Origin of the sequence: uncultured Serinicoccus sp. (assembly GCF_947487915.1) — a bacterium.
Lineage (GTDB): Bacteria > Actinomycetota > Actinomycetes > Actinomycetales > Dermatophilaceae > Ornithinicoccus.
In genome coordinates this window covers 230,687-346,029 of sequence record NZ_CANKYH010000001.1, presented here as the reverse complement: position 1 = coordinate 346,029, position 115,343 = coordinate 230,687, and the positions used below count along the sequence as shown (strand labels likewise).

Annotated in this window: 95 protein-coding genes and 1 pseudogene (2 of these 96 running past the window's edge); 62 read left to right on the top strand and 34 right to left on the bottom strand. The window is 72.4% G+C overall.

Annotation, left to right across the window (positions count from 1 at the left end; all coding sequences use genetic code 11):
• Positions 1-458: pseudogene (locus Q0795_RS01410) on the bottom strand (transposase) (its annotated part extends 31 nt beyond the left edge of the window); the annotation flags it as partial.
• Between the two features lie 117 nt (positions 459-575).
• Here Q0795_RS01410 and Q0795_RS01405 point away from each other — a divergent pair.
• Positions 576-1,883, top strand: a complete 1,308-nt coding sequence (locus tag Q0795_RS01405; protein WP_298885604.1) for an ISL3 family transposase — start codon at positions 576-578, stop codon at positions 1,881-1,883.
• Here Q0795_RS01405 and Q0795_RS01400 read toward each other — a convergent pair.
• The 3 genes from Q0795_RS01400 to Q0795_RS01390 all read right to left on the bottom strand — a co-directional run bounded on the left by Q0795_RS01400 (position 1,855) and on the right by Q0795_RS01390 (position 5,533).
• A complete protein-coding gene (locus Q0795_RS01400) occupies positions 1,855-2,736 on the bottom strand; it encodes a transposase (protein ID WP_366942441.1) in 882 nt (293 codons plus the stop codon). The genes Q0795_RS01405 and Q0795_RS01400 overlap by 29 nt on opposite strands.
• Positions 2,737-3,455: 719 nt before the next feature.
• Positions 3,456-4,439, bottom strand: coding sequence for a hypothetical protein (locus Q0795_RS01395; RefSeq protein WP_298885602.1), 984 nt, complete (start codon positions 4,437-4,439; stop codon positions 3,456-3,458).
• Between the two features lie 71 nt (positions 4,440-4,510).
• Entirely contained in the window at positions 4,511-5,533 is a 1,023-nt protein-coding gene (locus tag Q0795_RS01390; protein ID WP_298885600.1) for a hypothetical protein, read from the bottom strand.
• 1,033 nt (positions 5,534-6,566) lie between these two features.
• On the opposite strand from Q0795_RS01390, the gene Q0795_RS01385 reads away from it, so the two are divergent.
• Positions 6,567-9,632 carry a DUF3427 domain-containing protein gene (locus tag Q0795_RS01385; RefSeq protein WP_298885598.1) on the top strand — a complete coding sequence of 1,022 codons (3,066 nt, stop codon included), beginning with the start codon at positions 6,567-6,569 and terminating at the stop codon, positions 9,630-9,632.
• A gap of 23 nt (positions 9,633-9,655) precedes the next feature.
• On the opposite strand, the gene Q0795_RS01380 is transcribed toward Q0795_RS01385, so the two are convergent.
• From Q0795_RS01380 to Q0795_RS01370, 3 genes are all read right to left on the bottom strand, one after another.
• Entirely contained in the window at positions 9,656-10,030 is a 375-nt protein-coding gene (locus tag Q0795_RS01380; RefSeq protein ID WP_298885596.1) for a hypothetical protein, read from the bottom strand.
• Positions 10,020-10,382, bottom strand: a complete 363-nt coding sequence (locus tag Q0795_RS01375) for a PH domain-containing protein (RefSeq protein WP_298885594.1) — start codon at positions 10,380-10,382, stop codon at positions 10,020-10,022. The genes Q0795_RS01380 and Q0795_RS01375 overlap by 11 nt, the downstream gene beginning before the upstream one ends.
• 169 nt (positions 10,383-10,551) lie before the next feature.
• Positions 10,552-11,709, bottom strand: coding sequence for an ROK family transcriptional regulator (locus tag Q0795_RS01370; RefSeq protein WP_366942440.1), 1,158 nt, complete (start codon positions 11,707-11,709; stop codon positions 10,552-10,554).
• A 93-nt stretch (positions 11,710-11,802) separates the two neighbouring features.
• Between Q0795_RS01370 and Q0795_RS01365 the strand changes: the two genes are divergently transcribed.
• The 8 genes from Q0795_RS01365 to Q0795_RS01330 all read left to right on the top strand — a co-directional run bounded on the left by Q0795_RS01365 (position 11,803) and on the right by Q0795_RS01330 (position 21,164).
• Positions 11,803-13,341 (top strand): sugar ABC transporter ATP-binding protein, encoded by a 1,539-nt coding sequence (locus tag Q0795_RS01365; protein WP_298885590.1) that lies wholly within the window; start codon positions 11,803-11,805, stop codon positions 13,339-13,341.
• Complete coding sequence (locus Q0795_RS01360; RefSeq protein ID WP_298885588.1) at positions 13,338-14,378, top strand: ABC transporter permease; 1,041 nt, start codon at positions 13,338-13,340, stop codon at positions 14,376-14,378. The genes Q0795_RS01365 and Q0795_RS01360 overlap by 4 nt, the downstream gene beginning before the upstream one ends.
• Before the next feature lie 41 nt (positions 14,379-14,419).
• Positions 14,420-15,487, top strand: a complete 1,068-nt coding sequence (locus tag Q0795_RS01355) for an ABC transporter permease (protein ID WP_298885775.1) — start codon at positions 14,420-14,422, stop codon at positions 15,485-15,487.
• A 12-nt stretch (positions 15,488-15,499) separates the two neighbouring features.
• Complete coding sequence (locus tag Q0795_RS01350) at positions 15,500-16,759, top strand: substrate-binding domain-containing protein (RefSeq protein ID WP_298885585.1); 1,260 nt, start codon at positions 15,500-15,502, stop codon at positions 16,757-16,759.
• On the top strand, positions 16,759-17,631 hold the full coding sequence (locus Q0795_RS01345; RefSeq protein WP_298885583.1) for a sugar phosphate isomerase/epimerase: 873 nt from the start codon (positions 16,759-16,761) through the stop codon (positions 17,629-17,631). The genes Q0795_RS01350 and Q0795_RS01345 overlap by 1 nt, the downstream gene beginning before the upstream one ends.
• The gene (locus Q0795_RS01340; RefSeq protein ID WP_298885581.1) at positions 17,624-18,880 is read left to right on the top strand and encodes a Gfo/Idh/MocA family oxidoreductase; all 1,257 of its coding nucleotides are present in this window, start codon (positions 17,624-17,626) and stop codon (positions 18,878-18,880) included. The genes Q0795_RS01345 and Q0795_RS01340 overlap by 8 nt, the downstream gene beginning before the upstream one ends.
• A 31-nt stretch (positions 18,881-18,911) precedes the next feature.
• On the top strand, positions 18,912-19,913 hold the full coding sequence (locus tag Q0795_RS01335) for a sugar phosphate isomerase/epimerase (protein WP_298885580.1): 1,002 nt from the start codon (positions 18,912-18,914) through the stop codon (positions 19,911-19,913).
• A 192-nt stretch (positions 19,914-20,105) separates the two neighbouring features.
• The gene (locus tag Q0795_RS01330) at positions 20,106-21,164 is read left to right on the top strand and encodes an NAD(P)-dependent alcohol dehydrogenase (protein ID WP_298885579.1); all 1,059 of its coding nucleotides are present in this window, start codon (positions 20,106-20,108) and stop codon (positions 21,162-21,164) included.
• Between the two features lie 76 nt (positions 21,165-21,240).
• Here Q0795_RS01330 and Q0795_RS01325 read toward each other — a convergent pair whose 3' ends face one another.
• Both Q0795_RS01325 and Q0795_RS01320 read right to left on the bottom strand, forming a co-directional pair.
• A complete protein-coding gene (locus Q0795_RS01325; protein WP_298885577.1) occupies positions 21,241-22,773 on the bottom strand; it encodes a plasmid pRiA4b ORF-3 family protein in 1,533 nt (510 codons plus the stop codon).
• Between the two features lie 137 nt (positions 22,774-22,910).
• Positions 22,911-24,383: a DUF5129 domain-containing protein gene (locus Q0795_RS01320; RefSeq protein WP_298885576.1), complete on the bottom strand. Its 1,473-nt coding sequence runs from the start codon at positions 24,381-24,383 to the stop codon at positions 22,911-22,913.
• Positions 24,384-24,572: 189 nt separating this feature from the next.
• On the opposite strand from Q0795_RS01320, the gene Q0795_RS01315 reads away from it, so the two are divergent.
• Positions 24,573-25,046, top strand: coding sequence for a cupin domain-containing protein (locus Q0795_RS01315; protein WP_298885575.1), 474 nt, complete (start codon positions 24,573-24,575; stop codon positions 25,044-25,046).
• Between the two features lie 87 nt (positions 25,047-25,133).
• Entirely contained in the window at positions 25,134-26,036 is a 903-nt protein-coding gene (locus tag Q0795_RS01310; RefSeq protein ID WP_298885574.1) for an SDR family oxidoreductase, read from the top strand.
• A 58-nt stretch (positions 26,037-26,094) separates the two neighbouring features.
• On the opposite strand, the gene Q0795_RS01305 is transcribed toward Q0795_RS01310, so the two are convergent.
• From Q0795_RS01305 to Q0795_RS01240, 14 genes are all read right to left on the bottom strand, one after another.
• Entirely contained in the window at positions 26,095-27,525 is a 1,431-nt protein-coding gene (locus Q0795_RS01305) for a M1 family metallopeptidase (RefSeq protein ID WP_298885573.1), read from the bottom strand.
• A 103-nt stretch (positions 27,526-27,628) separates the two neighbouring features.
• Positions 27,629-28,366 carry a hypothetical protein gene (locus Q0795_RS01300; protein ID WP_298885570.1) on the bottom strand — a complete coding sequence of 246 codons (738 nt, stop codon included), beginning with the start codon at positions 28,364-28,366 and terminating at the stop codon, positions 27,629-27,631.
• Positions 28,367-28,479: 113 nt separating this feature from the next.
• Complete coding sequence (locus tag Q0795_RS01295) at positions 28,480-29,409, bottom strand: hypothetical protein (RefSeq protein ID WP_298885568.1); 930 nt, start codon at positions 29,407-29,409, stop codon at positions 28,480-28,482.
• Between the two features lie 63 nt (positions 29,410-29,472).
• Complete coding sequence (locus Q0795_RS01290; RefSeq protein WP_298885566.1) at positions 29,473-30,501, bottom strand: FHA domain-containing protein; 1,029 nt, start codon at positions 30,499-30,501, stop codon at positions 29,473-29,475.
• Entirely contained in the window at positions 30,501-31,805 is a 1,305-nt protein-coding gene (locus tag Q0795_RS01285; protein WP_298885564.1) for a VWA domain-containing protein, read from the bottom strand. Before Q0795_RS01285 ends, Q0795_RS01290 begins: the two co-directional genes overlap by 1 nt.
• Positions 31,798-32,967, bottom strand: a complete 1,170-nt coding sequence (locus Q0795_RS01280) for a PP2C family serine/threonine-protein phosphatase (protein WP_298885562.1) — start codon at positions 32,965-32,967, stop codon at positions 31,798-31,800. The genes Q0795_RS01285 and Q0795_RS01280 overlap by 8 nt, the downstream gene beginning before the upstream one ends.
• A complete protein-coding gene (locus tag Q0795_RS01275) occupies positions 32,964-35,261 on the bottom strand; it encodes a serine/threonine-protein kinase (RefSeq protein WP_298885560.1) in 2,298 nt (765 codons plus the stop codon). Before Q0795_RS01275 ends, Q0795_RS01280 begins: the two co-directional genes overlap by 4 nt.
• On the bottom strand, positions 35,258-36,394 hold the full coding sequence (locus Q0795_RS01270; RefSeq protein ID WP_298885558.1) for a hypothetical protein: 1,137 nt from the start codon (positions 36,392-36,394) through the stop codon (positions 35,258-35,260). Before Q0795_RS01270 ends, Q0795_RS01275 begins: the two co-directional genes overlap by 4 nt.
• The gene (locus tag Q0795_RS01265) at positions 36,391-37,809 is read right to left on the bottom strand and encodes a hypothetical protein (protein WP_298885556.1); all 1,419 of its coding nucleotides are present in this window, start codon (positions 37,807-37,809) and stop codon (positions 36,391-36,393) included. The genes Q0795_RS01270 and Q0795_RS01265 overlap by 4 nt, the downstream gene beginning before the upstream one ends.
• Positions 37,810-37,850: 41 nt before the next feature.
• A complete protein-coding gene (locus Q0795_RS01260) occupies positions 37,851-39,068 on the bottom strand; it encodes a hypothetical protein (RefSeq protein ID WP_298885554.1) in 1,218 nt (405 codons plus the stop codon).
• On the bottom strand, positions 39,065-40,726 hold the full coding sequence (locus Q0795_RS01255) for an AAA family ATPase (protein ID WP_298885552.1): 1,662 nt from the start codon (positions 40,724-40,726) through the stop codon (positions 39,065-39,067). The genes Q0795_RS01260 and Q0795_RS01255 overlap by 4 nt, the downstream gene beginning before the upstream one ends.
• The gene (locus tag Q0795_RS01250) at positions 40,723-41,346 is read right to left on the bottom strand and encodes a hypothetical protein (protein ID WP_298885550.1); all 624 of its coding nucleotides are present in this window, start codon (positions 41,344-41,346) and stop codon (positions 40,723-40,725) included. Before Q0795_RS01250 ends, Q0795_RS01255 begins: the two co-directional genes overlap by 4 nt.
• Position 41,347: 1 nt before the next feature.
• Complete coding sequence (locus Q0795_RS01245; RefSeq protein WP_298885548.1) at positions 41,348-42,601, bottom strand: toxic anion resistance protein; 1,254 nt, start codon at positions 42,599-42,601, stop codon at positions 41,348-41,350.
• Between the two features lie 124 nt (positions 42,602-42,725).
• Positions 42,726-43,025, bottom strand: coding sequence for a DUF1905 domain-containing protein (locus tag Q0795_RS01240; RefSeq protein ID WP_298885546.1), 300 nt, complete (start codon positions 43,023-43,025; stop codon positions 42,726-42,728).
• Positions 43,026-43,133: 108 nt separating this feature from the next.
• On the opposite strand from Q0795_RS01240, the gene Q0795_RS01235 reads away from it, so the two are divergent.
• The 3 genes from Q0795_RS01235 to Q0795_RS01225 are packed head-to-tail and all read left to right on the top strand — an operon-like array spanning position 43,134 to position 45,332.
• Complete coding sequence (locus Q0795_RS01235) at positions 43,134-44,372, top strand: FAD/NAD(P)-binding oxidoreductase (protein ID WP_298885773.1); 1,239 nt, start codon at positions 43,134-43,136, stop codon at positions 44,370-44,372.
• A 4-nt stretch (positions 44,373-44,376) separates the two neighbouring features.
• Positions 44,377-44,691, top strand: coding sequence for a TusE/DsrC/DsvC family sulfur relay protein (locus Q0795_RS01230; RefSeq protein WP_298885544.1), 315 nt, complete (start codon positions 44,377-44,379; stop codon positions 44,689-44,691).
• Between the two features lie 11 nt (positions 44,692-44,702).
• On the top strand, positions 44,703-45,332 hold the full coding sequence (locus Q0795_RS01225) for a DsrE/DsrF/DrsH-like family protein (RefSeq protein WP_298885542.1): 630 nt from the start codon (positions 44,703-44,705) through the stop codon (positions 45,330-45,332).
• 256 nt (positions 45,333-45,588) lie between these two features.
• Here Q0795_RS01225 and Q0795_RS01220 read toward each other — a convergent pair whose 3' ends face one another.
• Positions 45,589-47,316: an aminotransferase class V-fold PLP-dependent enzyme gene (locus Q0795_RS01220; RefSeq protein ID WP_298885540.1), complete on the bottom strand. Its 1,728-nt coding sequence runs from the start codon at positions 47,314-47,316 to the stop codon at positions 45,589-45,591.
• Between the two features lie 216 nt (positions 47,317-47,532).
• Here Q0795_RS01220 and Q0795_RS01215 point away from each other — a divergent pair, with 216 nt between their 5' ends.
• The 5 genes from Q0795_RS01215 to coaE all read left to right on the top strand — a co-directional run bounded on the left by Q0795_RS01215 (position 47,533) and on the right by coaE (position 55,287).
• Positions 47,533-48,780 (top strand): DUF445 domain-containing protein, encoded by a 1,248-nt coding sequence (locus Q0795_RS01215; RefSeq protein WP_298885538.1) that lies wholly within the window; start codon positions 47,533-47,535, stop codon positions 48,778-48,780.
• Positions 48,781-48,948: 168 nt separating this feature from the next.
• Positions 48,949-49,383 carry a hypothetical protein gene (locus Q0795_RS01210; RefSeq protein WP_298885536.1) on the top strand — a complete coding sequence of 145 codons (435 nt, stop codon included), beginning with the start codon at positions 48,949-48,951 and terminating at the stop codon, positions 49,381-49,383.
• Positions 49,384-49,481: 98 nt separating this feature from the next.
• Positions 49,482-53,624: an ATP-dependent RNA helicase HrpA gene (gene hrpA / locus Q0795_RS01205; protein WP_298885534.1), complete on the top strand. Its 4,143-nt coding sequence runs from the start codon at positions 49,482-49,484 to the stop codon at positions 53,622-53,624.
• Between the two features lie 32 nt (positions 53,625-53,656).
• The gene (locus Q0795_RS01200) at positions 53,657-54,331 is read left to right on the top strand and encodes a VOC family protein (RefSeq protein ID WP_298885532.1); all 675 of its coding nucleotides are present in this window, start codon (positions 53,657-53,659) and stop codon (positions 54,329-54,331) included.
• Positions 54,328-55,287 (top strand): dephospho-CoA kinase, encoded by a 960-nt coding sequence (coaE, locus tag Q0795_RS01195; protein WP_298885530.1) that lies wholly within the window; start codon positions 54,328-54,330, stop codon positions 55,285-55,287. Before Q0795_RS01200 ends, coaE begins: the two co-directional genes overlap by 4 nt.
• Before the next feature lie 40 nt (positions 55,288-55,327).
• Here the strand turns inward: coaE and Q0795_RS01190 are convergent, their stop codons facing one another.
• Positions 55,328-57,457 carry a prolyl oligopeptidase family serine peptidase gene (locus Q0795_RS01190; protein ID WP_298885528.1) on the bottom strand — a complete coding sequence of 710 codons (2,130 nt, stop codon included), beginning with the start codon at positions 57,455-57,457 and terminating at the stop codon, positions 55,328-55,330.
• Positions 57,458-57,570: 113 nt separating this feature from the next.
• Here Q0795_RS01190 and Q0795_RS01185 point away from each other — a divergent pair, with 113 nt between their 5' ends.
• Positions 57,571-58,551: a PAC2 family protein gene (locus tag Q0795_RS01185; RefSeq protein ID WP_298885526.1), complete on the top strand. Its 981-nt coding sequence runs from the start codon at positions 57,571-57,573 to the stop codon at positions 58,549-58,551.
• On the opposite strand, the gene Q0795_RS01180 is transcribed toward Q0795_RS01185, so the two are convergent.
• Positions 58,527-59,168: a hypothetical protein gene (locus tag Q0795_RS01180; protein ID WP_298885524.1), complete on the bottom strand. Its 642-nt coding sequence runs from the start codon at positions 59,166-59,168 to the stop codon at positions 58,527-58,529. The two genes, Q0795_RS01185 and Q0795_RS01180, sit on opposite strands and share 25 nt — an antisense overlap.
• Positions 59,169-59,237: 69 nt before the next feature.
• On the opposite strand from Q0795_RS01180, the gene Q0795_RS01175 reads away from it, so the two are divergent.
• The 4 genes from Q0795_RS01175 (at position 59,238) to Q0795_RS01160 (ending at position 63,640) form a co-directional block, all read left to right on the top strand.
• Positions 59,238-59,954 carry an EcsC family protein gene (locus tag Q0795_RS01175; protein ID WP_298885522.1) on the top strand — a complete coding sequence of 239 codons (717 nt, stop codon included), beginning with the start codon at positions 59,238-59,240 and terminating at the stop codon, positions 59,952-59,954.
• A gap of 62 nt (positions 59,955-60,016) precedes the next feature.
• The gene (locus Q0795_RS01170; protein WP_298885520.1) at positions 60,017-61,246 is read left to right on the top strand and encodes a DUF4192 domain-containing protein; all 1,230 of its coding nucleotides are present in this window, start codon (positions 60,017-60,019) and stop codon (positions 61,244-61,246) included.
• 45 nt (positions 61,247-61,291) lie between these two features.
• Positions 61,292-61,699 (top strand): universal stress protein, encoded by a 408-nt coding sequence (locus tag Q0795_RS01165; RefSeq protein ID WP_298885518.1) that lies wholly within the window; start codon positions 61,292-61,294, stop codon positions 61,697-61,699.
• A gap of 288 nt (positions 61,700-61,987) precedes the next feature.
• The gene (locus Q0795_RS01160) at positions 61,988-63,640 is read left to right on the top strand and encodes an RNA polymerase sigma factor (RefSeq protein ID WP_298885771.1); all 1,653 of its coding nucleotides are present in this window, start codon (positions 61,988-61,990) and stop codon (positions 63,638-63,640) included.
• A gap of 69 nt (positions 63,641-63,709) precedes the next feature.
• Here the strand turns inward: Q0795_RS01160 and zwf are convergent, their stop codons facing one another.
• From zwf to Q0795_RS01140, 4 genes are all read right to left on the bottom strand, one after another.
• Positions 63,710-65,143, bottom strand: a complete 1,434-nt coding sequence (zwf, locus tag Q0795_RS01155) for a glucose-6-phosphate dehydrogenase (protein WP_298885516.1) — start codon at positions 65,141-65,143, stop codon at positions 63,710-63,712.
• A gap of 67 nt (positions 65,144-65,210) precedes the next feature.
• The gene (locus tag Q0795_RS01150) at positions 65,211-67,532 is read right to left on the bottom strand and encodes a DUF3488 and transglutaminase-like domain-containing protein (protein ID WP_298885515.1); all 2,322 of its coding nucleotides are present in this window, start codon (positions 67,530-67,532) and stop codon (positions 65,211-65,213) included.
• Positions 67,529-68,773, bottom strand: coding sequence for a DUF58 domain-containing protein (locus Q0795_RS01145; protein WP_298885513.1), 1,245 nt, complete (start codon positions 68,771-68,773; stop codon positions 67,529-67,531). Before Q0795_RS01145 ends, Q0795_RS01150 begins: the two co-directional genes overlap by 4 nt.
• 16 nt (positions 68,774-68,789) lie before the next feature.
• Positions 68,790-69,767, bottom strand: a complete 978-nt coding sequence (locus tag Q0795_RS01140) for an AAA family ATPase (protein WP_298885511.1) — start codon at positions 69,765-69,767, stop codon at positions 68,790-68,792.
• Positions 69,768-70,141: 374 nt separating this feature from the next.
• Between Q0795_RS01140 and mraZ the strand changes: the two genes are divergently transcribed.
• The 30 genes from mraZ to dnaE all read left to right on the top strand — a co-directional run bounded on the left by mraZ (position 70,142) and on the right by dnaE (position 102,536).
• Complete coding sequence (gene mraZ / locus Q0795_RS01135) at positions 70,142-70,576, top strand: division/cell wall cluster transcriptional repressor MraZ (RefSeq protein ID WP_083518871.1); 435 nt, start codon at positions 70,142-70,144, stop codon at positions 70,574-70,576.
• Between the two features lie 173 nt (positions 70,577-70,749).
• Positions 70,750-71,766 carry a 16S rRNA (cytosine(1402)-N(4))-methyltransferase RsmH gene (gene rsmH, locus Q0795_RS01130; protein ID WP_298885769.1) on the top strand — a complete coding sequence of 339 codons (1,017 nt, stop codon included), beginning with the start codon at positions 70,750-70,752 and terminating at the stop codon, positions 71,764-71,766.
• The gene (locus Q0795_RS01125) at positions 71,763-72,215 is read left to right on the top strand and encodes a hypothetical protein (RefSeq protein WP_298885507.1); all 453 of its coding nucleotides are present in this window, start codon (positions 71,763-71,765) and stop codon (positions 72,213-72,215) included. Before rsmH ends, Q0795_RS01125 begins: the two co-directional genes overlap by 4 nt.
• Before the next feature lie 15 nt (positions 72,216-72,230).
• A complete protein-coding gene (locus Q0795_RS01120) occupies positions 72,231-74,144 on the top strand; it encodes a penicillin-binding protein 2 (RefSeq protein ID WP_298885505.1) in 1,914 nt (637 codons plus the stop codon).
• Positions 74,141-75,595 (top strand): UDP-N-acetylmuramoyl-tripeptide--D-alanyl-D-alanine ligase, encoded by a 1,455-nt coding sequence (murF, locus tag Q0795_RS01115; RefSeq protein ID WP_298885503.1) that lies wholly within the window; start codon positions 74,141-74,143, stop codon positions 75,593-75,595. Before Q0795_RS01120 ends, murF begins: the two co-directional genes overlap by 4 nt.
• Positions 75,595-76,710: a phospho-N-acetylmuramoyl-pentapeptide-transferase gene (gene mraY / locus Q0795_RS01110; protein ID WP_298885501.1), complete on the top strand. Its 1,116-nt coding sequence runs from the start codon at positions 75,595-75,597 to the stop codon at positions 76,708-76,710. The genes murF and mraY overlap by 1 nt, the downstream gene beginning before the upstream one ends.
• The gene (gene murD, locus Q0795_RS01105; RefSeq protein ID WP_298885500.1) at positions 76,707-78,242 is read left to right on the top strand and encodes a UDP-N-acetylmuramoyl-L-alanine--D-glutamate ligase; all 1,536 of its coding nucleotides are present in this window, start codon (positions 76,707-76,709) and stop codon (positions 78,240-78,242) included. Before mraY ends, murD begins: the two co-directional genes overlap by 4 nt.
• Positions 78,239-79,570, top strand: a complete 1,332-nt coding sequence (locus tag Q0795_RS01100; RefSeq protein WP_298885499.1) for a putative peptidoglycan glycosyltransferase FtsW — start codon at positions 78,239-78,241, stop codon at positions 79,568-79,570. Before murD ends, Q0795_RS01100 begins: the two co-directional genes overlap by 4 nt.
• On the top strand, positions 79,567-80,682 hold the full coding sequence (gene murG / locus Q0795_RS01095) for an undecaprenyldiphospho-muramoylpentapeptide beta-N-acetylglucosaminyltransferase (RefSeq protein WP_298885498.1): 1,116 nt from the start codon (positions 79,567-79,569) through the stop codon (positions 80,680-80,682). Before Q0795_RS01100 ends, murG begins: the two co-directional genes overlap by 4 nt.
• On the top strand, positions 80,679-82,235 hold the full coding sequence (murC, locus tag Q0795_RS01090) for a UDP-N-acetylmuramate--L-alanine ligase (protein ID WP_298885497.1): 1,557 nt from the start codon (positions 80,679-80,681) through the stop codon (positions 82,233-82,235). Before murG ends, murC begins: the two co-directional genes overlap by 4 nt.
• Before the next feature lie 50 nt (positions 82,236-82,285).
• The gene (locus Q0795_RS01085) at positions 82,286-83,026 is read left to right on the top strand and encodes an FtsQ-type POTRA domain-containing protein (protein WP_298885496.1); all 741 of its coding nucleotides are present in this window, start codon (positions 82,286-82,288) and stop codon (positions 83,024-83,026) included.
• A 126-nt stretch (positions 83,027-83,152) separates the two neighbouring features.
• Positions 83,153-84,478 carry a cell division protein FtsZ gene (gene ftsZ, locus Q0795_RS01080; RefSeq protein ID WP_298885495.1) on the top strand — a complete coding sequence of 442 codons (1,326 nt, stop codon included), beginning with the start codon at positions 83,153-83,155 and terminating at the stop codon, positions 84,476-84,478.
• Positions 84,479-84,819: 341 nt separating this feature from the next.
• Positions 84,820-85,011: a Flp family type IVb pilin gene (locus Q0795_RS01075; RefSeq protein WP_298885494.1), complete on the top strand. Its 192-nt coding sequence runs from the start codon at positions 84,820-84,822 to the stop codon at positions 85,009-85,011.
• Between the two features lie 210 nt (positions 85,012-85,221).
• A complete protein-coding gene (locus tag Q0795_RS01070; RefSeq protein WP_298885493.1) occupies positions 85,222-85,587 on the top strand; it encodes a TadE/TadG family type IV pilus assembly protein in 366 nt (121 codons plus the stop codon).
• The gene (locus Q0795_RS01065) at positions 85,575-86,543 is read left to right on the top strand and encodes a pilus assembly protein TadG-related protein (RefSeq protein ID WP_298885492.1); all 969 of its coding nucleotides are present in this window, start codon (positions 85,575-85,577) and stop codon (positions 86,541-86,543) included. The genes Q0795_RS01070 and Q0795_RS01065 overlap by 13 nt, the downstream gene beginning before the upstream one ends.
• 58 nt (positions 86,544-86,601) lie before the next feature.
• Entirely contained in the window at positions 86,602-87,483 is an 882-nt protein-coding gene (locus Q0795_RS01060; RefSeq protein WP_298885491.1) for a Flp pilus assembly protein CpaB, read from the top strand.
• The gene (locus tag Q0795_RS01055; RefSeq protein ID WP_298885490.1) at positions 87,480-88,658 is read left to right on the top strand and encodes an AAA family ATPase; all 1,179 of its coding nucleotides are present in this window, start codon (positions 87,480-87,482) and stop codon (positions 88,656-88,658) included. The genes Q0795_RS01060 and Q0795_RS01055 overlap by 4 nt, the downstream gene beginning before the upstream one ends.
• Entirely contained in the window at positions 88,655-90,151 is a 1,497-nt protein-coding gene (locus Q0795_RS01050) for an ATPase, T2SS/T4P/T4SS family (RefSeq protein ID WP_298885489.1), read from the top strand. Before Q0795_RS01055 ends, Q0795_RS01050 begins: the two co-directional genes overlap by 4 nt.
• Entirely contained in the window at positions 90,148-91,086 is a 939-nt protein-coding gene (locus tag Q0795_RS01045) for a type II secretion system F family protein (RefSeq protein ID WP_298885488.1), read from the top strand. The genes Q0795_RS01050 and Q0795_RS01045 overlap by 4 nt, the downstream gene beginning before the upstream one ends.
• On the top strand, positions 91,086-91,985 hold the full coding sequence (locus Q0795_RS01040; RefSeq protein WP_298885487.1) for a type II secretion system F family protein: 900 nt from the start codon (positions 91,086-91,088) through the stop codon (positions 91,983-91,985). The genes Q0795_RS01045 and Q0795_RS01040 overlap by 1 nt, the downstream gene beginning before the upstream one ends.
• A gap of 26 nt (positions 91,986-92,011) precedes the next feature.
• Entirely contained in the window at positions 92,012-93,166 is a 1,155-nt protein-coding gene (locus tag Q0795_RS01035) for a DivIVA domain-containing protein (protein WP_298885486.1), read from the top strand.
• 30 nt (positions 93,167-93,196) lie between these two features.
• Complete coding sequence (locus Q0795_RS01030) at positions 93,197-94,000, top strand: polyphenol oxidase family protein (RefSeq protein ID WP_298885485.1); 804 nt, start codon at positions 93,197-93,199, stop codon at positions 93,998-94,000.
• On the top strand, positions 93,997-94,743 hold the full coding sequence (locus Q0795_RS01025; protein WP_298885483.1) for a YggS family pyridoxal phosphate-dependent enzyme: 747 nt from the start codon (positions 93,997-93,999) through the stop codon (positions 94,741-94,743). The genes Q0795_RS01030 and Q0795_RS01025 overlap by 4 nt, the downstream gene beginning before the upstream one ends.
• A 64-nt stretch (positions 94,744-94,807) precedes the next feature.
• A complete protein-coding gene (sepF, locus tag Q0795_RS01020) occupies positions 94,808-95,323 on the top strand; it encodes a cell division protein SepF (protein WP_298885481.1) in 516 nt (171 codons plus the stop codon).
• A gap of 65 nt (positions 95,324-95,388) precedes the next feature.
• Positions 95,389-95,673, top strand: coding sequence for a YggT family protein (locus Q0795_RS01015; protein WP_058891568.1), 285 nt, complete (start codon positions 95,389-95,391; stop codon positions 95,671-95,673).
• A 162-nt stretch (positions 95,674-95,835) separates the two neighbouring features.
• On the top strand, positions 95,836-96,798 hold the full coding sequence (locus tag Q0795_RS01010) for a DivIVA domain-containing protein (RefSeq protein ID WP_298885478.1): 963 nt from the start codon (positions 95,836-95,838) through the stop codon (positions 96,796-96,798).
• Between the two features lie 171 nt (positions 96,799-96,969).
• Positions 96,970-97,440 (top strand): TraR/DksA family transcriptional regulator, encoded by a 471-nt coding sequence (locus Q0795_RS01005; protein WP_298885476.1) that lies wholly within the window; start codon positions 96,970-96,972, stop codon positions 97,438-97,440.
• Positions 97,441-97,466: 26 nt separating this feature from the next.
• Positions 97,467-97,961 (top strand): signal peptidase II, encoded by a 495-nt coding sequence (gene lspA, locus Q0795_RS01000; RefSeq protein WP_298885475.1) that lies wholly within the window; start codon positions 97,467-97,469, stop codon positions 97,959-97,961.
• Complete coding sequence (locus tag Q0795_RS00995) at positions 97,958-98,887, top strand: RluA family pseudouridine synthase (protein WP_298885472.1); 930 nt, start codon at positions 97,958-97,960, stop codon at positions 98,885-98,887. Before lspA ends, Q0795_RS00995 begins: the two co-directional genes overlap by 4 nt.
• Before the next feature lie 52 nt (positions 98,888-98,939).
• Entirely contained in the window at positions 98,940-102,536 is a 3,597-nt protein-coding gene (gene dnaE, locus Q0795_RS00990) for a DNA polymerase III subunit alpha (protein ID WP_298885470.1), read from the top strand.
• Between the two features lie 17 nt (positions 102,537-102,553).
• On the opposite strand, the gene Q0795_RS00985 is transcribed toward dnaE, so the two are convergent.
• Both Q0795_RS00985 and Q0795_RS00980 read right to left on the bottom strand, forming a co-directional pair.
• On the bottom strand, positions 102,554-102,832 hold the full coding sequence (locus Q0795_RS00985) for a hypothetical protein (protein WP_298885468.1): 279 nt from the start codon (positions 102,830-102,832) through the stop codon (positions 102,554-102,556).
• 363 nt (positions 102,833-103,195) lie between these two features.
• A complete protein-coding gene (locus tag Q0795_RS00980; protein WP_298885467.1) occupies positions 103,196-105,439 on the bottom strand; it encodes a hypothetical protein in 2,244 nt (747 codons plus the stop codon).
• Positions 105,440-105,525: 86 nt separating this feature from the next.
• Between Q0795_RS00980 and Q0795_RS00975 the strand changes: the two genes are divergently transcribed.
• A complete protein-coding gene (locus Q0795_RS00975; protein ID WP_298885465.1) occupies positions 105,526-107,652 on the top strand; it encodes a S9 family peptidase in 2,127 nt (708 codons plus the stop codon).
• A 107-nt stretch (positions 107,653-107,759) separates the two neighbouring features.
• Entirely contained in the window at positions 107,760-109,319 is a 1,560-nt protein-coding gene (locus Q0795_RS00970) for an aldehyde dehydrogenase family protein (protein WP_298885463.1), read from the top strand.
• On the opposite strand, the gene Q0795_RS00965 is transcribed toward Q0795_RS00970, so the two are convergent.
• The gene (locus tag Q0795_RS00965) at positions 109,309-109,443 is read right to left on the bottom strand and encodes a hypothetical protein (RefSeq protein WP_298885461.1); all 135 of its coding nucleotides are present in this window, start codon (positions 109,441-109,443) and stop codon (positions 109,309-109,311) included. The genes Q0795_RS00970 and Q0795_RS00965 overlap by 11 nt on opposite strands.
• An 18-nt stretch (positions 109,444-109,461) precedes the next feature.
• Here Q0795_RS00965 and Q0795_RS00960 point away from each other — a divergent pair, with 18 nt between their 5' ends.
• From Q0795_RS00960 to Q0795_RS00945, 4 genes are read left to right on the top strand one after another with little or no spacing between them, the layout of a single operon-like run.
• Positions 109,462-110,832 (top strand): aminotransferase class III-fold pyridoxal phosphate-dependent enzyme, encoded by a 1,371-nt coding sequence (locus Q0795_RS00960; RefSeq protein ID WP_298885459.1) that lies wholly within the window; start codon positions 109,462-109,464, stop codon positions 110,830-110,832.
• 4 nt (positions 110,833-110,836) lie between these two features.
• A complete protein-coding gene (locus tag Q0795_RS00955) occupies positions 110,837-112,165 on the top strand; it encodes an aminotransferase class III-fold pyridoxal phosphate-dependent enzyme (RefSeq protein WP_298885457.1) in 1,329 nt (442 codons plus the stop codon).
• Between the two features lie 10 nt (positions 112,166-112,175).
• Positions 112,176-112,427 carry an HIT family protein gene (locus tag Q0795_RS00950; RefSeq protein ID WP_298885455.1) on the top strand — a complete coding sequence of 84 codons (252 nt, stop codon included), beginning with the start codon at positions 112,176-112,178 and terminating at the stop codon, positions 112,425-112,427.
• Positions 112,424-112,591 (top strand): hypothetical protein, encoded by a 168-nt coding sequence (locus Q0795_RS00945; RefSeq protein ID WP_298885453.1) that lies wholly within the window; start codon positions 112,424-112,426, stop codon positions 112,589-112,591. Before Q0795_RS00950 ends, Q0795_RS00945 begins: the two co-directional genes overlap by 4 nt.
• Here the strand turns inward: Q0795_RS00945 and Q0795_RS00940 are convergent.
• The gene (locus Q0795_RS00940; RefSeq protein ID WP_298885451.1) at positions 112,588-113,307 is read right to left on the bottom strand and encodes a potassium channel family protein; all 720 of its coding nucleotides are present in this window, start codon (positions 113,305-113,307) and stop codon (positions 112,588-112,590) included. The two genes, Q0795_RS00945 and Q0795_RS00940, sit on opposite strands and share 4 nt — an antisense overlap.
• Positions 113,308-113,362: 55 nt before the next feature.
• On the opposite strand from Q0795_RS00940, the gene Q0795_RS00935 reads away from it, so the two are divergent.
• Positions 113,363-115,343 carry the 5' portion of a bifunctional RecB family nuclease/DEAD/DEAH box helicase gene (locus tag Q0795_RS00935; RefSeq protein ID WP_298885449.1) on the top strand. 1,553 nt of this gene lie beyond the right edge of the window, so 1,981 of the gene's 3,534 nt are visible here — the first part of the coding sequence; its start codon is at positions 113,363-113,365; the stop codon falls past the right edge of the window.

The following is a 115,343-nucleotide window of genomic DNA, read 5'->3' as shown; positions in this document are numbered from 1 at the left end:
ATGCGGAGCCTGTAGTTGGACCGGTTCTTGGAGCCTCGGGCGAGTCGGCGATGCAACTCGATCGGGCCGTTGATCGCCTCGGTGCCGCCGTTCGTGGCGCCGGTGTCGAAGTAGGCCAGGAAGGCCTCTTTCCACTTCCGCAGGGTCCGGCCGAGGCGCGCGATCTCGGGGATCGGGCAGGAGGGGAAGGTCGCGACGATGCGCTCGGCGATCGCGCGTCCCGCAGTCTTGTCGACCTGCTTGTACGCGGCGCGCAGCTGCTGGGCGCACTGCCATGCCAAATCGACCACCTCGTGCTCGGCGCGGGCGGCGATCGCCCGCTCGATCCGAGCGCGCTGCTTGGCGGTGAGGTTCTCCTCCCCGGCGCGCAGGATGGTCTGGATCCCGTAGAGCGGGTCGCCCTTGCGGCCGCGGTGCCCGGTGGTGGCCTGCTGCACCCGGCGTCTGACCTCGTCGACGCAATTGGGCTCTTCACAGATGAGGGTGTAAGGGGGGCGGGCGCGTCGGTCCGGGGGTAGGTGTCGAGGTCTTCCGATGATGGAGGTTCCTACGCCAGCCACCCGAAAGACCTCGACGTGCTCGACGCTACCTTCACGCGCCCTGACCTGACCACCTTCACCGGCCTGGACGGCCTCGGCCTGGAAGTCACCGGCCAGCTGCTCGAGCCCGACCGGGCGGTGCTGGCCTGCCGGGTCGTGGAGCCGGACGACTGGTGCCACCGGTGCGGCTGCCAGGGCGCCCCGCGCGACACCGTCACGCGGAAGCTGGCGCACGAGCCGTTCGGGTGGCGCCCGACGACCCTGGTGGTCACCGTGCGTCGCTACCGGTGCGCCGAGTGCGGGCACGTGTGGCGCCAGGACACCACCGCCGCGGCGCAGCCACGGGCCAAGATCTCTCGCGCCGGGCTCCGCTGGGGCCTGGTCGGGATCGTGGTCGGCCACCTGTCCATGGCCCGCGTCGCTGAAGGGCTCGGGGTCTCCTGGAACACCGCCAACAACGCGGTCCTCGCCGAAGGACAACGCCTGCTCATCGACCACCCGGGTCGTCTCGACGAGGTCCGCGTCGTCGGGGTCGACGAGCACGTCTGGCGGCACACCAGGAAGGGCGGCAAGTACGTCACCGTGATCCTTGACCTCACCCCGGTCCGCGACGGCACCGGCCCCTCCCGGCTGCTCGCCATGCTCGACGGACGCTCCAAGAAGGCGTTCAAGGACTGGCTCGCCGACCGTGACCAGGCCTGGCGGAGGGGCATCGAAGTCGTTGCCATGGACGGCTTCGCCGGCTTCAAGACCGCCACCACCGAGGAGCTACCCGGCGCGGTGCCGGTGATGGACCCCTTCCACGTAGTCCGTCTGGCTGGTGAGGCGCTGAACGAGTGCCGTCGCCGGGTCCAGCAGGACCTGCACGGTCACCGCGGCCGCAAGGGCGACCCGCTGTACTCCGCGCGGCGGACGCTGCACACCGGCGCCGACCTGCTCACCGAACGTCAGCAGCAGCGCCTCGACAGACTGTTCGCAAACGAGCAGCACGTGCAGGTCGAGGTCACCTGGGGCATCTACCAGCGGATGATCTCCGCCTATCGCGACGCCGACCGGTCCGCTGCCCGCATCGAGATGCGCTCGGTCATCGACGCCCTCACCGACGGTGTACCCGCGCCGCTGGCCGAGCTGCGCAAGCTCGGCCGCACCCTGGCCCGCCGCGCCTGCGACGTCCTGGCCTACTTCGAGCGACCCCGCACCAGCAACGGACCCACCGAAGCCGTCAACGGACGACTAGAACACCTCCGCGGTCTGGCCCTAGGGTTCCGCAACCTCACGCACTACATCGCCCGAGCACTCCTGGAAGCCGGCGGATTCAGACCACGACTACACCCTCGATTGTGAAGAGCCCGCAATTGGTGCCCAGGGCGACGACGTGGAAGACGTCCAGGACCGCGGTCGCGTCGGCGAGCTCGTCGTCGATCGCGGCCTTGTACCCGTGGAACGGGTCGAGGGTGGCGACCTTGACGCCGGCGGTGAAGTCCTCGCCCCGCTGGGTGAGCCAGTCGGCGTAGGCCTTCTTGGAGCGGCCCGGGACCAGGTCCAGCAGACGTGCCCTGACCTGGCCGTTCTCGTCGGTGGTCAGGTCCACCATGCCGGTGAGCTCGTTCAGGCCCCGGCCCCCGTCCTCCGGTGCCTTGGTGGACACGTGGTGCCACACGTGCTCGTCCACCCCCAGGCTGGCCACGCCGGCAAACCTGGTCTCGTCCGCGGCGGCCACGGTCAGGATCGGCTCGATCCCGGACCAGACGGTGTCCCACCCCAGCCCCAGCTGGCGGGCCAGACCGTGCACGGTCGCGTGCTCGCGCCGCAGCTGCCCGACCGCCCAGGACCGGGCCCGGGTCGTCCACGTCGAGCGCGGCGGTGCCAGGGTGTCGTCGACCTCGGTGAACGAGCGCCGCGGACACGCCGCCTCACGGCAGGCCCACGTCCGCTTCACCCACACCAGCCGCACCGGGACACCGAAGGCCGGGATGTCGACCAACCGGTGCTCGCGCCGGCCCCGCGAGGACGCGCGCACCCCGCAGTCCGGGCACCCGACCGGCCCCCACGGGGACTCCACCCGCACGACGAGCCCGTCCGGGCCACGCTCGACGCCGACCACGTGATAGCTCGCCAGCCCGACGAGCAGGTCGCAGTTGGTGCAGTAGTCGCTGGCCCGGCCCTGGGCACGACAGCACAACGTAGGGTGGTCCATCGTCGAGGTCCTCGAGGTTCTCGGAATGCTTGGTCGCTTCCGATCTTGAGGACCTCGACCCCCTCAACCCGGCAACCGCCCCGCTCGGCGCGTCATGCCCCTACCCCACCGCAACTGGGAAGAGCCCTCATCGAGGTCAGGACGAGCGAGGGCGCCTGCCCTGGGTGCGGGGCCCTCACTCACAGGGTCTAGGACCGTCCGATCATCGCGCTGAAGGATTCGAAGGTCAGCGGTCAGACCCTGGATCTGTGGTGGCGCAAGCGGCGCCTGGTCTGCCAGCAGATTCAGTGCCCTCGGGCGACGTGCACGCAGCAGCCCACCCAGATCCCGGCCCGAGCCAGGCTCAGTTCCCAGTTGCGCGCCAAGCTCGCTGCAGCGATTGCCCGGTCGAAGCGGGCGGTTTCTACGTCGCCGCCGAGCACGGTGTGTCCTGGCACACCGCGCACAAGGCGCTCATCGCCGCGGCGACCGCGTGGTTCCCCGAACCGCAGCCGACCCGGGTGCTGGGCATTGACGAGACCCGAGCCAGGTCCCACGAAGGTTGGACGGCCGGCCCGATTTGGGCCCTCCGGGGCCACGGGCCACTGCCACACCTAGGCAGACAGAGAAGAGATAGCTACTTCTGGGCGGAACTCGGCGATATGATGCATCGCTCCTCGGAACACCAGCCAACAAGGTGATCGCGGCTCCCGATCGACACATGCGCGAAGAGCCCGACGTTAGTTCCACATGATTACTTCGCCGGGGTTGTACTCCGCGGCAGCGCTCAGTGCCTCGATCGGGACGGCTTCAAGACAGTCGAGGAACTCGGCTGGGAGACCCTCTCCGGTCGGGTTCTTGATCAGCGCATGCGGCGGGAAGTGGTCCCGTCGACCAAAGTCCAAGATGTGCGATGGGTCATCGACCAGTGCCCTACCGGCGAGAGCTTCGACGATCTGGTGCTGGTGACGAAGGAGCAGAATCGCGTCGATGTTCGGGTACTCGATCGCCTTGTCATCTTGGCGGTGGAACGAGTTTCTTGTGAGCAGCCCAGAGGACGGCGACAGCAGGGCGGTGACCGGTTCATTGATGAAGTCGTCCCAGACGATCACAAGGATTGAACGGAAGTTGGGGTCGGCGGCTCTGAAGCCAGCGAACTTCTTGTCCGCATGGACGAGGAAGTCCTTCACGGGGTTGTCGCGTGGGAGGGTTACGGCGCTCCCCAGGCTCGCCGGGGTGATGTCCGTCCGCCCGGCCAACTGCCAGGGATTCGTGGTTCGTGTGTTCGAGTGCTCGAGCAAATCGGGCGCCTTCACCTCGACTCCAAGGCTACCGACTCCATCCAGCTCGATCATGACCTCAGGGTTGTACTTGGAGTCACCGGCTGTTGGCTCCATCAGAAATCTGGCGGGCTCGGGCCACGGATGCTCAGCGAGTTGCAGGATTACGAGTAACTCGGCGTACCAAGACACGATCTGGGCGTAGTGCGTTTTGCTCTTCTCGGGACCGCCCATCGCCTCAAGGCGGGAGAGCTGCTCGTCGGCGAACCCCGGCATTACTACGTCGACCTGTGCCAGAGCTAGGACGGTCTCCCTGCCCACGGCCCTGAAGCCGTTCGAGCCTGGAGTGAAGTTATACCTGAGCCAGTGCCAGCCGGTCCGAATCGGACTGCTCTGGATGCGATACATCAATCTAGCGGCATGCGCGGGGACGTCGTTGGGCACAGTCGCATCATTCCAGCCGGCCGGTGCCGGCTCACGCGCCACATCGCAACACCGCCCGGAAACGGGGGCGCTCAGCGCCCGAGCTGCTCCTTGATCATCTTCCGCATCCTCGGGAGCGCCGGCTGGTTGAACGCCTCCGGCACGAGACCGATGCGGTGCAGATACCGGACGTCGTCCTCTGCGCGGCCGTCCGAGTGCCGCCTGACCTCGTCAACTCTGAGCAGCCCCAGCCACTCCAGCGTCTTGCGGGCCCTCGAGTAAGGGTCGCGGTGGATCCCGTAGTTCAGCAGTCGCACGACGCCCGGGAAAGCGTAGAGGCCGTCCCCGGTCCATGCGCCGCGGCCGCACGCGGCCATCAGTAGGACCGTGATCTCTGAGTCTTCCAAAAGGTGCAGCCAGTGGTTGAGGATGAAGCCCGGCGGCATCGTGTACTGGTTCTCGTAATTCGTCGGGACGGTGTACTCCTGACGCTCGCCCAAGACGTCGGTGCCGATCTCGTTGAGGAGAGCGAAGTTCTCGAACCGGTTCAGCTGACGAGTGGAGCCGGGGACGGTCACGAGGCCGGCGTGGTCGAGGGTGGTGAGGGAGCTGCGGACGGTCCGTGCGCGCTTGTCTCTGGAGGTGACTAACAGGCCGTGGTTGTTGGTGTCGATTGGCTGCGCGGCCACGAGGTCTGCCCATCCGGTCTCGTTGGTGCTGCCGGTGATGGGGATGCCGAGCTCGAACAGGTGAGCCTTGGCGCCGGGCCTGCGGTGCAGCTGCGCGAGAGCCAGCGCCGTCAGCTCGAGCCGGAGGGCGGAACTCTGGCCGGAGGCCACCCTCGTCGCCGGGGGACGCACTGCCCGTGGGGGGGCTTTCCGGTCGGAGCTGTCGCCGGTGATCGGGACCGCGAGCGAGGAGAACTGGGTCCGGATGCGCAACCCGGACTGCCGCAGCGGCCCCCCCGGCCGCTCGAAGCTGATCAGCTTCTCGGTCAGGGTGTCGAGGTGCTCGTCGAAGTGCTCCGCGCGAAGCCGGCGGAGGCGGCCTTTGAGTGCCTTGCGTTCCTTCGCCGTGGGCGCTCGACTGAAGTCGATGAGCGCGATCGAGGCCATTTCCGCACCAATCGTGTCGATCAAATCTGAACGGGTGAACTGGCCAGATAATCTCTAACGAGGTCTTCGTGCTATTGGTCTGACCTGGCCGGTTTGCCCGCGCCTCCATGGTACTTGATTGGCCGGCCAAGGGCACCTCTACTTGGATTCGACCCACCGCGAGGACGCGGTGCATCGAGAGTCGAGAGGAGGAACCCGTCCGATGAGCACTGAGCAGAGGCAGGGGCCGAGCCCCCCGCAGCAAGGGCCTGGACGTCTGGGTTGGGTGCGCGTTGCGCTCCAGGCCGCCCAGGCCATCGCCGTCATCATGATCCACATGTGGCACGACTGCTGATCGGCGATCAGGTCGTGGCTCGCTGCTCGGGGGTACCGCCCCGGGCAGCGGGCACGCACCATTTGCGGTCCCTCCCAAGGTTACGCCACCCCATTGAGCAGGACACCGGGCGAGCCGCCAGGTGCTCAGCTCCTGGGCCTCGTGGACGCACACCTCCCGCGGATGCTGGGTCCTGCCCGATGAAGGGTCGCGACCAAACTGGCCAGCCGTCAACGGCTCACCCGCGGCCACCGACCAACGCGACCTGCATGTTCGGCGCCCGTAGCCCGACCGACTCCCCCGGGTGGAGGGCCCCAGCAACACGCCGAGGAAGCACCCGGGGGCACGGCCCTAAGACCCCACCCCGAAAGCAGTACCGTCCGCATCATCACGCCCGCGGCCTCCGCCGAAGTCCGAAGTCGCGGCCATAACCTCGTCAGACACCCTTGCCACCAGCAACAGGGGGTTCTCACGCATCGGCACGCGTGTTAGGTCCTCGCGCAGCCTCACGCATCATTCTGGGCGAAATGACGCTGCTCACGATGGCCTATTGAGCTGTGGGGAGCGGTCGTGCCAGCCCGTACACCAGCATTGGAGCTCATGGGGCTCTGGGCCGTGTCGGCGCCAGCTGTCGTTCGCGCTGGTGTAGAGGCCGGCGCCTCTTGAAGCGGCAGTCTGAGCCTCACGGCTCAGGGTCGTCGCGTCTGGCAAGCTGGGCCAATGCAGGAGGGGATCTACGAGCGTCTGGTGACGTGTCTCCTTGCAGACGAGCTTCGGGACAAGCCTGGGCGCGTCACCCAGATGCAGCCAGTTGAGGACGCGGAACAGCCGGAAGTGCTTGCCCGTCACGTGGCCGACGTCATTCGGGACGTGCTGCGCGGCGTTCGTGAAGATGCGCGGGTCGATCTGGTCAATCGTGTCGTCGACGACCTAATGAGCGAGCGGACGGTTCATCCGCCGGTTCGGCATCTCGTGAGTGTGCGGGCGCCCGGGGACAAGCCCGAGCCTCCCCGCCCCTCTACACCTCTCAGCAATGCCGCCCTCCTGACCAATGTCAAAGGGGAGCCAAGCCTCGGTGCCGAGATCCGGGCCGAGCTCGGGTCCGCCGATCAGGTGGACCTGCTGTGCGCCTTTGTGAAGTGGCACGGCCTTCGGGTGATCGAGGAAGACCTACGAGCACTCAGAGACCGCGGAGCTCAGCTGCGAGTCATCACGACGACCTACATGGGCGCGACCGAACGCCGTGCCGTGGACCGCCTCGTTCAGGACTTCGGCGCGGAGGTCCGCATCCACTTTGACGAAGCCAAGACACGGCTGCACGCCAAGGCCTGGATGTTCCACCGCAAGACCGGTTACGACACGGCGTACGTCGGCTCGTCAAACCTCTCCCGTAGTGCCCTTCTCGATGGGCTCGAGTGGAACGTGCGTCTGTCCCGAGTGGCGACACCTCACCTCCTCGAAAAGTTCTCGGGCACGTTCGAGACCTATTGGAACGACCCGAGCTTCGTGCCCTACTACCCGAGCGACGTGGCAGACCGAGACCGCCTCGATGATGCGCTGGCAGTTGCGGGTGGAAGGGTTCGCCCCGACACAGGGAGGACGTTGTCCGGCCTCGACGTGCGGCCCTACGCGTACCAACAACACATCCTTGATGCGCTCGAGGCGGAGCGACAACTGCACGGGAGACACCGCAACCTCGTTGTCGCGGCGACAGGCACAGGAAAGACGCTCATCGCCGCGTTGGACTACCGCCGGTTCGCCGACCCTTCCACCAAGCGCTATCCCACGCTTCTCTTCGTGGCTCATCGCAAGGAGATCCTGGAGCAGTCGCGACGCGCCTACCAGGAGGTGCTGGCGGATGCTTCCTTCGGTGAGCTCTACGTCGATGGCGCGCGACCTGAGCGCTGGCAGCACGTCTTCGCTAGCATTCAGTCGCTGAACTCCTATGGCGTGGGAAATCTCGATCCGAGCCATTTCGAGGTCGTCGTCGTCGATGAGTTCCACCACGCCGCCGCGAAGAGCTACCAGGGCATCCTCAGCCATCTGCAGCCACGTGAGCTCCTGGCGCTGACCGCCACCCCCGAGCGCACCGACGGCTTCGACGTCCGTGCCTACTTCGACGGGCGCACCGCTGCCGAGCTGCGTCTATGGGAGGCGCTACAGGCCGGCATCCTCTGTCCGTTCCACTATTTCATGGCTTCGGATGGCACTGACCTCAGTGACATCAGCTGGGTCAGAGGCGCCTACGACGAAGAGCAACTCAGCCAGCTCTACACCGGCAACGAGGCGCGGGCCCGCATCATCCTGCGGGAGTTGGGCGACAAGGTCCTCGATGTCCACGGTATGCGTGCGCTCGGATTCTGCGTCGGTGTTCAGCACGCCGCCTACATGGCCCAGGTGTTCACCGAGGCAGGAATCCCAGCACAGTCAGTGAGTGGCACCACTCCGAGAGGAGAGCGTGAGGCGGCCCTCAGCGACCTGCGAACTGGTCGCCTCAATATCCTGTTCGCCGCCGACCTCTTCAACGAGGGCGTCGATCTGCCTGATGTCGACACCTTGCTGTTTCTGCGCCCCACCGAGAGCGCCACGGTCTTCCTGCAGCAGCTGGGCCGGGGCCTGCGGCAACGCCCCGATAAGCCCGTCCTGACGGTTCTAGACTTCGTCGGCAACCAACGCAAGGAGTTTCGGTTCGACGCCAAGCTCGCGGCATTGACCGGGAGGCCCCGACGGCGTCTGACCCAGGACCTTGAAGACGGCTTCCCTTACCTGCCCAGTGGGTGTCAGATCGTCCTCGACCGCCGCGCTCAAGAGACCGTTCTCACCAGTCTGAAGACTCAACTCAGCGCGCGGTGGACGCATCTCGTCAACCAACTCCGGGCCAGCGGGAAGGACACCTCGCTGCGGACTTTCATCGACGACTCCGGCTACTCGCTCTCCGACATCCTGCGGCGGGGACAGAAATCGTGGACCAGGCTCCGTCGAGATGCGGGGCATCTACAGAGCTCGCCCAGCCAGGTGGAGGTCACGCTCGCAAAGCGCGTTCGAGCGCTCGCCCACGTGGACGACCCCGTCCGGCGCCAAGGGTATGAAGCTGTGTTGGCCGACCCGGATACAACGGGTTTGACGCCGGTGGAGGAACGCCTTGCGGAGATGCTCTTCTTCACGCTGTGGCCGGACGGTGGGGGGCATAGCTCCGTGCGCGCGGGCCTCAGTGAGCTGGTCCAGGTTCCGGACCTCGTCGAAGAGATGCAGGCAGTGATCGAGGTCGCCTTCGACGAAGCGGAGCGACCGGTGGCGCCCACTCCTGGCCCGCTGGCGCAGGTGCCCCTCCGGGTGCACGCCCGCTACCAGCGGGAGGAAGTGCTCGCGGCGCTCGGCTACGCCTCGCTGAACCGCAAGCCCAACTCGTTCCGCGAGGGTGTGCTCTTCGTCCCTGAGCTCAACGTCGACGCGTTCTTCATCACCCTGCGCAAGACGGAGGAGCGCTTCTCACCGACCACGATGTACCGCGACTACCCGATCAGCCAGCAGCTCTTTCATTGGGAGAGTCAGTCGACGACGACCGAGCGGTCCAAGACCGGCCAGCGCTACCTGAACGGCACGAGTACGGTCCTGCTTTTCGTCCGGGAGGAGCAGAAGGACGATTTTGGAACGAGCCCCTACGTCTACCTCGGCCCTGCCACCTACGTTTCCCATCGGGGTGAGCGCCCGATCGCTGTGACGTGGAAGCTTGCGCAGCCCATGCCGGCCGACCTCTTCGCGGCCGCGACCGTGGCGGCGGGGTAGGGGCCCGACGGACGTCGCTCAGCTCATGGACGCGACCAGTGCTCATAGACCTGATGGCGCTCACCCTCGGCTCCGGTGCCGTACATGTCGCCCACTTCGCGCGTCTGGGCGTTCACGACCAGCGCGGCCAGGTCGGGATCACCGCGGCGCTCGCACTCCACCTTGGTGAGGTCGAGCAAGCGGCCCATTCCTGTCGGCATGTGAGGTAGAGCGGCCTTGGTCTTGAGGACGCCATAGGTGATGGTGGTGCCTTCTTCTGCGACACGGATCAGGACTGGGCGCATGGAGACGACGCTGTCGATGTCGAGTTGGGAGACGCGAAGCGTCTTGCCCTTGCTCTCAAGGCGTTCTCCGAGTTCGAGGTGTGCCGTGTTCTCCGATGCTCGCTTAGAGGACATAGTGCGCAATGAGTGAGTCGAGCCGGCGGACGTCGATGCCCTTGCGCAGGCTCACCTTGACGTGGCCGGCGCGGGTCCACAGCTCCATCTCGGCGTTATTGTCGAGCATGCCGGCGTTCTCAGAAGACCACATGTGGATGGAGGAGTAGGGGAGCGAGTACATTTCCACCTTCTTGCCGGTGATGCCTTGAGCGTCGCGGACTATGAGTCTCTTCGTCGTGAAGATGGCTGCGTCTCGGAACGTCTTGTAGGCCGCCACCGCCTCTTCGCCAGGGGTCAACAGCTGTTGGACGTCACCGGGGATGGGGCACTCCGAGATCAGCGTCCACGTAAGGATCGGTGCAGTTTCCAATCTTCCTCCTCTGGAAGGGGTGCTCTGAGGAGACCAACTCTGTCAGATCGGAGGACTGATGGCGCGAAAGGAAGGGGTTGCCCCGGACAGGGGAGCAAGCTTCTGCACCGCCGTCTCGAGGTGCTGAGGATTCAAAATCAGAGAAGTGGCGTGACGATAATGCTGCGTCCTAGGAGACTCCGACGCTGGCGGCCTCGATCGCCTCGGGAGAGAGCACGTGCTCGACCGCCATGGTGGCAGCCCCGAGCACACCCGCCTGTGCCCCCGCTTTGGAGGCCACGATCCGCAGGTGCTCGGTCGCCAACGGCAGGGACCGCTGATAGACGATCTCCCGGATCCCGGCGAGCAGGTGCTCACCCGCTTCTGACAGGCGCCCGCCGATGACGACGGCCGAGGGGTTCATGAGGTTGACCATGGTGGCGAGCACCTCGCCGATGTCCCGGCCGGCCCGACGCACTTCCTGCACCGCCGCCTTGTCGCCGGCCCGGACCAGCTCGACCACCCCCGCGGTCGAGTCCACCGCCAAGCCGCCGGCAGCCAACGCCTCCGCCAGCGCCGGCCCTGCCGCGATCGCCTCGAGGCATCCCTCGTTGCCGCACCGGCAGATGACGCCGTCGCCCGAGCTGACCCGCACGTGGCCGAGGTCGCCGGCGGTGCCCTGCGCCCCCCGCTGCAGCCGTGAGCCCGAGATGATCCCGGCGCCGATGCCGGTCGCCACCTTGACGAAGATGAGGTCGGCGACGTCGGGCAGGAAGGTGCCCTGCTCGCCGAGCGCCATGATGTTGACGTCGTTGTCGACGAGGACCGGCACGGGGTAGGTCCGCTGCAGGTGGGCGGGCACGTCATACCGGTCCCACCCGGGCATGATCGGCGGGTTGATCGGTCGCCCGCTGGAATGTTGCACGGGCCCCGGCAGCCCGATCCCCACCGCCGCGAGATCGGTGGCCGGCCGCCGCGTCTCCGCCAGCAGCTCACCGATCGCCCCCGTCACCCAGCCCAGCACCACGTCCGGCCCGTCGGCCACGTCGAGGGCGGCGCGTCGCTCGCCGAGCACCGTCCCGCCCAGGTCGGTCAAGGCCGCCACGGCGTGCGTCGCGCCGACGTCCACGCCCGCGACGACCCGCGCGGCGGGGTTCATCGCGATGAGCGCGGGGGGTCGCCCGCCGGTCGATCGCCCCCCACCCACCGGCGCCACGAGCCCCATCCGCAGCAGCACGTCCACCCGCGCCGCGACGGTGCTGCGCGCCATACCCGTCTCCTCGGCGAGCTGCGCCCGGGTCCGGGGTCGACCGTCCCTCAGCAGCTCGAAGACATCGCTGGTGCGCACCACGGAAGTGAACCACGGGACTTCGACACGCTCAACAGGCAACTTTTGCCCGACTCTCGACAAAAGTGCTCGAGTCGTGCCATAGTCCTGAGCGTGACGTCCAACGACGCCGTCGCACCGACGGCCAGCACCCCGGCGCAGCCCGTCCTGCGTGCCACCGGGCTGACCAAGCGCTTCTTCGGCAACGCCGTCCTCGAGGACGTGACCCTCGAGCTGCACCCGGGCCAGGTCCACGGCCTCGTGGGGGAGAACGGCGCCGGCAAGTCCACCCTGATGAAGGTCCTCGCCGGCGTGCACCAGCCCGACGAGGGCACCGTCGAGATCGGCGGCGAGACCACGCACTTCTCCCACCCGATCCAGGCCCAGCAGGCCGGACTGTCCACGGTCTTCCAGGAGTTCAACCTCCTCCCGGACCGCACGGTGGCGGAGAACATCTACCTCGGCCGCGAGCCGCGCAGGGGGCCGCTCGTCGACACCGCCGCCATGCGCCGGGACACCACCGAGCTGCTCGACGGCCTCGGCGTCACCGGCCTCGACCCGGACCGCACCGTGCGCTCCCTGTCGGTCGCCGAGCAGCAGATCGTCGAGATCGCCAAGGCGGTCAGCTACGACTCGCGCATCATCTCGATGGACGAGCCGACCGCCGCGCTCGCCGACCACGAGGTCGAGCTGCTCTACGCCATCATCCGCCGCCTCCTCGACCGCGACGTCGCGATCCTCTATGTCTCCCACCGGCTCAAGGAGATCTTCGACCTCTGCGACACCATCACCGTCCTCAAGGACGGCCAGCAGGTCACCACGCAGCCGGCCGGCGAGCTCGACGAGGGCGCCCTCGTGCGCCTCATGGTCGGCCGCGAGATGTCCGCCTTCTTCCCCGAGCCCACCCCCGGCACCGAGGTCGGCGAGCCGCTGCTCACCCTCTCCGGCTCCGGCAACGGGTATGTCGACGGGATCGACCTCACGCTGCGCGCCGGTGAGATCGTCGGCCTGGCCGGGCTGCAGGGCTCGGGCCGCACCGAGCTCGTCGAGTCGGTCTTCGGCGTCACCCCGCTCACCCGCGGCACCCTCACCCTCGACGGCGAGACCACGACGATCGGCTCGCCCCGCCAGGCGATCCGCCGCGGACTGGCCCTCATCACCGAGGACCGCAAGGCCAAGGGCCTCGCGCTCAGCCAGTCCGTCCTCGACAACGCCCTCGGCGTGGTCCGCTCCGTCTTCCCCGGTCGCACCGGGGAGGCCCGCTCCGGTATGCCGGGGGTCCTGTCCTCCCTCGAGGTCGCCGCCCGCTCGCTGGACCAGGAGGTGCAGTTCCTCTCCGGCGGCAACCAGCAGAAGGTCGTCCTGGCCCGCTGGCTGTCGGTCAACCCCCGCGTCATGCTCATGGACGAGCCCACCCGCGGCATCGACGTCGGTGCCAAGCACGCGATCTACGAGCTCATGCGCGGCCTGGCCGCCGACGGCGTCGGCGTCCTCATGGTCTCCAGCGAGCTGCCCGAGGTCATCGGCATGTCCGACCGCATCCTCGTCATGCGCGACGGCCGCCTCGCCGGCGAGCTGCCCCGCGGCGCCGCCGAGGAGGACGTCCTCGCGCTCGCGACCGGCGCCGACGAGCACGAGGAGGTCGTCGCGTGAACGCCCTCGCCCGCCTGCGGCCCACCCGCCTCACGAGCACCGGCATCGTCTACCTCGTCCTCGTGCTGGTCCTCGTCCTCGGCGCCGTCATCACCGCCGCGGCAGGCCGCAACTTCTTCAGCTCCGGCAACATCTCTGCGATCCTCACCGGCACGAGCATCCTCGGCTTCATCGCCATCGGCCAGACCCTCGTCATCCTCGCCGGCAGCCTCGACCTGTCGGTGCCCTACGTCGCCAGCCTCGCCAGCCTCCTCGGCGGCGTCACGATGGCCGGTCAGACCGGCAACATCCCCCTGGCCGTGGTCACCGCCCTCGGGGTGGCCGCCCTCATCGGCCTGGTCAACGGCCTGGTGGTCGCCTACCTGCACGTCCACGGCTTCATCGCCAGCCTCGGCATGGGCCTCATCCTCGCCGGCTACCTCGGCACCAACTACAAGGGCTCGGCCGGCTCGGCGCCCCGCGACTTCCGTCTCATCGGCGCCCTCAACATCGGCCCGGTCCCGCTGTCGACGCTCATCATGCTCGGCTGCGCCGTGCTGGTGATCCTGCTGCTGCGCCGCACCCGCATCGGCCACCACCTGTATGCCGTCGGCGGCAGCAAGGACGTCGCCCGCCTCTCCGGGGTCCGCACCCAGCCGCCCATCGTGCTCGCGCACGTCCTGTGCTCGGTGCTCGCGGGCATGGCCGGGCTGCTCCTCCTGGCCCGGCTCTCGGTCGGCAGCCCCACCATCGGCACCCAGGGCGGCTACGACCTCATGTCCATCGCCGCCGTCGTGCTCGGCGGCACCGTCCTCGCCGGCGGCAAGGGCAACATCCTCGGCACCCTCGGCGGCGTCGCGATCTTCGCCGTGATGGACAACATCATGGGGGTCATGCAGCTCAACGCCTTCCTGCAGGACGTCGTCCGCGGCCTGGTCATCGTGCTGGCGGTCGCGGTCTACGCCCGCCGCAACGCCGACCTGCGCCCGGCCCGCTTCGACCGCTCGCGGGCGGCACGGCATACCCCCGCCCCCACCACCGCAGGAGGTGCCGCGTGACCACCGCCGACGCGACCACGACCCGGGGCACGACGCTGCCGATGAGCGAGGGCGGGACCGCCGGGCGGCTCGGTCGAGCGCTGCGCACCCCCGGTGGCGCGGTCTTCGTCCTCGTCGCCGTCCTGCTCGTCTGCGTGATCGCCGCCAACCCCAACTTCGGCGAGCCCGGCTCGCTCGTCCGCTTCATCGGCCGGACCGCCCCGATCGCCATCGCCGCGATGGGTCAGTACTTCGTCATCGTCTCCGGCGAGTTCGACCTGTCGATGGGCTCGGTCGTGACCATGCAGGTGGTCCTCGCCGGCAACTTCATCGGCCAGGACGAGAGCCGCATCCTGCCCGTCATGCTCCTGATGTTCGCCCTCGGCGCACTCGTCGGGGTCGTCAACGGGCTCGCGACGACGCTGCTCAAGGTCCCCAGCTTCATCGTCACCCTCGGCACGATGCTCGCGCTCTCCGGCCTGGTGCTCTATCTCACCGGCGGCGCCGCCACCGGCAACCCGGTCGACTCCTTCCGGCAGATCGGCCGCGGCGGCATCCAGGACGTACCGATCCTCGACGTCATCCCCTACCCGGCGATCATCCTGCTGGTCCTCGCGATCGCGGCCTTCTGGCTCATGCGCCGCCCCTTCGGCCGCACCCTGGTCGCCGTCGGGGACAACCCGCAGGCCGTGCACCTGTCCGGCTCGGCCACCTGGTGGCTCAAGACCCGCGCGTTCATCCTGTCCTCCCTCGCCGCGACCGTCGCCGGCATCATCCTCGTCGGGTATGCCGGGGTGCACCCCTCCGTCGGCCAGGGCTACGAGTTCACCGCGATCACCGCGGTGGTCGTCGGCGGTGTCGTGCTCGGCGGCGGGCGCGGCTGGGTGCTCTCCGCCGCGGCCGGCGCCTTCGCCCTCGAGCTGCTCTTCACGCTGCTGAACTTCGTCGGGGTCGCCTCCACGTGGAGGGACACCGTGCAGGGCGTCATCATCATCGTCGCCGTCGCGATCGGCGCCCGTGCCTGGCAGGGCGGGCGCCGACGACGCAGCGCCGAACCGATCACCCCCGGAGCCGAGCCACGGCAGACCGGGACCACACCCACCACCCCGCCCGACCCGGGCACCACCTAAAGGGAGAGATCCATGCGCAGGACGACGATCGGCCGCAGCGTCGCGGCCCTGAGCGCGCTGGCGATGCTGGCGGCTTGTTCCACCGACGAGTCCCTCGACGAGCCGGCCACCGAGAGCGCCGAGGAGGGCGCCGAAGGCGCCGAGGACGAGGGGTCTGAGGACGGAGGTGAGGAGGCCGACGCCGGCAGCGACGACGAGTGGTTCGACCAGGGAGAGTACGACGAGCAGTTCGAGCAGCGCTCGGCCACCTTCGAGGGCGACCCGGAGACGCCGTGGCTCCAGTACATCGACGGCGACATGACCGACACCTCCGAGTACGCCTCGGACGGCGCCATGAAGGTCTGCTTCTCCAACGCCAGCATCGACAACCCCTGGCGGCAGACCGGCTGGATCACCATGAACCAGCAGCTCGAGGTGCTGCAGGAGGACGGCGTCATCTCCGAGATGGAGACCCGGGACGCGCAGGCCGACGACAACACCCAGATCGCCGACATCGACTACTTCATCAGCGAGGGCAACTGCGACGCCTTCGTCATCTCGCCCAACTCCACCGCCGCGCTCACGCCGGCCGTGGAGCGGGCCTGCGACACCGGCCTGCCGGTCGTCGTCTTCGACCGCGGGGTCGAGACCGACTGCCCGACCACCTTCATCCACCCCATCGGCGGGTATGCCTGGGGCATCGACACCGCCGAGTTCCTCTCCGAGAACCTCGAGGAGGGCGACAAGGTCGTCGCGCTGCGCATCCTGCCCGGCGTCGACGTGCTCGAGCACCGCTGGGCGGCCGCTGAGCAGATCTTCGAGGAGAACGGCATCGAGGCGGTCGACTACTTCACCGGCGCCGACCCCACGGAGATCAAGAACATCCTCGCCGACGAGCTGGCCACCGGCGAGGTCCAGGGCGTCTGGATGGACGCCGGTGACGGCGCCGTCGCGGCCATCGAGGCGTTCGAGGACGCCGGCCAGGACTACCCGGTGATGACCGGCGAGGACGAGATGAGCTTCCTGCGCAAGTGGCAGGACACCGAGCTCACCGGACTGGCCCCCGTCTACTCCAACTTCCAGTGGCGCACCCCGCTGCTCGCGGTGGAGCAGATCTTTGCCGGCGAGGAGGTGCCCACCGAGTGGGTGCTCCCGCAGGAGCCGATCACCGAGGACGAGCGCGCCGAGTACCTCGAGGCCAACGACGGCATGCCCGACGGGCACTACGCCAAGTTCGGTGGCGAGGACCTGCCCGGCTACCCCGACGTCTGGCAGGAGCGGATCATCCCGTGATGATCGGCGTCAACACCTGGGTCTGGGCGTCGCCGCTGCGCGACGCCCAGGCCCGGGGCCTGCTCGGCCACGTCGCCGACCTCGGCTTCGATGCGGTCGAGCTGCCGCTGGAGCAGCCCGGTGACCTCACCGTCGCCGCGACCCGGGCCGCGCTCGCCGACACCGGGCTGACCCCGTGCGTGGTGGGGGCGATGGCCCCCGGGCGCGACCTCGTGGAGGCCGACGCCGCCACGGTGAGGTCCACCCAGGACTACCTCAGGGCCTGCGTCGACCTCGCCGAGGGCATCGGCGCCGCCGCCGTCTGCGGGCCGTTCTACGCCGCGACGGGGAGGGTATGGCGTCTCTCGCCGCAGCAGCGCCAGGACGCCTACGCGCAGTGGCGGGACCACCTCGCCCCCGTGCTCGAGCACGCCGCCTCCGCCGGGGTGCGGATCGGCATCGAGCCGCTCAACCGCTACGAGACCTCCCTCGTCAACACCGTCGACCAGGCGCTCGAGGGTCTCGGCGAGCTGCTCGACGGCCGGCTCGGCGCGCACCTCGGGCTGGCGCTCGACACCTATCACCTCAACATCGAGGAGCGCTCCAGCGCCGACGCGGTCCGTCGCGCCGGCGACCACCTCGTGCACGTCCAGGTCTGCGGCAACGACCGCGGCGCCCCCGGCGGCGACCAGACCGACTGGCCCGCGGTGCTCGACGCGCTCACCGACGTCGGCTACGCCGGACCGTTGGTCATCGAGTCCTTCACCGCCGACAACGACACCATCGCCACCGCCGCCTCGATCTGGCGGCCGCTGGCGCCGACCCAGGACGACCTGGCCGCCGACGGCCTCGCCTTCCTCCGCCGCCTCACCCAGGGGGAGCACCATGCCTGACCGCAGCCGCACCGGCGCCACCACGGCGACCGTCGACCGGGCGGCGTCGCCGCAGCCCACCGGCGCGCCGGCGCCCTCGGCCGCGCCGCAGTCGTCGGCCGCCGCGGAGCCGCCCGCGGCACCCGACCCCTCAGCGACCCTCGGTGTCGCCGTCGTCGGATACTCCTTCATGGGGCAGGCCCACTCCAACGCCTGGCGCAACGTCAACGCCTTCTACGACGACCTGCCTCAGGTGCGCATGCAGACCCTCGTGGGCCGGGACCGGGCCCGGGTGGGCGCGGCCGCGGAGCAGCTGGGATGGGCCGACGTCGCCACCGACTGGCGCGAGGTCCTGCAGCGCGACGACGTGGACATCGTCGACGTGTGCACCCCCGGCCACCTCCACGCCGAGGTCGCGCTGGCGGCGCTCGCCGCCGGCAAGCACGTGCTCGTGGAGAAGCCCCTGGCCAACTCCGTGGCCGACTGCGAGCGGCTCGTCGAGGCGTCCCGCGCGCCCGGCGCCGGCCGGTCGATGCTGGGCCACAACTACCGCCGGGTGCCCGCCCTCGCGCTCGCCCGCGACCTCATCGAGCAGGGGCGGGTCGGGCAGGTGCGCCAGGTGCGGCTGTCCTACCTGCAGGACTGGCTCGCCGACGACCAGGCACCCATGAGCTGGCGGCTGCGCAAGGACACCGCCGGGACGGGGGTGCTCGGCGACCTCGGCTCGCACGCCGTCGACCAGCTGCGCTTCCTGCTCGGCACGGAGGTCACCCGCGCCACCGGCCAGCTGCGGACCTTCGTCCCCGAGCGGCCATCTGCCGACGGCGACCACCGCGAGCAGGTGGACGTCGACGACGCCGCCTGGGCCACGCTGCATACCTCGTCGGGGGCGGTGGCCAGCCTCGAGGTGAGCCGGATGGCCACCGGCCGCAAGAACGCGCTGCAGATCGAGGTCTACGGCTCGACCGGGTCGCTGCGCTTCGACCTGGAGCGGCTCAACGAGCTGGTGGTGACCGGCGCCAACGGGGGAGCGGAGACGGTTCTCGTCACCGAGCCCGAGCACCCCTACCTCGGCGCCTGGTGGCCGGCCGGGCACGTCCTCGGCTGGGACAGCACGTTCACCAGCCAGGCCGCGGACTTCCTGCGCGCCATCGCCACCGGCGAGCAGATCCACCCCAGCTTCGCCGACGGTCTCGCGGTCCAGCGGGTGCTCGAGGCGATCGAGACGAGCAGCGGGCGCGGCGGCATACCCGTCGACCTCCCTGCCTGACACGCTGAGCACGCGAGCGAAGGAGACGCACATGGCACGCAGGTTCACCCTCTTCACCGGCCAGTGGGCCGACCTCACCCTCGAGGAGGTCGCCGGGCTGGCGGCCGGCTGGGGTTACGACGGCCTGGAGATCGCCGTGTCCGGCGAGCACCTGGACGCCTGGCGCTGGGACGACGAGGAGTATGTCGAGGGGCGGCTGGAGATCCTGCGCCGCCACGGGCTCGGGGTGTGGGCGATCTCCAACCACCTCAAGGGTCAGGCCGTCTGCGACGACCCCATCGACGAGCGGCACCGCTCCATCGTCGGCGCGAAGGTGTGGGGCGACGGCGACCCCGAGGGGGTGCGGCAGCGCGCGGCCGAGGAGCTCCAGCTCACCGCCCGGCTGGCGCAGCGCATGGGGGTGGACACCGTGGTCGGTTTCACCGGCTCCTCGATCTGGCAGTACGTCGCGATGTTTCCGCCGGTGCCCGCCGACCGGATCCAGGCGGGCTACCAGGACTTCGCCGACCGGTGGAACCCCATCCTCGACGTCTTCGACGAGTGCGGGGTCCGCTTCGCGCACGAGGTGCACCCGAGCGAGATCGCCTACGACTACTGGAGCACCGTGCGCACGCTCGAGGCGATCGGGCACCGGGAGGCCTTCGGCCTCAACTGGGACCCCAGCCACATGATGTGGCAGGACATCGACCCGGTCGCCTTCATCACCGACTTCGCCGACCGGATCTACCACGTGGACTGCAAGGACACCCGGATGCGGGTCGGCAACGGCCGCAACGGGCGGCTCGGCTCGCACCTGCCCTGGGGCGACCAGCGTCGCGGGTGGGACTTCGTGTCCACCGGCCGCGGCGACGTGCCCTGGGAGGACTGCTTCCGGGCGCTGGCCGGGGCCGGCTACGCCGGGCCGATCTCGGTGGAGTGGGAGGACGCCGGGATGGACCGGCTGCACGGGGCCAAGGAGGCGCTGGACTACCTGCGCGCCCTCGACTTCCCGCCCTCCACGTCCTCCTTCGACGCCGCCTTCGACCAGGGGTAGCAGCGGGGGAGAGTGTCGGCGCTACCGCACCAGCGTGACCCGCCGGGGGTGAGCCAACACTCACCGACCGCGGGAATATCTGTGGCCCGGGCCGCGCGGGAATCGGCGTCAGAGGCCTGGTGGTTGGACGCAGGGTGAGCCGCGACTCGTGTCGCGGCTCTGCTGTTCACCGAACCCCACAGAGGAGCATCAGTGACGACCACCACACCAGCACTCGCCGCCGCCTCGGCCGGAGCCGACTTCGAGCGGGTGCAGATCGAGCGCCGCGACCTGCGACCGGACGACGTGCGCATCGACATCCGCTGGGCCGGCATCTGCCACACCGACATCCACATCACCCGGGAGGAGTGGGGCGGCACGATCTACCCGCTCACCCCCGGCCACGAGATCCTCGGCACCGTCACCGAGGTCGGCTCGGACGTGACCGGCCACGCCGTCGGTGACGTCGTCGGTGTCGGCTGCCTCGTCGACTCCTGCGGCGAGTGCCAGCCCTGCCGGGACGGCGAGGAGCAGTACTGCCTCAAGGGCGCCGTCCAGACCTACGGCCAGGAGGACTACCACGGCGAGGTCACCAAGGGTGGCTACAGCGGCGAGGTCGTCGTCCGGGACCACTTCGTCGTGAAGATCCCCGACTCCTACGACGAGGCCGACTACGCCGGTGTGACGCCGCTGCTGTGCGCCGGCATCACGACCTACCACCCGCTCAAGGAGGCCGGCGTCGGCCCGGGCTCGCGCGTCGGCGTCATCGGCATGGGCGGCCTCGGGCACGTCGCGGTGAAGATCGCCGCGGCCATGGGTGCCGACGTCACCGTGCTGAGCCGCACCGACAGCAAGAAGCAGGACGGTATGTCGTTCGGCGCCACGGACTTCCGCGCCACCGAGGACGGCACGGCGTTCGAGGAGCTCGCCGGCAGCTTCGACCTCCTGGTCAACACCGTCGGCTCGGGCATCCCGCTGGACTCCTACATGGGACTGCTCGACCGCGGCGGCGTCCTGGCCAATGTCGGTGCTCCGGAGGACTCGCTGCAAGTCAGCGCCTTCTCGCTGCTGGCCAACCGCCGCTCGATCAAGGGCAACATGATCGGCGGCCTGCCGGAGCACCAGGAGATGCTCGACTTCTGCGCCGAGCACGGCATCACCGCCACCGTGGAGGTCATCGACGCCGGCCAGGTCGACGAGTACTACGACAAGGTCGTGGCCGGGGACGTGCGCTACCGCGCCGTCATCGACACGGCGACGCTGGCGGGCTGACCCTCCCGACGGCATACCCCGGGCGCCCGCACCGACACGGTGCGGGCGCCCGCGTGGTCCACCCGGCTGATGTGGGTCAGACGACGCCCTGTGGCCACAGCATCATCCGCGCCATCCCGGCCACCCGCCGACGGCTGTGCTGGTCGGGCGCTCCGCGCAGCAGCTTCAGCCCGGACGCGTCCGAGAGCGTCCGCCAGACCGGGCGGCACCACTCGAGGGCATGGTGCGGGTCGACGCCTCGCGACGTGGTCCGGAGGCCGCAGCGGGTCATGAGGTCCGCCACCTGGACCCGGTGGTCGTAGCCCGCCTCGCCGGTCGCCGCGCTCACCAGCGCGAAGAGCGCCATCGCCGCCTGCACCAGATCGTTCTTGTCGGCGCCCACCCGCCCGGCGACGTGCTGCACGAGGTCCGCGTCGTCGGTCAGGGCTGCAGCCGCCCGGGTCCGCAGCAACCGGCCCCGGTACTTGCGCAGAAGCCCCACCCGCTGGCAGCGCGCCCGGAGGTCCGCGACGGGGGCGGTCTGGTCCTCGCGGTTGCCCTTGCCGATCCACGTGTCCTCGAAGCCGAGGTCGCGGTAGATCTGCTCCACGACCGTCGGCTTCATCCACCCCGCATGGGTGAGGGGTATGCCGTCCTCCCCGGCCAGGTCGACCAGGTAGCGGTAGGGGCGGGCCAGGGCGGCGAGGTCAGCCGCCGTGAGGTCGCCGTACCTGCTGGCGTCCCGCGCCGTCCGGGTCAGCTCGGCCAGCTCGCTGAGCACGTCCGGCAGGGCCAGGTCCAGCAACGGCTCCAGGGCCGACGGCCACGCGACCGCGTCCTCACCCGAGGCGAGCGACTTCATCAGCTCGGCCTGCGTCATACCCGCGATCCGCAGCCGCTCGTTGACCGATGCGACGTCCTCCTCGAACGGGTCCCAGCCGGGCGGCACCCAGGCGCGCAGGGCCGGGTCGAGCGCGGGCAGCCCGCCGGCCCGGAAGGCGTCGACCAGCTCCTGGTGTCCGGGCGGCCCGCCGCAGTCCTCGAGCGGACCCGCCATGCGGGCGGCGGTGCACACCGCGTCCTCGCCTTCGGCATCGTCGTCGAGCGTGACGACCTTCTCCAGCTTGATGGTGCAGGTCCAGTCATCACCGAAGTCGTAGGTGTAGAACAGTCGGTCACCCGGTTGGCGTAGCACCTGGTCGAGGCGCACCTCGTCCTCGGGCTGCATGCCCTCGTCCTCGTCCTCGGGCTCGATCTCGTCCAGCTCGGTGGTGAAGAACGGCCCGGTCCAGATCCGCTTGGCCGGTCCCGGCCAGAACCGGTGCAGGTGCCCGTCCAGCCAGCCGAACGCCGCCTGCAGGATCTCGTGCACCTCGTCGAGCTGGAGGTCGCCGCGCAGCTCCAGCCGGCGCCACACCGGCGGCCGGACGTCGTCGACGTCGACCCGCACGGTCAGGAGCAGATCGTCCTCGGGCGGGTCGGGCAGCACGACCGGCTCCACCCTGGGCCGGCCGAACCCCGGGGCTGTGACGCCGCTGGCGGCGGCGATCCCGGCGAGCAGCTGATGCAGCTCGTCCGGCGTCATGCTCGCGACGGCTCGGCGGAGGTCCTCGGGAAGGTCCTGGGGCACGTCAACGGCTCCTCACTCTCGGTCGGTGCCGAGCCTAGAGGGTCTCAGGGCCATGCGGAGACCCTCACCGGGGAGCCGACGCATGCTGGTGCGTCTCCGCGGGCAGGACCTCGTGCTGCGCGTCTCTCTACGGAACCTCAGAACCGCGAGGAGCTCCCGGCGCCGCTGAAGCTGCCGCCGCCGCTGTAGCCGGAGGTCGCCCCGCTCGAGCTCGACCGCGACTGCTCCACCGCGGCGGTGCCGGAGTGCAGGCCGGTCTGGAACGCGCCGAGGGGGTACCAGCCCCAGGACGGGTAGGCCGCGGCGATGATCGTGGGCTCGGTGCGCCGGTGGGAGCGCTCCTCGCGCATCGCCTTCTTCATCGCGACCCGCTCCTCGGGCGTCTTCCCGACCTCCTCGGCCACGGCGCCGGCGAGCCGGTCCAGCCGCTCGCTCAGTCCGTCGCGGGTGGTGCGCAGCTCGTCCAGGGCGTCGTCCGGCGTGACCTCCTCCGTGTCCAGCTGCCCACGCAGCTGGTCCAGCAGCGCCAGGGCGCCGGAGGTGAACTCCCGCAGCGCGGTGACCTCGGGCAGCCCCCGGGCCTCGGCGGGGACATCCGTCTCGATGACGGACCCGACCTGCTCGAGGTCCTCGCGCAGCGGCGCCTCCTGGCGGGTCCACGCCTGCACCCAGGTGTGCTCGCGGCCGAGGAAGGCGGCCGTGTCGGCGATGACGTCGTCGAGGTGGTCCAGCTCCAGCGCCTTGTCCCGGTATGCCGTGAGCCGGGTCTGCGACGCCTTCCGGTTGTACGACGACTCCGGGATCGCGCGTGCCTCGTTGCCCAGCTCGGTGAGCTCACGCACCCCGCGGGTGAACTCGTCGTACCGCCGCAGGACGCGCCCGCCGTAGCGGGAGTCCTCGGGGATGAGCCGGGCGTGCAGCTCGGTGGCGTCCATCTCGCCGACGACCGAGGCCATCCGACGGTCACCCTCGGCGCGCATGTCGCGGCTGACCCCGGCGCGACGGAGGCCGAAGGCCAGCCAGGTCCCGGCTCCGACAGCGGTGAGCAGCGACAGCAGACCGGCGAGGACGACCCCGCCGGCCGACCTCATGAAGGGCTGCTCGATGCGTGCCGCCCCCGCCTCGAGGCCGGCGAGCGTGCCGTCCGTCCAGTCCGCCGCGCGGTAGTCCTCCTTGGCGGCGTCCTGGATGTCCAGCTGCTCCTCCTGGGGGACCTCGCGGTTCTCCCCGAAGTAGGTGCCCACCAGCCGTCCCTCGGGATCGACCGCGAAGATGAACAGGTCGTCGGCCCACGTCTGCCCGTCCGGGGAGAGCCACTCGGTGCGCTCGGCCCGCGCGTGCTCGAGCACGGCCGTGTTGAGCGCCAGGTCGTCGGTGCGTGCCGCCTCGCCCCCCAGGGTGCTGAAGACGGCGACGTCGGTCGGCTCGTGGAAGCGCAGACCCTCCACCCCGGCCTCCAGGGCCGGCAGGTCCAGGACCTCCGCGCCGTCGTCGACGACCAGGCTGCTCGCGGGGTGCTCGGGGGGCTGCGTGGCCCAGAGACCGACGCTCGTCCCCACCACCCCCAGCAGCGCGACGCCACCCACCACGGCCCGGTGCACGTTGGACATGTCCCCTCTTCCCTCCGGCACCCCGGCCGGCCGATCGACGGCAGTTCCTACCCTACCGACGCCGCCGCGCCGGTCCAGGTTCCGACCGGGGCACCGCAGCAGCCGGGCCGAGCGATCACCCGCGCGCGGGAGGCGGGGATGGGCCGCTAGGTTGGGTCCGAGAACCCACCTGCACGAGAGGACGCCAGCATGGTCACCGACCCCGGACCCCGGCCGAACGCCTTCGACATCGAGACCGCGACGAGGGACAACACCACCTACCGCACGGTGGCGTGGACCGGGACGTACCTCCAGGTCACCCTCATGTCCATCCCGCCCGGGCAGTCCATCGGCCTCGAGGCGCACCCGGAGACCGACCAGTTCCTGCGGGTCGACGCCGGCCAGGGCCGCTGCGTCATGGGTCCCGCCGAGGACGACCTCGACTTCAGCCAGGACGTCTCGGACGGGTGGTCGATCCAGGTCCCGGCCGGGTCCTGGCACGACGTCATCAACACCGGCGACGAGCCGCTGCAGCTGTATGCCGTCTACGCCCCGTCCCACCACGCGCAGGGCATCGTGCAGCAGACGTCCGAGGACGCCGAGGCGGACGAGGACGCGGGTCGGGACGTGCCCCCGGAGTGGACCGTGCAGCCGGGCAGCGGCGAGGACGACCTCAAGGCCTGAGGCCGCGGGGGCCGGGCGCCGCCGGCCCTCGTGCGGCGCGGGCCGTTCCACGGTGCGCGGGCGCGGTGCCCGGGGGAGGATCGAGGCATGGCCCAGAAGACCGACCAGCTGACCTTCGACGACCCGACCACCCGCCACCCGCGCGTCTCCCCGCCCGAGCAGGACCAGCCCATGCCCGGGCTCGACGCCGAGCTGGACCCGCCGGCCGACCGCGGCGAGACGTCATACCGCGGCACCGGCCGCCTGCAGGGCCGCCGCGCGCTCATCAGCGGCGGAGACTCCGGCATCGGCGGCGCCGTGGCCATCGCCTACGCCCGCGAGGGTGCCGACGTCGCGATCAACTACCTCCCCGACGAGCAGGAGGACGCCGACCGGATCCGCGAGCTGGTCGAGGCCGAGGGGCGCACCTGCGTGCAGCTGCCCGGTGACCTCACCAACCGGGAGACCGTGGACCGGGTCGTGGACCAGGCCGCCGAGAAGCTCGGTGGGCTCGACGCCCTCGTCGTCAACGCCGGCAAGCAGGTGAGCACGCCGTCGATCGAGGAGATCAGCGACGAGCAGTTCGACCTCACCGTCAAGACCAACGTCTACGCGATGTTCTGGATGTGCCGGGCAGCGGTCAAGCACCTGGAGGCCGGCTCGACGATCATCCTGTCCAGCTCGGTCCAGGCCTACAGCCCCAGCGAGCACCTGCTGGACTACGCCATGACCAAGAGCGCGATGAACACCTTCGGCAAGGGCCTGGCCAAGCAGCTCGCGCCGAAGGGCGTGCGGGTCAACATCGTCGCCCCGGGCCCGATCTGGACCCCGCTGCAGGTGGTGCAGGGTCAGCCCAAGGAGGCCATCCCGGAGTTCGGCCTCGGCCAGCCCCTCGGCCGCGCGGGCCAGCCGGTCGAGCTCGCTCCGGCCTACGTCTTCCTGGCCTCGGCGGAGAGCAGCTACGTCGTGGGGGAGACGCTCAACGTCAACGGCGGGGCCGACAGCCCCTGACGGGCACCCGACGAGCTCCTGCCCCGGTCGGCGTCCGCCGGCCGGGGCCTCGTCGTGCTCACCAGTCGGTCGGCTTCTCCGGGGTGTCCAGCCAGACCTCGAAGAAGGTGTCGAGGTCCTGGCCGGAGATCTCCGCGGCCAGCCCCCGGTACTCCTGGGTCGAGAGGTCGGAGCCCGCGTAGTCCTCGACCACCGTGCGGGTGAGCTCCCAGAAGGCGTCCTCGCCGATCTCGGCGCGCAGCGCGTGCAGCATCGCCGCGGACCGGCTGTAGATCGCCGGGTGGAAGAGGTTGAGCGGGCCCGGGTCGCCGATCTCCAGCGCCCAGAAGCCGTCGTCGGCGGGGATGGCCATGACCGACTCGTAGCGGGCCTGCGCCGTGGCCCCGCCCTGCTCCTGCGTCCACAGCCAGCTGCCGTAGGTCGCCCAGCCCTCGTTGTGCCAGATGTCCGCCCAGCGGTGGACGGCCACGTCGTCGCCGATCCACTGGTGCACCAGCTCGTGGGCGACCGTGCCCTCGTTGGCCCGGCGGGAGAAGAACGAGCGGGTCTGCGTCTCCAGGGCGTAGCCCACCGAGTCGTCGTCGACGATGGCGCCGTAGGCCACGAACGGGTAGTCGCCGAAGAGCCCCTCGAAGAAGGTCATCATCTCCCCGGTCAGCGCCAGGTTGGCCGAGGCGGAGTCGGGCAGGTCGGGGTCCACCGCGTCGATGACCGGCACCCCGCTGGGGGTGGTGGAGGTGCTGAGCTCGAAGTCGCCGACCGTGGCGGTCGCGAGGTAGGCCGCCATCGGGTCCGGCGCGTCCCAGGACCAGGTGGTCCAGCCGTCCTCGGTCTCGGACCCCTCGAGCAGACCGTTGGCCACGGCGACGAGGCCGTCCGGCACGGTGACCTCGAAGGTGTAGCTCGCCTTGTCGGTGGGGTGGTCGCTGACCGGGAACCAGGTCGCCGACCCGTCCGGCTGGCTGACGACCATCGCCCCGTCGCGGGTGGTGACCCAGCCGTAGAGCGCGCCCTCCAGGTCGGTGGGTCGACCGGTCGTGCCGCCGTAGGACACCACGACCTCCACGGTGTCGCCGGCCTTGAGCTTGGGCCGCGGGGTGATGACCAGCTCGTTGCCCTGCTCGGCCTCGAAGCGGGCCCGCTTGCCGTCCACGGTCACCGCGGACGCCTGCAGCCCCCGCAGGTCCAGGTGGAAGGCGCGCAGGTCCTGCGTGGCGGTGAGGGTGATCGTCGTGACCCCGTCGAGACGCCCCTCCAGGGGACCGTCCGGCGGCGGCGGGGAGTAGCGCAGGTCCAGGTCGTAGTGCTCGACGTCGATGCCGCCGTTGCCGGCGAGCGGCAGGTAGGGGTCGCCCGCTCCCGCGGCCCCCTCGACATACCTCGGCTCACCGGGTCGGTCGGGGGCCGCGCCCGCGGCCACCGGGGCCGCGACCAGGGCGCCGAGCGCGAGGGTGGCCGGGACGATCCTGCGGGTGCTGCGACGGTGCATGGTGGGGCTCCCTGTCCTCGTGGGGTATGCCGCCACTCTCGTCCGCGCTCCCGTCGCCGTCAACCGGTGGCGGCCGCGGCGACCGCGGCGACCGGTCGCCCGCTCAGTCCCGGCGGTAGGGGTCGGTCGGGTCCTGCCCGGGCGGCCGCGGGGGCGACCCCTGGCCGTACTGCTGGCCGTACCCCTGCCCGGGTGCCTGTGGGTAGCCGCTGTCCTGCGGCTGGCCGTAGCCCTGCTGCGGGTAGGCATTGCTGTTGCCGTGGCCGTAGCCGTAGCCCCCGGGCGGCCCGTCGGCGGCCTTGCGGTCCCTGCTGCGGCCGACGAGCCACAGGATGAGCCCGATGCCGGTGAGCAGCAGCAGCGGGATCAGCGCCAGGATGCCCAGACCCGCGACCGCGAGCCCGATGGTGGCCCCGATGCTGATGCTCGGGGACAGCGAGGTGGTGCCGCCCTCGCAGGTGAAGGTGTGCTCCCCGGTCGCGGTGGCCTGGTAGGTCCCCACCACCTGAGCGTCGACCTGCTGGTCACCGGTGTCGAAGGTGCTGTCCTGGGTGAGCGCCGACTCGGTGCCGTCCGGCCCGGTCACCGTGCACGTCGGGGTCTGGCTCCCCTCGGCGGTCACCAGCCGCAGGTCGCCCTCCTCCATGGAGACCGTCGCCTGGCCGCCGTCCATCGGCGTCCCGCCCTCCTGGAAGTCGCTGAACATCCGGGCGCCCTGCACCCCGCCCCAGGCGACGCCGATCCCGACGATCACCGACAGGACGAGGCCGATGATGAACATCCACTTGCCGGCCGTGGTCAGACCGCTGCGTCGCGGTGCCGGAGGGTTTCCGTAGCTCATGGCACGACCATATCCGCCGCGCGCCGACGTCGCGTTCACCGCGGGCGCCGACGTCGCGTTCACCGCGGGCCCGAAGCACACCGGGCGGGCCCGGGGTCCTCCCGGCCCCGGCGTCACGGGCGGGTGGTGTCGTCCTCGTCGTCGTCCACGAAGACCAGCTGCCCGGAGGCGACCAGCTCGGCGATCTGCTCCTCCGACAAGGCGGCCAGCTCCTCGTCGCTGAGGTCGACGAACTCGCCGTCGCCGTCGCCGTCGCCGTCGCCGTCGCCGTCGAACGAGTCGTCACCGTCGAACTCGCCGTCGCCGTCCTCGGCGGGCTCGCTGCCCGCCGCGCCGGCCGGCCGCCCGGCCTGCTCGGGCCGGTCCTCGCCGGCCTCGTCCTCCCACCACTCGTCGGCCCCCTCGGCCGGAGGGGCGTCGTCCACGATCTCCTCGCCGTCCTGGCCGCCGTCCGGGGCCCGGACGAGCAGCAGCAGGACGCCCCCGATGAGCACCATCGAGAGGCCGACGAAGGTGCCGAGGGTGCCGAGCGCGAGCCCGCCGAGGCGGAGCAACGCGTTGGCCGGGCCGACGTCCGGGGCCACGACGACACCGAGACCCTCGCAGTCGATCTGGTGCTCGCCGGTGTCCGCCGCGGTGAACCGGCCGACGACCTGGAAGCGAGCCAGGGCCGTGACGATCCCGACCCGGCTCCCCTCCTCGGCCAGCGTGGTGAACGGCAGCTCGCCACCGGGCCCGGTGATGGTGCAGCTGATCTGCTCGACCGGGGTCGGGGCGATCTCGCCCGGTGCGACGAGGCCACCGGTGACGTAGAGCGTGCGCTGGGTGCCCTCGGTCAGCGAGACCGTCGCGGTGCCGTCGAGCAGCTCGGCCGAGTTGGACTGCAGGTGCTCCAGCAGGGAGCGGGTGGCCCACCCGCCGACGAGGGTGACGACGAGGGACACGACGGCCAGCAGACCCCCCAGGCGCAGCAGGTGACGGCCGGAGCGGCGCAGCCGGGCGCGGCTGGTGCGGGTCGTCGGTGCCGGGGGGTCGGTGGGCATGGGGACGACTCTAGGTCCACCGGTGGCCCGGACGCAGGGTGCGGCACGCCGCCGACCTGCCGGTCAGCCCTGACCGGCTCGCTCGGACGCCGTCGCCTGCCGGAGCACCAGCCGGGTCCAGGCCCCGACGTAGATGCGGTCGTCGCGGTCGATCTCGACCCGCTGGCCGGGCGTCAGGGCCTGCGTCGGCAGCGGCTCGCCCACGACCCCGACGTAGGTGCCGTTGCTGCTGCCGAGGTCCTCGATCCACCACCGGGTCCCGTCGCTGGTCAGCTGGGCGTGCCGCCGCGAGACGGCGCTGTCGGCGCCCGCGTCGACCTCCGGGCGCACGCCGAGGCTCCCCGAGGGCCGACCGACCATGACGACGCTGCGCCGCACGACCACGACGTCCGGGACCCCGGCGCTGGGGCACGCCTCCACGGTCTGCTGCACGGCATACCAGTCGGGGTCGACCCAGACCTCCACCACCCAGGTGTCCGCGAGGTCGCGCGAGGGCGGGGTATGCCGTGGCCGAGCGTGCGCGGCCGAGCCAGGCTCCGCAGGTGTCGGGGCCGTCACGGGTGCCGCGGCGGGTGCCTGCGGCTCCGGCTCGGGCTCGGGCTCGGGTGCGACGGGCTCGGGTGCGACGGGCTCGGCGACGGGCTCGGGTGTGTCGGGGTCGGGCTCAGGTGGGTGGGGGTCGGCGGCGGGGTCCGGCTCGGGTGCGACGGGGTCCGGCTCGGGTGTGTCAGGGTCGGCGTCGGGGTCCGGCTCGGGTGCGTCGGGCTCGACGACCGGTCCCTCCTCGGCCTCCTCGGGCTCCTCCGGCCCGGCACCCAGCGGGAGGGCACCCGTGGTGAAGTCGTAGCCGCACGACTCGCAGAAGAGGGCGTCAGCGACGTTGACGCCGCCGCAGTGCGGGCAGGACTGCGTCTGCACGACCGGCTCGTCGAGGTCGAGGACCGACCCGCCCGCCTCCGGTCGTGCCTCCCCAGCGGCACCGGCCGCCGCGGACGGGCCGACCGGACCCGCCGGGGCGGCGCCGATGGGTGCGCCGCAGGTGTCGCAGTAGTCGGTGGCCTCGCTCTCGTGGCCCTCGGGGCACCTCACCATCAGCCGGGCCGCACCCGGGTCGTCTTGGTGGAGGCGGTGTCCAGCTCCATCTCGTCGAGCTTGTCGACGTGTCGGCGCAGCCGCACCCGGCCGGTCGCGGCGTCGTCGATGTCGACGACCCGCGACAGGCGCGACGTGGCGCCGTCGTCACCGGTCTCCCGGGCCAGCTGCACCGCGCGGCCCAGCCGGGACGTGGCGGTCACGTCGTCGCCCAGGGCCTTGGCGCGCAGCCCCTCCTGGATCGCCGAGGCCAGCTCGGTCTGGCCGGTGTAGTGCGCGACCTCCGGGCTGATCTGAGCCGTCAGCACGTCGTCCGCCGACCAGGCCGCCTTGACCAGACCCTGCGTGCGGACCTCGCCGCCCACGACGAGCTGCACGCGCGAGGCGAGCTGCTCCTGGCCGACCGCCTTGGGCGCCAGCCGCACCGCGACGTGGTAGTCGCGGGTCTCGTCGCCCCAGGCGCCGGTGTCGTAGCCCCCGGTGAGCGCGTTGACCTCGACCCGACGACCGGAGAGGTCCTCCAGCGTGGGGCTGACCTGCTTGACGAAGAGCACCTCGGCACCCTGGGGCGCCCACACGCGCAGCTGCGCGTCGCTGACCCCCTTGCCCATCGAGGACGCCATGAGCGCGGCGAAGTCCTCGCTGAGCCCGTCCCAGGTGCGGATGAGGTCGACGCTGCCCAGCAGCGTCTCGGCGATGCGGCGGACCTCGGCCACCTGCCAGGCGGCACCGAGCCCGCGGCAGTCGACCTGGAACCGGCCCCGCACCTGGTCCAGCGCCCAGCTCAGCTCCTGCGGGGTCTCGTGCTGGTTGGCGCCGTCGGTCAGCAGGATCGCGTGCCGCTTGGACAGCGAGGGCACCGTGGCGAACAGCTGGCCGGCCGCCAGCAGCCAGCGGCCCATCGCCGTCCCCCCGCCCGGGGCCAGTCGCTGCAGCGACCGCTTGGCCTCCAGCCGGGTCTGGGCCGACATCCGGGCCATCGCGGCCGAGGTGCCGGTGGGGTAGCACAGCGCCGCCTCGTGGTTGCCCGCCACGATGGCGAACCACACGCCGTCCACGATCTCGTCGAGCGCGGCGGACGCGGCATACGCCGCCGCCTGCACCCCCTGGACGTCCATCGATCCCGAGACGTCGACGATGATGACCTCGCCGGCGTCGCCGCCGGAACCGCCCGGGGCTCCCGCGCCGCCCCAGGCGACCACCTCTCCGGCCCCGGAGCAGGTGACCGAGACGATCGCGTGCACGTCGGTGCCCCCGTCGGGCAGGAACTCGTTCTGGTGGACGGTCGAGGTGAACTCAGCCATGGGTCCCATCCTGCCTCGCGTCCCCGCAGCGGGCGAGGGCGACCGTGATGTTGTCGGCGCCGCCCTGCTCGTTGGCCCAGTCCACCAGGCCCTGGGCCAGCGGCGCGGGGGAGTGGCCGACCCGCGCGCCGACCGAGCGGACCACGGCGGCGAGGTCGGCCGGGTCGGAGGCGTAGTTCCACAGGCCGTCGCTGGCGAGCAGCAGCCAGCCGGGGGCGGCGACGTCGTGCGCCGTGGTGCCGGGCCGGTGGTCGGGGGAGTCCGGCCCCAGCCACCGGGTGATGGTGTGCGCCAGCGGGCCCGCCTCGGCCTCGGCCCGGGGTATGCCGGCGCGTACCTGCTCCTCGGCCATCGAGTCGTCGCTGGTGAGCCGCTGCGGCTCCCCGTCGTCGGGCAGCCAGTAGGCCCGGCTGTCCCCGATCGAGGCGATGCTGGCGCGGCCGTCCTCGACCACGGCACTGACGTAGGTGCACGACGGCGAGTCGCGGTGGCTCTCGCCGGCCACCGCGGCCACGGCGTCAGCAGCGGCCCGCGCCGCCCGGTCGTGCCGCTCCTCGGGGTCACCGGGGCCGCGCAGCTGCTCGAGCGCGGCCTCCGCGGCCGCCAGGCTCGCCTCGGCCGAGCGAGGGGCGCTGGAGACCCCGTCGCAGACGACCAGCACGGCCCGACCTGGCTGGCCGTCGTCTCCCCACAGCGCCATCGCGTCCTCGTTGTCGCGGTGCCGCCGGCCCCGGTCGCACACCCCGGCCACCGACGCCGAGGGCGCGGACGTGACGTGGTGGCGCGGGTCGGGGCGGCGCTCCCCGCACTGCGTGCACCACCCCTCCTCGTCGAAGCCGCCGCCGCAGGAGGCGCAGGTGCCGTGGTCGACCTCCGGCGCGGGCGCGGACGCCGCGGCCGGGGGAAGCGCACCGTCCAGCACCAGCATCGGCTCCGGCAGCGGGGGAGGGCCGTCGCTGAACGGCTCCGGCTCCTCCTCCTGCGCACCGGGCTCGACGGGCGTGGAAACGGGCTGGGCGGCGGCGGGTTCGGCACCGGGCTCGGCGGGCTCGGCCTCCGGCTGCTCGGGCCGCGGGGCGGACTCCTTGCTGCCGCCGGACCCGGGTGCGGGGATCGGTGCGGTGGGGTCGTCCGGCAACGGGGCGGTGGTCGGGTCGCTCATGTCCAGCTCCAGGGGCGGACCGCGTTGGCGCGGTCGATGAGCCCGGCCCGCTCCTGCGGGTCGGGGGTGTAGTCGGCGAGGACGCGGTACTCCCGCTCCAGGGCGCGCTGCAGCGCGTCGCGGGTGAGCGGGACCTCACCCACCCGCCAGTCCGGCTGGGGGCCGTGCTCGCCCACCTGGTCGAGGGCCTGCTCGTAGATGACCGCGTTGAACTGCGCCCGCTGGCGCGGGTCGAGGGTGAGGCGGGTGACCGAGTGCATGGACTCGCGCAGGTCCGCGAGGCCGCCCCGACGGCGCAGCAGCTCGGCCCGGAGCCACCGGGCGCGCGGGTGGGCCCGGCTGCTCGCCGGCACCGAGTCGAGGGCGGCGATGGCACCGTCGACGTCGCCGCGGGCCAGGCGCACCCGGTGCAGACCGAAGGCGGCGGGGGCGACGTAGGCCGCGTCGGTGCGCCACGCCCGCTCGTAGTCCAGCTCGGCGGCCTGGTCGTAACCGGCCAGCTCGGTCGCCAGCGCCAGGGCCATGCGAGGGGCGATCTCGCCCGGCAGGGCGTCCCGCACCGCGGCGAAGTGCCCACCGGCCTCCTGCGCGCGCTCGCGAACGTGCTCGCCCTCGGCCTGCGAGAGCGCCCACAGCCCGCGGATCCACGAGCCCCGCCAGTCCCACGGGTCCTCGGCCAGCAGACCGCGTACGGACTCCTCCACCCAGCTGCGCTGACCCATCCGGATGCCGGAGCGGGCCCGGGCCAGGAAGACCTCCGGAGTCTCCTCGGGGGCCGCGCGCAGCGCCTCGTGGGTCGTCTGCGGGTCGTTGGTGCTCCGCCCCGAGATCCAGTCGAGCATGGGGTCGGTGTCGTCCCGCTGCAGCTCGGGCAGCTCCCACCACGACAGGGTCTCGCCGGTGGTGACCGGTGGGTCGAAAGCCGGGCTGTGCGCCGAGAGGGTCGCGGGCCGGCCCGGCCCGCTGGCCGCCACGACCTGGCGCAGCACCCCCACGAGCTGGCTGCGCAGCTCCTCCACGGACAGGAAGCGGTCGTTGGGGTCCGGGGCGCAGCACCGCGCGACGACGCGGTAGAAGGCGTCGTGCTCGGTGAAGGCCGGGACCTGGGACAGCGGGGGCAGGGAGTCGACGTACTCGCTCTGGTAGCCGCGGAACTCGAAGGTCAGCACGCACAGGGTGCGGCCGATGGTGTAGATGTCGGAGGCGACCGAGGGACCGACCTCGGCCACCTCGGGAGCCTGGTAGCCGATCGTGCCGTAGATGGGGGAGTCCAGGTCGTCCTGCCGGCGCACCCCACCCAGGTCGATGAGCTTGATGCCGTCGCCCTCGTGGATGAGGTTGTCCGGCTTGAAGTCGCAGTAGAGCAGCCCGAGCTCGTGCAGGTGGGTGAAGGCCGGCAGCGCCTCGATGACGTAGGCCAGGGCCTGGTCGACGGGGAAGGGCGCGTAGCGGCCCGCCTCCGCCATCCGGTCCTGCAGCAGCTGCTTGAGCGAGCGGCCGCCGACGTGCTCCATGACGGTGTAGGCGTCCTCGTCGTGCTGGACGGTGTTGTAGATCTCGACGATGAGCGGATGCTTCACCTGGGCCAGGAACTGCTGCTCGGCGACGGCGGCGTCCAGGGCGTCCTCGTCACCGGTGTTGAGCAGCCCCTTGAGCACGACGAACCGGTCCGAGACGTTCTTGTCGCGCCCCAGGTAGATCCACCCCATGCCGCCGTGGGCGAGGGCACCGACGTTCTCGTACTGCCCCGCCACCAGCTCGCCCGGATCCAGCTTGGGGGTGAAGGAGTAGGGGGCGCGGCACTGCGGGCAGAAGCCCTGCTGGCGCCCCTCCGCCTGCCCCGCGGCACGGCCGACGTCGGCGCCGCAGACGGGGCAGACGCGCCGGTCCTCGGGGACGCGCGGGTCGACCATGAGCTTCTCGGTCGGGTCGGTCACCGGCACGTCCGGCACGTCCGTGAGCCCGAGACCCAGGCGGGAGCGGCGACCGGCCGCCCCGGCGCGCCGGCGCCGCACCCGGGCCGCGCTCACGGCCCGCTGCGTCTGTCCCGGCGCCGGCGTGGCGACCACCTGCACCGACTGCTGCGCGGGGTCCGCCGCCGCGGAGGCCCCGGAGACCCCGGAGGCTTCGTGGTCCCCGGTGGCGGCGGGGGAGGTGGTGCCCGCGACCGGGACCGGGTCCGGCCGCACCGGGGTCGCCTCGATCGGCGCCTGGCGCGGCTCGGGCGCACCGCACACGTTGCACCAGCCGTCCTCGTAGCGGCCGGTGCACCCCGGCTCCTGGCACGCGGTCACGGTCGTCCTCCCATCGCGGTGGCGAAGCTCTCCTGGGCCTGCACGAGGGCCTGCAACCGGGTGAGGTCGGTCGGCCGGGTCGCCAGCAGGGCGTCGGTCTGGTCGGCCAGGGCCTCGATGGCCGGCTCGGGCTCGCCCGGGGCCTGCGCCAGCTGCCGCCGGACCCGGGCCGCGCGCTCGGTGAGGTCCTCCAGCCGGGCCAGCGCGGCGGCATACTCGCCCTGGGCGACGGTGAGGGCGCGCTCGACCCGCTCCAGCCGCTCCCGGTATGCCGTCAGCTCGGCGGGGTCGCCGGGCACCGGGCCCAGCGCCGCGACGTCGGGGACGCCGAGCCGGGGCGCCGGGGTGACCGTGGCGCGGGCCCGGTGCGCCAGCGCGCGGACCGCCTCGCCGCGGGCGGAGAGCTCGGCCACCTCGCGGGTGGCCTGGGCGTGGTCGGCCTTGGCGTGCGCCCGCGCGGAGGCGGCGACGATGAGGTCCCGCTCGACCGTGGCGGCCTGGGACTCCAGCGGGCCCAGCAGCCCGCCGACGTCCGCGCCGCGGGCGGCCCGGTCGGTGATGTCGGTGAGCCGCTGGTCGAGCTCGCGGTGCGCCCCGGCGGCCGAGCCGGAGCGGGCGTCCGGGATGAGCGCGACCTGGTCGGCGATGCGCTCGACCTGCTGGCGCAGCGCGCGCAACCGGCCGGGCAGGTCGGGGTCGGCCCCGTCGAGGCGTAGCCGGGAGCGCAGCGAGGAGGCCAGGGAGTCCGACAGCCGACAGGCCTCGGGGAGCGAGACCGCCAGCGACTGCGTTCCGCGGGTGCCCGGCTGCTCGAGGCTGCCCCAGACGAGGGTGGTGATCCGACGTCGCTCCCGCTCGCCCACCCGGCCGCTGTCCCAGGTGGCCTGGATGAGCGCCAGCCGGTCCGCCACGGCCTGCCAGAGGGTCATCGAGAGGGTCACGTCGGGGGTGACCGCGGCCCGTTCGTGCGCATCGGCCACGGCCAGCGCCGCCTCGTCGAGGGCGGCCAGCTCGCTGCGTCGACGGTCCTTCCACCGCAGCATGGCGTCGAGGTAGGCCAGCAGCTCGGTGTCCGGGACGTCCGCCCCGATGCTGCCCGGTGCGGCGGGCGCGGTGACGTGGGTGGGGCTCACGGGGTCTCCTTCCGGCGTCGGGTCAGCGACTCCGCCCCGAGGCCGGCGAAGGGCAGCAGCACGGCCAGCCCCAGCCCGGCACCCAGCAGCCCGGCGGAGGGCCCGGTGGTCGCCTCGACCACCACGGTCTCGCGGGCCGTGACCAGGTCGGCCTCCAGGGGCTCCCGGGCCTCGTCGGCCGCCGCCACGAGGTCGAGGGCGGCCGTGCGCTGCTGCTGCTGGCTGCCGTCCTCGGTGAGGGCCCGGCCCAGGTCGGCGCGGGCCTGCGCCACGGTGCCGTCCGGGTCGGCGCCGCTCTCCTCGAGGCGGTACTCGGTGGTCCAGTAGCCGTAGTCGTCGTCCTCGGTCTCCCACGGCGCCAACGTGCGCAGCCCCACCAGGATCTCCAGGTCGTCCTCGACGACGCTCTGCAGGTCAGCCGGCCGGTCGGCGGCCTCCTCGTGGGCCACCACCGCCCTGCGCCACCCCGGCTGGGCGTCCTGGACGACGAGCAGCGACGTCGCCAGGGCCGCCAGCACGAAGAAGGCGCTCGCGACCCGGGCCCCCGCCCGCAGCAGCACGACCGCCGCGACCACGAGGACCAGGGCACCCGCCCACAGCAGGAGGGTGCCGAGCGCCGACCCGGGCGCCAGCTCCTCCACCTCGTCCTCGACCTCCCAGGGCGAGACGGCATACGCCATGTCCTGCCGCGTGTCCTGCCAGGAGGTGGCCGCGCGGACCGGGCTCACGGCGTCGCCGGACAGCTCCGGCCCGGCCTCGGCCAGACGCTCGGCGGCGTAGGGGTCGATCCCTTCCCGGCCCAGGACCTCCAGGGCAGCCGTCACGCTGGCCAGCTGTCCGGCGTCGTCCAGCGGCACGGGGTCGCCGGTCGCGTAGCGCACCAGCTCGGTGTCGAGGGACGACACGGCGTCGCGCAGGTCGGCCTGCGCGGTCTCGAGGACCGTGAACGTCTGCGTCTGCTCCTGCTCGACCCGGTCGGCGGAGAGCGTGCTGCCCAGCGCCAGCAGGAGCCCGGCGCCCAGCGCCAGGGCGGCGGCGAACCCCAGCCGCGGGACCCGGGTGTCCAGCTCCGCCCGGGCCGCGTCCAGCAGCTCGCTGTCGGAGCGGCGGGCGGCTCGGCGGCGGGGCCTCGGGGGCAGGTCCACGCCCCGGCCGGAGCTCGCCGCCTCCTGGCGCAGGCGCCGCTCGGTCCGCAGCAGACGCCGCTCGGCGTCGTCGATCTCGCGCTGCCGGCGGGCCAGCTCGCGCTCGGCCCGGCGGCGCTCGGCGGCCAGCTGCTGCTCGGCGCGCTCACGCTCCTCCCGGGCACGCTCGGCCAGGTCGCGCCGGGCCTGCTCCAGCTGCTCCTGCTGGGCCCGCAGCTCCTCGACCGTGGTGTCCTCGACGTCGGGGAGGTCCTCCCCGATGATGGTCATCGGCGGGAGCTCGGGCTCACCGCCCCGCCTGCGGTCCTCGTTCACCGGTAGTCCCGCAGCCGCTGGGTGACGCCGGTCCAGGCCAGGCCCGCCGCCACGATGCCCAGGAGCAGCGCGCCGGCCGCGGTGAGGGCCGCCGGTGCGCCGACACCGGGGTCGACGCGGGCCAGGTCGTCGCCCACGCGGTCGGCCAGGGCGCTCTCGACCTGCGCGTAGGCGTCGGCGCTCGCCGACGGGTCCTCCCCGGAGGCGACCTCGGACCACGCCTGCTCCAGGTCGGGGTCGTCGAGCCCCTCCAGCGCCTCGGTGGCCTCGGTCACCTGCTCCTGCGCGTCCACGTCCACCCCACCGGCTGCGGCGACCTGGGCGGTGCGGGCCTGGTAGACCTCCTGCAGCGCGGTGGTGGAGGCGCTGGTGTCCTCGACGTACTGGTCGTAGTCCAGCGGCAGGGCACCGGGGTTCACCGAGAGCCAGGTGAGGCCGGCGGTGATGAGGGCGGCACCCGTGAGCGGGAGGTTGACGATGCGCCGGGTGCGCAGCGCCAGCCACACCATGATGCCGACGAGCACGACCACGCCCAGGGTGCCCACCACCGTGGTGAGCACCGAGCGTGACCCGGTGAGCAGGGCGTCGGCGCGGGCGTCCGCCACCTCGGCGACCTCCTCGGTCGCGGCCGCCGCCGAGGCGGAGGCGGAGGCGTACGTCTCGGTGGACTCCTGCGCCGAGGCCCGCTCCACCCCGGTGACGAAGGCGCTCCAGTCTCCGGCCGCCGCCCCGGCGTCGTCGCCCATGCGGCTCAGGTCGGTGGCTGCCGCCCGCAGCACCTCGTCGTAGGCCTCCAGACCGTCCTGGTCCGCGGCGGCGGGGTCGGTGACCCGCTGGGCGGCCAGCAGGTCGGCGCGGGGTATGTCGACCCTCGCCTGCTCGGCGGCGGCCCACTGGTCGGCGACGACGTTGGGCGTGGCGTTGAGCCCGTCGGTCGAGAAGGTCCCGGTGGCGACCACCCCGGTGAGCAGCGCGGCCGCGGCCGCCCCGGCCCGGGCCAGCCGCAGGAGCCGGGGGGTGCTGGACGTCTCGTCCCGCCGCCGCTGCTGCCGCGCGGTCAGGGAGCGCCCGGCGGGCTGCCCGCTCGGCGGCTGCGTCGGCGAGGGGGTCTGCGCGCTCCCCGTCGACGGAGCCGTCGTCGTCGTGGTGGCCGTGGGGTTCGCGGTCGGGGCCGGGCGGGCGGACGCCGCCGACCCGCCCTGCGGGGTGCTCACGCGCGGCCCTCGTCGTCGGTGGGCGGGCCCGGGCGGTCGGCGTCAGCACCGTCGTGGTCGGCATCTTCCTGAGCCCCGTCGGGGGGCGCGGAACCCGGCCCGTCCTCCTCCGGCCCGGTGTCCGCGACGGAGAGGTCGACGGCGTCCCGGTCCTCGAAGTCCTCCTGCTGGAGCGTGCGCAGATCCTCGACCGAGGTCCCCTCGACGTCGCGCAGCCGCCAGGCGTGCCGGCCGATCGCGGCCTCCAGCAGGTTGCGTGCGAACCGGCCGTTGCCGAAGCTCGGTCCTCGCGGCGTGGCCGCCAGGATCTCGGAGAACCGGGTGAGCGCCGGCCCGCTCAGGTCGTAGTCCATCTGCGCGGCGAGGTGCTGCAGGATGGCGGCGAGCTCGTCGTCGGTGTAGTCGGCGAAGTCGATGATGGTGCGGAAGCGGCTCTCCAGGCCCGGGTTGGTCGCGATGAAGTCGGCCATCGGGTCGGGATAGCCCGCGACGATGACCACGAGGTCGTCGCGGTGGTCCTCCATCTCCTTGACGAGGGTGTCGATGGCCTCCTTGCCGTACTGGTCCCCGCCCAGGCTGTAGGCCTCGTCGATGAAGATGACCCCGCCGTGGGCGCTGCCCACCACCTCCGCCGTCTTGGCGGCGGTCTGGCCGAGGTACCCGGCTACCAGCTCGCTGCGGTCCACCTCCACGAGCTGGCCCTTGCTCAGCAGGCCCAGCGCACGGTAGATGCCCCCGACCAGTCGGGCCACGGTCGTCTTCCCGGTGCCCGGGTTGCCGACGAAGACCAGGTGCCGCGTCAGCGTGGCGACCTTGAGCCCGGCCTCCTGCCGTCGCGCGTCCATCTTGAGCACCGCGACCTGCCGGTGGATCTCGGCCTTGACCCGCTCCAGCCCGATGAGCTCGTCCAGCTCGGCGAGCAGCTCCTCGACCGAGCGCTCCGGCTCGGCCTCGGCCTCCGGCTCCTCCGGCGGCGAGCCGACCTCCGGCCCACTCTCCCCACCGGGCGTCGCAGATGGTTGCCCATTCTCCCCACCGGGCGTCGCAGATGGTTGCCCATTCTCCCCACCGGGCGTCGCAGATGGTTGGCCCAAAAGCTCGCCCAGCCGCGCGGACTGCTCCTGCGCCCGCCGCAACAGCTCGCTGGACCAGGTATGCAGCTGACCCGGGTCGAGCGCGCCCGCGTCGGCCCCGGGGGTCGTCGGTCCGGCACCCGGTGGGGTGAGCCCCTCGGTCGCCGTCCCCGCCCCATGGGCCGGCGCCACGCCGGCGGCCGCCAGCTGGGTGCGCCCCACCGAGGTCGCCTTGCCGATGCTGAGCTGCCCCGCCCCGGGCAGGGTGCAGGCCGCCGTGGCGACGTCGGCGAGCGCCCGGGCATACCCCGGCGCGCGCGGGCTGCGCTCGGCGACGAGCGTCGAGAGCAGCGGGGTGGGGATCGAGGCATACCTGCGGCCCCGGGGCACCGCGCCGAAGAAGTCGCTCGCCGGCCGGTCGAAGGCGCCGGCCCACAGCGTGTGCGCGCTGCTCGGCCCGGGCTGCTCCAGCACCGCGGCGGCGATGACCTGGCCCTCGGCGCGCGCCGCGCGCTCGTCCAGCCCGGCCTCCGCGCCCACCCGGGCGAGCAGGTCGACCGCGTCCCGCACCGTGCCCGTGCTCATCGTGCCCCTCCCTGCGGTGGCGCCAGCGGGCTCACCCCGTCCGCCCCGTCGTCCGTGCTCCCCGCCGCCCCGGCCGGACCGCCGGGCGCGGGCACCGGGACGTGCTCCTCCTCGGTGATGCGCAACGAGCCGCCGGCGCCCGAGGAGCCGAACTTCTCGGCGATGAACCGCCCCTGGGCGACCAGCTCCTGGGCGTCCTGGCGGTAGACCGCGTCGAAGACCCGGTCCATCGTCAGCCCCAGCAGGTCGAGCTGGTCGACGAGGACCATGAGGGAGGTCTTGGCGCCGTCGACCGGGCGGGTGTCGGCATACCGGCGGGGGAGGCGCTGGTAGGCCCCGATGGCCTCCGGCAGGTAGTCGGTCGCGGTGGCGACGACGGTGTATCCGAGGTCGCTGCCGCTCAGCTTCTCCAGCCGCGGGAGGGTGTCGCGCACGGTGTCGATGACGCGGGCGCCGCGGGCGACGACGACCGAGGGGAGGGCGCTGGAGCCCAGCAGCTCCTCGGTCGAGCCGAGCGCCTCGTGCACGTCCCGGGCGGTCGGGGGAGCGGGCAGCTCCAGCCGGTCGTCGCCGGGCGCCGGGCGCCCCAGCATCCGGTCCAGGAGGTCGGAGAAGCCCACCTCAGCGCGGTCCCGACGACAGCGACCCGCCCGGTCGGCCCCCGTCCAGGTCCAGCTGACCGCCGGCCAGCCGGCCGTCGGTGCGACGTGCCCGGTCGAGGTAGGTGCGGGACTTCTCGACCTCGCCCTCGAGCACCCCGATGGTCTGCGACATGCCGTCCAGGGCCTGGACCCGGAACTCGTCGATCGCGTCCATGGTGGCGTAGATGTTGGTGAAGGCCGCCTGCAGCTGCTCCAGCCCCAGCGTGGAGGAGGCCGCCTGCTCCTGGATCGCCACCGAGTTGTCCCGCAGCAGCTCGCTGGTGCTCTGGATCATCTGGGACGTGGTCTGGTTGAGCGCCGTGATCTGGTCCAGCACGAGCTTCTGGTTGTTGAGCGCCTGGGCCACCAGCACCGCGGTGCGCAGCGCCGACACCGTGGTGGTCGAGGCCCGGTCGACGCCCTTGATGAGCTCGATGTTGTTCTTCATGACGATGTCGATGGCCAGGTAGTTCTGGATCGACACCGCGAGCTGGGTGAGCAGGTCCTGGTGCTTCTGCCGGACGTAGAAGAGCACGTCCTCGCGCATCGCCTTGGCGCGGTCCGGGTCGCTGGTGTCCAGCTCGGCGATGGTCGCCGCGACCTTGGCGTCCAGCTGCTCGGCGATGTAGACGTACTGGTTGAGCCGGCCCATCGACTCCCACAGCTGCTGCTTCTCCAGGTTGAGCGCCGCGTTGTCCTTGGCCAGCTCGTCCTGGCCGCTGCGCAGGGCGTGGAGGATCGCGTCGAGGTGCTTCTCGGCCGACTCGTACTTCTGGAAGTACGTGGTCAACCGGTCCGAGAAGGGGAGCCGCTCGAACCACTTCTTCACCCCGGTCGCCTGCGCCGGGTCGAGGTCCTCGACGGTGTGCCGCAGCTCGGTGAGGGTCTGCGCGACCTTCGACTCCTTCGACACGCCTCCCTGCTGGATGGCCCGGACGGGGGACCTGAGCAGGCGGTTGGACGTCTCGGCGGCGGCGCGGATGTCGGCGTCGCCCATGGTGCGCACGTCCGCGGCGCGCTGCGCGAACTCCGGCGACCGGGTCTCGGTCTCGGTCAGGCCCGCGAGGTATGCCGCCACCTTGGCGTCCAGGGCCGGCATCGCCTCCGGGTCGACCTGGGGCGCCATGCGCGGGGCCGCGGTCTGGGCGACCGGCTCGGACGGGGACGGGGCGGTGAGCACCAAGGGGTCCGCCTGGGGCTCCGGCGCGGCGAGCGGTTGCGGCTGGTCGGTCATCGTCTCTCCTCGAGGTGCCTGGTGCGGGGGCGCCCGCCCCCGCGGGGGCATGTGCAGGTCGCACTCGCGTGCGATGACCCCATTGTGTCCCGGGTTCCACCTTTTCACACGGGGGCCACCATCCTCAGGTACGGATGGACAGCCCCACCGTCACGACGTCGCCGAGCTCGATCCCCTCCGCGCGGCGCACGGCGTCCTTGAGCGGCACCCAGAAGGACCCCTGCCGGGGCCACAGCGAGGTCGTGAACGCGGTGCCACCCACCCGGCCCTCGACCGGCACCATGCCCCACCCGTAGGTGACCTCGCGCATCACCTGGGTGAGCCACTCGCTCTCCTCGGGCGGGGTGACGAGGAAGTGGAAGGGGGCCGGCCCCCGCCACTCGACCACCTCACCGGTGAACTCCAGGTCCGGGGCCTTCGTCATGCGGCCACGCTAGTGCGCCCGGCGGACGGTGGGTGTCCGTGACGACGGGTGTGCGCGTCGAGGAGGGCGTGGTGCGCCACGACATACGACAGGGCGTAGTATCAGGACCTGAACAGGCTCCTGATCCTGGGGGCGGGCACCGCGGGCACCATGGCCGCCAACCACCTCGCCAAGGCCCTCGACCACGACTGGTCGATCACCGTGGTCGACCGGGACGTCGACCACCACTACCAGCCCGGCTACCTCTTCGTGCCGTTCTGGATGGACCCGGACCGGGTCGTCAAGGACCGTCGTGACTTCCTGCCCGGGCGGGCGACCTTCCGCCAGGAGGCCGTCCGCCTCGTCCACCCCGGGCGGCGGCAGGTCGAGCTCGCGGGCGGCGACCTGCTCGACTACGACTGGCTGGTCATCGCCAGCGGCTCCGTGCCCCGGCCGGACCTCGTGTCCGGGATGGCCGACGGGTCGCTCTGGCGGGACGCGGTCCACGAGTTCTACACCCACGAGGGCGCCACCGCGCTGAGAGATGCGCTGGCCCGCTTCGACTCCGGCCGGCTGCTCGTCCACGTGAGCGAGATGCCCATCAAGTGCCCGGTCGCGCCGCTGGAGTTCGCCTTCCTGGCCGAGGACCACTACCGCCGGCGCCGGATCCGGCACCAGGTCGACATCACCTACGTCACGCCGCTGGACGGCGCCTTCACCAAACCGGTCGCCTCCGCCGAGCTCGGGGGTCTGCTCGAGGACCGCAGCATCCGCCTCGCCGCCGACTTCGCCGTGGAGCGGATCGACAACGAGCGCCGGCGGCTGGTCGCCTATGACGGCCGGGAGCTGCCCTTCGACCTGTTGGTGACGGTGCCGCCGCACACCGGTCAGCAGTTCGTCCTCGACTCCGGGCTCGGCGACGACGCCGGGTTCGTCCCGGTGGACCGGCACACGCTGCGCAGCCTGGAGCACGAGCGGATCTTCGTCCTCGGCGACGCGAGCGACATACCGACCTCCAAGGCGGGGTCGGTGGCGCACTTCGCCACCGAGCTGTTCGTCGACAACTTCCTCGCCGCCGTCGCGGGCCGGCCGCTGCCGAACTCCTTCGACGGGCACGCCAACTGCTTCGTCGAGTCCGGCCGCGGGCAGGCGCTGCTGCTCGACTTCAACTACGACACCCAACCCCTCAAGGGCGCCTTCCCGGTGCCCGTCGCCGGACCGATGCGGCTGCTCACCCCCTCGCGAGTCAACCACCTGGGCAAGCTCGCCTTCGAGCAGCTCTACTGGAAGGTGCTGCTGCCCGGCCACCGGCTCCCCGTCACCGCCCACCTGTCGATGGCCGGCAAGAAGCCGCCGGAGGAGCACTGACCCCATGCCCACCAACACCCTGAACGGACGCTCCTTCGCCGTCGACGAGGAAGGCTTCCTCACCGACCGTGACCAGTGGAGCGAGGAGCTGGCGACCGAGCTGGCGGCCCTCATCGGGATCGAGCTCGACGAGGAGCACCTGGCTCCGCTGCGCTTCATGCGCGAGGACTCGTCCCGGACCGGCGTCACCCCCACGCTCCGGCGGATGCAGACCGTCGGCGGGTTCGACGTCAGGGCCCTCTTCGGGCTCTACCCCGGCAAACCGGCCAAGAAGATGGCGTGGCTGGCCGGTCTGCGCAAACCCGTCGGCTGCGTCTAGGAAGGCACCCCGTGAGCACGACCACCAGCACCCTGCCGGAGGGCTTCATCCTCCCCGACTTCGGCGACGCGCCCCGGACCACCCGGACGGTGCAGACCGGCGAGGCCACCGCGGTGACCACGACGACCAGCTACGACGGCCCGCGCAAGATGGCCTTCATCTGCTCCAAGGGCAACCTCGACATGGCCTATCCCGCGCTCATCATGGGCAACGCCGCCCTCGGCGAGGGGGTGGAGGTGCACCTCTTCTTCACCTTCTGGGGCCTGGACATCGTCAACAAGAAGACCAACGACAAGCTGCGCTTCACCATGGCCGGCAACACCGCCATGCACCTGGACGACCTGGGCCGCGTCCGCCCCGGGCTGGAGCACGCGTCCGTGCCGCAGGCGCTCGGCAACCTGCCCGGGATGACCGGCATGGCCACCCGGATGCTCAAGAGGCAGATGGCCGAGCAGGACATCCCGACGGTGCCCGAGTTCCTCGACCTCCTCCAGGCCTCCGGCGCCCACCTGTATGCCTGTCGGCTCAGCTTCGACATGGCCAAGATGCTCGAGGCGGACCTGCACCCCGGCGTCGAGGGGGTCATCAGCGCCGGTGACTTCATCGAGATCGCCCAGGGCGCGCAGATCGTCTTCGTATGAGTTAGCCCGGCCGGCACGGCCGGTCGGTGGTCGGTGGTCGGTCCACGAGGTGCCTCCGGCACCTGCACCACAGACGTCACAGGCTCACCACCGTGCGGGGACGATGCCGTATGCCGGTCTTATATCCCCGGCAGATCGCCACATCTCCGCACCGTGATGCCGGTGATACCGACGTGACCCGTGAGCCGGCGCGGCCCTGCAGCCCGGTTGCCGCGCGCCGACGACCGACAGACACCACCGATCCGTTCGCGGGGAGTCAGCGCAGGCATACCTCGGGCAGGTCGAACCACCGCAGCTCCGGGGCGCCGCCCGCCTGGTCGTCGGCGGCCTCGGGCAACGGGTCCGCAGCGGCGCCGGCCAGGATGCGGCGCGCGTCCTCGAGGTGCTCGGCGAGCAGCTCCTCGCCGGCGGTCGGCCCGGGCCGGGGGAGGGTGACCGCGCCGTCGGCCCCGAAGGTGATGTCGGCAAGCCGCACCGGCGGCTCGACGACCCCTTCCCGGTGCCGCCACAGACCGGTCATGACGTCGAAGCGGTAGTCGCCCAGCAGGCGCCAGCCGTCGCGGGCGACCAGGCGCACCGCCTCGACGACGTAGTCCGCCGCGGTGTCGGAGATGAAGTAGTTGAAGTTGACCCGCACCCAACCCGGCTTGATGCCCTCGCAGCCGCTGGTGATGCGCTCCTGGAAGGCGTGCGAGCGGTCGGTGTCGATGCCGAGGAGAATATGCCCGTAGGGCCCGGCGCAGGAGCAGCCGCCCCGAGCCTGGATCCCGAAGAGGTCGTTGAGCAGGGCGACGAGGAAGTTGTGGTGCAGGTAGGGCCGTCGCCGGCCGCGGACCACGAAGGACAGGATCGAGAGCCGTTCGGCGTCGAGGTTCCCGAGCAGCTGCAGGTCGGGCTCGGTCGACCACGCGCGCACCGCCCGACCGAGGAACTCCTCCTCGCGCGCCCGGATGGTGTCCACGCCGACCGCCTCCTTGAGCCGGAAGACGAGCCCGGCCCGGATCGCCTCGACGATGGCCGGCGTGCCGCCCTCCTCCCGGTGCTCGGGGTCGGCGAGGTAGGAGTGCTCGGCCGGGTTGACGTAGGCCACCGTGCCGCCGCCCGGCACGTCGGGCACCCGGTTGGCGAAGAGCTCACGGCGGGCGGCCAGCACGCCCGGGGTCGACGGGCCGCCGATGAACTTGTGCGGGGACAGGAAGACGGCGTCCTTGTAGGCGTGCGGGCGGCCGGCGGGCGCGCTCATCTCGATGTCGACGTAGGGCCCGGCGGCGGCGAAGTCCCAGAACGCCAGCGCACCGTGCTCGTGCAGCAGCTCGGTGACCGCGTGGGTGTCGGTGATGATGCCGGTCACGTTCGACGCGGCCGAGAAGGAGCCGACGACGAGGGGCCGGTCGGCATACCGCTGCAGGGTCTCCCGCAGGTCGCCGGTGTCGATGTGCCCGTCGGCGTCCATCGCCACCTGCACGACGTCCGCGATGCTCTCCCGCCACGGGATCTCGTTGCTGTGGTGCTCGAAGGGGCCGATGAGGACGACCGGGCGGCTCTCGGCGGGGATGTGCGCGCTCAGGTGGTGGGCGTCCTCCAGGACGGAGGGGATGCGCAGCCCGAGCACCCCGACGATCTTGGCGATCGCGCCGGTGCAGCCCGACCCGGTGAAGAGCACCACGGTGTCCTCGTCGCCGCAGACCGCCGCGTGGATCGCGGCCCGGGCGTCCTCGCGCAGCCGGGTGGTCTGCAGCCCGGTGCCGCTGGACTCCGTGTGGGTGTTGGCGTAACCGGGGAGCACGACGTCGCGGATGGCGTCCTCGATGAAGGTGAGCGCGCGGCCCGAGGCGGTGTAGTCGGCGTAGGTGACCCGGCGCCGGCCGTACGGCGTGCTCATGACGTGGTCCTCGCCGATGACCGACTCCCGGATCCGGCGCAGCAGCGGGTGGTCACCGGGGTCGGCCGGTGTGGTCGGCGGCGCCGGGCTCTGCGTGGTCATGGCGCCCAGGGTGCCGAACCACCCCGGTCCGCACAACGCGCCTCGGGGCGGATGAGGCATAACGGCGCGGTATGCCTGCAGGTCAGGGTCCTGAGGGACGTCGCCGAGGCGGTCCGGTCCCGCTGCTGCGGGAACGGTCGGACCCCCACGGCTTAGGCTGGACCGTCAGCAGGTCGGCCCGACGGGCGACCACCGGGCGAGGCGGCAGGAGGACGGGTGGAGAGCAGCGGCATACGCCTCGACGACACCGCGCGCCGCGCCGGGCTGCGGCAGATGCGGATGGTGGCGACCGGCCTCCTCGTGCTCATGGCGGTGATCTACGTCCTCACCCATGACCGGACGGGCGTGTGGGCCTATGTCAACGCCGGTGCCGAGGCGGGCATGATCGGGGCGATCGCCGACTGGTTCGCCGTCGTGGCGCTCTTCCGCCACCCGCTGGGGCTGCCGATCCCGCACACCGCCCTGGTGCGCCGCCGCAAGGACGACCTGGGTGACAGCCTGGAGCAGTTCGTCAGCGACAACTTCCTCACCGCGCCGGTGCTGCGCGAGAAGATCCTCGACGCGCAGGTCGTGCGGCGGCTGGGCGAGTGGGTGCGCGAGCCCGAGCACGCGGAGCGGGTCGTCACCGAGGCGGTGCCCTTCCTCGTTCGTGCCGTCGAACGGGTGGACGAGGAGGAGATCCGGATCCTCGTCGACGACGTCATCCTGCCGCGGGTGCGCCGCGAGCCGCTGTCCCCGGTGGCCGGCCACCTGCTGGAGCGGGTCATCGAGGACGGCTCGCACCGGGGCCTGGTCGACCTGCTCGCCCGTGAGCTGCACGCCTGGCTGGCCCTGCACCAGGACCGGGTCGAGTCGATCGTGCGCTCGCGCGCGCCCACCTGGGCACCCACCTGGGTCAACGACCAGGTCACGCGACGCGTCTACACCGAGGTGCTGCGCTGGGCCAAGGACGTCAAGGACGACCCCCAGCACAACGTGCGGCACGCGCTCGACGCCTACCTCGCCGACCTCGGCCGCGACCTGCAGCAGGACCCGCGCACCCAGGAGCGCTTCGAGTCGCTCAAGGACCGGGTGCTCGAGCACCCGCAGGTGAGCGCCACCGGTGTCGCGCTCGGTCAGACGCTGCTCAGCTCGGTCCTCGTCGCGCTGGAAGATCCGGGCAGCCCGCTGCGCTCGCGCATGTCCTCCGCCCTGGAGTCGCTGGGGCGTCAGCTGGTCGAGGACGCGCGGCTGCAGACCCGGCTCGACGCCTGGACCGCCGACACCGTCGTGGACCTCGTCCAGCGGTACGGGCCGGAGATCACGTCGGTCATCTCGGGGACGATCCGTCGCTGGGACGCCCGGGAGGCCTCCGACAAGATCGAGCTCCACGTCGGCCGGGACCTGCAGTTCATCCGGCTCAACGGCACGATCGTCGGAGCGCTCGTCGGGGTGACGATCCACGCGCTCTCCCAGCTGCTCTGAGGCGGCGCGGGGGAGACGTGCGCCTGTGCACGGTTCTGCGACCTGTGCACGTGGTATGCGGCAAGCACAGGGTGCGCTCGGCGTGCACAGGCAGGGGCGAGGACGGCCCGGAGGGGGCCTGTGGACAACTTCTGCGCGAGGGCGCGGGTTCGCGGCAGGCTCTGACGCATGAGCTTCGAAGACCTTCCCCCCGACTGGCCCGCCCGGGTGCTGGACGACCCGGTGCTGACCGCCGACGTCGTCGACCTGGTCGTCAGCGAGGCCGACCGCAGCGCTGGCGCGATCGGCTTCCTCCTGTGCCGCCCCGGCGGCAACCTCGCCCAGCCCGTGGTGGTGGGGGACCTGCACGGCGAGGACCCCGTGCGGGTCCTGGACCGGATGGTCGAGATCATCACCGACCTGCCCGACACGCCGGGTTTCGTGCTCGCGATCGCCCGCGACCGGGGTCTGGTGGGTGACGCCGACCGACGGCTGCACCAGCACGCGCTGGACGCCTGCGCGAGGGCGGGCCTCACCCTGTGGGGGACCTATCTCGCCACCCACGCCGGGGTGACCCAGCTCCCCGTGGCACTCGGCCTGAGCCGGCGGACCGGCGCCGCCTGAGCCCTCGCCCGGGCTCCGCCTGAGCCCACGCACTGACGCCGCCTGAGCCCGCACGCGCCGAGGAAATCTCCTGGTGCCCGCTGGTTACAGTGGGAGGCGTGCCCGAGCCCGACCGACGTCCACGACCCCACCGGTCCGGTCCCGCCGAGGACGGGCGGTCGGCGGGCGCCGGCAGACGCCGTCGGGGGCGGGGCAGGAGCGCCTCGGGGCGCCGCGGCCAGGGCGACACCCGCGAGGGACGTGCGGCCAGGCATACCCGGGCCTCGGCCGGCGTCGAGGCACGTCGGGCGGCCGCGCCGGCCCCCACGGCGCTGCACTACCCGCCCGAGCTGCCCGTCAGCGAGCGTCGCGAGGACCTGCTGAGGGCGGTCCGCGACCACCAGGTCGTCATCGTCGCCGGCGAGACCGGCTCCGGCAAGACCACCCAGCTGCCCAAGATCTGCCTCGAGCTGGGGCGCGGCGTCGAGGGCATGATCGGGCACACCCAGCCGCGGCGGATCGCCGCCCGCTCGGTCGCCGAGCGGGTGAGCGAGGAGCTCGGGGTCGATCTCGGCACCGTGGTCGGCTACCAGGTGCGCTTCACCGACGTCTCCCGCGACGACACCCTCGTCAAGGTCATGACCGACGGCATCCTGCTGTCCGAGCTGCAGCGGGACCGTGACCTGCGCCGCTACGACACGATCATCATCGACGAGGCGCACGAGCGCAGCCTCAACATCGACTTCATCCTGGGCTACCTCAAGCAGCTGCTGCCGCGCCGCCCCGACCTCAAGGTCGTCATCACCTCCGCGACCATCGACGTCCAGCGCTTCGCCGCGTTCTTCGCCGACGCGCACGGGGAGCCGGCCCCGGTCATCGAGGTCTCGGGACGCACCTACCCGGTGGAGGTGCGGTACCGCCCGCTGGTGCGCGAGGGCCCGCCCCGCAAGGACGGGTCGGCGACCGAGGTCGAGGTCGACCAGGTGACCGGCGTGGTCGAGGCCGTCGAGGAGCTGTGGACCGAGGCCACCGGGCGCGACGGGCTGGGCGAGGACGTCCTCGTCTTCTGCTCCGGGGAGCGCGAGATCCGCGACGTCTGCGACGCGCTCACCGGGCTGGACCTGCCCGGCACCGAGGTGCTGCCGCTCTACGGCCGTCTCTCCGCCGCCGAGCAGCACCGGGTGTTCTCCCGCCACGCCGGGCGCCGCATCGTCGTGTCGACCAACGTCGCCGAGACCTCGCTCACCGTCCCCGGCATCCGGTATGTCGTGGACACCGGCACCGCGCGCATCAGCCGCTACAGCCAGCGGCTCAAGGTGCAGCGGCTGCCGATCGAGCCGATCAGCCAGGCCTCGGCCAACCAGCGGGCCGGTCGCTGCGGCCGGCTCGCCGACGGCATCGCCATCCGGCTCTACGGCGAGGAGGACTTCGCCGCCCGGCCCGCCTTCACCGACCCGGAGATCCTGCGTACCAACCTCGCCAGCGTCATCCTCCAGATGACCAGCCTCGGCCTGGGCGACATCGAGAAGTTCGGCTTCCTCGAGCCCCCGGACTCCCGGCAGGTCGCCGACGGCGTCCGCCTGCTCACCGAGCTCCAGGCCATCGACCCCACCGCCCCCGCGCACCTGCCCCGGCAGCGGCTCACGGCATACGGCCGGGCGATCGTGCGGCTCCCGGTCGACCCGCGTCTGGCCCGCATGCTCATCGAGGCCGAGCGGCAGGGCGCCCTCAAGGAGGTGCTCGTCATCGTGGCGGCGCTGTCCATCCAGGACGTCCGGGAGCGGCCCGCCGACCACCAGCAGCAGGCCGACCAGGCGCACGCCCGGTTCCGGCGGGTCGGTGGGGTCACCGGCCCTGCCCGCCGCGGCGGTCAGCGACAGGAGGGCGAGGCGTCGGCCAAGGATGTCGTCGACAGCGACTTCCTCGTCGTCCTCCACCTCTGGCGCTACCTGCAGCAGCAGCAGAAGGACCTCTCCGGCAGCGCCTTCCGGCGGCTGTGCAAGGCCGAGTTCCTGCACTACCTGCGGGTGCGCGAGTGGCAGGACCTGCACACCCAGCTCAAGCGGGCCGCCAAGCAGCTCGGGCTCGAGGTCAACCAGCACCCGGCGAACGCCGACCAGGTGCACACCGCGCTGCTCACCGGGCTGCTGTCCAACGTCGGCATGTGGGAGCGGGAGGCCCGGGCCTACCTGGGCGCCCGCAACGCCCGCTTCGTCCTGCAGCCCGGGTCGGTCCTGCACCGCCGCAACCCGGACTGGGTGATGAGCGCCGAGCTGGTCGAGACGACCCGGCTGTGGGCACGCACCAACGCGGTCGTCGACCCCGCCTGGGTCGAACGCGCCGCGGCGCACCTGGTGAAGCGCTCCTACAGCGAGCCGCGATGGTCGCGCACGGCCGGGTCGGCGGTCGCCGACGAGCGGGTGACGCTCTACGGCATACCGCTCGTGGCGGGGCGCACCGTGCCGCTCGGCCGGATCGACCCGGAGACCGCCCGGGACCTCTTCATCCGCCAGGGTCTCGTGGAGGAGGACTGGGAGACGCGGCACGAGTTCTTCCACGCCAACCGACGGCTGGTCAAGGAGCTGGGCCAGCTCGAGGCGCGGGCCCGGCGGCGCGACATCCTCGTCGACGACGAGACGCTGGTGGAGTTCTACGACGCGCGGATCCCGGCCGAGGTCGTGTCCGGCACCCACTTCGACACGTGGTGGAAGACCGCCCGCAAGCAGGACCCCGGGCTGCTCACCTTCACCGAGGAGCTGCTGGTCGGCGACGCGGGGGACCAGGTCAGCGCCCAGGACTTCCCGACCGGCTGGCGCCAGGGGGAGCTCACCCTCGGCCTGACCTACCAGTTCGAGCCGGGCGCGGACGCCGACGGCGTCACCGCCCACGTCCCGGTCGAGGTGCTCAACCAGGTCACCGAGGAGGGTTTCGACTGGCTCGTCCCCGGCATGCACGAGGAGCTGGTGACCGCGCTGGTCAAGGCGCTGCCCAAGGACGTGCGCCGCAACTTCGTCCCCGCGCCGGACCACGCGCGGGCCGCGCTGCGGGGTATGCGGGAGGCCGGCACGGTCGGGGTCGTCCCCGTGCGCGAGGCGCTGGCCGAGGAGCTCACCCGGCGCGGGCTGGTGCGGGTGTCGCCCCAGGACATGGACTGGGACCGGGTGCCCGACCACCTGCGGATGACCTTCCGGGTGGAGCGAGCCGCGCGTCCGGGAGACGGCGCGAAGGGCGGTTCCGGCGGGGCCACGTCGCGGGGCGGCAAGGGCAGACGCGGCCGGGGCCGCGTCGAGGTGCTGGGGGAGGGCAAGGACCTCGCGGCCCTGCAGGAGCGGCTCGCCGGGCAGGTGCGCAGCACCATGGCCGCTGCCGCATCGGGCGTCGAACGCACCGGGCTCACGACCTGGCCGGCCGACCTCGACCCGCTGCCGGACAGCTTCAGCCGTTCGGTGGGTTCGCGGACCGTGCAGGGCTTCCCGGCGCTGGTGGACACCGGGGAGGCGGTGGACGTCCGGGTGCTCGCGACCCGCTCGGAGGCCGACCGGGAGACACTCCGGGGGGTGCGCCGTCTGCTGCTGCTGGGCACGACCCCGCCGTGGAAGCGGTTGCTGTCGCTGCTGTCCAACCAGCAGAAGCTCTCGCTGGGGCACAACCCGCACGGATCGGTGCCGGCGCTGCTCGAGGACGCCCTGGCCGCGGCCGTGGACTCGGTGGTGGCGCAGCAGCCGGGGGCGACCGTCCGCGACCCCGCGCAGTTCGAGGCGGCCCTGACGGGGGTGCGCCAGCAGAGCGTGCCCCGGGTGCTGGAGATCGTGGAGTCGCTCGTGCCCATCCTCGACACCGCGCGGGAGGTCTCGCTGCGGCTGCAGCGGTTGGACGCCCCGGCCGCCGCCGACCTCGCGACCGACCTGCGCCGTCAGCTCGACGCCCTGGTGCGGCCCGGCTTCGTGACCGAGGTGGGCCATGCCCGGTTGCCGCGGATGGTGGTCTGGCTGCGGGCGATGGCCGAGCGGCTGGACAAGGGGATCCAGGACCTGCCCCGCGACCGCCGCCGCATGGAGGAGGTGCACGTCGTCGAGCGCGACCTCGCGGACTTCCTCGAGGCGCTGCCCCCGCACCGCCGTCAGGACCCCGACGTCATGGACGTCGTCTGGTCCGTCCAGGAGCTGCGGGTCTCCCTGTTCGCGCAGCGGCTCGGCACCCCCGCCCCGGTCTCGGCCAAGCGGATCTACGCCGCGATGGACCGCGCCGAGGCCGCCACCTGACCTGACCGGCCCCCCTCTGGCACAGTCGAGGTATGTCTCCCACCGACCCGACCCACCACGAGCTGTCCACCGACCCCGGGCTCGGCGACTGGCGGGTCCTCCTCGACCGGCTGCATACCCGGCTGCTCACCGGGGACTTCGCCACGGGTGCCCGGCTGGTCGGTCGCATCGCCGAGGTCGCCGACGAGCTGGGCCACCACCCGGACGTGGACCTGCGCTACGGCCACCTCTCCGTGAGCACCATCAGCCACGACGTCGGGCGGCTGACCAGCCGGGACCGCGACCTGGCGCTCGCCGTCAGCCGGCTCGCCCGCGAGGAGGGGGTGACCGCAGCGCCGCAGGAGGTCAGCGCGGTCGAGATCGCGCTCGACGTCCTCGACCTCCCTGCCGTCGAGCCGTTCTGGGCGGCCGTGCTCGGATTCGAGACCGACGGCGAGGGCCGGCTCGTGGACGGGGCCGGCCGGCTGGCGCCGATGTGGTTCCAGCAGATGGAGGAGGCGCGCCCCGGGCGCGGCCGCTTCCACCTCGACGTCGACGTGCCGCACGACCTCGCCCGGCAGCGGGTCGACGCCGCGCTGGCCGCGGGGGGTCGCCTCGTCACCGACGAGTTCGCCCCGGCCTGGTGGGTGCTGGCCGACCCCGAGGGCAACGAGGTCTGCGTGTGCACGTGGCAGGGCCGCGAGGGCAGCGGAGAGCAGCAGGTATGACGTTGCGCGTCGGCCTCTCCGGCGGCATCGGCTCGGGCAAGTCGACGGTGTCGGCGCACCTCGCCTCGCTCGGTGCCGTCGTGGTGGACGCGGACGCGGTCGCGCGCGAGGTCGTCGAGCCCGGCACGCCAGGGCTGGCGCAGATCGAGGAGCGCTTCGGCCCTTCGGTCATCGCCTCCGACGGCAGCCTGGACCGCCCCGCGCTGGGGCGGGTGGTGTTCGGTGAGGAGCAGGCCCGCCGCGACCTGGAGGCGATCACCCACCCCCTCATCGCCCGTCGCACGGCGCAGATCATGGAGGGGGCCCCGGAGGGCGCGGTGGTGGTGCACGACATCCCCCTGCTGGTGGAGCTGGGTCGGGCACCCGACTACGCCCTGGCGGTCGTCGTCGATGTCCCCGAGGCCGAGCGGCTGCGCCGGCTCGTGAAGCTGCGGGGGATGGACGAGCAGGCCGCGCGCTCGCGCATCCGGGCGCAGGCCGACGACGCGCAGCGCAGGGCGGCCGCCGACGTCCTCCTCGACAACGCGACCTCCCTGGACCGCCTGCGCGAGCGGGTCGACGACCTCTGGTCCACCCGGCTGGTGCCGTTCCGGGACCACCTGCGCGACGGCATACCCGGGGGGCCGGGGGGCCGCGCGAGCGCCGCCGACACCGAGCGGCTCCGGGCGAGGGTGGAGGCGGCGCTGGGCCGTCGGCTCGAGCGCGCCGCCGCTCCGCCGGGGCAAGCCGGCGACGGAGGCGCGCGGTATGCCCTCGCCCCCGGCGTCCTGGACGAGCCGGAGGTGCGCCGAGGTTTGCGGCAGCGGGGGCTGGTCGTGGTGGACGACGACGCGCCGGCCGCGCCCGTGCCGGACGGGCCCGTGCCGGAGCCGCCCGTGCCGGACGGGCTCGACGAGGTCACGGTCGCCTCGGCGGACCCGATGTCGACGGCCCGGCTGCGCCTCCTGGTCGGCTGACCGACCTCCGACCCGGGCCTCCTGCGCGTCGGGTTCGCCCTTACTGCGCGTCCGGTGCGGGAGGGGGTGTGAGACCGAGGTGCTGGGTGGCGGCGTCGGTGGTGGCGCCCGGCTCCTGGCCGAGCACGTGCTCGGCCAGGAAGGCGCTGACGACGGAGTACCAGACCTGGGCGTGCTGCGGGCTCATGATCCAGTGGTTCTCCTGCGGGAAGTACAGGAACCGGTGCGGGGTCGTGCCGTCCTCCGCCTGGGGCAGCCCGGAGCGCGAGAGCAGCTCGTACCAGAGCCGCAGGCCCTCGCCGATCGGCACGCGGTAGTCCTTGTCGCCGTGGATGACGAGCATCGGGGTGACGATCTGCTCCACGAACCGGTGCGGGCTGTGGTCCGCGCTCATCTGCGGCGTCATCTCGCGCTGCCAGTAGAACGCGGCGTCCGTCGTCGGGCCGAAGCCGTCCAGCGCCCACAACGAGGCGTGCGTGACGACCGCCCGGAACCGGTCGGTGTGCCCGGCGACCCAGTTGGCCATGTAGCCGCCGAACGAGCCACCCATGGCCGCGGTCCGGTCGGCGTCGATGTCGCTGCGCGCCACCGTCGCGTCGGTGATCGCCATGAGGTCGGTGTAGGGCGCGTCGCCCCAGGCGCCCCAGCCACGACGCACGAACTCCTGGCCGTAGCCGGTGGACAGGGCGGGGTCGGGGAGCAGCACGGCATACCCCTGTGCCGTCATGAGCCACGGGTTCCACCGCCACGTCCAGGCGTTCCACGAGCCCAGCGGCCCGCCGTGGATCCACAGCAGCAGCGGGTGGCCGGACGCGGACGCCGGCTCCTCCTCGGGGAGCGCCAGCCAGGCGCGCACCCGGCTGCCGTCCGCCGCGGTGGTCTCGACCTCCTCGAGCCGCCCGGGGACCTGCGGACGCTCCGCCGGGCCGGGGAGAGGGGTCACCTCGCCGGTGGCGAGGTCGAGCCGGACGACCTCGGGCGGGAAGAGGTAGGAGGAGCGCACGCCGTAGGCGGTGGCGCCGTCCGGGGACACCACGAGGTCGCTCCACGCCGCCTCGTCGTGGGTGACCTGCTCCACGCGCCCGTCGGCGACGTCGATCCGGAAGACCGGACGCCGTCCCTCGCTGTCGGCCAGCACCAGCACCGAGGACCCGTCCGGGGTCCAGGCGACCGGCTGGGCCCAGCGGTCCCAGTCGTGGGCCAGCGGGGTCAGCTCCCCGGTCCCCGTGTCCATGACGTGCAGGCGCGGGTGCGGCGGCCGGTCCGGGGCGGTCATCTCGCCGACCACGACGACCGCCCGGGTGCCGTCCGGGCTCACCGGCCCGGCGTGCGCCTCGGATCCCTCGAGATCCACGAGCGTCCGCAGACCGCCGTCCGCGACGTCGACCCGGGCGATGGTGGAGCGCAGGTCGGCCCGCCCCAGGGGCACGGTGAGGTCGACGAGCGCGAAGCTGCCGTCCGGCGCCATCCTCGGGCTGGGCTCGTGCAGCGGGGGGTGCTGGCCCCCGGTCAGCAGCCGCAGGTGACGCTCCCGGCCGCGGTCGGTCGTCCCGGGCAGCCCGGCGTCCTCCTCCGTCTCCAGCGAGGGGTCCGGGCCGTCCTCGAGGGCGAAGACCTGCGGGACCTGCGGGCCCAGGTCGTGGTCCCAGTAGCGGACGGGGTAGGAGGAGTGCAGGATGGCGTCGACCTTGGCCTTGCTCCGCCCCTCGTGCAGCGTCCGGTGCTCGGCCTCGTCCGAGGCGCCGCGCAGCAGGCCGGCGACGACGAGGATGCGGTCGACGTCGCGGGCGCACACGACGCCCGACACCCCGCCGGGGCGCCGCAGGACCACCCGCGCCTCTCCGCCGGTCGAAGGGACCTGCCACAGGGCCGCCGAGGTCTCACCGTCGTCGTCGTCCGGGTCGGGACGGGCGGAGGTGAAGTAGAGGTCCCCTCCGGCGCCGAACGCGGCACCGGACTCACCCTTGGCGCTGCGCGTGAGGCGGTATGCCGCCCGCTCACCGGCGGGGTCCAGCTCCCAGAGCGCGGAGACGAAGCCGGTGCCCGACGCGTTCGGCGTCGACACCGTTGTCACCAACCGCGTGCCGTCCGCGCTGAGCGCCAGCCCGGACACGCGGGGGAGGGCCACGTAGTGCGGCAGGTCGTGGAAGGGGGTCGCCGGTGACGTCATACACCGTTCCTATCATTGGCGCCTGACGTGCGCCTTCGCTCCCCCGGCGACGGGCGGCCCGGAATCCCGCGCCGGGTCGGCGCGTTGAGAGGGCAGACCTGAGAGGAGACACCGTGACGACGCACTCGCCACTGTTCCGGCTGGAGGCTGACGCCGCCCGCCAGCCCCAGCCAGCCCCGCTGCTGCTGGTGTCGCTGGAGGGCTTCCTCGACGCCGGACAGGTGCGGTCCACGCTGGCCGAGCACCTGCTCGACACCCTCGAGCACGAGGTGGTCGCGACCTTCGACGTCGACGAGCTGGTCGACTACCGCTCGCGCCGGCCGCTCATGACCTTCGACTCCGACCACTACACCGACTACGACGACCCCTCGCTGGTGCTCTACCGGCTCGTCGACGCCGCCGGGGAGCCCTTCCTGCTGCTGCACGGCATCGAGCCGGACTACCGCTGGGAGGCCTTCGTCGACGCCGTCCGCCAGCTCGGGCTGGCCTTCGGCGTGCGCCGCATGGTGAGCGCCCACGGCATCCCCATGGCGGTCCCGCACACCCGACCGGTGGGCACCACGCGGTTCGCGAGCGACAACTCGGTGCTCGGGGACTACACCCCCCTCTTCGGGCAGGTGCGCATCCCCTCCAGCGCCGACTCCCTCCTGCACCTGCGGCTCGCCGAGTCCGGCCTGCTGACCATGGGCGTGGCCGTGCACGTGCCCCACTACCTCGCCGAGACGCAGTTCGGGGACGCGGTGGTGGCGGCCGTGGACGCCCTCATGGACCTCAGCGGCCTCGTGCTCCCGACGACCGACCTGGTCGCGATGGCGGGGTTGACCCGCGGGCGGATCGAGGAGGAGCTCGCCAGCAACGACGAGGCCCGCGAGGTCGTCGAGGGCCTGGAGAAGCGCTACGACCACTTCATCGAGGGCCAGCGGCGCAAGAGCCTCCTGGCCGCCGAGGTCGCCAACCTGCCCAGCGCGGAGGAGATCGGGGCGCAGTTCGAGGCCTTCCTGCGCGACCCCGAGTCGGTCGACGACGAGGGCGCCGACGAGGGGGAGGGGCCCACGCCCCCGGCCGAGGGTCAGGACGGCGGCGGCAGGTCGTAGCGCGGGCCGGTCGGGGCGTCCCTCGGCGAAGCCCGCCGGCGCCCCTCTCCGGCGGGCGGACCGGGAGGCCGGTGGGCCAGGGTGTAGGCCGCGGGGTCCGGTCCTTGCTCGGTGACGTGCTCGCGCCGGCGGGCCAGCACGGCCAGGGCGGCGCACGCCAGGCCCACCGGGAGCAGCAGCAGACCCAGGGTCAGGCCGGTGCCGCCGCGCAGCCCGGTGGGGGCGGTCGCCGGTCCGTAGGGACCGGCGTAGACGGCGTCACCGGTGTCGCAGACCAGCGTGGCCGGGCCTGGGTCCTGGCCGGGGACGGTGCGCGCGACCTCGTGGAGGTCCTCTCCCTGGACCCGGGTGGTGAAGTCCTGGTCCGGTCGCAGCATCAGCGTGTCGTCGAGCGTGCAGGCGGTGGCCGCCCGGGTCTGCGGCGAGCGCGACCAGACGGACATCCCCTCCTGCGGCACGATCACCTCCTGCCCCGGCACCACCCCGACGAGGTCGGTGGTGGACCGTCCGGCCGAGCCGGTCGCCCCGAGGGCCAGCAGCACCAGCCCGGTCAGGCCCAGCAGCACGGCCAGGGGCCAGAGCAGCCGGACGCCCCTCGCCCGCCCTCCTGACGTCATACCGCGCAACCTAACGCACCCCGTGTCAGGATGAGCGCGACCCTGTGCCCGAAGAAGAGGAGAGACGACGTGGCTGGACCCGAGTCCGACGTGGCGGTGACGCCCGACCCCGAGCTGGAGGACGGCGGCCGCCTGGACGCCCTGGCGAACGCGTTCATCGGCAAGCTGCTGGACTTCGGCGTCGACGGCATCGGTCCGCTGCAGTCCTCCAGCGAGGTCCTGGCCCGGGTGCGGCGCAAGCACGGCGACGACCGCGACCGGGTCGTCGGTGACATCGTCTCCGAGCACATCCGCAAGGCGGCCGCCGGTGGATTCATCACCGGCGTGGGGGGCATCTTCACCATGCCGGTGGCGATCCCCGCCAACGTCGTGGGCTTCTACACCCTCGCCACCCGCATGGTCGCCGCCATCGCCGAGGAGCGTGGCTACGACGTCAGCAGCCGGTCCACCCGTGCCGCCGTGCTGCTCTCCCTGGTCGGCGCGGATGCCGACGAGCTGATGCGCAAGGCCGGGGTCACGACGGCCATGGGCATGACCGGCTCCGGCCGGCTGGCCAGGCTGGCCACGTCCCGGCTGCCCAAGGCCGCCGCCATGATGGTCAACAAGGCCGTCGGGTTCAGGCTGCTGACGGCCGTCGGTGGGCGGGCCCTGGGCAGGTTCGTCCGCTTCGTGCCGGTGGCCGGGGGTGTCATCGGCGCCGGGCTGGACGGCTACCTCATGAAGCGCATCGCCGACCACGCGCGCCGCGAGTTCAGCGACCGGGAGGCGGGCGCCGCCACCGGCTGAGAGTTATCCACAGATCGCGAGCGGGTCCGCCACGGCGGGCCCGCTCGCGGCACGCTGGAGGTATGACGAACCACGAGCCCGGGGGGCGCTCGCCGGAGCCCGACCTCCCCGCACCCGACACCACCTCCACCTCCTCGCACGCCCCGGACCCCCCGGTGCGGCTCAGCGGTGCCGGGCAGCTGCTGGCGGTGCTCCCGCACCTCCTCGGCTACCGGCCCGAGCGCAGCATCGTCGTCGTGGCGCTCGCGCTCGACCCCCGGGGCACGCTGGGCCAGATGGTCTTCGCCGGCCGCCTCGACCTGCCGACGACGCCGGACCTGGGCGTCGGACTGCAGCAGCTGCGCTACGCGGTGCAGCAGGCGGCGGACGGATCGAGCGGCCCGACCCTGCTGGCCGTGTTCGGCCACGACCTGCCCACCGGCCCCGACGGCGAGGTCGACCGGGCCGCCGTGGCGGGGCTGCTGGCGGCGTCCCGGGGGCTGGCCCACGACACCGGCTGCCACGTGCACGACCTCGTGCTCGTCCGCGACACGGCCGCCGGGCGGCAGATGTGCGCCGTGGTCGCCGACGGCGAGGACGTGCTGGAGCAGGAGCGGGGCTGGCGGGCGGCGCCGTCCGCGCCGGACGTCCCCGCCGCGGCCGACCTCGTCCTGAGCGGTCGGGCCGTGCTGCCCTCCCGAGGGGCTGTCGCCGCGTCCGTGCGGCGCCGGGACGAGGAGGCGTCCCGGGCGACGGACGTCTCGCTCCGCCTGCTCCACCTCGCGCCCGAACGGCTGGACGAAGGTCGTGCGCTGAGCGACCTGGACGCCTGCCTCCACGAGGGCAGCACGCTGGACGCCCGGCAGCGTGCGCAGGTGGCGGTGGTGCTGCAGGACCGGTGGGTGCGGGACGCCGTGCTGGCCCGGTGGCTGCCCGACCTGCCCTGGGCGCAGGACGCGTCGGTCCCCGGCGAGCTGGTCGAGGCGAGCCGGGCCCTGCGGCCCTGGCCCACGACGGCCCACCAGGAGGGTCTGGAGCGGCTGCTCACCCTGGTCGCGCAGGTGCCCCGCGGCCTCGGCGGCCCGCTGCTCACCCTGGGGGCCATGGTCGCCTGGACCCGCGGCGACGGGACCGTGGCCAACGAGATGTGCGACCTCGCGCTCGAGGTCGACCCCGGCTCGCAGCTGGCCGGCCTGCTCCGGCGGGCGCTGGAGGTCGGGCTGCGCCCGCCCCGCCCGGCGCCGGGTCGTCAGGCCGGGCGTCCTGCCGAGCGACGCGCCCGGGGACGCTCAGGAGGGCGCCCGGCGGCCTGAGGTGTAGCCTCGCGGCACATCTCATCACGCAGGAGGGCGCTGTTCATGTCGATCATCGTTGGCTACATCCCGACCCGCGAGGGCAGGGCGGCGCTGGTCGCTGCCCGCACCGAGGCGCTGCTGCGCAAGGTGAAGCTCGTCGTCGTCAACTCCCACCGTGGCGGACGTGACTTCGACGCGGGCGAGGCGCGGCGCTTCGAGGAGGAGCTGGCCGCGGTCGGCCAGGAGCTGGACGATGCCGGGATCGAGCACGAGGTCCGCGCCCTCGCGCGGGGCAACGAGCCGGCCGAGGACCTCATCGAGGTGGCGGGCGACAGCGACGCCGACCTCATCGTCATCGGACTGCGTCGACGCACCCCCATCGGCAAGCTCATCCTGGGCTCCAACGCGCAGCGCATCCTCCTGGAGGCGCAGTGCCCGGTGCTCGCGGTGAAGGCCGGCGAGAACGACTGAACCGGGCCGCGAACCCGGGCGTCGCCCGCGATCGGGCCGCCCCCGGAGGGGCTGCGCGCACCCCGGGGAATGTGCGCCGGGGCATCCAGGTTTTATAATAGTGTGAGCCGCGTGCCGCACCCGGCACCACTCACCACTTCTTGAGCCGCGTCGGGTTCCTCATGCCCGTCTGCGCTACACCTGCTGCCCCACAGAGAGTTGGTCCACCCCGTGACAGCCAGGACGACCCGCACGAGCACCCCCGAGCTCCCGCCCGCCTTCGAGCACGAGGCCCTCCGTGCCCTGCTCATGACCGGGACCGAGCAGGGCTACGTCGAGGCCGAGCAGGTGAAGACCGCCCTGGAGGCCGCGGACGTCACGTCCGCCGCGACGCAGAAGAAGGTGCTCCGGGTCTTCAGCGACCAGGCGATCGAGGTGCGTGCCGAGCCGGCGCCAGCCCGCAAGCGGGCCAGCCGTTCCACCAAGGGCCGCACCACCTCGGCCACGGGCACGTCCCCGGCCGGGACCGAGGAGTCGGCACCCGCCACGACCTCCTCCGCGGCCACGAGCAGCACGACCACGGCCGGCAGGTCCACGACCGCACGTAAGGCGTCGTCCACCGGCACCAAGACCACGGCCGCGAAGACCACCGGCACCAAGTCCACGGCCGCGAAGACCACCGGCACCAAGTCCACGGCCGCGAAGACCACCGGCACCAAGTCCACCGCCGCGAAGACCACCGGCACCAAGACCACGGCCGCCACGACCACGACGGCCCGCAAGGCCGCCTCGGCGGCCGCCGGGTCCACCGACGAGCCGGCCGCCCCGGCCAAGGGGCGCGGCCGCAAGAAGAAGGACGTCGTCGACGAGATCGTCGAGGCCCCCTCGCCGGAGGACGTCGAGGCCGCGGACGCCGAGGAGGTCGAGGAGGCGCCCGAGACCCCCGAGGTCGCCAAGACGAAGACGCCGGCGACCAAGGGCGACGAGGACAGCTTCACCCTGTCGACCGCCGACGACGACGACGCGCCGGCCCAGCAGGTGGTCACCGCCGGAGCCACCGCCGACCCGGTCAAGGACTACCTCAAGCAGATCGGCAAGGTGGCGCTGCTCAACGCCGAGCAGGAGGTCGAGCTCGCCAAGCGCATCGAGGCCGGCCTGTTCGCCGAGGAGAAGCTCAACTCCGGGGAGAAGATCGAGGCCAAGCTCAAGCGCGAGCTGTGGTGGATCTCCAACGACGGCAAGAACGCCAAGAACCACCTGCTCGAGGCCAACCTTCGCCTCGTCGTCTCGCTGGCCAAGCGCTACACCGGCCGGGGCATGCTCTTCCTCGACCTCATCCAGGAGGGCAACCTGGGCCTCATCCGGGCGGTCGAGAAGTTCGACTACACCAAGGGCTACAAGTTCTCGACCTACGCGACCTGGTGGATCCGGCAGGCCATCACCCGCGCCATGGCCGACCAGGCCCGCACGATCCGGATCCCCGTGCACATGGTCGAGGTCATCAACAAGCTGGCCCGGGTCCAGCGTCAGATGCTGCAGGACCTCGGTCGCGAGCCCACCCCGGAGGAGCTGGCCGCCGAGCTGGACATGACGCCGGAGAAGGTCGTCGAGGTCCAGAAGTACGGCCGCGAACCGATCTCCCTGCACACCCCGCTCGGCGAGGACGGCGACAGCGAGTTCGGCGACCTCATCGAGGACTCCGAGGCGGTCGTGCCCGCCGACGCGGTCTCCTTCACCCTGCTGCAGGAGCAGCTGCACTCCGTCCTCGACACGCTCTCCGAGCGTGAGGCGGGCGTGGTGTCCATGCGCTTCGGCCTCTCCGACGGCCAGCCCAAGACGCTGGACGAGATCGGCAAGGTCTACGGCGTCACCCGCGAGCGGATCCGCCAGATCGAGTCCAAGACGATGTCCAAGCTGCGCCACCCCTCGCGCTCGCAGGTGCTGCGCGACTACCTGGACTGAGCGGACCCCGAGCCCGACCACCTCGAGCCCGACCACCCGGCGACCGGCCGGAGGGTCGGGCTCGCGGCGTCAGCGCTGCCCGGACTCGCGCCACTGCCGCTCGAAGGGCAGCCGCCAGGTGAACGGGGTGATGAGCTGGTGGATCTGGTTCGGGCCCCACGACCCCTGCTGGTAGGGCCGGACCACGGGTGCGTTGTCCAGCAGCGGCTGGCTGATCTCCCAGAGCCGCTCGATGCCCGAGGCGGACACGAACAGCGTGCGGTCGCCCCGCGCGGCGTCGTAGATGAGCCGTTCGTAGGCCTCCAGCACGCCGCCGGCCCAGTCGGTGTCCTGCATGGAGAACTGCATCGACAGCTTGTCCAGCTTCATCCCCGGGCCGGGCCGCTTGCCGTAGAAGCTCAACGACATCCGGGCCCGGTCGGCGAGGTCGAAGGTCAGATGGTCGGGTCCGTGGTCGCCGACACCCGACCCCGGGGGGAACATCGACTGCGGCGGCTCCCGGAACGCGATGGAGATGATGCGCGCGCCCTCGGCCAGCTGCTTGCCCGTCCGCAGGTAGAACGGCACCCCCGCCCAGCGCCAGTTGTCCACGAAGCACTTGAGCGCCACGAAGGTCTCGGTCTGGCTGTCCTCGCTCACCCCGGGCTCGTCCCGGTAGCCGACGTACTGGCCCCGCACGACGTCGCTGGGCTCCAGCGGCAGCATGGAACGGAAGACCTTGTTCTTCTCCCGGCTGATCGCCAGCGGCTCCAGGGAGGTGGGCGGCTCCATGGCGGTGAAGGCCAGGATCTGGAACAGGTGGGTGACGACCATGTCGCGGAAGGCGCCGGTCTGCTCGTAGAAGTCCCCGCGCTGGGAGAGCCCCAAGGTCTCCGGCACGTCGATCTGGATGTGGTCGATGTGGTTGCGGTGCCAGATCGGTTCGAACAGGCCGTTGGCGAAACGGAAGGCCAGGATGTTCTGGGCCGGCTCCTTGCCGAGGAAGTGGTCGATACGGAAGATCTGGTCCTCGTCGAACACCTCGTGCAGCTGGGCGTTGAGCTCGACGGCGGAGCCGTGGTCGGTGCCGAAGGGCTTCTCCATGATGATGCGGCTGCGTTCCACCAGCCCGGCCGAGGCGATGGTGCCCACCGCCTTGAGGGCCGCCCTCGGCGGGACCGAGAGGTAGTGCAGGCGCAGCGGCTCGTCGCCCCTCAGCTGCTCCTCGGAGCGGTCGACCGCCGCGCGCAGCGCCTCCGGCCCCTCCGAACCGGGCACGTAGTCCAGGTGCTGGACGAAGTCGCGCAGGGCCGAGTCCTCGCACTCCCGCACGCTGAACTCCTGCACAGCCTCCATCGCCAGGTCGCGGAAGTCGTCGACCGACATGTCGTCGAGCGAGGTCCCGACCACCCGCAGGTCGTCGACGAGACCGGACAGGAAGAGGTGCAGCACGCCCGGGATGAGCTTGCGCCGGGCGAGGTCTCCGGTGGCTCCGAACAGGACGACGGTCAGGGGTGCGGTCATGGGTCACCACTCTGTCGTCTCCGGGTGCCGGACGCCACCCCGCGGACCCGACGCACCGGCCGGCGGGTCAGCGGCGCAGGAGGCGCCGCACGCCCTCGCGCACCCCGGCCACCCCGCTGCCCGGGAGCAGGGCGGCGTTGACGCGCTGGTTCCAGGGGGAGGTATGCCGTACCTCGTCCACCACGGTGCGCACGTCCTCGCTCATCTGGTGCGCCTCGGCCTCGCCGAGGGCGCCGGGAGCGGCATACCGGGAGCGTTCGAGGGTGGCCACCGCCCGTCCCAGCGCGCGGTCACCGGTGTCCTCCATCGTGGTGCCGCCGAGGTAGTGCCGGCGCATGCTGCGAGGGCTGCGCTCCGGCGGCGTGGCGACGCCCAGGTCGCTCAGCGACCGGGTGAGCAGTTGCCACTCGCCCTCGATGCGCTCGGACGCCGTGGTGGCCGCGCGCACGCCGGCCTCGCGGTGCCGGCGGCCGGCCCAGGGCAGCACCGCCGCGAGCGCCCCGAGCGCCAGCAGCGCCAGCAGCGCGCGCAGCAGGGTCGGGAGGAGGTCGCCCAGCCGGTCCAGCAGGGTGGGGTCGCCCGGAGCGGGCGCCGCCGTGGGCTCGGGGGTGGGGGTGAGCTCCTGGGGCACCTCGGAGGTGCTGGGGGCGGCGTCACCCTCGTCGGTGGACCGGGCGTACGCCGGCGGGGTGCCGGCGCGGACGCCCGGGGTCGGCTCGAAGCGGGTCCACCCCAGGCCGTCGATCCACAGCTCGGGCCAGGTGTGCGCGTCGGCGGCGATGATCTGCCGGGACCCGTCCTGCTGCGGGGTGCCGGGGAGGAAGCCGACGGCCATGCGCGCGGGGATGCCCTCGTGCCGGGCCATCATCACCATCGCCGTCGCGAACTGGACGCAGTAGCCCTGCCGGGTCTCGAGGAACCCGCCGATCGGGTCGTCGGCCCCGGCCTCGGCGGCGGGCTCCAGCTCCAGGGAGTACTGGTAGTCGCCGTCGCTGCGCAGGTGCCCCTGGATGAGGACGGCCGCCTGCAGCGCGTTGTCCTCCTCGCCGACCACCTCGTCGGCGAGCGCGGAGACCGCCGCCCGCGAGACCTCGTCCACGGCCAGCAGGTCCTCGTCGAAGTCGCCGGCCGACGCCGGCTGGTCGCCGACGCCGTCCGGGAGCTGGCCCCCCACGTCGATGGTGAGGTAGGTCGCGTCGTAGCGCGAGCTCTGGCCCTGCAGCACCACGGTGGCGTCCTGGGGGTCGTAGCGGTAACCGGCACCCTCCAGCTCCAGCGCGGTGAGCAGGGGAGGGACGGCCAGGTGGGGCGGCTCCAGCACGTTGTCGAGGACCTGGAACTCCGACTCGCCGACCGGTACGCCCTGACCGAGCCCCGGCGGGTCGGGGATCGGTGCTCCCTGGGGCAGGAGCGCGGAGGTGAGGCGCTCGGGAGCGACCCACCGGCCGTCCTCGAAGCGTTCGGTGGCGGTGACGCGCAGCGGCTGCAGGCTGATGGCGTTGGTGCGGTAGGTCAGGACCGGCGCCTGCGACTGGTTGCGCAGGTCCTGACCCGGGTCCATGGTCTCGGTGAAGGAGACGTCACCGGCATCGGCGTCGACGTCGCGGGCGTCCGGGTTGCGGGCCAGCCCGTCCCCGAAGAAGGTCGGTGGCAGGTGCGGCAGGAAGGCGGCGCCCAGCACGGCCGCCACGACGGTGAGGGCTCCGACCAGCTGGGCCAGGCCGCGGTAGGTGCGCGGACCCTCGGACACGTCGCTGTCGCCACGGGACTCGCGCCGGCCCGCGGAGGGCCAGGTGAGGGACAGCCGACGCCCCTGCTGGGCGAGCATGAGGAGCCACATGACGAGCACGGCGGCGAAGTACCACGGCTCCATGGCCTGCCCGGTGTTGGAGACCGAGACCAGGAACCCCGCGACGAGGGGTATGCCGGCGCTCGCCGGGGCGCGCCCGGTCACCCCCATCGAGTCGACCGAGACCGCGGTCAGGGTGAGGACCGCGACGACGAGGAAGGAGACGCCCTGGGTGGTCGGGGCCGGCGCGGCATACGTCTGCAGGACGGTGCCGGCCTGGGTCAGCAGGGCGCCGACCATCTCCAGCGTCTCGCGGGTGGGCAGCACCCCACGCCACAGCGTGTCCTGCAGATAGATGACGGCCAGCCCGCCGAGGCCGAGCGCGAGCTGGCCCAGCGCGACCAGGGTCGGCGGCGTGTCGATGGAGCGGAGCGCAGCGCCGCCGAGGGCGATGAGGAGCACCATCGTCACGCCGGGGGCGAGCCAGCTGCCCTCCCGGAGCAGGTCGGTCAGCGGCCACGCGACGGTCAGCGTGGCGAGGGCTGCCACCAGCCCCTCGGCCCACAGGCCCCGGGCCACCCAGTCGCGGTCGTCGTTCACGCCGACCTCCCGACCGCGGTGGCCCGCAGCGAGGTCCACGCCTCGGGTATGCCGGTGTGCGGGCCCACGGTCACCGTGCGCCATCCGGCCTCGGCCAGGACCCCGGTGGGGGCGTCCTCGGTCGTCGGTCCGCCGAAGCGGGCCGGGTCCAGGACGAAGGCCAGCGCCCGGGACCCGGGCTGGCGGATGGAGGCGAGGGTCCGCAGCTCGCGGTCGTCGTGCGCGACGACCGCGGCGACGAGGAGCACCCCGCCGGAGCTGAAGGAGGAGGCGGCGGCCGAGAGGCGGTCGAGCCGAGTATCGGGCTCGGGCTGGACCCGGGCGAGGGCGTCCATCGCCGGGCCGAGCTCGACGGGGTGCTGGGCGGTGCCGTCCCGGAGGGCGGCGTCGGTGAGCAGGTGGACGACGAACCCGTCGGCCACGAGGTGCCTCGCGACCGAGGCCAGGGCGCTCACCGACCACTCGTAGGACGGGCGCATCCCCGAGCCGGGGTGGGCCTGCCCCCGGGAGTCCAGCAGCAGCACGGCCCGGCGACGGGCCGGGCGGTCCTCCTGGCGGACCATGAGCTCGCCCCGGTGCGCCGTCGCCGGCCAGTGGACACGGCGCAGCTCGTCACCGTCGCGGTAGGTCCGGATGCTGACGTCGTCCTCGCCGTGCAGCGCGATCATCTGGGGCTGCTCGCCCTCGCTGCCGCGCGAGCTGCCGCGCATCCGGTCCTGGCCCAGGCCGACGACGCGCGGCAGGACCAGCAGCTCGGTGCGCGAGGACAGCTGCAGCGTGCGGAAGGTCAGGCCGAAGGGGTCGCGCTGCCGGAGCACGATCGGCCCCAGCGCGTAGGCGCCGCGGTGCCGGGAGCGGACGGTGTAGCGCAGCCGCCGCTCCTCCCCGGTGACCATGCGAGGCAGGATGAAGCGCGGGCGGTCGCCCAGCTGGTAGTCGAGATGCTCCTCGGCGAGGTAGACCGCGGAGCGGGGGCCGAGGTTGCGGAAGCGCACCTCGACCTCCCCGCGCTCCTCGGGGACGAGCCTCGGGGGGTCGACCTCACGGGTCACGGTCATGCGTGGGGGGCGGCGGGGCATGAGGATGAGCACGAGCACGGGCAGGGCCACGAGGGCCAGCCCGATGCGGGTGACGTCCTCGTAGCCCAGGACGGTGCCCGCGCCGACCATGAGCAGGCCGAGGACGAGGAACGCCTTGCCCCTCGTCGTCAGCGCTCCCCACGGGCCGGTGGCGTGCGTCATCGGTGGCGGTCCAGCCTCATCGGCCGGAGGGGACGGTGGTGCGCTCGAGGAGGTCGCGGACGATGTCGGCGGTGCTGCGGTGGGCCAGCGAGGCCTCCCCGGTCGGGAGCACACGGTGGGCGAGCACCGGCACCGACATCGCCTGCACGTCCTCGGGGAGGACGTGGTCGCGGCCGGCCAGCGCGGCGTGGGCGCGCGCGGCGCGGAGCAGCTGCAGCCCGGCCCGGGGGGAGGCCCCCAGCCGCAGCATGCGGTGCGCCCGGGAGGCCGACATGAGCTCCACGACATACTGTCGCAGCGCCGCGGAGATGTGCAGCCCGCGGACGTTGTCGATCTGCTGCTCCACGTCGGCTGCCGTCGTGACGGCGTGCAGACCCTCCAGGGGGCTGACCGACCCGTGCGTCTCGAGCATCGTCATCTCCGAGCTCGCCGACGGGTACCCCATGGAGATGCGGGCCATGAAGCGGTCCCGCTGGGCCTCGGGCAGGGGGTAGGTGCCCTCCATCTCGATGGGGTTCTGCGTGGCCATGACGAGGAAGGGCCGCGGCAGCGGGTAGGTCTGTCCGTCGACCGTGACCTGACGCTCCTCCATGGCCTCCAGCAACGCCGACTGCGTCTTGGGCGAGGCGCGGTTGATCTCGTCCCCCACGACGACGTTGGCGAAGACGGCCCCGCGGCGGAACTCGAACTCGCGGGTGTCCTGGTTGAAGACGCTGACCCCGGTGATGTCGCTGGGCAGCAGGTCGGGGGTGAACTGCACCCGGCTTACCCGGCAGTCGATGGCCCGCGCCAAGGCCTTGGCCAGCATGGTCTTGCCCACGCCCGGGACGTCCTCGACCAGGAGGTGGCCCTCGGCCAGCAGGGCCGTCACCGCGGTGGCGACCGCGTCGTCCTTGCCCTCGATGACGGTCGCGATGGCCCGGTGCACCGCGCCGGCGACGGACCGCACGGCCTCCAGGTCGACGGTGTCGGGCGCGGGCGAGATGGCAGACATGACCCCGATCTTGCCAAACGTCACGCCGAGCCGCGTCGCCGTCCCGCACCGGGAGCCGTCGGAACCCCGGTCCTCCACTTCGCCCCACCGCCGCCGACTCCGGGGCGCCCCGGCGATCCCGGCCGCCGGCAGGACGTCCGGTGTGGCGCCCTGACCTGGGACGATGCCGTCGGCCCGGCGCGGGGCGGCGTCCGGCTCGCGCTGTGGAGGCCGAGACTGGCCGGTCTGCGCTCCACGGCGCACCACCCGGTCTGACCTGCGATGTTGTCGAAGAATGTGGCACGATGAGTCCGGTTTGGTGGCCTTGGTGGGGCAAAGTGGAGTAGAGTGGGGGCACTTGGAGACACCAGCCGATCGACCGAAGGGGTGGTGACGTGCTCTTCCTCGGCACCTACACGCCCCGCCTCGACGACAAGGGCCGGATGATCCTGCCGGCCAAGTTCCGCGAGCGGCTGGCCGGAGGGCTCGTCATCACGCGAGGACAGGAGCACTGCCTCTACGTCTTCACCCAGGCCGACTTCGAGCGCCTCGTCCAGCAGTGGCAGGACAGCCCCACCTCCTCCAAGACGGTCCGCGACTACCAGCGGTTCTTCCTGTCCGGCGCCTCGGACGAGATCCCGGACAAGCAGGGCCGGGTCACCGTGCCGCCGCTGCTGCGCTCCTACGCCGGCCTGACCGGGGAGTGCACCGTCATCGGGGCGGGCAACCGGCTGGAGGTCTGGGACTCCCGGGCCTGGGCGGCCTACACCGAGGAGCACGAGGACTCCTTCGCCGACCTGTCCGAGGAGGTGGTCCCCGGACTCATGTGACCTCGGGCGACCGCACCCTGGCCTCCCCCCGTCCGTCGACGCCCCGGCTCCTCTTCCCCGGAGCCGGGACCACACCCTCGACCCGACCCGACTTCCCCCGGGCCGGGAGGGGGCGGACGGTGGGGGACCAGGGACCGGCCACCGTCGTCACCCGCGACCAGGGACCGACCGTCATGGCAGCAGAGACCCCGCGCGCGACGCAGGACCGGCACGTGCCGGTCCTGCTGCACCGCTGCGTCGAGCTGCTCGCCCCGGCCCTGCAGCACGAGGGCGCGGTCTACGTCGACGGCACCCTGGGCCTCGGCGGGCACACCGAGGCCCTGCTGCGGGCGTGCCCGGCGGCCCGCGCCGTCGGCATCGACCGCGACCCGCAGGCCCTGGCCCTCGCCACCGAGCGGCTGGCGGGCTTCGGTGACCGCTTCGTCCCCGTGCACGCCGTGAGCGACGACCTGCCGTCCATCCTGGCCGAGGTCGGGGTCGACGGAGCCGACGCCGTGCTCTTCGACCTGGGGGTCTCCTCGCTGCAGCTGGACGAGCTGGAGCGCGGCTTCGCCTACCGCGCCGACGCCCCGCTGGACATGCGGATGGACCAGTCGGTCCCCGGCACCGCCGCCGACGTGCTCAACACCTACGACGTCCGCGACCTCACCCGGATCCTGCGCGACTACGGCGAGGAGCGCTTCGCCCGACCGATCGCCCGGGCCGTCGTGCGCCGTCGTGAGGAGGAGCCGTTCACGACCTCCGGCCCGTTGGTGCAGCTGCTGCACGACGTCGTGCCGGCCGCGTCGCAGCGCAGCGGGGGACACCCCGCCAAGCGCACCTTCCAGGCGCTGCGGATCGAGGTCAACGCCGAGCTGTCGACCTGGCGCGAGGGGCTGGCCGCGGCGCTGCGGGCGCTGGTGACCGGCGGCCGCATCGCCGTCCTGTCCTACCACTCCCTCGAGGACCGCATCACCAAGCAGGCGCTGGCCGCGGGGGCGACCAGCTCGGCCCCGCCCGACCTCCCGTTCGAGCTGCCCGAGCACCAGCCCTGGCTGCGCCTGCTGACCCGCGGGGCCGAGCGTGCCGACGCGCAGGAGCAGGAGTCCAACCCGCGGTCCGCCTCGGTCCGCCTGCGCGCCGCCGAACGCCTCCGCACCACCCCCGACCAGCCCGTCCGCACCACCCGCGAGGAGCCCGCGACGCCATGAGCCAGATGACCATCTCCAGCCGCATCGGTCGGGTCGCGCCCGCGCGGTCCGGTGACAGCGTCCGTGCCCGCGCCGTGGACGCCGCACCCGCGTCCACCAGCAACGGGTTCCGGCTGCTGTGCGTGCTCCTCGTCGCGCTGACCTTCACCGCCGTGCTGCTGCTCAACACGGTCCGCGCCGAGGGGTCCTACGTCCTCAGCACCCTGGAGGTGGAGGCCACGGCGCTGCACGACCAGAAGGTCACGCTGGCCGACGAGCTCGAGAGCAAGGGGTCCTCGGAGAGCCTGGCCCGGGCCGCGACCAAGCTCAAGATGGTCCCCTCGACCTCCACCGCCACCCTGCGCCTGTCCGACGGCTCCATCACCGGCGTGGCGTCCAAGGTGGACGGTTCGCGCACGCTTACCGTTGATCTGCCCTCGACGGGCACGGCTCCGGCGAAGGACGACTGACAAGGGGTGAGCACCGTGGCACGACCGCGCACCGCCCATCGCTCCCCGTCCGCCCCGGCCGTCGCCGCCGGCGTCGCCCACCCGGCCCGACGCGCCCGCGCCCTCATGCTCGGCGTCCTCATCGTCCTCAGCCTCTTCGCCGCCCAGCTGGTCCGGCTGCAGGGGCTCGACGCGGCGAGCGTCTCGGCGGCGGCACTGGGGGAGCGGCTGCAGTCCCGGACGATCCCCGCCGCCCGCGGGAGCATCACCGACGTCCACGGCGACGCCCTCGCCGTCAGCGTCGAGCGGCGCCGCATCGTGGCCGACCCGACCCTCGTCGTGGACTACGAGCGCACGGAGAAGGCCGCGGACGGCTCCCGCCAGGTCGTCGGGACCGGGTATGCCGCGGCCGCCCAGGTCGTGTCCGAGATCACCGGCGCCGACCAGGCCGACGTGCTCCGCCGGCTGGTCGACCCGCTGGGCGAGCAGTACGCCGTCCTCGTCCCCGACGCCTCCCCGCAGGAGTGGCAGGAGATCAAGGCCGCCAACGTCCGCGGGGTGTCCAGCGAGGAGCTGATGCGCCGCGAGTACCCCCTCGGGGAGGCCGCCGCGCCGCTCCTGGGCTGGATCGGGTCCGGGGAGATGGCTGCCGGCGGGATCGAGCTGGTCAGGGACGAGGAGCTGACCGGCGAGCCGGGGGAGGCGCTCTTCGAGATCGGTCAGGACGGCCAGCGGATCAGCACCGGCGTCTACGAGGAGGACCCGGCCCAGCCCGGCCAGGACCTCCGCCTCACCATCGACGCCGACCTGCAGTGGCGTGCCTACGACGCGGTGCGCACGCGGGTGAAGGAGGCCGGGGCGCTCTCCGGCTACGCCGCGGTCATGGACGTCGAGACCGGGCAGCTGCGCGCCCTGACGAGCTACCCGGGCTTCGACCCCTCGCAGAGCACCCAGGACGCCGCGGACATGCGCAACGCCGCCGTGGAGGACGTCTACGAGCCCGGGTCGACCTCCAAGCTCATCACCGCCGCCGCCGCCCTCGAGGAGGGCATCGTCGAGCCGGACACCCCGATCGAGGTGCCGGTGACGATGAGCCGCGCCGGGACCCGCTTCAAGGACGCCGAGCCGCACCCGATCGAGTACCTCACCTTCGGGGGCGTGCTGGCCAAGTCCTCCAACATGGGCACGATCCTCTACGGCGAGAAGCTCAGCGACCAGCAGCTCTACGACTGGATGCGCCGCTTCGGCATCGGCGACCGGACGGGCCTGGGCCTGCCGGGGGAGTCCGCCGGTCTGGTGCCCGAGCCCTCCACCTGGAGCGCGACCACCCGCTACACCTTCATGTTCGGCCAGGGGCTCTCCGGCACGCTGCTGCAGCAGATGGGGGTCTTCCAGACCATCGCGAACGACGGCCTCAGGGTGCACCCGAGCATCATCGCCGGCACGGTGGACGAGGAGGGGCGCTACACGGCGGAGGAGCCGGTGGCGCCGGAGGAGGACGCGCGCGTCATCAGCGAGGAGACGGCGCAGAGCCTCACCGAGATCATGCAGCAGGTCCCGTCCACCGGGGGCACCGCCCCGCTCGCGGCGGTCCCCGGCTACCACGTCGCCGGCAAGACCAGCACGGCGTCCCGGATCGACCCGGAGACCGGTCGCTACGACGGCAGCGTGACCTCGTCCTTCATGGGGTTCGCGCCGGCGGACGACCCGAAGTACGTCGTGGCCGTGGTCATCCAGCGACCCACCCGGATCAGCGAGTTCGGCGGGGTCGTCGCAGGCCCGGTCTTCGCCGACCTCATGCGCTACGCGCTCCAGCAGGAGGGCATCGCCCCGGCGAGCACCCCACCCGCTGAGTTCGAGATCGAGTTCGACCCCGAGGAGCCGGTGCCCGGCCAGAAGGGTGTCACACTGGGAGACCTGGCCATCAAGGACGAAAGGACCGATGGGTGATCCCCCTGAGCCTCGGTGAGGTCGCTCGCCTGACCGGTGGCCGGGTGCACCCGGGTTCCCCCGAGGACGCCTCCGTCCGGATCACCGGCCCGGTGGTCACCGACTCCCGCGAGGCGCTCCCCGGCGGCCTCTACGTCGCCCGGCGCGGGGAGAGCGCCGACGGTCACGACTTCGTCGCCGGTGCCGCGGAGCGCGGCGCGGTCGCCGCCCTCACCAACCGCCCCGTCGAGGTCCTGCCGTGCGTGGTCGTCCAGGAGGACCCGGCACGCCTCTCGGACCGCCCGGACCGGCCGCCCTACGACGCCGTCACCCGGGCCTTCGCCGCCCTCGCCCGCGAGGTGCACGACCGATGCGTCGCGCACGGCGGGCTGCGGACGGTGGCCATCACCGGCTCCTCCGGCAAGACGTCCACCAAGGACCTCATGGCCCAGGTGCTGCAGCGGCTGGGGCCGACGCTGGCTCCCGAGGCGTCCTACAACTCCGAGGTCGGGCTGCCGCTGACCGTGTGCCGGCTGACCGAGGACACGGCCTACCTCGTGGCGGAGATGGGTGCCTCCGGTGCCGGTCACATCGCCCACCTCACCCAGGCGGCCCCACCCCTGGTCTCGGTGGTCCTCAACGTCGGCAGCGCCCACCTCGGCGAGTTCGGCTCGCGCGCGGCCATCGGGCGGGCCAAGTCCGAGATCGTGGCCGCCCTGCCCGAGGACGGCCTGGCCGTGCTCAACGCGGACGACGACGTCGTCCGCGCGATGGCGGACGTCGCGGCGCGGGCCGGGGCGCGCGCCGTGCTCGTCGGCCTCGCCCCGCACGCCGAGGTCCGTGCCGAGCAGGTCACCCTGGACCCCCTCGGGCGCGCCTCGTTCGTGCTCACCGCCCCCGGCGGGGTGGCCGAGCCGGTGACGCTGCAGCTCGCGGGTGAGCACCAGGTAGGCAACGCCCTCGCCGTCGCCGCGGTCGCCGCCGAGTGGGGTATGCCGTGGCGCGAGGTCGCCGCCGCGCTGGGCGCCGCCACGGCGCGCTCCCGGTGGCGGATGGAGGTCACCGAGCGTCCCGACGGCGTCACCGTCGTCAACGACGCCTACAACGCCAACCCGGAGTCGATGCGGGCCGCGCTGCGCGCCCTGGCGGCGATGCGCCGCGCGGAGGGCCGCACCGTGGCCGCCGTCGGCGGCATGCTGGAGCTCGGCGCCGACAGCGACCTCGAGCACGAGCGCGTCGGCGCGCTCGCGGCCGACCTCGGGGTGGACGAGCTGGTCGTCGTGGGCCCGGTCGCCCGACCGGCGGCGACGGCATACCTCGCCGCCGGGGGGAGCAGGACGACCACCCTGGCGGACCGGCACGAGGCGCTGGGGCACCTGCGCGAGACGTTGGGCCCCGGGGACGTCGTGCTGCTCAAGAGCAGCCGCGACTCCGGGCTGCGCCTGCTCGGGGACGAGCTGGTGGGCGGCTGATGGTCAACGTCCTGCTCGCCGGCGCGGTCGCCATGGTCTTCTCGCTCTTCGGCACCCCGCTGTTCATCCGCTTCCTCGTGCGCCGCGGCTACGGCCAGTTCATCCGCGACGACGGGCCCACCTCCCACCACACCAAGCGCGGGACGCCCACCATGGGCGGCGCCGTCATCATCGGCGCCACCCTGGCCGGCTACGTCGTCTCCCACCTGCTGCTCATCCTGCTCGACGTCACCGGCATCCTCGAGGTCACCCACTCGCGGTTCAGCCTCAGCGCCGTCCTCGTCCTCTTCCTCATCACCGGTCTCGGCGTCATCGGCTTCCTGGACGACTACACCAAGATCTCCAAGCAGCGCAGCCTCGGGCTCACCTCGGCGGAGAAGCTCACCGGCCAGACCGTGGTCGCCATCGTCTTCGCCCTGGCCGCGCTGCTGCTCGAGGGCGACAGCACCCGGGCCCCGGCGTCCACCGCCGTCTCCTTCGTCCGGGACACCGCGGTCGACCTGGCCTTCGCCGGCCCCGTCCTCGGGGTGATCCTCTTCATCGTGTGGGCCAACGTGCTCATCGCGGGAGCCTCCAACGGCGTGAACCTGACCGACGGGCTGGACGGGCTGGCGACGGGTGCCTCGGTCATGGTGTTCGCCGCCTACTCGGTCATCGGCATCTGGCAGTACAACCAGAACTGCCAGCTGGCCCCGGGGCCCAACTGCTACGACGTCCGGGACGCGCTCGACCTGGCCGTCGTCGCCTGCTCCGTCGCCGGCGCCTGCTTCGGCTTCCTGTGGTGGAACGCCTCGCCCGCCAAGATCTTCATGGGCGACACCGGCTCGCTCGCCCTGGGCGGCGGGCTCGCCGGGCTGGCCATCACCACGCGCACGGAGCTGCTGCTGGCGGTGCTCGGCGGGCTGTTCGTCATGATCACGCTCTCGGTCATCATCCAGGTCGCCAGCTTCAAGCTCACCCGCAAGCGGGTCTTCCGGATGGCGCCGCTGCAGCACCACTTCGAGCTGCTCGGCTGGGCAGAGGTGACGATCGTCATCCGCTTCTGGATCATCGCCGGCATCTGCGTCGCGGTGGGCCTGGGGCTGTTCTACGGCGAGTGGGTGGCGAACCTGTGAGCACCGACCTCAGCGAGCTCACCCACCGGGACGCCGACTGGAGCGGATTGCGCGCCCTCGTGACCGGCCTGGGCGTCACCGGCTTCGCCGCGGCCGACGCGCTGCTGCAGCACGGCGCCCGGGTGACGGTGCTCGACACCGGCAACGACACCGAGAAGCAGGACACCCAGGCGGGGATCCTCGGCATCCTCGGTGCGGACGTCCGACGCGGGCCGCGGCACGTGACCGGCTGGCCGCAGGACGGCCCGGAGGGGGAGGCACCGCTCGAGGTCGACGTCGTGGTGACCTCCCCGGGCTGGCCCCCGCACCACCCGGTCCTGGCGGCGGCGCTGGAGCGCGGCATACCCGTCTGGAGCGAGATCGAGCTGGCGTGGCGCCTGCGCCCGCGGGTGGGTGCCGCCCCCTGGCTCGTGGTCACCGGCACCAACGGTAAGACGTCGACCGTCCAGCTGCTCACGTCCATGCTGCAGGCGGCCGGCCTGCGGGCCATCGCGACCGGCAACGTCGGCACCCCGGTGCTCGACGCGGTCCAGCACCCGGACCCCTACGACATCGTGGCCGTCGAGCTGTCCAGCTTCCAGCTGCACTTCACCCACAGCATGAGCCCGCTCGCCTCCTGCGTGCTCAACCTCGCGCCCGACCACGTCGACTGGCACGGGTCGCTGGAGGCGTATGCCGCGGACAAGGCGCGGATCTACGAGCGCACCCAGGTGGCCTGCGTCTACAACCTCCAGGACCCGCGGACCGAGGCGATGGTGGAGCAGGCCGAGGTGGTGGACGGGTGCCGGGCCATCGGCTTCACCCTCGGCACGCCGGGGCTGTCGATGCTGGGGCTCGTGGACGACGTCCTCGCCGACCGGGCCTTCGTCGAGGAGCGGCGCACCTCGGCCGCCGAGCTGGGGACCCTGGAGGACCTGGCGCGGGCCTCCGGCGGCGACGGGTCGACCGCGCCCCCGCCCCACCTCGTCGCCAACGCCCTGGCGGCGGCCGCCCTGGCGCGGGCCGCCGGCGTCACGCCGGCCGCGGTCCGCGAGGGGATGCGCAGGTTCCGCTCGGACGCCCACCGGATGAGCGTCGTCGCCGAGCACGAGGGCCTCACCTGGGTCGACGACTCCAAGGCCACCAACCCGCACGCCGCCCTGGCCGCGCTGCGCTCCTACCCCCACCTCGTCTGGGTGGCCGGCGGCCAGCTCAAGGGTGCCGACGTCGAGGAGCTGGTCGCGGAGGTGGCCCCCCGCCTGCGGGCGGTGGTGCTGCTCGGGAGCGACCGGGGGCTCATCGCGCAGGCGCTGGCCCGACACGCGCCCGAGGTCCCGGTCCACGACGCCGGCGTCACCGACCATGGGGACATGGCTGCGCTGGACCGGGTGATGGACGACGTCGTGGCCCGGTGCGCCTCCCTGGCCCGCCCGGGCGACGTGGTCCTGCTCTCGCCCGCGGCTGCCTCGCTCGACATGTTCCCCAGCTACGGCAGCCGGGGGGACACCTTCGCCGCCGCCGTGCGCCGGCACCTGGGTGGGCGGCCGTCGTGACGACGATCCTGGACCGCCCCCGGGGTTCGGTCCCCCGGGGCGAGGGCGAGGAGACCGGCTGGAGCGTGCAGTCGGTCGGTGCGTGGCTGCGCTCGCCGGTCGCGCCCTACTACCTCGCGCTGGTGTCCGCCTCGGTGCTCACCGGGCTGGGCCTGGTCATGGTGCTCTCCGCCTCCAGCGTGGGCTCCTACCGCGACAGCGGCAGCTCCTACACCGTCTTCCTGGACCAGCTCGTCTTCGGCTCGATCGGCATCGTGCTCGCAGTCGCGGGTTCACGCCTGCCGGTGCGGATGTGGAAGAAGCTGGCCTGGCCCGGCATCTTCCTGGCCCTCCTCCTGCAGCTCGCGGTCTTCACGCCGGTCGGGATCGAGTTCCAGGGCAACCGCAACTCGCTCCTGGTGGCCGGCTTCTCGCTGCAGCCGGCCGAGTTCGGCAAGATCGCGCTCGTCGTCTTCGGTGCCGCCGTCCTCGCTGCGAAGCGCAAGGTGATCCACCGGCTGGCCCATGCCACCATCCCGTTGATCTTCCCCTTCGGGATGCTGCAGCTCGGTCTGGTGCTGCAGGGCCGCGACCTCGGGACAGGCCTGATCCTGCTCGCGATGATGGCCGGGCTGCTGTGGACCGCAGGCCTGCCCGCGCGCTGGTTCGTCGGGCTCGGCGCCGTCGGCGCCGCCGGGGTGGCCGTGCTCGCCCTCGGCAGCGCCAACCGGATGCAGCGCATCCAGACCTGGATCGGCGGCATCTGCGACAGCCCGCAGGTCGAGGGCTGCTATCAGAAGGTCCACGCCGAGTACGCCCTCGCGGACGGCGGCTGGTGGGGGCTCGGGCTGGGGGAGTCTCGGGAGAAGTGGGGCATCCTGCCCGAGCCGCACAACGACTTCATCCTGGCCATCATCGGCGAGGAGCTCGGGCTGCCCGGCAGCCTGGCGGTGCTCGCGCTCTTCGCCGTGCTCGCCTACTCCTGCTTCCGGGTCATCACCGAGGCCGAGGACCCGTTCACCCGCCTCGCGGCGGCCGCGATCCTGGTGTGGTTCCTCGGTCAGGCGCTCATCAACATCGGCTCGGTCATCGGCATGCTGCCCATCATCGGGGTGCCGCTGCCCCTGGTCTCCAGCGGCGGGTCCGCCCTCATCGCCGCGCTCATCGGCATCGGTCTGCTGCTCTCCCTCGCCCGCTCGCTCCCGGGGGCCGAGGAGACGCTGCGCGGGCGCACCGGGACGCTGCGGCGCACCCTGGCCGCCGTCCCCGGCGCCGGCGGCTCGCGGCGTCGGCCGGCCACCCCGGCCCGCCGGAGCACGCGCTCCCGGGCCCAGGGCGGGCGGCGGTGAAGGCGCAGGACCGCAGCGGGGTGCGCGTCGTGCTGGCCGGGGGCGGGACCGCCGGTCACGTCCTCCCGCTGCTGGCGACCGGTGACGCGCTGCGCCGTCGGGTGCCCGACGCGGACATCCGGGTGCTGGGCACCGCGGAAGGACTGGAGGCACGCCTGGTGCCCGAGCGGGGCTACCCGCTCGTCGTCGTGCCCAAGGTCCCCTTCCCCCGCCGGCCCGACGCCCGCGCGCTGCGCTTCCCCGGGGCCCTGCGCCGAGCGGTCGCCACGGCGGCGGGGGCGATCCGCGACAGCGACGCCCAGGTCGTCGTGGGGTTCGGCGGCTACGTCGCCACCCCGGCCTACCTCGCGGCCCGCCGGGCCGGGGTGCCGATCGTCCTCCACGAGCAGAACGCCCGGCCCGGGCTGGCCAACCGGCTCGGGGCCCGCTTCACCGCACGGGTGGCCACGACCTTCGCCTCCACCGAGCTCCCGCACGCCGTCCGGGTGGGGCTCCCGCTGCGCGAGGAGATCCGCACCCTGGACCGGGAGGCGCTCGCCGGGGCGGCGCGCGCCGAGTTCGGTCTGGACGAGGGCCGTCCCACGCTGCTCGTCTTCGGCGGCTCGCTGGGGGCGCAGCGGCTCAACGAGGCGGTGGCCGGAGCCGGTGCCGAGCTGCTGGCCGCCGGGGTCCAGGTGCTGCACCTCACCGGCGCGGGCAAGGAGGTGGCGGTCCCCGGTCCGGACCCCCGGACCGGCGCCCGCTACCTCGCCCTGCCCTACACCGACCGGATGGACCTCGCCTACGCCGTCGCCGACCTCGCGCTCTGCCGGGCCGGTGCGGGGACGGTCTGCGAGCTGGCCGCCGTCGGGCTGCCGGCCGTCTACGTCCCGCTGCCCATCGGCAACGGCGAGCAGCGCCTCAACGCCCGCGAGGTCGTCGAGGCCGGCGGCGGGCTGCTCGTCGAGGACGCGCAGGTCGACCCGGGCTGGGTCCGCACCGTCGCGCTCCCGCTGCTGCAGGACGGCCCGCGGCTGCAGGTCATGGCCGCCGCGGCGGCCGAGCACGGGGACCGGGACGCTGCCGACCGGCTGGTCGACCTCATCCTCGAGGCGGCGGGTGGTCAGCGGTGACCGGGGCGCGCTTCGACTTCACCGCCCCCGTCCCGAGAGCCGAGGAGCTCGGGCCGGTGCACGTCATCGCCATCGGCGGGTCCGGCGTCTCCGGGGTGGCCCGGCTCTTCCTCTCGCGTGGGGTCCAGGTGTCCGGCTCGGACCAGCGCGACAGCCCGACGTTGCGCTCGCTGGAGCAGGCGGGGGCACGGGTCCACGTCGGCCACGACCCGGCGCACCTGGGTGACGCCCGCACGGTGATCGTCTCGGGGGCGGTCGGCGAGGACAACCCCGAGCTCGCGGCCGCCCGCGCCGCGGGGCTGACCGTCCTGCACCGTGCCCAGGGCATCGCCGCCTTCCTGCACGGGCGACCGGCGGTGGCCGTCGCCGGGGCCAACGGCAAGACCACCACGAGCGCGCTGACCACGGCGGCCCTCCAGGCCGCGGGCGCGGACCCGGGGTACGTCCTGGGTGCGCCGCTGGCCAGCACCGGCGTGAGCGCCGCCCCGGGGGCGGCGGACGCCCCGGTCGTCGTCGAGGCGGACGAGAGCGACGGCAGCTTCCTCACCTACCGGCCCCAGGTCGCGGTGGTGACCAACGTCCAGCCCGACCACCTCGACCACTACGGCGACGCGGCCGCCGTCGAGGCGGCATACCGTGACTTCGTCGGAACCGTCCCCCGCGACGGACTGCTCATCACCACGCTCGACGACCCGGGGGCCGCGCGACTGGCCGCAGACGCGCGCGCGTCCGGACTGCGGGTCGTGACGTGGGGCACCGAGGGCACCGAGGGCACCGAGGGCACCGAGGGCACCGAGGGCGCGGAGGGCGCGGACGTCCTCGTCGACGACGTGCGCTCCGAGGGCACGAGCGCCTCGGGCACCGTCGTGGTCGGTCCGGGCGTCCCCGGGCTCGAGGAGGGCACGACGGTGCGGCTGCACCTCCCGGCACCGGGGGAGCACACCGTGCACAACGCGGTCGCCGCCCTCCTGACGGCCACCGTCGGCCTGGGCCTGCCGCTGGGCCTGGCCGTCGACGGGCTGGAGCGCTTCGCGGGGGTGCACCGACGCTTCGAGCGGGTCGGTGCGGTGGACGGGGTCGAGGTCGTCGACGACTACGCGCACAACGCCCCCAAGGTCGCGGCACTCGTCCGCGCCGCCCGCAGCGCGGCCGCCGGGCGTCGCCTGGTCGTCGCCTTCCAGCCGCACCTGTTCTCCCGGACGCGTGACTTCGCGCCCGGCTTCGTCGAGGGGCTCGCCGGGGCCGATGTCGTGGTCCTGCTGCCGGTGTATGCCGCCCGCGAGCGGCAGGAGGACCACCCCGAGGTGACCTCCGGCCTGCTGGCGAGCGGCCTGCGCGCGCACGCCGCGGCACCGCTCGTGCTCGAGGTGGGGTCGGTCGGGGCGGCTGCCCCCGCGCTGGCCGAGGTGGTCGCCGACCGGGTCGAGTCGTTGGTCGTCACCGTCGGGGCCGGTGACGTCACCGGTGTCGGCGCCGAGCTGCTGGACCTGCTGGAGCGACGTCGCCGGACCGGCGCCGCAGCGCCGCGGACGGTCGACGGGGGAGCGTCATGAGCCCGCGCTGGCCACGGCGGCGTGGCGCAGGACGCCGGGGAGGGGGGAAGGTGCGGGCGCGGCGTGTCGGCCTCGGCCGACGGGCCCTGCTGCTGTGGAGCGGTGGGGTGCTGGCCGCCGCCGCGGCGATGGTCTTCCTCTTCTACTTCTCGGTCGCCTTCGTCATCGAGGACGTGCAGGTGGAGGGTGGTCGCGAGGACGTGGCGGCCAGCGCCCTGGAGAAGGCCCAGATCCCGCAGGGCCGCCCCCTGGCGCGGGTGTCGGAAGGGCGGGTCAGCGAGCGGGTGCTCGCCGACCCCCGCATCGCCTCGGTGGAGGTGGATCGCGACTGGCCCTCCTCGATCACCCTCGTGGTGACCGAGCGCGACCCGGCGCTGGCGCTGCGCGGGGCCGGGACCACGTGGCTCGCCGATGCCTCCGGGGTGCTCTTCGAGCAGGTGGACAAGCCGAGCAAGAAGCTCCCGCTCATCGCGCTGCGCACCGACCCGACCGAGCTGGACCGGCGGACCGTGACGGGGCTGGCCGAGCTGTGGCGCACGCGGCCGGACCCGGACACCCTCGAGGGAGAGCTGGGCGCGCCCTCGGTGGCCCGGGACGGCTCGGTGGAGATGGACCTGGGTCAGCTCACGCTGCTGTGGGGCGCCCCGACGGACAACGAGAAGAAGTGGCACGTCGTCTCGGCCCTGGTGGGGCAGGAGACCATCGACCCGCAGGGTGCGCTGGCCATGACGATCGACGTGCGGGTCCCCGGCACGCCGGTGGTCACCGGGCTTCCCGAGGCCACGGGCTGATCGACCCTCGACCTTCGACCTGAGGTCGAGGTTCATGCTGGGGGGCCGGCCCTCCTCGCCCGCGTATGCTCGCGGCACGCACCGCAATCGATGCATCGCACCCGCACCCGTTCCGAAAGGTCCACCGTGTCCGCAGCGCAGAACTACCTGGCCGTCATCAAGGTCGTCGGCATCGGCGGAGGTGGCGTCAACGCCATCAACCGGATGATCGAGGTCGGCCTCAAGGGTGTCGAGTTCATCGCCATCAACACCGACGCCCAGGCTCTGCTGATGAGCGATGCCGACGTCAAGCTCGACGTGGGGCGGGAGCTCACCCGGGGGCTCGGCGCGGGCGCCGACCCGGAGGTGGGTCGCCGCGCGGCGGAGGACCACACCGAGGAGATCGAGGAGGCCCTGCGTGGGGCCGACATGGTCTTCGTCACCGCCGGGGAGGGCGGTGGCACGGGCACCGGGGGCGCGCCTGTGGTCGCCAAGATCGCCAAGAGCCTGGGTGCCCTGACCATCGGTGTGGTGACCCGGCCGTTCACCTTCGAGGGGCGGCGCCGCGCCAACCAGGCCGAGTCCGGCATCGCCACGCTGCGCGACGAGGTCGACACCCTGATCGTCATCCCCAACGACCGGCTGCTCTCGATCTCCGACCGCACGGTGTCCATGCTGGATGCGTTCCGCAGCGCCGACCAGGTGCTGCTCTCGGGTGTCCAGGGCATCACCGACCTCATCACCACGCCAGGCCTCATCAACCTCGACTTCGCCGACGTGAAGTCGGTCATGCAGGGGGCGGGGTCCGCCCTCATGGGCATCGGCTCGGCGAGGGGCGAGGACCGCGCGGTGCAGGCTGCCGAGCTCGCGATCTCCTCGCCGCTGCTCGAGGCGAGCATCGAAGGCGCCCACGGCGTGCTGCTGTCGGTCCAGGGCGGGTCGGACCTCGGGCTCTTCGAGATCAACGAGGCGGCCCGGCTCGTGCAGGAGGCCGCCCACCCGGAGGCCAACATCATCTTCGGCGCGGTCATCGACGACTCCCTCGGCGACGAGGTGCGGGTCACCGTCATCGCGGCCGGCTTCGACGGCGGCGCCCCGCAGACCCGGGGCGAGGGCAACGACCGTGCCCTCGGCCAGGTGCACGCCGGCGGCACCAACCGTCAGCAGGCCCCCCAGGGGCAGCAGCGTCCCGCTGGTGGCCAGCAGCAGCCCCAGCAGCAGCGTCCGGCGCCGGACCAGGGGGGTCAGCGCCCCGCCGGTGCCCCCGGCAGCCAGGCGCCCGCCCACAGCGGCGCCCAGCAGGCGGGTCAGCGGGGGGAGCAGGATGCTCAGCAGCAGCCGCCGTCGCAGGGCCAGTCCTACGAGGGCGAGGGTGGCGCGTCCCAGCAGCCGCAGCGTCCCGTGCAGCAGCCCCCCCGCCAGGTGACCTTCGAGGACTCCGACGACCTGGACGTGCCTGACTTCCTCAAGTAACCTGGAGCCCTCCAGAACTGCCCCCGCCGACGCTCGGTGGGGGCAGTTCCATGAGGTGGTTGAAGGTATGCAGGACCTTTAGTTCTGGTCTAGACCACCTCACAAAGAGGTATAGCGAGAGTAAAGAACCGCAGGTCAGAGCTCCGTTATCAAACCGTTACCTTGATTCTTCAACCAGGGACTTGCGCTGGAGAAATCGGGGTGTCACTCTTCTTTCTGCCGGGGTTACCCGGTGGTACGGAACCGGGTCGTCCCGGGCGTGCCTCCGTCACAGGAACCCGACGTCATCCAGCTCCCCGGAGGGGTGTGCGACGTCTCTACCCCCTCAAGGAGAATCCGTCATGTCCAGCATCTTCTTCGCCCTCGCCACCCTGAAGTCCCGCCTCGAGGAGGCCGACAAGGAGCGCGGCGCCACCGCCGTCGAGTACGGCCTGCTCGTCGCCCTCATCGCCGCCGTCATCGTGGGCATTGTCGTCACGCTCGGCCAGGATGTCCTGACCGGGTTCACGACGGTCACGAACGCCCTGCCCTGATCGCCGCTCGCTGGCGTCCGGCACGGTGACAGCCGTGCCGGACGCCGGCCCGCACGCCGTACGACCAAGGCGGTCACAGCGCCCACACCGAAGTGGAGCCCTTCGTTACGAGAGTGGTCCCAGCCGTTCAGTTCATGGCGGTGTGCGGGCGCATTCCTGTTACCACGTCTGTCCAGCATATCTACCCTGCCACTCTCGAAAGTCCGAGTCATGAAAGCACAAAGGGAACGGGGAGCGGCGGCCGTCGAGTTCGCCCTCGTCGCCCTGATGCTCATCACTCTGGTCTTCGGGGCCGCCGAGTTCGGGCGGCTGTGGTTCCTCCAGTCGACCCTCGCGGCGGCGGCGCGGGACGGGGCCAGGGAGATGGCGGTCAAGAACGACCAGGGCGACGCCGAGGCGGCGGCCCAGCAGATCTTCCCCGACGCCGCCGTGGCGGTGACCCCGGCCAGCGGTGCCTGCGACAGCGGAGGCCAGGCCAGGGTCGTCGCGACCTATGACGCGTCGTGGCTCACGGGGCTCTTCGGCAGCGGCACGATCACCCTCACCGGAGAAGGAGTCATGCGATGCGGCGGTTGAGCCAGCGCCTCTGCAGCTCCGACAGGGAGCAGGGGGCCACCGCCGTCTTGGTGGCCCTGCTCCTGACCGTCATGGTGGGGTTCACCGGGCTCGCCGTCGACGGCAGCGCGACCCTGGCCAAGCACCAGGAGCTGCAGAACGGCGCAGACGCCGCGGCCCTCGCCGCCGCTCAGGAGTGCGGCGAGAACGGGTGCGGTGACATCGATGCGGTGGCCGGCCCGTACGGCGTGGCCAACGTGCGCCAAGAAACCTCGAGCGTGAGCACCGACCTGGACCCAGACGAATCGGCCCGCGAGGTCACCGCCACGGTCACCGGTACCAAGACCCACTGGTTCCTCCCCGTCCTCGGGTTGGACAGCACCGAGCTGACGGCCACCGCGACAGCGGCGTGGGGGGCCCCTCAGCAGGGGCCGGCGATGCTGCCCCTGGCCGTGTCGCAGTGCAACTTCGAGAACGCCGCCGGCCCGGTGCTCGGGGTGCAGATCAGCGTCTACATGCCCAAAAACGGGTCCGAGGCCAACGGCGGGGTCTGCAACTGGGGCTCCGAGTATCCCCCCGGCTCGTTCGGCTGGCTGGACGACTCCGTGGACTGCCAGGTCGAGATCGTGGTGGGCGAGTACGTCGACACCAAGACCGGCACCTCGGCCGTGCCCGGGTGCGACTTCAGCTCATTGGTCGGCCAGACGGTACTCATCCCCATCTTCGACGACGACATCGGCACCGGCGCCAACGGGTCGGTGCGGGTGGCCAAGTTCGCCGCGCTCGAGCTCCTCGGCATCAAGCCCAGCAACGGCGGCTCCTCGCTCGGACTGGCCTGCGGCCCGAAGCCCAGCCCGACCGCGGACTACCACAACACCTGCCTCACGGGGATCTTCAAGGAGTACGTCGCTTCACCTGACGACTACCTCGTGAATGACGACGACAGCGAGGTCACCGTCGTCACCCTCATCGACTAGCACCACCGCCCTATCCTGCTCAGCACCTCCACTCCGGTCACAGGGAGAGTCGTTCAACATGCGTCGAGTCATTGCTGCCGTGCTCGCGATCGTCCTCGCGGCGCTCGGCATCGTCCTGGTGCTGCGCTACGCGCAGAACGCCGACCAGCGTGCGCTGGAGGGTATGGAGACCCGACGGGTCTTCGTCGCCACCGAGCCCATCCCCGAAGGGACACCCGCGGGGGAGCTCGCCGGGCTGACCGAGGCCCGGCAGGTGCCCGAGGCCTACCTCATCGGTGGCGTCATCACCGACCTCGACGACCTCGAGGGCGAGGTGGCCCTCGCGGAGGTCCCCGAGGGGGAGCAGCTGTCCGCGACCCGTTTCGCCACCCCGGACGAGATCCGCGGGCGCGACGACTTCGAGCTGCCCGAGGAGGCGCAGGACCTGCACCAGATCACCGTCCCCCTCGGGACGGCTCGGTCTCTCGGCGGTGACATAGCCCCCGGCGACACAGTCGGGGTCTTCATGTCCTTCGACGCCGAGTTCCAGCAGGGCCTCTACGTCGACGCCGACGGTGAGGTCCGGTGGCTCGAGGACCTGCCGCAGGAGGCGCGGCCCGAGACCACGGACGAGAGCGGCACGGAGAGCCTGAACATCGCTCTCACCCAGCTGGCGCTGGAGAAGGTGCTGGTCACCCGGGTGCAGGGTGGGTACGTCCCAGCACCGGCCCCTGCGTCCACGGAGGCGGAGGAGGACGCGGGGGCAGCCGAGGAGGAGGCAGGTCCTGAGGACGAGATCCTCGTGACCATGGCACTCTCCGGTGGTGACGCCGAGCGCCTGGTCTACGCCATGGAGTTCGGGACCGTCTGGCTCAGCTACGAGCCCGAGACGGCGGAGGAGGACGACACCGACGTCAAGGTCGTCCAGCTGCCGGAGCGGGCCGGAGGATTGCTCCAGTGAGCGCCACGATCCTGGTCACGACCTCCACCGAGACGGCCCGCAAGGTCCGGTTGGCCGGGGGTGACGAGCTGACCGTGCTGCAGCCCCAGCAGCTGCCGGCCACGGCACCTCAGCTGGTGGCCATGGCGCCCCAGCCGGACGCGGTCCGCGCGGTCCTCCTGGACGTGCGGCAGGGCGGGGTCGACGAGGGCCAAGCGGTGGAGGTGGCTGGGCGTATTACCTCTGTGTACCCGACCATCTCCGTGCTGCTGCTCACCGACGATGCCGAGAGGCTCGCGCTACCCGCACTGCGTGGGGGCGTGCGTGACCTCGCCGATCCCGAGCTGTCCGTCGAAGAGCTGCGCCTTCTGCTCCGACGCGCCGTCGAGAGCTCGGCGAGCGGGCTCACGGAGTCGGAGGGCTTCACCGGCCGTGTCGTCACCGTCGCCTCGCCCAAAGGCGGCGTGGGCAAGACCACCCTGGCGACGAACATCGCGGCCGCCCTTGCCGAGCAGGCCCCGCAGGGCACGGTGCTCGTCGACCTCGACGTCCAGTTCGGCGACGTCGCCTCGGCGCTGGACCTCCAGCCGACCTACACCCTGGGAGACATTGTCGTCGGGCCTGGCCTGTCCGACGCCATGACGCTCAAGTCGCTGCTGACCCGGCACGGGTCGGGGCTCCAGGTCGTATGTGGCGTGCACAGCCCGGCCGAGGCGGATGTCGTCACCCCGGCCGCCGTCGACACCCTGCTGCGTCTGCTCAAGCAGGAGTTCCGCTACGTCGTCCTCGACACCGCGCCGGGGATGAGTGAGCAGACGCTGGCCGCGATCGACCACACCACCGACCTCGTGCTCATCACCAGCCTGGACGTGCCCGGCGTGCGCGGGCTCAAGAAGGAGCTCGAGGTGCTCGACGAACTCGACCTCTCGCCCTCGACCAGGCACGTGGTGGTGAACTTCGCCGACGGCGACGCGGGCCTCACGGTGAGGGACGTCACGACGGCGATCGGCCGGAAGGTCGACCTGGCCCTGCCGCGCTCGCCCAAGGTGCCGCGCAGCACCAACCAGGGGCGCCCCATGGTGAGCGCCCTGCCGAAGGACAAGGTGAGCCGGGCGATCACCGGTTTCGTCGGGCGCTTCGCCCACCTCTCCAGCGGGAGCCGCTGGAACGGCCGACACCGAGGAGCGGTGCGATGAAACTCTCCGACAGGCTACGCGCCGCACAGCAACCGCACCCCCGACAGGTGCCCTCCCCCGGCGTGGTGCCGACGGGCGCCACGGCCGGTAGTCCCGCCAACGACGCCCGGGCGGTCGAGGCCCCGGTGGTGGAGGGGGCACCCGCTCCGACAACCTCTGCCATGGAGTCCCCTCCCTCTGTGACAGTCGCCGCCGCACCGGTGAGCTCGGCCCTGCAGGCCTTCAAGGAGCAGGCGCGCGAGCAGCTCTTCCAGAAGCTGGGGGGCCGGCTTACCGACTCCACCCTGCAGGAGGCCGAGCTGCAGGGGCTGGTCCGCAAGGAGCTGGCCGCACTGGTCCAGTCCGCCGACATCTCGCTCAAACCGGACGAGCGGCGCAGGCTGATCGACGACCTCACCGACGACGTCCTCGGCTACGGACCGTTGCAGAAACTGCTCGACGACGACGACGTCAGCGAGGTCATGGTCAACGGGCCCGACCATGTCTACGTCGAGCGGGCGGGTCGGCTCACCAACTCTGGAGTCGTCTTCACGTCCGAGGAGCAGCTGCGTCGCGTCATCGAGCGCATTGTCTCCCGCGTGGGGCGGCGCATCGACGAGTCGTCGCCCCTCGTGGACGCCCGGCTCGAGGACGGCTCGCGTGTGAACGCCATCATCCCGCCGCTGGCGGTCAACGGTTCCTCGCTCACCATCCGCAAGTTCGGCAAGGTGCCGCTTCAGGCCGAGGACCTCGTCCAACGCGACTCGCTGACACCGGAGATGGTGACTCTGTTGGACGCGTGCGTGAAGGCGAGGCTCAACATTCTCGTCACCGGAGGCACCGGCACCGGCAAGACGACGCTTCTCAACGTGCTCTCCTCCTTCATCCCCACGGACGAGCGCATCGTCACCATCGAGGACGCCGTCGAGCTGCAGCTCCAGCAGGAGCACGTCGTGCGGCTGGAGAGCCGGCCGCCCAACATCGAGGGCCGGGGCGAGATCACCATCCGAGACCTCGTCCGCAACTCCCTCCGCATGCGGCCCGACCGCATCGTCGTCGGCGAGGTGCGCGGTGCTGAGAGCCTGGACATGCTGCAGGCGATGAACACCGGCCACGAGGGGTCGCTGTCGACCGTTCACGCCAACACCCCCCGCGACGCCATCGCCCGCCTCGAGACCCTGGTGCTCATGGCCGGGATGGACCTGCCGCTGCGGGCCATCCGGGAGCAGATCTCGTCAGCGGTCGACCTCATCGTCCACCTCACCCGGCTGCGCGACGGCACCCGTCGGGTCACCCACGTCACCGAGGTGCAGGGCATGGAGGGCGAGATCATCACGCTGCAGGACGCCTTCCTCTTCGACTTCCACGCCGGGGTTGACGAGCACGGCAAGTTTCTCGGACGTCCGCGCGCCACCGGCGTGCGCCCCGGCTTCACCGAGCGCTTCGAGGACCTGGGCATCCAGCTGCCGCCCGGGGTCTTCGACCACGACCTGAGGGCGAGGGACACCTGGTGAGCCTGATCCTCAGCCCCTGGGCCGCCGCCCTGCTGATCCTGGCCGGCCTGGGCCTCGCTCTGGCCGTCATCCTCGTGCCCTCCACCGGCGCCGCCGCGCGGCGGCGGGTCGGGGCGACCCAGCAGGAGTCGGCCCTGACCCGCGCCACCGAACGGGCCACGGCCTCCATTGCCAGTACGGTCGCCCGCGGTCGTCGGGGTCTGGCCTGGGAGCGGGCGCTGGACCGCGCCGGCTTCGCCTACACCCTTCCGGAGTACCTCCTCTTGGTGGGTGCCGCGGCCCTGGTCGGTTTCGCGGTCGGGGTGGTGCTGGGATCGGTCGTGATCGCCGTCATGCTGGTCGGGTTCGCGGTCGCCGGGTCGGTCATGCTGGTCAGCGTTAAGGCCGAGCGTCGCCGCAACGCGTTCGCCGAGCAGCTCGACGACCTGCTGACGCTGCTGGCCAGCAACCTGCGCGCCGGGCACAGCCTCCAGCAGTCCCTCGACTCCCTCACGGCGGACACGGAGGACCCGGCAGCGGGGGAGATCAGCCGTGCGGTGACCCAGATCCGGGTCGGACGGGACACCACCGAGGCGCTCGCGGACGTCGCGGAGCGGATGGACAGCGACGACTTCCGCTGGGTCGTCCAGGCCATCGCCATCCACCGCATGGTTGGCGGCAACCTCTCCGAGGTGCTCGACACCGTCGCGGAAACCATCCGGTCTCGCGGGCAGCTGCGCAGGCAGGTCGAGGCGCTCAGCGCGGAGGGCAAACTCTCCGGACGGGTGCTGATGGCGCTGCCGTTCTTCGTCATCCTCGTGCTGTCCTTCGTCAGCCCGGGTTACCTGTCGGTCTTCACCACCACCACCCTGGGGTTCCTCATGATGGGGGCGGCGGGTGTGCTGCTGGTCGTCGGGTTCTTCTGGATGCGCGCGACAGTCAAGGTGACGTTCTGATGGCAACGTCGTTCATCGCGGTCGTCGTCGCCGTCGTCGCGGTCGGTGCTGCTGCCCTGCTGCTCACCTACTCCCTGACGTCCGAGGCGGGGGTAACGCGCTCTCGGGCGAGGGCGAACCTGCACCGAGGCGGCGCCCGCGCGAGTGGGAGCATTCAGGACGAGACCGAGGAGTCCGGCCTGGTCGGGTTCGCGCGGAGGCTCACCCCCACAGCATGGGTGCGCCAGGTCGATCGGTTGCTGGCCCGCGCGGGTCGGCCGGCGGCATGGCCGCTGGACCGGATCCTCGTCACCAAGTTGCTGGCCGGGAGCGGCGCACTGGCTCTGATGCTGCTCCTGGTATCCCGCAACCCGGGCAGCCGCCTCGTCGTCTTTGCGGTCGCCGTCATCGCCCTCGCGTGGTTCCTGCCCGACCTGCTGCTGTACAACACCGCCATCAAGCGGCGTACGGCGATCCAGCATGCACTGCCTGACACCCTCGACCAGATGACCATCGCGGTGGAGGCCGGCCTCGGCTTCGAGGCGGCCATGGCCCACGTCGCGCGCAACAGCAACGGACCTCTGGCCGAGGAGCTCATCCGCACGCTGCAGGACATCCAGGTCGGCCAGCCGCGGCGCGCGGCCTACCAGGCGCTCGCCGAGCGCAGTCCGGAGCCGGACCTGCGCCGCTTCCTCCGTGCGGTCATCCAGGCGGAGAGGCACGGGGTCTCCATCGCGCGGGTGCTCTCCACGCAGGCCGATGAGATGCGGCTCAAGCGCCGCCAACGCGCCGAGGAGAAGGCGATGAAGATCCCGGTCAAGGTCGTCTTCCCGCTCATCCTCACCATCCTGCCCGTGCTCTTCATCATCGTCATGGGCCCGGGCGTCATCAACATCATCGATTCCTTCTCCGGCCGGTAGGTCGGCTCCATGAAAGGGGAGGCACCGTGCCACTGCACCCGGACGACGTGATCCGCAAGACGTTCAAGACCACCCAGCTGCGCCGTGGGTATGACGAGTCGCAGGTCGACGCCTTCCTCGAGGAGGTCGTGACCGAGCTGCGGCGTCAGCAGGCCCGGGTGGAGGAGCTGGAGGGGGAGGTGGCCGGCCATACCTCGCGCAGCGCCGACGACGAGGTGTCTGAGCGGGTGCAGCGTGAGCAGCACCAGGTCGACCTCATCCGCGCCGAGCGGCGCGAGCTGGTCACCGAGCTCGCGGAGGTGCAGGCCCGGCTCGACCGGTCCACCGCCGCCGCCGACGAGGCCGACCAGCGCGCCGGGGCCGCCGAGTCCGCCGCCCATGAGGCCGAGCGACGGCAGCAGGAGGCCGAGGCCGGCCTGGCCACGAAGGAGGACGCGCTGCGCCGGGTCCAGGCCGAGCTCGACCAGACGGTCGCGGCCCACGACCGCGCTGCCACCGAGCTGCGCACCCTGCGGGTGGCGGCCGAGACCCGCGGGACCGAGACCTTCGGCGACGAGCTCGACCTGCCCGACGGTGACGACCCCCAGCAGACCGACCTCGACGTCATCCTCACCGTGGCCCGTCGGCTGCACGAGAACTATGTGGAGCAGGGCCGGGCCGAGGGTGACCGGCTGCGCGAGCAGGCCCGCACCGAGAGCGAGGCCGTCCTGGCCCGGGCCGAGGCGGACGCCGAGGCGCAGACGGCCCAGGCCCGGGAACACAGCGTCGGCCTGCTCGACCAGGCCAGGGCCGAGCACGCCCGCCTCGTCGAGGAGGCCCAGGCCGAGCAGGAGCGCCTGCTGGACCAGGGCCGCTCCGAGCACGAGCGGCTCGTCGGCGAGGGACAGGGTGAGCACGACCGCCTGCTCGCCGAGGCCCAGGCCGAGCACGACCGCCTTCTCGCCGAGGCGCAGGCCGAGCACCATCGCCTGCTCACCGAGGGTCAGGACCGGCACGACCGTCTCGTCGCCGAGGCGGAGGAGGAGCGCGCGGGCATCCTGGCCGACCTGCAGACCCGCAGGACCATGCTGGAGCAGCGGCTCGCCGGCCTGGACGAGGCGCAGCACGGCTACCGGCAGCGGTTGCGCGAGCTCGTACAGGCGCAGCTGTCGGCCCTGGACGACGAGGCCTGGCGCCGCTGAGCCCTGGGTGGGGCCGCTACCCTGCTGAGCGTGTTCACCTGGCGAGAGCGGCTCGACCCGACCGGCGACGGCTACGGGGTGGAGTGGGCCGTCACCGACCGGCACGGCGGCGCCAGCCAGGATGCCTACGCCTCCTTCAACCTGGGGGGCCACGTCGGTGACCTCCCGGAGGCGGTCGAGACCAACCGTCACCGGCTGGCCCACGAGCTGGGCCTGCGGGGCGCCGACCTGCGCCTCATGGACCAGCAGCACGGGTGCTCCGTCGCCCTGACCCCGTCCACCAGCGCGGGGGCCGCAGGTGGGGCACCGCCGCCACCCGGGGCGGACCGGGACGCCCCGCCACCGGCCGCGGACGCCCTCGTCACCGACCGCACCGACGAGGCGCTCGTGGTCCTCGTCGCCGACTGCGTGCCTCTCCTGCTCGTCGACCGCACGGAGGGGCTGGCGGCCGCCGTCCACGCCGGCCGGCCGGGGCTGCTCGCGGGGGTCGTCCCGGCGGCCCTGCAGGTGCTGGGCGACCTGGGTGCGCGCCGCCTCGAGGCGGTCGTCGGTCCGTCGGTGTGCCCGCGCTGCTACGAGGTCCCGCCGTACCTGCGTGACCAGGCGGCCGCGCTCACGCCGGCCGCCGCCGCGGTGTCCTGGACCGGCACCCCCGCCATCGACGTCGCCTCGGGAGTGGTGCAGCAGCTGGCCGACAGCGACCTCGAGGTCACCCTGCGGTGGCTGCCCGGCTGCACCCGGGAGCGGACCGACCTCTACTCCTACCGTCGCGACGGCGCTACCGGTCGCTTCGCCGGGGTCGTGCGGCTGCTGCCGCCGGAGCAGGTGGCATGAGCGTGAGCGGGGACCGCGCGGCCGAGCTCGCCTCCGGGCTCGAGGGTGTCCGCAGGCGGGTCGACGACGCCTGCGCTGCGGCCGGACGGGAGGCGGAGCGACCGACCCTCGTCGTCGTGACCAAGTTCTTCCCGGGCAGCGACGTGGAGCTGCTCGCCGGGATGGGTGTCACCGACATCGGCGAGAGCCGCGACCCCGAGGCCGGGGACAAGGTCGCCGGGCTGCCCGGGCCGGTCCGCGCCGACCTGCGGGTCCACTTTGTCGGACAGCTGCAGACCAACAAGGCGCGACGCGTGGCCCGGTATGCCGACGTCGTCCAGTCGGTCGACCGGGCGCGGCTGGTCCGTGCCCTCGACCGCGGCCGGGCCGAGGCCGTCGACGACGGGGACCGGGAGGGCCCGCTGGAGGTCCTCCTCCAGGTCGACCTCGGGGAGGGCGAGCAGGCGGGGCGTGGCGGTGCGGCGCCGGAGGAGGTCGCCTCGCTGGCCGAGGGCGTGGCCGCTGCGCGGTGGCTGGAGCTGGAGGGCGTCATGGCGATCGCGCCCCGCGACCTCACCCCCGACGAGACCCGGCGGGCCTTCGACCGGCTCCGCGGGCTGGGGGAGCAGCTGCGGCATACCCACCCCCGCGCCACCTGGGTCTCGGCGGGCATGAGCGGCGACCTCGAGCTCGCCGTCGCGGCGGGTGCGACACACCTGCGTGTCGGGAGCGCAATCCTCGGTTCGCGACCACCGCAGCGGTAGCGTCGTGCACGACCGATCCACCCACGGGAGCTACGTCCCGTCACGCACCTAGGAGCTCGCACACATGGCCGGGGCACTGCGCAAGACCATGGAGTACCTCGGACTCGCCGAGTCCGACGAGCGCTTCGACGACTACGACACCTACGCCGACGAGACGCCCGACCAGCGCTCCTCGGGTGCGAGCGTGCGCCAGCTGCGGGAGGACGACCACGGGGCCGGTCAGCACGCCACGGTCGCGACGCTGCCCACGAGCACCCCCGTGTCCCAGGTCGTCCGCGAGCCGGAGGTCGGCGAGTTGAACCGCATCACCACGATCCACCCGCGCACCTACAACGAGGCCAAGACGATCGGCGAGGCCTTCCGTGGCGGGGTGCCGGTCATCATGAACCTCTCCGACATGGACGACTCCGACGCCAAGCGGCTCGTCGACTTCGCCGCCGGCCTGGCCTTCGGTCTGCACGGGTCCATCGAGCGCGTGACGAGCAAGGTGTTCCTGCTCAGCCCGTCCTTCGTCGAGGTCGACGGGGGCGCGACCGCCGAGCAGACGCGCGGCGTGCAGGGGCCCTTCAACCAGAGCTGACGTCCGACCGTGCCGGTGGCGGCCCGCAGCAGCCGACGCCCAGGTCGCCCGCGTAGGCTGGCGCCATGATCGGCCAGATCCTCGCGCTCGTGCTCAACCTGTACTTCTTCGTGCTCATCGCCCGCCTGGTGTTCGACTGGGTGCAGGTCTTCGCCCGGGAGTGGAGGCCCAAGGGTCCCGTCCTCGTCCTGGCCAACGGCGTCTACAGCCTGACCGACCCGCCCCTGCGGGCGTTGCGACGGGTCATCCCACCCCTGCGCCTCGGCGGCGTGGCCCTCGACCTCGGCTTCCTCGTCCTCATCATCGCGGTCGGCATCGGCCGCTCGCTGGCCCTCTCGTTGCCCTTCTGACCTGGGGCGTTCCCCCGTGGCACCGCTGGGGAGCAGCCGGTCGACGCGGTGACCGAGGCTGATCGGTGCGTTACAGTGCTCGCTGCAGTGCATGCCCGCACGCCATCGCCGCCGCCGTGACGCGGTACCAGGGTGATGGCCCCTTGGACCAAGAGGTGAACCATGGCTCTGTCCCCCGAGGACGTCATCAAGAAGAGCTTCAGCGCGACGCACCTGCGGCGCGGTTACGACGAGACCCAGGTCGACGACTTCCTCGACGAGGTCGTCGTCGAGCTGCGTCGGCTCGTGTCGGAGAACGACGGCCTGCGCACCGACCTGGAGGACTGCCGTGCCAGCCGCGGCGTCGTCTCCACGGCTGGTCAACAGGCGGGCTCGGCCCGCACGGACGAGAGCCACGGGGACGGGGCCGAGGCAGAGGAGCTGGAGGCTCTGCGTCGCCAGCTGGCCGAGTGCCAGGAGGCGCGAACGGCCGCCGAGCGCCGGGCCCAGGAGGCCGAGGAGCGGGCCGGCGCGGCCGAGCGCGACCGTGACGAGGCGCGCTCGTCCCTGGAGGCCGCGGCCACCGGCGGCGCCGCGGCAGCCGGCCCGGGCGGCGACGGCGAGGACCCGAGCTCCATCATCTCCCTGGCGCAGCGGCTGCACGACCAGCACGTGGCCGAGGGGGAGAGCACCCGGGCGAGGCTCATCGAGGAGGGCGACACATACAAGACCACGGTGGTCGCCGAGGCCGACGAGCACAGCGCCCAGCTGCAGCGCACCGGACAGGAGACCCACGACCGGCTGGTGGCCGAGGGTCAGGCCACCCATGACGAGCTGGTCCAGACCGGGCAGAGCCGCCACGACGAGCTGATCCAGACCGGACAGAGCCGCCACGACGAGCTCGTCAGCACCGGTGAGCAGACGCGGGACCGGCTGGTGGCCGAGGGCCAGGCGAGCCACGACCAGATGGTCAGCGAGGCCGAGCAGAAGCGCAGCACGGTGCTCGAGGACCTGCACGGTCAGGAGAGCGCGCTGTCCGCCACCATCGGTGGACTGCAGTCGCAGGAGCGTGACCTGCGCGAGCGGCTGCGGGCCTTCCTGGCCGACCAGATGGAGCGGCTGGACGGGTCCCGGCCCACCTCCTGATCCGGCGCACCGCCGAGCACGACGACGCCCCGACCACGACCGGTCGGGGCGTCGTCGCGTCCCTCCCCAGGGTGATGTCGTTTCCCGTTGTCATCGTCAGGTTGCTGATCTATTCTCCCAGCACCATCGCTCGCCTGGCAGGGGAGCGCAGCCCACGAACGAAGGACAGCCGTGGCGACGAGTGTGAAGCAGGGGGGTCCGAGCGGTGCGAGCCGCTCGGACCGTGGCACCAGCGAGTCGGGAGCGCACCGGGCGCTGAGCGTGCGGGACGACGAGAGCCCGTGGACCGCCGCCGAGCTGGACGAGCTGCGCGGTGAGCTCGAGGCGGAGATCGACCGCCTGCGCAGGGAGGTCGAGGAGGCCGAGCACGACCTGCTGGAACGCGGTCGCTCCTTCGGGGACGGTGCCGGCGACGACCAGGCGGATGCGGGTGCCGCGACCTGGGAACGCGAGCACGAGCTGTCCGTCACCAACAACGCCCGCGACCTCATCGACCAGAACACGCACGCCCTGGACCGGGTCGGGGCGGGCACCTACGGCGACTGCGAGTCCTGCGGCACCCCGATCGGCAAGATGAGGCTGCAGGCCTTCCCTCGTGCGACGCTATGCATGACATGCAAGCAGAAGCAGGAACGCCGCTGACCAACCGTCCCCCGAGACGCACCGCCGTGGTGCTCCTCGTCGCCCTGCTCTGGGCGGGCCTGGACCAGGCCACGAAGGCGTGGGCCGAGGCGACCCTCACCCGGGGGGAGTCGGTGCCGGTGCTCGGTGAGGTCCTGCAGCTGCACCTCACCTACAACTCCGGCGCGGCCTTCTCCCTCGGCACCGGCTGGACGGGTGTCGTGACGACGGTGGCGACCCTGGTGTCGGTGGTCATCATCTGGCAGGCCTTCCGCACGCGCAGCCTGGTGTGGGGGATCACCCTCGGCCTGCTGCTGGGCGGTGCCGTGGGCAACCTCGTCGACCGCTACCTGCGCCCTCCCTCGGTCGGTCTGGGCCACGTCGTGGACTTCATCGCGCTCCCGAACTTCCCGGTCTTCAACATCGCCGACATGGGCGTGACCACCGCGGCCGTCCTCATCGTCCTGCTGTCCCTGCGCGGCTACCATCCCGACGGCACCCGCGAGGGCCAGGAGCCGGCGGACCTGGAGGAGGCGCGGTGAGCGACTTCCGGCTGTTCACCGTGCCCGAGGGCCTCGAGGGAGAGCGCGTCGACGCCGCCCTCCCGCGGCTGCTGGGGCTCTCCCGGTCGAGGGCGGCGGCGCTGGCGGGTGAGGGCCACGTGGTCGTGGACGGGCGCACGGTCGGAAAGTCCGAGCGGCTCACCGCCGGTGCCTCGCTCGAGGTGCGGATGCCCTCGGCCACCGAGCCGGCGGAGCTGGCCGTCGTCGCCCAACCGGTCGAGGGCATGCGCATCGTGCACGACGACCCCGAGATCGTCGTGGTCGACAAGCCCGCCTTCGTGGCGGCCCACCCCAGCGTCGGCTGGACCGGTCCGACCGTGGTGGGTGGCCTCGCGGCGGCGGGCTACCGGATCTCCACGTCCGGGGCCCCGGAGCGGCAGGGCATCGTGCAGCGGCTCGACGTCGGCACCAGCGGCCTCATGGTCGTGGCCAAGTCCGAGCGCGCCTACACCGTGCTCAAGCAGGCCTTCCGGGACCGGGTGGTCGACAAGACCTACCACGCCCTCGTGCAGGGCCTGCCCGACCCGCACGAGGGGACCATCGACGCCCCCATCGGGCGCCACCCGGGGCACGACTACCGGTTCGCGGTGATGACCAGCGGCCGGCCCAGCATCACCCACTACGAGCTGCTCGAGGCGCACCGGCGGGCGAGCCTGCTGCAGATCCACCTCGAGACCGGTCGGACCCACCAGATCCGGGTGCACTTCTCCGCTCTCCGGCACCCCTGCTGCGGTGACCTCACCTACGGCGCCGACCCCACGCTGGCGCGCGACCTGGGCCTGGACCGCCAGTGGCTGCACGCCACCGAGCTCGCCTTCGACCACCCCGGCAGCGGGGAGCGCGTGAGCTTCGCCTCGGCATACCCGCAGGAGCTGGAGCAGGCGCTGGAGCGCATCCGCGGGTGACCCGGGACGGGGCGGCAGGAGTGTCAGCGACGCGAACTAGGATCTCGTCCTGATGTCAGCACCCACCAGCAGCAGCCCCCCGCGCGAGCAGAACTTCGTCCACCTGCACAACCACACCGAGTACTCCATGCTCGACGGTGCGGCGCGGATCACCGACATGTTCGACACGGCCGCCGAGCTGGGGATGCCGGCGATCGCGACGACCGACCACGGGTTCATCTTCGGCGCCTACGAGTTCTGGAAGACCGCCCAGCGCTACGACGTCAAGCCGATCATCGGGCTCGAGGCCTACGTCACCCCAGGCACCCACCGGACCGACAAGACCCGGGTGAAGTACGGCGACGGGGGGCGCGACGACGTCTCCGGAGGCGGCGCCTACACCCACATGACGCTGCTGGCGCGCAACAACAACGGCATGCACAACCTCTTCCGGATGGCCTCCCTGGCCTCGATGGAGGGTTACTACTTCAAGCCCCGCATGGACCGCGAGCTGCTGGAGACCTACGGCCAGGGCCTCATCGCGACCACCGGCTGCCCGTCCGGGGAGATCCAGACCCGGTTGCGGCTCGGGCAGTGGGACCAGGCGGTGCAGTACGCCTCGGACATGAAGGACATCTTCGGGGCGGACAACTACTTCCTCGAGCTCATGGACCACGGCATCCAGATCGAGCGGGTGGTCCGCCAGGACCTGCTCCGGCTGGCCCGGGAGCTGTCCCTGCCGCTGCTGGCGACCAACGACCTGCACTACACGCGCCAGGAGGACGCCAAGGCGCACTCGGCGCTGCTCTGCGTGCAGTCCGGCTCGACGATGCAGGACCCCAACCGGTTCCAGTTCAACGGCGACGGCTACTACCTCAAGTCGGCCGCCGAGATGCGCGACGTCTGGCGCGAGCTGCCCGAGGCCTGCGACAACACCCTGCTGGTGGCCGACCGCTGCGACATCTCCTTCACCGAGGGCGAGGGGCGCTACATGCCGCGCTTCCCGGTCCCGGAGGGCGAGGACGAGACCAGCTGGTTCATCAAGGAGGTCGAGACCGGCCTGCAGCGGCGCTACCCGGAGGGGGTCCCGGACTACGCGCGCAAGCAGGCGGCCTACGAGTCCGAGGTCATCATCGGCAAGGGCTACCCGGGCTACTTCCTCGTCGTCGCCGACTTCATCAACTGGGCCAAGAAGAACGGCATCAAGGTGGGCCCCGGCCGCGGCTCGGGTGCCGGCTCCATGTGCGCCTACGCCATGGGGATCACCGACCTCGACCCGATCCCGCACGGCCTGATCTTCGAGCGGTTCCTCAACCCCGAGCGCAAGTCGATGCCCGACTTCGACGTGGACTTCGACGACCGGCGCCGCTCGGAGGTCATCCGCTACGTCACCGAGAAGTACGGCGACGAGCGGGTCGCGATGATCGTCACCTACGGCACGATCAAGGCCAAGCAGGCGCTCAAGGACTCCTCCCGGGTCATGGGCTACCCCTTCGCCATGGGCGAGAGGCTCACCAAGGCGATGCCGCCCAGCGTCATGGGCAAGGACATCTCCCTGTCCGGGATCCAGGACCCGCAGCACAAGAGGTATGCCGAGGCCGGCGAGTTCCGCGAGCTGCTCGCCGAGGACGAGCACGCCGCCGAGGTGTTCGACACCGCCACCGGGCTGGAGGGACTGAAGCGGCAGTGGGGCGTGCACGCGGCCGGCGTCATCATGTCCAGCGAGCCGCTCATCGACGTCATCCCGATCATGCGCCGCGACCAGGACGGCCAGATCATCACCCAGTTCGACTACCCGACCTGCGAGTCGCTCGGGCTGGTCAAGATGGACTTCCTGGGGCTGCGCAACCTCACCGTCCTCGACGACGCGATCACCAACATCAGGGACAACCGGGGCCAGGACATCGACCTGGACGCGCTGTCCAAGGACATGACCGACCGGGCGACCTACGACCTGCTGAGCCGGGGCGACACGCTCGGGGTCTTCCAGCTCGACGGCAACGGGATGCGCCAGCTCCTGCGGCTCATGCAGCCGGACACCTTCGAGGACATCTCGGCGGCGCTCGCCCTCTACCGACCCGGCCCCATGGGCGTCAACGCCCACACCAACTTCGCCCTGCGCAAGAACGGCAAGCAGGAGAACACCCCGCTGGACCCCGAGCTCAAGGGCAAGCTGCAGCCGGAGATGGAGGAGGCCCTGCAGCCCATCCTGGAGAATACGTATGGGTTATGCATATACCAAGAGCAAGTGATGGAAATCGCCCAGAAGCTGGCGGGCTACACCCTGGGCAACGCCGACCTCCTGCGGCGGGCCATGGGCAAGAAGAAGAAGGAGGTGCTCGACGCCGAGTACATCCCCTTCTCGGACGGGATGAAGGCCAACGGCTACAGCGAGGCCTCCGTCGCCGCGCTGTGGGGCGTGCTCGTGCCGTTCTCCGACTACGCCTTCAACAAGGCGCACACCGCGGCCTACGGCGTCATCTCCTACTGGACCGGCTACCTCAAGGCCAACTACCCGGCCGAGTACATGGCTGCCCTGCTCACCAGCGTGGGTGACGACAAGGACAAGACCGCGCTCTACCTCGCCGAGTGCCGCCGGCTGCGGATCCCCGTGCTGCCGCCGGACGTCAACGAGTCGATCGGCACCTTCGCCGCGGTCGGCGACGACATCCGCTTCGGCATGCAGGCGATCCGCAACGTCGGGTCCAACGTGGTCCAGGCCATCGTCGCCACCCGCGAGGAGAAGGGCGCCTTCACCTCCTTCGAGGACTTCCTGCGCAAGTGCCCGGCCGTCGTGTGCAACAAGCGCACCATCGAGTCCCTGTGCAAGGCCGGGGCCTTCGACGGACTCGGCCACACCCGGCAGGGGCTGGTCACGGTGCACGAGCGGTATGTCGAGGCGCTCGCCGACGAGAAGAAGCAGGAGGCCATCGGCCAGGACAGCCTCTTCTCCGGGTTCTCCTTCGGTGACGACGAGGACGGCGGGGGCGAGCCGCTGCAGATCGTCACCCTCCCGCCCATCCCCGGCATCGAGTGGGACAAGACCGCCCGGTTGGCGTTCGAGCGGGAGATGCTGGGGCTCTACGTCTCCGACCACCCGCTCAACGGCATCGAACACATCCTGTCCCAGCACGCCAGCGCCTCCATCCTGCAGCTCATCGGCGAGGACGGCGCCAAGGACGGCGACTTCGTCACAGTCGCCGGGCTGATCACCAACCTGCAGCTCAAGCGCACCAAGAACGGCGACCCCTACGCGCGGGCCACCGTCGAGGACATGGCCGGCTCGCTCGACGTCGTTTTCTGGCCGAAGACCTACATGACGATCTCGACCATGCTGGCCGAGGACACCGTCGTGGTGGTCAAGGGCCGGCTGAAGAAGGACGACTCCACCGAGCTCATGGCCAACGAGATGATGCTCCCGGACATCAAGACCGGGCCGCGGGGGCCGGTCGTGCTGACCATGACCCCGACCCGCATCAACGACGTGCTGGCGCACCAGCTCAAGGGGGTGCTGGCCAACCACCCCGGCGCCACCGAGGTGCACGTCCGGCTGACCCAGCCCGGGCGCACCGTCCTCATCAAGCTCGACGAGGGCCTGCGCGTCACCGCGACCCCGGAGCTGTTCGGCGACCTCAAGGCCCTGCTGGGCTCCGCCAGCGTCGGCAGCTGAGGGTCTTCCCGCCGAGGTCAGGTGAGCCTGACGACGAACCCGCCCTCGTTGGGGTCCTGCTGGGCCGCCACGGCGGCGACGTGCGTGGTGCCGTCTGCCTCCAGGCGGGCCGCGACGGCGGCCTCGGCCACCTGCAGCGCGGTCATGGAGGGGTACCAGAGGACCTTCTGCTCGCTCGTGCGGCCGTCCGGGCCGCTCACGCTGAAATAGAAGTCGATACCGGAGCCCTGCCTCTGCTCGATCACGCGGTACGTCCCGGTGACCGAGCGGCTGGTCGACGTGCTCTGAATGGTCATGATGTGCCCCTCGTCCGTGGTTACTGACAAGGAACTTTACTCGTTCTTTACTCTTTCATGGGGAGAACTTGACCAAATTCCCAGTGTGACGCGCATCACGACATGCGCTCGCGGCGGTGGGAGGTCGATGCCGTACGGGCCCTTCGAATCCCTGCAGCCCCGCTGTCCCCACGCGTCGCACCGCGCGGGGACAAGTGCATCTGCCGGTGTTATACCTCTGGTGTCTGCGATCTTCTCGGCATCCTGTGACGCCTGATGTCGATGTGGCTCAGGAGTCGCCCGAACCCCGCCGTGCCTCGACGAGGAGGCCCGCGCCTCCCGCGAGAGCCCGCCGCGACCGCGAGGGTGCCGCCGCCGCGCCCCTCAGCCCGGTCCGGTCCCGGGCACGACCAGCGGCGGTGAGGTGGCGCGGAGCACGACCTCCGGACGGTCCAGGCGGCGCGCGGCGAGCTGCGCCCGCCAGCGCCCCGGCCCCGGCGCGACGCCGAAGTCCACCCGGGCCTCCCGCGTCGTCACCTCGGCCACCTGCTCAGCGCCGCAGGTGAGCGTGAACGTGTGCTCCAGCGGCCAGCCGGCCCGCTCCGCCCCCACCCGCCGCGCCACGAGCGCGCCGTGCTCGACCTCCAGGTGGCAGGAGACCCCGGGCTCGGTGCGGGGGTCGACCTCGAAGGTCTCCAGGCCCGCGGTCGGGGCGTTCGCGGCATACTCGTCCAGGGTCCGGACCGAGCCCGGCCCCCCGGTGCGCACCGGCGCGACCTGCACACGGTCCCGCCGCCGCCACGGCAGCCCACCCCCGGTCCGGACCGTCACCTCCAGGCAGGCCGGGGGATCGCCGGCGGGGGCGTCGAGGGCCCGCAGCAGCGAGGCCACCCGCACCACCGTGGTCGCCGGGTTGAGCGCCGAGGTGCTGACCAGGTCGGCGACGGAGGCCACGAAGGTGCTCGTGGCCTCCCGTGGCGCGAGCTCGTGCAGCCGCCACAGGTCGTGGACCGCCCTCGTCTGCGCGGCCGTGCGGATGTCGAAGCGCAGCGGCCCGCTGGTCCAGCCGCGCCGGAAGTGGTTGGGGTCCTCGGCGGCGAAGTAGTCCGGGACGCGCTCGCGGTCGAACGGTCCCCGCGGAGCCCGCGGGAGCGGGGAGGGGGCTCCGCCACGCTGCCGCCACAGCTCGGCCGGCCAGGTGCCGGAGGCGAACCGGTGCCGGTTGAGGTCCGGGCGCAGCCGCTCGACGACGTCGAAGGCGGCCAGCCCGAGGTCGCGCCCGGCAAAGGGGAGCAGGTGCGCCGCCCGCAGGAACTCCGGGGTCGCCAGCGGGTGGAGGGCCAGGCTGCGTCGGTGCGTCGAGTGGAGCACGTGCCCGAAGTGGGCGCGGTTGCGGTGCAGGCGGTAGTGCGCGTCGACCTGCTCGCCGACGGGTGCGTCCGCGAGGAGCGAGAAGGCCTCGACGACCGCGGCCTCGCCCGCCTCCCGGGCACCGGGCGGCAGCTCGGCGCCCGGGTGGAGCACCAGGCCGTGCAGCCGCCGCAGGTCCGCCTCCAGGGACGCGGTGGTCTGCCCCATCGCCGCGAAGGGTGCCCCGGTGCGGATGGCCCGGTATGCCGTCCGCAGCAGCTCGCCGGCGCCGCCGCGCACGGCGACGTAGGGGACGGTCGGCCACCTCAGCTGCCGCTCGGCCGAGGCCGCCCACTGGCTGCCGGCGTAGAAGCTCTGGTGGTGCTCGATGCTCTCGGCGAAGGACAGCATCCGGTCCTCGTAGTCCGGCTCGACGTACCACGGCCGCCCTGCGGCCCGCCGCAACTCGTCGGAGACGACGAGGTCGCGCCACAGCCCCGCGCGGCCCGCCGCGTCCGCCCACCGGCTCGGGTCCGCCGCCACGAAGCTCGTCCGGTCCAGCACGCCCGCGTGGTCCAGCAGCGCCAGCACGACGCGGCTGTCCTTGCCGCCCGAGGAGAAGACCCGCAGGTCCGGCACGGCGTCGCCGACCTGGGCCAGCAACCCGCTCGCGCGCTCGATGCCGGCATCCAGCAGCTCGTCGTAGCCGCGGCCGCGCGGGTCGGTGGTCATCGGTCTCGGCACGGTCCCGACCCCGCGGCCGGACACGACCAGCAGCTCGTCCGGGCGCAGGCACCGGACCCCCTGCACCAGGGTGCGCCGGGACCACTGGTTGCGCAGGAGCACGTGGTTCGAGGCCAGGGTGGTGTGCGCGACCGACCAGTCGACCTCGAGCGCCACGCCGTCGCCGCGCAGCCGGTCCACCACGGCGTCGAGGGTGGTGCCGAGGTAGACGTCCTGACCGGTGGCGCCGGGCTGCACCGACCAGAAGAGGTGCCCGAAGCCGTGGAAGTCGCTCATCGCCACCCAGGTGCGCTCCGCGTCGTCGCTCAGCAGGCCGACCCACTCCCCGGTGACGTCCGTGAGCAGGTCGAGGGGGTGCGCTCCCGGCGCGGGTCCGTAGACCTCGCTCACCTCCTCCGGCCCCAGGAGCAGCCCCTCGGCCTCGCGCAGCCGGACCCGCGCATACCGGGAGGGAGGCAGCTGCGGGGTGCTCCCGCGGCCCGCGCCGCGCACGACCCAGCAGGCCCGGCGGTGGCGGACGGGGCGGGTGATCATGATGTGCCGATGGTATGCCGACCCCGCCCGGACGGCGGCGGACGCGCACCCTCGACGACCCCGGGCTCCGGGGTAGCGTGGGGTGGGTGACCCATCAGCCCGCCCCGCCCCGTGCCACCCGTCTCGACGTCCTCCGTTCGCACCACGGCGAGGACGTCGTCGATCCCTACGAGTGGCTGCGGGACAAGACCGACCCGGACGTCATCGCCCACCTCGAGGCGGAGAACGCCTACACCGAGGCCCGCACCGCCCACCTGGGCGAGCTGCAGCAGAGCATCTTCGAGGAGATCAAGGGCCGGGTGCAGCAGACCGACCTGTCGGTCCCGGTCCGGCACCGCGACTGGTGGTACTACACCCGCACCATCGAGGGCGAGCAGTACGCCGTCCACGGGCGGGTCGCGGTCGGCGAGTCGCCGGAGCGGCCCGAGCTGGACCCGGGCGCGGCGCCCGAGGGGGAGGAGGTGCTGCTGGACGGCAACGCCGAGGCGCAGGGGGAGGAGTTCTTCAGCCTGGGGGCCTTCGACGTGACCCCGGCCGGGGACCGGCTCGCCTACGCGGTGGACACCACCGGCGACGAGCGCTTCGACCTCAAGGTCAAGGACCTCGCCAGCGGGGAGATCGTCGACGACGCCGTGCGGGGCATCGGCTACGGGACGGCGTGGAGCGCCGACGGGGGGCACCTGTTCTACGTCCGGGTCGACGACGCGTGGCGCCCGCACCAGGTCTGGCGCCACCGAGTCGGTGCTCCGGCGGAGGAGGACGTGCTGGTCCACCAGGAGGACGACGAGCGGTTCTGGATGGGGGTCGGCACCTCGCGCGACGACCGGCACGTCATCGTCTGGCTCGGCAGCAAGAACACCTCCGAGGTCCGGCTGGTCGACGCCGAGGAGCCCACCGGCGAGCTCCGGGTGGTCGCCCCCCGGGAGGAGGGCGTGGAGTACGACGTGGAGCCGGCGGGCGAGCGCCTGTGGATCATGCACAACCGGGACCACCGCGACTTCGAGCTCGCGGTCGCGCCGGCGACGACCACCTCGGCCCAGGACTGGTCGACGGTGGTGCCCGGCGAGGACGGGGTGCGGCTGGCCGGGGTGGAGGCCTTCGCCGGGCACCTCGTGCTGTCCCTGCGCCGGGACGGGCTGACCCAGCTGCAGGTCCTGCCCCTGTCCGGCCAGGGGCGCCCGGTGGGGGAGGGCTACCAGGTGCCGGTCGAGGAGCCGGTCTACACCATCGAGACCGGCACCAACCCGACCTACGAGACCGACACCCTGCAGGTGCTCGTCGAGTCGTTGGTCACCCCCCGCAGCGTCCTCGACCTCGACCTGGGCAGCGGGGAGCTCACCCTCGTCAAGCAGCAGCCCGTCCTGGGCGGCTACGACCCGGCGGACTACCAGCAGCAGCGGCTCTGGGCGACCGCGCAGGACGGCACGCAGATCCCCATCTCGCTGGTCGCCCGCCGCGACGCCGAGCCGGACGGGAGCCACCCGGGACTGCTCTACGGCTACGGCTCCTACGAGATCTCGGTGGACCCGCACTTCTCGATCTCCCGGCTGTCCTACCTCGACCGCGGCGTCGTGCACGCCGTCGCGCATGTCCGCGGCGGCGGGGAGATGGGCCGCGGGTGGTACGAGGAGGGGCGCATGGAGCACAAGACCAACACCTTCACCGACTTCGTCGCCTGCGCCGACCACCTGGTCGAGACCGGCTGGGTGGCGCCCGACCGGCTGGCCGCGGAGGGCCGCTCGGCCGGTGGGCTGCTCATGGGCGCCGTGCTCAACCTGGCCCCCGAGCGCTTCCGCGTGGTCCACGCCGGGGTCGCCTTCGTCGACGCGCTCACCACCATCCTGGACCCCTCGCTGCCGCTGACCGTGAGCGAGTGGGAGGAGTGGGGCAACCCGGTCGACTCGGCGCAGATCTACCAGCTCATGCGCTCCTACACCCCCTACGAGAACATCCGGCGGGTGGACTACCCGGCCATCCTGGCCACGACGGGGCTCAACGACACCCGCGTGTTCTTCGTCGAGCCGGCCAAGTGGGTGGCCAAGCTCCGGGAGACCGTCACCAGCGACCCCCAGGAGCGCCCGATCCTGCTCAAGACCGAGATGGTCGCCGGGCACGGCGGCAAGACGGGGCGGTACGACGCGTGGCGCGAGACCGCCTTCGAGATCGCCTTCGTCCTCGACCAGCTCGGCGCGAGGGAGCTCGTCGCCGGCTAGCGGCTCGGAGGATTTCCGGCGAATCGTGGATATGGCCGTCAATCGTCCTGTCGATCTGGCAAGATGGCGGATGAACTCGGCAATCTGCGAGATGTGAGGAGACGACGGTGTCCGAGCCCTACAAGGTGACCTACGCGACCCTGACCGCTGACAACGAAGACCTGCACACGGCATACGAGGCCGGTGTCGAGGTCGCCCGTGGCTGGCTCGGGGCGGAGATCTCCGCCCCCGGCGACCCCGCGCCCGGCGACCCCGTCGACGTCACCAGCCCCGCCGACCCCTCCGTGCTGGTCGCGCGGGTCCGGGCCGCCTCGCCCGGTGCCGTCGACGCTGCCGTGGACGCGGCCAGGGTGGCCGGTCGCGCCTGGGCGGCCACGCCCTGGCAGGAGCGGCTCCCGGTCCTGCGCGAGGTGGCCGACCTCATCAGCGAGCGCGCCAACGAGCTGGCGGCCCTGATGACCATGGAGGTCGGCAAGAACCGTCTGGAGGCGCTGGGCGACGTGGAGGAGTCGGCCGTCTTCTTCCGCTACTACTGCGACCAGGTGGAGAAGAACGGCGGCTTCGAGGCGGCGATGGAGCAGCTCTCCGCCACCGAGACCACCCGTTCGGTCCTGCGCCCGCACGGCGTCTGGGGCGTCATCAGCCCCTTCAACTTCCCCATGGCGCTCGCCGCCGGCCCCGCGGCCGCCGCGCTCGTCGCCGGCAACGCCGTCGTCCTCAAGCCCTCCGTGCAGGGCACCCACGTCGCGTGGAAGCTCTACGAGACCATGCTCGAGGGCGGGCTGCCCGAGGGACTCATGCAGATCCTCCCGGGCGGGGACGACGTCGGCAAGGCGGTCGTCGCGCACCCGGGCATCGACGGGCTGACCTTCACCGGCTCCTACGCGGGCGGGATGGCCGTCATGGACGCCTTCCGCGGCGACTACCCGCGCCCGGTCATCACCGAGATGGGCGGCAAGAACCCCACGATCGTCACCGCCAGCGCCGACCTCGAGGCCGCGGCGAAGGGCATCACCCGCTCCATCGCCGGTGCCTCGGGGCAGAAGTGCTCGGCCTGCTCGCGCGTCTACGTCGACGCGGCGGTCCACGACGAGCTGGTCCAGACCCTGGGCAAGGCGCTGGGGGCGGTCGTCGTCGGCGACCCGCTGGAGCGCGACACCTTCTGCGGACCGGTCATCGACGCCGAGGCCGTCGAGCGCTTCCGCGGGGCGGTCGAGCACGCCCGCGAGGCCGGCGGGACCGTCGTCGCCGGCGGCGAGGTCCTGCAGGGGACCGAGGGCCACCCCGGCTACTTCGTCCAGCCGACGCTCATCTCCGGCCTGCCCGCCGACGACGAGCTGTTCACCAGCGAGCTCTTCGTGCCGCTGGCCGTCGTGGCGCCCGTGGACGGGCTCGACGAGGCGCTGGAGCGCGCCAACGACACGGTCTTCGGGCTGACCGCCGGGCTGTTCGCCGGCGAGCAGGACGAGATCGACCGCTTCCTGTCGGGCATCGAGGCGGGCGTGGTCTACGTCAACCGCCCGGCCGGTGCCACGACCGGTGCGTGGCCGGGCGTGCAGCCCTTCGGCGGCTGGAAGGGCTCGGGCAGCTCGGGCAAGGCGGGCGGCGGCCTGCACTACGTCCAGCTCTTCATGCGCGAGCAGTCCCAGACCGTCGTCACCGGCTGAGCCGGGTCCCTCCGACCCCGTCCCACCACCGGTCACCGCCCGCCCCGGCCGTCCTCCCGAGCCGCCCCTCCCGGGCGAGCGCCGCGCAGGACCCGGCGGCACGGCATACCCCGACCTCACCCACGACCTCCAGGAGAGCCCCATGACCGACACCACCCTGGCCGAGCCGACCACCGACTGGGCCGACGCCTCCCGCCCGGTGCCCGACCTGCGCACCGAGCTCCCCGGTCCGCTGACCCGGGAGGTCGTCGCCGGCGACCAGGCCATCACCAGCCCGTCGTTGCCGCGCGCCTACCCCTTCGCCCCGCGGCGGGCGCGCGGCTGCCGCATCGAGGACGTCGACGGCAACCTCTTCCTCGACTTCAACGCCGGCATCGCGGTGAACTCCACCGGTCACGCCCACCCCGAGGTGGTGCGGGCGGTCCAGGACCAGGCGGCCGACCTGCTGCACTACTCGGCCAGCGACTTCTTTCTGCCGGTCTACTCGCAGATGTGCCACGCGCTCGCCCGGACCGCGCCGATGAGCGAGCCCGTGCGGGTCTTCCTCACCAACTCCGGCGCCGAGGCCGTCGAGGGTGCCCTGAAGCTCGCCCGCTACGCGACCAAGCGGCCCTACGTCATCAGCTTCTTCGGCGCCTTCCACGGCCGCACCATGGGGGCCGTCTCGCTCACCAGCTCCAAGCCGAAGTACCACCAGGGCTTCGGTCCGCTGCTGCCCGGCGTGCTGCACGTGCCCTACGCCGACCCGGCCAAGGTCGCCGCCGGTGAGGACGCCTCCGACACCGCGACCTTCGACGCCCTGGAGACGATCTTCCGCCACGACGTGGCCCCCAGCGAGGTGGCGGCGATCTTCGTCGAGCCGATCCAGGGCGAGGGCGGTTACATCGTCCCCGGCGAGGGCTGGATGCGGCGGCTGCGCGAGCTGTGCGACGAGCACGGCATCCTGCTGGTCGCCGACGAGGTGCAGTGCGGCATGGGTCGCACCGGCACCATGTGGGCGATCGAGCAGACCGGTGTCGAGCCGGACGTCCTGCTCTCCGCCAAGGGCATCGCCTCGGGCCTGCCCCTGGGGGCCTTCATCGCCAAGGCCTCGCTCATGGAGAGCTGGGGCACCGGCACCCACGGCTCCACCTACGGCGGCAGCCCCGTGCCGTGCGCGGCCGGGCTCGCGACGCTGCGCGTCATCGAGTCCGAGGGGCTGCTCGAGCACGCCCGCACCGTCGGCGAGCAGGTCCTCTCCGGGCTGCGCGAGATCCAGGCCGCCCACCCCGAGGCGGTCGTCGACGTCCGCGGCGTCGGTCTGATGATCGGCGTCGAGTTCGCCGACTCGGCCCTCTCGGCCGCCGTGCAGCAGGCCGCCTTCGAGCGTGGCCTGCTCGTGCTCGAGGCGGGCGAGAGCGTCGTGCGCATGTCGCCCCCGCTGGTCGTCACGCCGGAGGAGGCACGCACCGGCCTGCGCATCTTCGGGGAGGCCGTCGCGGCCGCTGCGGCTGCGGCGTCGCACGGCGGCTGACCCGATGGGCTCGCGGCACGTCTTCTCCCGGGGTGGCGGAGACCGGGTCCGCATCGACCACGGCGAGGGCGCGGTCCTCGTCGACGTCGACGGTCGCCGCTACCTCGACGCGGCCGGCGGCGCGGTCGTCGTGGGCGTCGGTCACGGGGTGGACGAGGTCGTGCAGGCCGCCGCCGCCCAGGCGTCCCGGGTCTCCTACGTGCACGGCTCGGCCTTCTCCAGCGAGGTGCTGGAGGAGTATGCCGACGCCCTCGCCCCGCTGCTGCCGCTGGAGGACCCGCGCATCTACCCCGTCTCCGGGGGGAGCGAGGCGGTGGAGTCGGCCCTGAAGATGGTCCGCGCCTACCACCTGGCCCGCGGGGAGGACCGGGACGTCGTCATCGGCCGCCGCGGTTCCTACCACGGCAACAGCAGGGGTGCCCTGAGCGTGTCCGGGCGGGCCGGGCTGCGGGCCCCCTACCTGCCCTGGCTCACCGGGGCCGAGCACACCAGCACCCCCTACGAGTACCGCTGCGCGTTCCCGGACACCCACCCGCACGGCTGCGGCGCGCGGCACGCACAGGTGCTGGAGGAGACCATCGAGCGCGTCGGCCCCGGGCGCGTCGCGGGCTTCGTGGCCGAGCCCGTCGCGGGTGCCGGGCTCGGGGCCTGCGTCCCGCCGGAGGACTACTGGCCGGCGGTGACCGAGGTATGCCGTCGCCACGGCGTCCTCGTCGTCGCCGACGAGGTCATGACCGGCTTCGGGCGCACCGGCCGGTGGTTCGCCAGCGAGCACTTCGGCCTGCGCCCGGACGTGCTCACGGCCGGGAAGGGCACCGCCTCGGGCTACTGGCCGCTGGGGCTCGCGGTCGTCAGCGGCCCGGTGCACGAGGTGCTGGCCCGCGCCGGGTTCGTCCACGGCTTCACCTACTCCCACCACGTCGTCGGGGCTGCCACCGGCCTGGCTGTCCTGCGCATCCTGCAGCGCGACGGCCTGGTCGAGGCGTCGGCCCGGCAGGGCGCCCGGCTGCACGACGCCCTCCACCGTCACCTCGCCCGGGTCCCCGGCATCGGCGACGTCCGCGGGCGCGGGCTGCTGCAGGCCGTCGAGCTGGTCGCGGACGAGGAGACCCGTGTGCCGCACCCGCGCGCCGAGCGGCTGGTCGAGCGGGTCACCGAGGCCTGTCGGGAGCAGGGGGTCATCGTCTACCCGAGCACCGGCTGCGCGGACGGGACGAACGGCGACCTGCTGCTGCTCGGCCCTCCGCTCGTGGTGAGCGACGACGAGGTCGACCAGATCGCCGCGGGGGTGGCCCGCGGCATACACCAGGTGCTCGGGGCCACCCACGGCTAGCGTGGGCGCCATGGCCTGCCTCTTCTGCCGCATCGTCGCCGGCGAGGAACCGGCGCAGACCGTGCTCGAGCGGGAGGAGGTCGTCGGCTTCCTCGACACCCGGCCGGTCTTCAAGGGGCACGTGCTGCTCGTGCCCCGGCGCCACGTCGACACCCTCACCGAGCTGCCCGACGACCTCGTGGTGCCGCTCTTCGGCGCCGCCCGCGACGTCGCGGGGGCGGTGCGGACGGCGCTGGGGCCCAGGGCAGCTTCGTGGCGATGAACAACGTGGTCAGTCAGTCGGTGCCGCACCTGCACGTGCACGTGGTGCCGCGGACGAAGGGTGACGGTCTGCGTGGCTTCTTCTGGCCGCGGACGAGGTACGACGGACCCGAGGGGGCCGACTACGCCGCCCGGTTGCGCGCGGTCCTGGACCCCGCCAGCTAGCCGTGGTCGGGGCCGCGCAGCCCGGCCAGCTCGGCCCGCAGCGCGCGGACCTCCTCGGTGAGCTCGGCGACGTCGGCCGCCGTGGCCGGCTGCCGGGTGGGGTCGGGCTCGGTGATCCGCTCGAGGAGCCACGACGCCAGGCTCGCCGTGACGATGCCGAGCAGAGCGATGCCGCACAGCATGAGACCCACGGCGAAGAGGCGCCCCTCGCCGGAGACGGGGGCGTAGTCGCCGTAGCCCACCGTCGTGACGGTCACGAAGGACCACCACAACGAGTCCTGCCAGGTCTGGATCGTCGCCTCGGGGTGCCCGCGCTCGGCGTTGAGCACCGCCAGGGAGGAGATGGTGACGACGAGGAGGGTGGCGGTGGTGACGTAGATCGCCACGTGCCCGCGCAGCTTCTTCCCGGCCACCTGGTGCACGAAGGTGAGGGCCGCGACGAGCCGCAGGGGCCGTAGCGCCGGCAGCGCCACCGCCGCGAGGTCCAGGGGGTGCCGGCGGACGAAGTCCCACCGCCGCGGCGCCACGGCCAGCCGGTAGGCGTAGTCCACGAGGAAGACGCCCCAGATGACGTCCTGGACCACCGTGCAGGTGCGCAGGACGCTCGACGGCAGCGTCGGGTTGACGATGGGGACGGCGAACGCCACGAGGAAGACGAGGGCGGCGATCATCAGCGGGGTCTGGGTGCGCGACTCCCAACGCTCCAGGCGGTTCATGCCCGACATGATCCCAGGCCCGGCCCCGAGGACCGGGACGGCGATGGGGTTGTCGGTGCCGTGTGCGAGGCTGGACGCGCCGGAGGAGGTGGAGCCGATGCTCGTGCTGGGACCGCAGCGGGTGGTGTGGAGCCCGTCGGACCTGCGTGCGGCACTGACGTGCGAGTATGCCTTCCTGCGGCACGTCGACGCGTCGCTGGGGCGGGTGCCGCGCCCGGAGCTCGAGCCACGCCGCGACCCCGTGCGCGACCTGCTCGCCCGGCTGGGGGACCGGCACGAGGCCGAGCTGCTCACGGCATACCGGGACCGGGGCGGGCTCCTGGAGCTGGCGCGACCGGTCCCGCCGCTGTCGGTGGAGTCGCTGCGGGAGGCTGCCGGGGCGTCGCGCGTCGCGCTCGCCGGTGACGCCCGGGCGGTGTCCCAGGCGTGTCTCTTCGACGGGCGGATGCTCGGCTTCGCCGACGTGCTCGAGCGCGCGGACGACGGCTGGCGGGTGTGCGACGCCAAGCTCGCCCGCTCGGAGTCGGCGCTCGCGCTGGTCCAGCTCGGGGCCTACGCCGACCAGCTCCAGCGGTCGGGGGTGCCGGTCTCCGCCACCGCCAGCCTGCTGCTCGGCTCGGGCGAGCGACGCGACCTGCCGACCGACGACCTCGTCTCGGTCTTCTCCGAGGTGCGTGGACGGTTCGAGCCGTTCCTGCGGGCGCACCTGGAGGGGAGCGACCCGGTGCGCTGGGGCGAGGACCGGTATGCCGTGTGCGGGCGGTGCGAGGACTGCCTGGCCGCCGCCGCGGCGGCCGACGACGTGCTCCTCGTCGCCGGGGTGGACGCGCGGCGACGCGCGCGCCTGCGGGAGGAGGGCATCGAGACCGTGGCGGACCTGGCCGGCGCCGCCACGGCACCGGAGGGGATCCTGACCGCCACCTTCGACCGGCTGCGCGACCAGGCGGGGCTGCAGGCGCGGGCCGGCCGCGGCACTGCCGTGACTCACCGGCTGACCGGCTCGGCCGCGCAGACCCTGGCGCTGCTGCCTGCTCCCAGCGAGGGCGACCTCTTCTTCGACTTCGAGGGCGACCCGCACCACGACGAGGGCGACCGGGCCCACGCGGGTCTGCAGTACCTCTGGGGCGTGCTCGACGCGACGGGCCGTTACACGCCGACCTGGGCGCACTCCTTCGCCGCCGAGCGCGCTGCCTTCGTCGCCTTCGTCGACGACCTGCAGCAGCGACGCCGCCGGTGGCCGGACCTGCACGTCTACCACTATGCCCCCTACGAGACCAGCGCCCTCAAGGCCATGGCGATGCGCTACCGGGTGCGCGAGGAGGAGCTCGACGACCTCCTGCGGGCCGAGGTCTTCGTCGACCTCTACGCCGTCGTGCGCGGCTCGGTCCTCGTCGCTGCCCCCTCCTACAGCATCAAGAAGCTGGAGCCGCTCTACATGGGCTCCGAGCTGCGCCCGGAGGACGGCGTGAGCTCCGGCGACGCCTCGATCCTGGCCTACCACGAGTTCCGCATCCTGGAGGAGGCCGACCCCGCAGAGGCGACCCGGCGGCTGGACGACCTGGCCGACTACAACCGCTACGACTGCGTCTCCACGCTGCGACTGCGCGACTGGTTGCTGGAGCGGGCCGAGGAGGCCGGGGTGCGCGACCAGGTCCTGCCCCGGGTGATCGAGCCGCAGGCCCGGGAGAGCGCCGCGCAGGACAGCGCGCTGGAGGAGGCGCTGCAGGCGCGCGCCGGGGCCGGTCCACCACCGGAGCGCTCCGCGCAGGAGCAGGCCTGGGCCATGCTGGCCACGGCGATCGGCTACCACCGGCGGGAGGACAAGCAGTTCTGGTGGGGCCACTTCGACCGGCTCCAGCACCCCCTGGAGAGCTGGGCGCGCACCCGTGACGTCTTCGCCGTCGAGTCCGTCGAGGTGGTGGCCGACTGGACCCCGCCGGAGGGCAAGGCCCGCCACTGGCGGCGCACCCTGCGGTTGGTGGGGGACTGGGCGCCGGGGAGCAGGGCCCGGCGCGCGCAGGTGGTCTACGCCTCGC

Coding starts and splice junctions, on each gene's coding strand:
- Q0795_RS01320 (WP_298885576.1), bottom strand. CDS start 24,383: ATGTCCAACGTGCACCGGGCCGTGGTGGGTGGCGTCGCGCTGCTGGGG.
- Q0795_RS01300 (WP_298885570.1), bottom strand. CDS start 28,366: ATGAGCTACGGAAACCCTCCGGCACCGCGACGCAGCGGTCTGACCACG.
- Q0795_RS01220 (WP_298885540.1), bottom strand. CDS start 47,316: ATGACCACGCAGAGCCCGGCGCCGCCGACCACACCGGCCGACCCCGGT.
- Q0795_RS01140 (WP_298885511.1), bottom strand. CDS start 69,767: ATGTCTGCCATCTCGCCCGCGCCCGACACCGTCGACCTGGAGGCCGTG.
- Q0795_RS01390 (WP_298885600.1), bottom strand. CDS start 5,533: ATGGCCTCGATCGCGCTCATCGACTTCAGTCGAGCGCCCACGGCGAAG.
- Q0795_RS00955 (WP_298885457.1), top strand. CDS start 110,837: ATGGGCTCGCGGCACGTCTTCTCCCGGGGTGGCGGAGACCGGGTCCGC.
- Q0795_RS01295 (WP_298885568.1), bottom strand. CDS start 29,409: ATGCCCACCGACCCCCCGGCACCGACGACCCGCACCAGCCGCGCCCGG.
- Q0795_RS01280 (WP_298885562.1), bottom strand. CDS start 32,967: ATGAGCGACCCGACCACCGCCCCGTTGCCGGACGACCCCACCGCACCG.
- Q0795_RS00945 (WP_298885453.1), top strand. CDS start 112,424: ATGAACAACGTGGTCAGTCAGTCGGTGCCGCACCTGCACGTGCACGTG.
- zwf (WP_298885516.1), bottom strand. CDS start 65,143: ATGACCGCACCCCTGACCGTCGTCCTGTTCGGAGCCACCGGAGACCTC.
- Q0795_RS01210 (WP_298885536.1), top strand. CDS start 48,949: ATGAGCTTCGAAGACCTTCCCCCCGACTGGCCCGCCCGGGTGCTGGAC.
- Q0795_RS01335 (WP_298885580.1), top strand. CDS start 18,912: ATGGCACGCAGGTTCACCCTCTTCACCGGCCAGTGGGCCGACCTCACC.
- Q0795_RS00980 (WP_298885467.1), bottom strand. CDS start 105,439: ATGATCACCCGCCCCGTCCGCCACCGCCGGGCCTGCTGGGTCGTGCGC.
- Q0795_RS01010 (WP_298885478.1), top strand. CDS start 95,836: ATGGCTCTGTCCCCCGAGGACGTCATCAAGAAGAGCTTCAGCGCGACG.
- Q0795_RS01315 (WP_298885575.1), top strand. CDS start 24,573: ATGGTCACCGACCCCGGACCCCGGCCGAACGCCTTCGACATCGAGACC.
- Q0795_RS01245 (WP_298885548.1), bottom strand. CDS start 42,601: ATGACCGACCAGCCGCAACCGCTCGCCGCGCCGGAGCCCCAGGCGGAC.
- Q0795_RS01230 (WP_298885544.1), top strand. CDS start 44,377: ATGCCCACCAACACCCTGAACGGACGCTCCTTCGCCGTCGACGAGGAA.
- Q0795_RS01255 (WP_298885552.1), bottom strand. CDS start 40,726: ATGAGCACGGGCACGGTGCGGGACGCGGTCGACCTGCTCGCCCGGGTG.
- Q0795_RS01190 (WP_298885528.1), bottom strand. CDS start 57,457: ATGACGTCACCGGCGACCCCCTTCCACGACCTGCCGCACTACGTGGCC.
- Q0795_RS01310 (WP_298885574.1), top strand. CDS start 25,134: ATGGCCCAGAAGACCGACCAGCTGACCTTCGACGACCCGACCACCCGC.
- sepF (WP_298885481.1), top strand. CDS start 94,808: ATGGCCGGGGCACTGCGCAAGACCATGGAGTACCTCGGACTCGCCGAG.
- Q0795_RS01125 (WP_298885507.1), top strand. CDS start 71,763: ATGAGCCAGATGACCATCTCCAGCCGCATCGGTCGGGTCGCGCCCGCG.
- Q0795_RS01355 (WP_298885775.1), top strand. CDS start 14,420: ATGAGCGAGGGCGGGACCGCCGGGCGGCTCGGTCGAGCGCTGCGCACC.
- Q0795_RS01400 (WP_366942441.1), bottom strand. CDS start 2,736: ATGGACCACCCTACGTTGTGCTGTCGTGCCCAGGGCCGGGCCAGCGAC.
- Q0795_RS01065 (WP_298885492.1), top strand. CDS start 85,575: ATGCGGCGGTTGAGCCAGCGCCTCTGCAGCTCCGACAGGGAGCAGGGG.
- Q0795_RS01145 (WP_298885513.1), bottom strand. CDS start 68,773: ATGACGCACGCCACCGGCCCGTGGGGAGCGCTGACGACGAGGGGCAAG.
- dnaE (WP_298885470.1), top strand. CDS start 98,940: ATGTCAGCACCCACCAGCAGCAGCCCCCCGCGCGAGCAGAACTTCGTC.
- Q0795_RS01070 (WP_298885493.1), top strand. CDS start 85,222: ATGAAAGCACAAAGGGAACGGGGAGCGGCGGCCGTCGAGTTCGCCCTC.
- Q0795_RS01290 (WP_298885566.1), bottom strand. CDS start 30,501: ATGGTGAGGTGCCCCGAGGGCCACGAGAGCGAGGCCACCGACTACTGC.
- Q0795_RS01200 (WP_298885532.1), top strand. CDS start 53,657: ATGTCTCCCACCGACCCGACCCACCACGAGCTGTCCACCGACCCCGGG.
- Q0795_RS01340 (WP_298885581.1), top strand. CDS start 17,624: ATGCCTGACCGCAGCCGCACCGGCGCCACCACGGCGACCGTCGACCGG.
- Q0795_RS01170 (WP_298885520.1), top strand. CDS start 60,017: ATGACGAACCACGAGCCCGGGGGGCGCTCGCCGGAGCCCGACCTCCCC.
- rsmH (WP_298885769.1), top strand. CDS start 70,750: ATGGCAGCAGAGACCCCGCGCGCGACGCAGGACCGGCACGTGCCGGTC.
- mraY (WP_298885501.1), top strand. CDS start 75,595: ATGGTCAACGTCCTGCTCGCCGGCGCGGTCGCCATGGTCTTCTCGCTC.
- Q0795_RS01040 (WP_298885487.1), top strand. CDS start 91,086: ATGGCAACGTCGTTCATCGCGGTCGTCGTCGCCGTCGTCGCGGTCGGT.
- Q0795_RS01240 (WP_298885546.1), bottom strand. CDS start 43,025: ATGACGAAGGCCCCGGACCTGGAGTTCACCGGTGAGGTGGTCGAGTGG.
- Q0795_RS01015 (WP_058891568.1), top strand. CDS start 95,389: ATGATCGGCCAGATCCTCGCGCTCGTGCTCAACCTGTACTTCTTCGTG.
- Q0795_RS00960 (WP_298885459.1), top strand. CDS start 109,462: ATGACCGACACCACCCTGGCCGAGCCGACCACCGACTGGGCCGACGCC.
- Q0795_RS01305 (WP_298885573.1), bottom strand. CDS start 27,525: ATGCACCGTCGCAGCACCCGCAGGATCGTCCCGGCCACCCTCGCGCTC.
- Q0795_RS01165 (WP_298885518.1), top strand. CDS start 61,292: ATGTCGATCATCGTTGGCTACATCCCGACCCGCGAGGGCAGGGCGGCG.
- Q0795_RS01385 (WP_298885598.1), top strand. CDS start 6,567: ATGCAGGAGGGGATCTACGAGCGTCTGGTGACGTGTCTCCTTGCAGAC.
- coaE (WP_298885530.1), top strand. CDS start 54,328: ATGACGTTGCGCGTCGGCCTCTCCGGCGGCATCGGCTCGGGCAAGTCG.
- Q0795_RS01050 (WP_298885489.1), top strand. CDS start 88,655: ATGAAACTCTCCGACAGGCTACGCGCCGCACAGCAACCGCACCCCCGA.
- Q0795_RS01075 (WP_298885494.1), top strand. CDS start 84,820: ATGTCCAGCATCTTCTTCGCCCTCGCCACCCTGAAGTCCCGCCTCGAG.
- Q0795_RS00940 (WP_298885451.1), bottom strand. CDS start 113,307: ATGAACCGCCTGGAGCGTTGGGAGTCGCGCACCCAGACCCCGCTGATG.
- Q0795_RS01285 (WP_298885564.1), bottom strand. CDS start 31,805: ATGGCTGAGTTCACCTCGACCGTCCACCAGAACGAGTTCCTGCCCGAC.
- Q0795_RS00950 (WP_298885455.1), top strand. CDS start 112,176: ATGGCCTGCCTCTTCTGCCGCATCGTCGCCGGCGAGGAACCGGCGCAG.
- Q0795_RS01345 (WP_298885583.1), top strand. CDS start 16,759: ATGATCGGCGTCAACACCTGGGTCTGGGCGTCGCCGCTGCGCGACGCC.
- Q0795_RS01350 (WP_298885585.1), top strand. CDS start 15,500: ATGCGCAGGACGACGATCGGCCGCAGCGTCGCGGCCCTGAGCGCGCTG.
- Q0795_RS00985 (WP_298885468.1), bottom strand. CDS start 102,832: ATGACCATTCAGAGCACGTCGACCAGCCGCTCGGTCACCGGGACGTAC.
- Q0795_RS01380 (WP_298885596.1), bottom strand. CDS start 10,030: ATGTCCTCTAAGCGAGCATCGGAGAACACGGCACACCTCGAACTCGGA.
- Q0795_RS01265 (WP_298885556.1), bottom strand. CDS start 37,809: ATGACCATCATCGGGGAGGACCTCCCCGACGTCGAGGACACCACGGTC.
- Q0795_RS01160 (WP_298885771.1), top strand. CDS start 61,988: ATGACCGGGACCGAGCAGGGCTACGTCGAGGCCGAGCAGGTGAAGACC.
- Q0795_RS01180 (WP_298885524.1), bottom strand. CDS start 59,168: ATGACGTCAGGAGGGCGGGCGAGGGGCGTCCGGCTGCTCTGGCCCCTG.
- Q0795_RS01025 (WP_298885483.1), top strand. CDS start 93,997: ATGAGCGTGAGCGGGGACCGCGCGGCCGAGCTCGCCTCCGGGCTCGAG.
- Q0795_RS01060 (WP_298885491.1), top strand. CDS start 86,602: ATGCGTCGAGTCATTGCTGCCGTGCTCGCGATCGTCCTCGCGGCGCTC.